This is a genomic window from Thermogutta terrifontis, assembly GCF_002277955.1.
Taxonomy (GTDB): domain Bacteria; phylum Planctomycetota; class Planctomycetia; order Pirellulales; family Thermoguttaceae; genus Thermogutta; species Thermogutta terrifontis.
In genome coordinates, this window is record NZ_CP018477.1 from 3402622 (window position 1) to 3517964 (window position 115343).

70 protein-coding genes and 4 tRNA genes (1 of these 74 running past the window's edge) are annotated in these 115343 nt (G+C 57.7%); 44 read left to right on the top strand and 30 right to left on the bottom strand.

What is annotated here, in order from left to right:
* Nucleotides 1-77: 77 nt before the first annotated feature.
* The 3 genes from csx2 to THTE_RS12625 form a co-directional block, all read right to left on the bottom strand.
* The gene (gene csx2, locus THTE_RS12615) at nucleotides 78-1313 is read right to left on the bottom strand and encodes a TIGR02221 family CRISPR-associated protein (protein WP_157732071.1); all 1236 of its coding nucleotides are present in this window, start codon (nucleotides 1311-1313) and stop codon (nucleotides 78-80) included.
* 324 nt (nucleotides 1314-1637) lie between these two features.
* Nucleotides 1638-2501: a tyrosine-type recombinase/integrase gene (locus tag THTE_RS12620; protein ID WP_157732072.1), complete on the bottom strand. Its 864-nt coding sequence runs from the start codon at nucleotides 2499-2501 to the stop codon at nucleotides 1638-1640.
* Nucleotides 2502-2543: 42 nt separating this feature from the next.
* Nucleotides 2544-3002, bottom strand: a complete 459-nt coding sequence (locus THTE_RS12625) for a hypothetical protein (protein WP_095415768.1) — start codon at nucleotides 3000-3002, stop codon at nucleotides 2544-2546.
* A 494-nt stretch (nucleotides 3003-3496) separates the two neighbouring features.
* Here THTE_RS12625 and THTE_RS12630 point away from each other — a divergent pair, with 494 nt between their 5' ends.
* From THTE_RS12630 to THTE_RS12640, 3 genes are all read left to right on the top strand, one after another.
* Entirely contained in the window at nucleotides 3497-4135 is a 639-nt protein-coding gene (locus tag THTE_RS12630) for a PH domain-containing protein (RefSeq protein ID WP_095415769.1), read from the top strand.
* Nucleotides 4136-4271: 136 nt separating this feature from the next.
* Entirely contained in the window at nucleotides 4272-5162 is an 891-nt protein-coding gene (locus tag THTE_RS12635; RefSeq protein ID WP_095415770.1) for a ThuA domain-containing protein, read from the top strand.
* Between the two features lie 868 nt (nucleotides 5163-6030).
* A complete protein-coding gene (locus tag THTE_RS12640) occupies nucleotides 6031-6693 on the top strand; it encodes a tetratricopeptide repeat protein (RefSeq protein WP_095415771.1) in 663 nt (220 codons plus the stop codon).
* Nucleotides 6694-6712: 19 nt separating this feature from the next.
* On the opposite strand, the gene THTE_RS12645 is transcribed toward THTE_RS12640, so the two are convergent.
* Entirely contained in the window at nucleotides 6713-7249 is a 537-nt protein-coding gene (locus THTE_RS12645; protein WP_095415772.1) for a hypothetical protein, read from the bottom strand.
* A 500-nt stretch (nucleotides 7250-7749) separates the two neighbouring features.
* Here THTE_RS12645 and THTE_RS12650 point away from each other — a divergent pair, with 500 nt between their 5' ends.
* A complete protein-coding gene (locus THTE_RS12650) occupies nucleotides 7750-10344 on the top strand; it encodes a hypothetical protein (RefSeq protein WP_095415773.1) in 2595 nt (864 codons plus the stop codon).
* Nucleotides 10345-10396: 52 nt separating this feature from the next.
* Here the strand turns inward: THTE_RS12650 and THTE_RS12655 are convergent, their stop codons facing one another.
* The gene (locus THTE_RS12655) at nucleotides 10397-11578 is read right to left on the bottom strand and encodes an MraY family glycosyltransferase (RefSeq protein WP_237260139.1); all 1182 of its coding nucleotides are present in this window, start codon (nucleotides 11576-11578) and stop codon (nucleotides 10397-10399) included.
* Complete coding sequence (locus THTE_RS12660; protein WP_095415775.1) at nucleotides 11557-12123, bottom strand: DUF4416 family protein; 567 nt, start codon at nucleotides 12121-12123, stop codon at nucleotides 11557-11559. The genes THTE_RS12655 and THTE_RS12660 overlap by 22 nt, the downstream gene beginning before the upstream one ends.
* Before the next feature lie 354 nt (nucleotides 12124-12477).
* Between THTE_RS12660 and THTE_RS12665 the strand changes: the two genes are divergently transcribed.
* The 4 genes from THTE_RS12665 to THTE_RS12680 all read left to right on the top strand — a co-directional run bounded on the left by THTE_RS12665 (nucleotide 12478) and on the right by THTE_RS12680 (nucleotide 17944).
* Entirely contained in the window at nucleotides 12478-13662 is a 1185-nt protein-coding gene (locus THTE_RS12665; RefSeq protein ID WP_095415776.1) for a DUF4185 domain-containing protein, read from the top strand.
* A gap of 303 nt (nucleotides 13663-13965) precedes the next feature.
* Nucleotides 13966-15501 (top strand): lysine--tRNA ligase, encoded by a 1536-nt coding sequence (gene lysS / locus THTE_RS12670; protein WP_095415777.1) that lies wholly within the window; start codon nucleotides 13966-13968, stop codon nucleotides 15499-15501.
* Nucleotides 15502-15534: 33 nt separating this feature from the next.
* Entirely contained in the window at nucleotides 15535-17061 is a 1527-nt protein-coding gene (locus tag THTE_RS12675; protein ID WP_095415778.1) for an ABC transporter permease, read from the top strand.
* Nucleotides 17054-17944: an ABC transporter ATP-binding protein gene (locus tag THTE_RS12680; RefSeq protein ID WP_237260140.1), complete on the top strand. Its 891-nt coding sequence runs from the start codon at nucleotides 17054-17056 to the stop codon at nucleotides 17942-17944. Before THTE_RS12675 ends, THTE_RS12680 begins: the two co-directional genes overlap by 8 nt.
* A 393-nt stretch (nucleotides 17945-18337) precedes the next feature.
* On the opposite strand, the gene THTE_RS12685 is transcribed toward THTE_RS12680, so the two are convergent.
* The 4 genes from THTE_RS12685 to THTE_RS12695 form a co-directional block, all read right to left on the bottom strand.
* A complete protein-coding gene (locus tag THTE_RS12685) occupies nucleotides 18338-18877 on the bottom strand; it encodes a 3-hydroxyacyl-ACP dehydratase FabZ family protein (RefSeq protein ID WP_095415779.1) in 540 nt (179 codons plus the stop codon).
* Between the two features lie 183 nt (nucleotides 18878-19060).
* A complete protein-coding gene (locus THTE_RS18710; RefSeq protein ID WP_420823848.1) occupies nucleotides 19061-19159 on the bottom strand; it encodes a 50S ribosomal protein bL37 in 99 nt (32 codons plus the stop codon).
* 233 nt (nucleotides 19160-19392) lie between these two features.
* On the bottom strand, nucleotides 19393-20751 hold the full coding sequence (locus THTE_RS12690) for an O-antigen ligase family protein (RefSeq protein ID WP_095415780.1): 1359 nt from the start codon (nucleotides 20749-20751) through the stop codon (nucleotides 19393-19395).
* Complete coding sequence (locus THTE_RS12695) at nucleotides 20741-22414, bottom strand: GumC domain-containing protein (RefSeq protein WP_157732073.1); 1674 nt, start codon at nucleotides 22412-22414, stop codon at nucleotides 20741-20743. The genes THTE_RS12690 and THTE_RS12695 overlap by 11 nt, the downstream gene beginning before the upstream one ends.
* A gap of 350 nt (nucleotides 22415-22764) precedes the next feature.
* Between THTE_RS12695 and THTE_RS12700 the strand changes: the two genes are divergently transcribed.
* The 5 genes from THTE_RS12700 (at nucleotide 22765) to THTE_RS12720 (ending at nucleotide 30788) form a co-directional block, all read left to right on the top strand.
* Complete coding sequence (locus tag THTE_RS12700; protein ID WP_095415782.1) at nucleotides 22765-24027, top strand: GNAT family N-acetyltransferase; 1263 nt, start codon at nucleotides 22765-22767, stop codon at nucleotides 24025-24027.
* A 36-nt stretch (nucleotides 24028-24063) separates the two neighbouring features.
* A complete protein-coding gene (locus THTE_RS12705) occupies nucleotides 24064-25125 on the top strand; it encodes a polysaccharide deacetylase family protein (protein ID WP_095415783.1) in 1062 nt (353 codons plus the stop codon).
* Nucleotides 25122-28154 (top strand): glycosyltransferase, encoded by a 3033-nt coding sequence (locus THTE_RS12710; protein WP_095415784.1) that lies wholly within the window; start codon nucleotides 25122-25124, stop codon nucleotides 28152-28154. The genes THTE_RS12705 and THTE_RS12710 overlap by 4 nt, the downstream gene beginning before the upstream one ends.
* Before the next feature lie 240 nt (nucleotides 28155-28394).
* Nucleotides 28395-30362: a thioredoxin family protein gene (locus THTE_RS12715; RefSeq protein ID WP_157732074.1), complete on the top strand. Its 1968-nt coding sequence runs from the start codon at nucleotides 28395-28397 to the stop codon at nucleotides 30360-30362.
* A gap of 355 nt (nucleotides 30363-30717) precedes the next feature.
* Nucleotides 30718-30788: transfer RNA gene (locus THTE_RS12720), tRNA-Gln, on the top strand.
* A 608-nt stretch (nucleotides 30789-31396) separates the two neighbouring features.
* Here THTE_RS12720 and THTE_RS18715 read toward each other — a convergent pair.
* A complete protein-coding gene (locus tag THTE_RS18715; RefSeq protein ID WP_095415786.1) occupies nucleotides 31397-31843 on the bottom strand; it encodes an RHS repeat domain-containing protein in 447 nt (148 codons plus the stop codon).
* 45 nt (nucleotides 31844-31888) lie between these two features.
* Nucleotides 31889-32296 (bottom strand): hypothetical protein, encoded by a 408-nt coding sequence (locus THTE_RS12730; protein WP_095415787.1) that lies wholly within the window; start codon nucleotides 32294-32296, stop codon nucleotides 31889-31891.
* A 654-nt stretch (nucleotides 32297-32950) separates the two neighbouring features.
* Between THTE_RS12730 and THTE_RS12740 the strand changes: the two genes are divergently transcribed.
* On the top strand, nucleotides 32951-33535 hold the full coding sequence (locus tag THTE_RS12740; protein ID WP_095415788.1) for a helix-turn-helix domain-containing protein: 585 nt from the start codon (nucleotides 32951-32953) through the stop codon (nucleotides 33533-33535).
* Nucleotides 33536-33560: 25 nt separating this feature from the next.
* Here THTE_RS12740 and THTE_RS12745 read toward each other — a convergent pair whose 3' ends face one another.
* The 3 genes from THTE_RS12745 to THTE_RS12755 all read right to left on the bottom strand — a co-directional run bounded on the left by THTE_RS12745 (nucleotide 33561) and on the right by THTE_RS12755 (nucleotide 35943).
* Nucleotides 33561-33740 carry a hypothetical protein gene (locus THTE_RS12745; RefSeq protein WP_095415789.1) on the bottom strand — a complete coding sequence of 60 codons (180 nt, stop codon included), beginning with the start codon at nucleotides 33738-33740 and terminating at the stop codon, nucleotides 33561-33563.
* Nucleotides 33741-33868: 128 nt separating this feature from the next.
* Nucleotides 33869-33951, bottom strand: a tRNA-Ser gene (locus tag THTE_RS12750).
* A gap of 162 nt (nucleotides 33952-34113) precedes the next feature.
* Nucleotides 34114-35943, bottom strand: a complete 1830-nt coding sequence (locus THTE_RS12755) for a hypothetical protein (protein WP_095415790.1) — start codon at nucleotides 35941-35943, stop codon at nucleotides 34114-34116.
* Nucleotides 35944-36236: 293 nt separating this feature from the next.
* On the opposite strand from THTE_RS12755, the gene THTE_RS12760 reads away from it, so the two are divergent.
* Nucleotides 36237-36665 (top strand): hypothetical protein, encoded by a 429-nt coding sequence (locus THTE_RS12760; protein WP_095415791.1) that lies wholly within the window; start codon nucleotides 36237-36239, stop codon nucleotides 36663-36665.
* Nucleotides 36666-36875: 210 nt separating this feature from the next.
* Here the strand turns inward: THTE_RS12760 and THTE_RS12765 are convergent, their stop codons facing one another.
* Nucleotides 36876-38120 carry an HD-GYP domain-containing protein gene (locus THTE_RS12765; RefSeq protein ID WP_095415792.1) on the bottom strand — a complete coding sequence of 415 codons (1245 nt, stop codon included), beginning with the start codon at nucleotides 38118-38120 and terminating at the stop codon, nucleotides 36876-36878.
* Between the two features lie 700 nt (nucleotides 38121-38820).
* On the opposite strand from THTE_RS12765, the gene THTE_RS12770 reads away from it, so the two are divergent.
* Nucleotides 38821-40224 (top strand): undecaprenyl-phosphate glucose phosphotransferase, encoded by a 1404-nt coding sequence (locus THTE_RS12770; RefSeq protein ID WP_095415793.1) that lies wholly within the window; start codon nucleotides 38821-38823, stop codon nucleotides 40222-40224.
* Nucleotides 40225-40353: 129 nt separating this feature from the next.
* Nucleotides 40354-41508, top strand: coding sequence for a glycosyltransferase family 4 protein (locus THTE_RS12775; protein ID WP_168175858.1), 1155 nt, complete (start codon nucleotides 40354-40356; stop codon nucleotides 41506-41508).
* A 7-nt stretch (nucleotides 41509-41515) separates the two neighbouring features.
* On the opposite strand, the gene THTE_RS12780 is transcribed toward THTE_RS12775, so the two are convergent.
* The 4 genes from THTE_RS12780 to THTE_RS12795 all read right to left on the bottom strand — a co-directional run bounded on the left by THTE_RS12780 (nucleotide 41516) and on the right by THTE_RS12795 (nucleotide 47795).
* Nucleotides 41516-42436 carry a glycosylasparaginase gene (locus tag THTE_RS12780; RefSeq protein ID WP_095415795.1) on the bottom strand — a complete coding sequence of 307 codons (921 nt, stop codon included), beginning with the start codon at nucleotides 42434-42436 and terminating at the stop codon, nucleotides 41516-41518.
* Between the two features lie 394 nt (nucleotides 42437-42830).
* A complete protein-coding gene (locus tag THTE_RS12785) occupies nucleotides 42831-44765 on the bottom strand; it encodes an ATP-binding protein (protein WP_168175859.1) in 1935 nt (644 codons plus the stop codon).
* Nucleotides 44766-44938: 173 nt separating this feature from the next.
* The gene (locus THTE_RS12790) at nucleotides 44939-45532 is read right to left on the bottom strand and encodes a TOL_0243 family YfiR-like periplasmic protein (RefSeq protein WP_095415797.1); all 594 of its coding nucleotides are present in this window, start codon (nucleotides 45530-45532) and stop codon (nucleotides 44939-44941) included.
* Nucleotides 45533-45557: 25 nt separating this feature from the next.
* The gene (locus tag THTE_RS12795) at nucleotides 45558-47795 is read right to left on the bottom strand and encodes a TonB-dependent receptor plug domain-containing protein (RefSeq protein ID WP_095415798.1); all 2238 of its coding nucleotides are present in this window, start codon (nucleotides 47793-47795) and stop codon (nucleotides 45558-45560) included.
* A 402-nt stretch (nucleotides 47796-48197) separates the two neighbouring features.
* Here THTE_RS12795 and gatC point away from each other — a divergent pair, with 402 nt between their 5' ends.
* The 5 genes from gatC (at nucleotide 48198) to bioA (ending at nucleotide 53920) form a co-directional block, all read left to right on the top strand.
* Nucleotides 48198-48491, top strand: coding sequence for an Asp-tRNA(Asn)/Glu-tRNA(Gln) amidotransferase subunit GatC (gatC, locus tag THTE_RS12800; protein WP_095415799.1), 294 nt, complete (start codon nucleotides 48198-48200; stop codon nucleotides 48489-48491).
* Between the two features lie 42 nt (nucleotides 48492-48533).
* On the top strand, nucleotides 48534-50111 hold the full coding sequence (locus tag THTE_RS12805) for an amidase (protein ID WP_095415800.1): 1578 nt from the start codon (nucleotides 48534-48536) through the stop codon (nucleotides 50109-50111).
* A gap of 84 nt (nucleotides 50112-50195) precedes the next feature.
* Nucleotides 50196-51677, top strand: coding sequence for an Asp-tRNA(Asn)/Glu-tRNA(Gln) amidotransferase subunit GatB (gene gatB, locus THTE_RS12810; RefSeq protein ID WP_237260141.1), 1482 nt, complete (start codon nucleotides 50196-50198; stop codon nucleotides 51675-51677).
* A 102-nt stretch (nucleotides 51678-51779) separates the two neighbouring features.
* Nucleotides 51780-52559 (top strand): SAM hydrolase/SAM-dependent halogenase family protein, encoded by a 780-nt coding sequence (locus THTE_RS12815; RefSeq protein ID WP_157732075.1) that lies wholly within the window; start codon nucleotides 51780-51782, stop codon nucleotides 52557-52559.
* Nucleotides 52560-52567: 8 nt separating this feature from the next.
* Nucleotides 52568-53920, top strand: a complete 1353-nt coding sequence (gene bioA, locus THTE_RS12820) for an adenosylmethionine--8-amino-7-oxononanoate transaminase (protein ID WP_095416896.1) — start codon at nucleotides 52568-52570, stop codon at nucleotides 53918-53920.
* 60 nt (nucleotides 53921-53980) lie between these two features.
* Here the strand turns inward: bioA and THTE_RS12825 are convergent, their stop codons facing one another.
* The 3 genes from THTE_RS12825 to THTE_RS12840 form a co-directional block, all read right to left on the bottom strand.
* Nucleotides 53981-55366: a DUF362 domain-containing protein gene (locus THTE_RS12825; RefSeq protein ID WP_095415803.1), complete on the bottom strand. Its 1386-nt coding sequence runs from the start codon at nucleotides 55364-55366 to the stop codon at nucleotides 53981-53983.
* A 288-nt stretch (nucleotides 55367-55654) separates the two neighbouring features.
* Nucleotides 55655-55966, bottom strand: a complete 312-nt coding sequence (locus THTE_RS12830; RefSeq protein ID WP_095415804.1) for a hypothetical protein — start codon at nucleotides 55964-55966, stop codon at nucleotides 55655-55657.
* Between the two features lie 587 nt (nucleotides 55967-56553).
* The gene (locus THTE_RS12840) at nucleotides 56554-58002 is read right to left on the bottom strand and encodes a sensor histidine kinase (RefSeq protein ID WP_095415806.1); all 1449 of its coding nucleotides are present in this window, start codon (nucleotides 58000-58002) and stop codon (nucleotides 56554-56556) included.
* Nucleotides 58003-58469: 467 nt separating this feature from the next.
* On the opposite strand from THTE_RS12840, the gene THTE_RS12845 reads away from it, so the two are divergent.
* The 6 genes from THTE_RS12845 (at nucleotide 58470) to THTE_RS12880 (ending at nucleotide 71935) form a co-directional block, all read left to right on the top strand.
* Nucleotides 58470-59783, top strand: a complete 1314-nt coding sequence (locus THTE_RS12845; protein WP_095415807.1) for a UDP-glucose dehydrogenase family protein — start codon at nucleotides 58470-58472, stop codon at nucleotides 59781-59783.
* A gap of 345 nt (nucleotides 59784-60128) precedes the next feature.
* Nucleotides 60129-63038: a serine/threonine-protein kinase gene (locus THTE_RS12850; RefSeq protein WP_095415808.1), complete on the top strand. Its 2910-nt coding sequence runs from the start codon at nucleotides 60129-60131 to the stop codon at nucleotides 63036-63038.
* A 1091-nt stretch (nucleotides 63039-64129) separates the two neighbouring features.
* Nucleotides 64130-68140 carry a hypothetical protein gene (locus THTE_RS12860; protein ID WP_095415810.1) on the top strand — a complete coding sequence of 1337 codons (4011 nt, stop codon included), beginning with the start codon at nucleotides 64130-64132 and terminating at the stop codon, nucleotides 68138-68140.
* A 249-nt stretch (nucleotides 68141-68389) separates the two neighbouring features.
* Entirely contained in the window at nucleotides 68390-70024 is a 1635-nt protein-coding gene (gene nadB, locus THTE_RS12865; protein ID WP_237260142.1) for an L-aspartate oxidase, read from the top strand.
* A 428-nt stretch (nucleotides 70025-70452) separates the two neighbouring features.
* Nucleotides 70453-70926, top strand: coding sequence for an L-rhamnose mutarotase (locus tag THTE_RS12875; RefSeq protein WP_207651713.1), 474 nt, complete (start codon nucleotides 70453-70455; stop codon nucleotides 70924-70926).
* Nucleotides 70927-71029: 103 nt separating this feature from the next.
* Nucleotides 71030-71935 carry a TIGR01777 family oxidoreductase gene (locus THTE_RS12880; protein WP_095415812.1) on the top strand — a complete coding sequence of 302 codons (906 nt, stop codon included), beginning with the start codon at nucleotides 71030-71032 and terminating at the stop codon, nucleotides 71933-71935.
* A gap of 101 nt (nucleotides 71936-72036) precedes the next feature.
* Here THTE_RS12880 and THTE_RS12885 read toward each other — a convergent pair whose 3' ends face one another.
* Nucleotides 72037-73260: a Rid family hydrolase gene (locus THTE_RS12885; RefSeq protein ID WP_157732076.1), complete on the bottom strand. Its 1224-nt coding sequence runs from the start codon at nucleotides 73258-73260 to the stop codon at nucleotides 72037-72039.
* A gap of 563 nt (nucleotides 73261-73823) precedes the next feature.
* Complete coding sequence (locus tag THTE_RS12890; RefSeq protein WP_095415814.1) at nucleotides 73824-76928, bottom strand: HzsA-related protein; 3105 nt, start codon at nucleotides 76926-76928, stop codon at nucleotides 73824-73826.
* A gap of 705 nt (nucleotides 76929-77633) precedes the next feature.
* On the opposite strand from THTE_RS12890, the gene THTE_RS12895 reads away from it, so the two are divergent.
* Complete coding sequence (locus THTE_RS12895; RefSeq protein WP_095415815.1) at nucleotides 77634-78638, top strand: polyprenyl synthetase family protein; 1005 nt, start codon at nucleotides 77634-77636, stop codon at nucleotides 78636-78638.
* A gap of 256 nt (nucleotides 78639-78894) precedes the next feature.
* Nucleotides 78895-78976: transfer RNA gene (locus THTE_RS12900), tRNA-Leu, on the top strand.
* A gap of 84 nt (nucleotides 78977-79060) precedes the next feature.
* Here THTE_RS12900 and tig read toward each other — a convergent pair.
* Nucleotides 79061-80581 (bottom strand): trigger factor, encoded by a 1521-nt coding sequence (gene tig / locus THTE_RS12905; protein WP_095415816.1) that lies wholly within the window; start codon nucleotides 80579-80581, stop codon nucleotides 79061-79063.
* 166 nt (nucleotides 80582-80747) lie between these two features.
* Nucleotides 80748-80820, bottom strand: a tRNA-Gly gene (locus THTE_RS12910).
* Between the two features lie 573 nt (nucleotides 80821-81393).
* On the opposite strand from THTE_RS12910, the gene THTE_RS12915 reads away from it, so the two are divergent.
* The gene (locus THTE_RS12915) at nucleotides 81394-82863 is read left to right on the top strand and encodes a protein kinase domain-containing protein (RefSeq protein ID WP_095415817.1); all 1470 of its coding nucleotides are present in this window, start codon (nucleotides 81394-81396) and stop codon (nucleotides 82861-82863) included.
* 164 nt (nucleotides 82864-83027) lie between these two features.
* Here THTE_RS12915 and THTE_RS18455 read toward each other — a convergent pair whose 3' ends face one another.
* From THTE_RS18455 to THTE_RS12935, 3 genes are all read right to left on the bottom strand, one after another.
* On the bottom strand, nucleotides 83028-83606 hold the full coding sequence (locus THTE_RS18455) for a hypothetical protein (RefSeq protein ID WP_237260143.1): 579 nt from the start codon (nucleotides 83604-83606) through the stop codon (nucleotides 83028-83030).
* 831 nt (nucleotides 83607-84437) lie between these two features.
* Entirely contained in the window at nucleotides 84438-84896 is a 459-nt protein-coding gene (locus tag THTE_RS12930; protein ID WP_095415819.1) for a carboxypeptidase-like regulatory domain-containing protein, read from the bottom strand.
* 90 nt (nucleotides 84897-84986) lie between these two features.
* Nucleotides 84987-86048, bottom strand: a complete 1062-nt coding sequence (locus tag THTE_RS12935) for a DUF1559 domain-containing protein (protein ID WP_095415820.1) — start codon at nucleotides 86046-86048, stop codon at nucleotides 84987-84989.
* Between the two features lie 820 nt (nucleotides 86049-86868).
* Here THTE_RS12935 and THTE_RS12940 point away from each other — a divergent pair.
* From THTE_RS12940 to THTE_RS13000, 13 genes are all read left to right on the top strand, one after another.
* Nucleotides 86869-87606 carry a PEP-CTERM sorting domain-containing protein gene (locus tag THTE_RS12940; RefSeq protein WP_095415821.1) on the top strand — a complete coding sequence of 246 codons (738 nt, stop codon included), beginning with the start codon at nucleotides 86869-86871 and terminating at the stop codon, nucleotides 87604-87606.
* A 261-nt stretch (nucleotides 87607-87867) separates the two neighbouring features.
* Complete coding sequence (locus THTE_RS12945; protein WP_207651714.1) at nucleotides 87868-89019, top strand: alpha/beta hydrolase fold domain-containing protein; 1152 nt, start codon at nucleotides 87868-87870, stop codon at nucleotides 89017-89019.
* 154 nt (nucleotides 89020-89173) lie between these two features.
* Nucleotides 89174-90244: a glycoside hydrolase family 62 protein gene (locus tag THTE_RS12950; protein ID WP_095415822.1), complete on the top strand. Its 1071-nt coding sequence runs from the start codon at nucleotides 89174-89176 to the stop codon at nucleotides 90242-90244.
* 104 nt (nucleotides 90245-90348) lie between these two features.
* Nucleotides 90349-91278, top strand: a complete 930-nt coding sequence (locus tag THTE_RS12955; protein ID WP_095415823.1) for an alpha/beta hydrolase — start codon at nucleotides 90349-90351, stop codon at nucleotides 91276-91278.
* Nucleotides 91279-91350: 72 nt separating this feature from the next.
* Nucleotides 91351-92754 (top strand): carbon-nitrogen hydrolase family protein, encoded by a 1404-nt coding sequence (locus tag THTE_RS12960; protein WP_095415824.1) that lies wholly within the window; start codon nucleotides 91351-91353, stop codon nucleotides 92752-92754.
* Nucleotides 92755-92866: 112 nt separating this feature from the next.
* Nucleotides 92867-94609 (top strand): M28 family peptidase, encoded by a 1743-nt coding sequence (locus THTE_RS12965; protein ID WP_095415825.1) that lies wholly within the window; start codon nucleotides 92867-92869, stop codon nucleotides 94607-94609.
* Nucleotides 94610-95065: 456 nt separating this feature from the next.
* Nucleotides 95066-96718: a hypothetical protein gene (locus THTE_RS12970; protein WP_095415826.1), complete on the top strand. Its 1653-nt coding sequence runs from the start codon at nucleotides 95066-95068 to the stop codon at nucleotides 96716-96718.
* Between the two features lie 174 nt (nucleotides 96719-96892).
* Complete coding sequence (locus THTE_RS12975; protein ID WP_157732077.1) at nucleotides 96893-98704, top strand: ArnT family glycosyltransferase; 1812 nt, start codon at nucleotides 96893-96895, stop codon at nucleotides 98702-98704.
* 222 nt (nucleotides 98705-98926) lie between these two features.
* Nucleotides 98927-102481 (top strand): hypothetical protein, encoded by a 3555-nt coding sequence (locus THTE_RS12980; protein ID WP_157732078.1) that lies wholly within the window; start codon nucleotides 98927-98929, stop codon nucleotides 102479-102481.
* A gap of 19 nt (nucleotides 102482-102500) precedes the next feature.
* Nucleotides 102501-109982 (top strand): hypothetical protein, encoded by a 7482-nt coding sequence (locus THTE_RS12985; protein ID WP_157732079.1) that lies wholly within the window; start codon nucleotides 102501-102503, stop codon nucleotides 109980-109982.
* A 224-nt stretch (nucleotides 109983-110206) separates the two neighbouring features.
* The gene (locus tag THTE_RS12990; RefSeq protein ID WP_157732080.1) at nucleotides 110207-110932 is read left to right on the top strand and encodes a type 1 glutamine amidotransferase; all 726 of its coding nucleotides are present in this window, start codon (nucleotides 110207-110209) and stop codon (nucleotides 110930-110932) included.
* Between the two features lie 695 nt (nucleotides 110933-111627).
* The gene (locus THTE_RS12995; RefSeq protein ID WP_168175860.1) at nucleotides 111628-113661 is read left to right on the top strand and encodes a HAMP domain-containing methyl-accepting chemotaxis protein; all 2034 of its coding nucleotides are present in this window, start codon (nucleotides 111628-111630) and stop codon (nucleotides 113659-113661) included.
* Between the two features lie 922 nt (nucleotides 113662-114583).
* A protein-coding gene (locus THTE_RS13000; RefSeq protein WP_095415832.1) for a BtaA family protein crosses the window boundary here: on the top strand, nucleotides 114584-115343 show its 5' portion. 431 nt of this gene lie beyond the right edge of the window; 760 of the gene's 1191 nt are visible here — the first part of the coding sequence; its start codon is at nucleotides 114584-114586; the stop codon falls past the right edge of the window.

Genomic DNA, 115343 nt, shown 5'->3' on the forward strand with positions numbered 1-115343 from the left:
TCTTCCAGCTTGTACTAAGTCCATTTTACAATGAAACAAAATGAAGCAATTAGTAGCGATACATTAAATCACACCTCTTAAGGTTTCAAGAGTTCCGGCAAACGATCGAAGAGCTCTGACGCCTTTTTGATCAATTCTCGAAACGCCTCTGGCGATTGCATGATGTGCTGCACACGGCTGCGCGATGAGCGGCTACCGTGGGCACAGGAGTTCCGGGCATGCTGGAGGTCGATGAGCAATTCCCTGGGATCACCCTCCAGCCGATTGAATAGCTCGGACTCGCCCTGTTGGCGCAATTCATATGCCAGAGGATCCCCGGGCAAATTGAGGATTCTCGCCGCTGCAATGAGCAGGGCTTCGTACATCAAGATCGCAGCCCGGAAATAGTCCCCATGATTCAATGCCTCCAGCGCGGATTGTCGCACTCGGTCAGCATAGTAACTTTGTTGCGTCCACAGGAGGCGTTCCCTGAGCAGGCGGAGCAATTCGCTCCCTACCGCATCGGTCCTTTGCTTAGCCTGCTTATTTAGAGATTGTGCTTTGGATCGCGCTATGTGAAGCTGATTCGTATTTTCCAAAAACCAACTCTCTTCCGCATCCACCCCCAGGCATCGCGCAAGGGGTGCATAGTTTCCGGTGAGCTTGAGAATGGCTGCCGCCTCGGTGGCTTCCACCAACTGCTGACAGATGGGCAACTCGATGACCGGCGTAATATCCCCCTGACGGGCTTCAAAAACACCAGAGAAGAATCGGACATTTTTCACGCCGTGAGTCCAGCGCATTAAAGAGATGACAAAGGCAGCGATCACCGGCATGTGACGAAAGCCATGGCTGATATCGAATATAACATCGTTACCGTGCGGAACATTGTCGAATAAAGCCCTCGCGATCTGTTGCTGAGATTGTGGATCGAGCGCCTCACCGATCAGGCATAAGCGCAACTCGAGAGGCCGCGCATGTTCATTGAGGATCTGTTCCCACTTTTGTAAAGATTTCGAATCAACATTTCTGGCTATGACGCGATCGTCAATGCGACAGTACTCTTCCTCATCGATTGCATCTTGGTTGGGAATGACTCGAATGAGCTCAGACCAAAGCGAAGCCGACGTCCCGAGAACGACCCAGCGGTCAATCTCCACACCAATATGCCGCAGATATTCGACTAAAGCCGTCCCAAAAAGAGAGGTTTCTCTATCAAAGTGGCCACCATTCGGAAGGGTGAAGCGGTATATGGTCTTGCGATACTCCGACCGGGCGTCCTGCGGCTGAATCTTCTGCCCCGTGCCTAAGAAGCTGATCACACTGCTCGCCATCGTCATTGCCTCCTTCGCAGAAAACTGGGCTATGGGTTCCCTCACATGCGCTCCAGTATACGCAGGTCGCTATCCATTGCCAGATTGGGCGACGAATTACCGCGCACTGTACCGTTTCCCCCTTTCATTTTCGGCAAACCACTTGCACGGTTGACATCGCGGATGGGGAAAGACTGGGCCCTGCTGACCAGGCTGCCGCTGCGCGAGGCAAAGATTCTATGTGGCCATCATTTTTTGAGGCATATCAACCGGCCAGGTGACCTATTCTGAATCATAAGCCAGGAGAGAGGCCGATTCTTTGGCCCCCGCCCCACAACTCCCACCTCACCACGTCGACTTCGCAGGTTCAAATCCCGCCCCTGTCATTTTCTTGTGTTGCAGCAATAAGTTACAACACGCACCGAGTTGCATAACGTCGCAATCGAACAGGTCTTGTGATTTAGTTTTCACTATCTTGCTGCTTGGTGCGGGAACGTTCTCTGCCCCATTCCGTGGCACCCGTGCGCCGGATTCTGTGCCACCATTCCATGCTTCGGTAATCGCTCGGGTGTAGTCTTGTGGCGTTACCCGCAGGTAATGTTTTGTTGCAACCTTGGAGGTGTTACCCATCCAGGCTGTTACTACGTGCAAGGGGAAGCGGGCTCCCAAATCCGTTTCCGCGCTGGCTCGCAAGGAATGCCACAAGCGGGGCCATGGCTGTTCGCCAATCCGGGCAATGAGTCGTAAAAGATGCTGTCGCAGGTTCACATTGGCCCACCAGCCTCGGTTTGCCGCGTTCAGTGATTCCCTTTGCCGCAATCGATGGAAAATGAACACTTGCCCCGGTTCTGCCGCTTCCCAAACGGCTTCCAAGTGGGGACGCACCGGGGGCACAATTGGCACCACCCGATATGGCTTCCCGTGCACTTCTGTTTTCGGGAACGGCACTCGCAAGCGGCTTTGCTCCCAATCAACATCGGCCCACGTGAGCGAAAACGGTTCACTGGGCACTCGCAACCCGAGATAACGCACAATTGCCAGCAAAAGCTTCCACTCTAAATCGGGAGTGGCATCAATCAGGCGTTCGACGACCTCCGCGGGCACATAGACTTGTCTGTCGGAAGCGTCAACTTTGGGTCGTTTCAGGGTCTCAAACGGATTCTTGCTCACTAATTCCCGACGGAGAGCGTCCCTAAACAAAGCTTGCACCCGCTCCACTCGCTTCACTACCGTGGCGGGCCGCAACCGGGCTTAACCTCCACGTTGCTTGCAAGCTTCGGTTGCTAGCCAGCGAACAAAATCGTCCGCATCGCCTTCAGTGATGCTGTCCAGCCGGCGCTCTGGGCCAAAGAATTGCACCAGATTTTTCAATGCGTACCGAGTTGCACAAAGGCTGGCCGGTTTGATTTGTGTTTGGCAATTCAGATACGCTTCCACCGCGGTCCCCAAAACCGCTGCCGGAGTGACTTTCGTCAGTCCGGCCCGGACAAGCCGCTCCCGCAAAGTATCACCCACGCTTGCCAGCCAAACTGCCGTTTCCTGGCGGAGTGGTAAACCTGCCGTCCTGGCTGCCAACAACGCCTCCACGTGGACGCGGATGCTTTCCGCCGTCTTTTTGTCCACCCGGCCAAGGCGAAGGGTTTTCCACTTGCCATCAGGGGCCACAAACAGGATTCGCCAGCCTTTGCCGTCTTTTGCCACGCTTGCCATAGGACGCTCGCTTTATACGTCACAATGCGACAACCGTCATTTGACTTGCCAGGGTATCTCCAAGCACCCGGCGATCCTTCGGAGTGATCGTTAGTTTTCGTTTGGAGCTGTGAGGACCTAAAGCCTCAACGTAGGGGCAATTCATGAATTGCCCCTACCCGAACGCGAATGAATCAGAGTGGATCATCCAGGGTTGATAAGCGGACCTGACGAGCAGGTCCCTCTGAGGCTGCGGCCACAACCGGCGAAACTGATCCGCATTTATGTCCCGGCCGCCTTGACAGCGTCAATGGACCATGGTTTCTCCACATTCGCCGATTTCAGCAAGAGCAAGATTGCGCTGTAGTATTAAGCCGTTGCTTCGGGTGCCCTATCGCCTGAAGCACGTGACCCTGGCATAATAACATTCGCCAGTAGCGGTACGTCCATATGCAACAAGCTGAAAAACAGGTGGTTGAATTCCGGCGCCTCTTAAGATCACGAAGGAGGGACCCATGAAATGCCCTAACTGCGGCTCGGAGCTTGATCCGCTCACCGGAGTTTGTCCACAATGCCAGGGGGGCGAAAACCCTGCCCAGGCCACCGCGAGAGCCCCGGCGAGTGGCGCGGAAACCGAACAGGCACCCAAGCGGGGCGATCCCGATGTGGAATTGTGGAAGGCCTCATATTCACCTTGGGGAATGATCGGCACATGGATGACCCTTGGCATCATCACAATCATTGTGATTGTGGTGGATATCCTGCTCATGCGGGGCCCTCTCAAGAATCAGGTCGGGCCCCTTTGGGGCATCACGCTTGGACTTGTTGCAATTGCCTGGTTGGTTTTTCTGGTCATCGCATGGTACCGGAAGATGACCATCCAGTACCGCCTGACCACCTACCGGTTTTACCATCGAAAAGGTTTCGTCTTCCGGACTGTGGACTCGATGGAGGTCATCGACATTGACGATATCGCCATGCACCAGAATCTCCTGGAACGCTTGGTGGGGGTGGGGCGCGTCATTTTGCGTACCAAAGATCCCTCCGACCCTTTCCTGGTTTTACAGGGGGTCCCGAACCCCGAGGAAGCTTTCAAAAAAATTGACAAGGCACGGCGCGACGAGCAAATCCGGCGAAGCATCAAGGTGCAATAGCCGATATCGGGCAGTCCCAAAGTGCGCAGTTTAACCGACCGAAGGATTGCCTTCCTCTCCCTGTTTGTTACACTGAACGCACCTCGAGACGTCGAGAGACCGCAAGTTGTGGATCACTGTTAATGGAGGTCACCCCATGAGACGACGCACCTTTTTGACCTGTGCCACCATCCTCGCGAGCCTTGTGATCACAGGATCTACGGTGGGCGCGGTCGTGGCAGCCCCGTACAAGGCGCTCATTGTCACCGGGCAAAATGCCCACGACTGGAAAGGCACCACGCCGGTTCTGGTCAAACTGCTGGAAGAAACTGGCTTGTTCACGGTGGAAGTCGCCCAATCTCCGGCGAAAGGAGAGGACATGAGCGGCTTCAAACCGGACTTCAAAAAATTCGATGTGGTGGTGCTCAATTACCAGGGGGATTCCTGGCCGGAGGAAACCAAAAAGGCCTTCGTGGATTACGTCAAAAACGGCGGTGGGGTGGTGGTTTATCACTTTGCTTGTGCGGCCTTTCCGGATTGGCCGGAATATAACGAGATCATCGGTCTGGGGGGATGGGGAGGCCGAAACGAGAAATGGGGTCCGTACGTCCGCTGGCGGGATGGCCGATGCGTCTTCGACTACACTCCGGGGCGTGGCGGCGGACATGGCCCGATGCAGCCCTTCGCCATCGATGTCCGCTATCCCGAGCATCCCATCATGCAGGGTTTGCCGCCGCGATTCATGCATGTCCCCGATGAGCTCTACGGCTGGCTCCGTGGTCCAGCTAAGAACCTCACCGTCCTGGCCACCGCCTTTGCCCCCAAAGACAAGGGCGGCTCCGATGAACATGAACCGATTTTCTTCACCGTTCAGTACGGTAAAGGACGCGTCTTCTTCAACGCCCTTGGGCATACAGCCGAACAGCTCAAGAGCGTGGCCTTTATTGTGACCTATCAGCGGGGTGCTGAGTGGGCGGCCTCCGGCAAAGTGACCCAACCGGTGCCCAATGATTTCCCGACTGCCGAGCAGGCCCGAACCCGCGATTGAACCGACCGTCCCGATGGCGGAGAAATCAGGTCGCTAATTGTCGTTTCGCGGAGAAAGATTTTTGCCCCTGGGCAGAGTCAACCGTTGGGTTGCTCTGCCTTTTTTGTTTTTGGTCTTCGTCTCGCGCCGGTGAAGCTTTCCTGTTGCATCCCGGGCTGGTGTTGCCCACCATACACGTTGCACAGCGCCTGCGGTCAGGAAGGGCAAAGCGAGTCCGTTCCCCGAGTTTTCCAAGTGACCGGCCTGGGTAGGTCCACGTTTAAAGCAATTTTGTTGCGCATCCGGTGGGAAACGGCTTGTTAGATCTGCCGGAGTAAGTCCCCGTTACATCAGATAAAGAAAGCTCGATGCGATCTTTCATGCAAAGCCGGTGCTTGTCCAAATTGTCCTCATCCTGGTATACTCAATGGCGATGGTCTGAAACATAGTGGATAGGCACGATCGTCGCGTGCCGTTGGAGGTATTGGAGGTCGTTTTTCAGGTTGGATGGGAGTCAAGCGTGGGGACGAAAAAAACTGGTAAAGGGCGTCGTAAGATCGGCAGCAAAAAGCGGCGGATGCGTTCCAAAATCCGGCATCGCAAGAAGTGATTCGATGTCACCTGTGCCGGGAAATGCACTTACGCTGATTCCCGGCCTCTATCGGTAGGCAGTGTCTATGCCGCCATCGTGTTATGGACCCTTGGGCTTTTCACTGCGCTCTGATTGCGCGCTCTTTTCCATGGAAAACATTTGAGCCTTCCCACCTCCCCCAATTACAATCGAGGTACCGGCGGAACCGGATCGCGGGGCTTGCCGGAAGTGTCCGCGCCACGGTTCGGTATGTATTTCCGTAGCTGAAAAAAGATCGCCAATCCGAGGAGATAACTCGTGTCCCGCAACGTGCCGCGAACAGCTCTTCTGGGGGCCTTCTACGAGGACTACCTGAAACATCTTGACACCGCCCGATTTGTGGCGGATGTTAACTCGCGTTACATGCAGGGCACGCTCCAGCGACTGCTGGAACACCCACTGTGTGAACTTCGCCGTGCAGCCGCCCTGGCGCTGGGATACGTGGGTGATTACGCCTCCAACGGGGCGCTGGGGCGGGCACTCAACGACCGCGATCCCACCGTTCGATTGCTCGCTGAAACGAGTATCCGAAAAGTTTGGCTTCGCTATGGAACCGAAGCCCAGCAAAAACAGCTCAGCATCATCATCCGCCTTAACGCGGCACGCCGTTATCGCGACGCCCTTGCCCGAGCCCACCGTCTGCTGGAAGAAATTGCGGATTTTGCAGAAGTGTACAACCAGCGAGCCGTGGCGTATTACGGCTTGGGGGAACATGCCGAAGCCATTCAGGATTGCCGCACCACCCTGGAGCTGAACCCCTACCACTTCGCGGCGGCAGCGGGCATGGGCCAGGCATACCTGGAGTTGCGGGACCCGATCGCCGCCCTGGAAGCCTTCCGCCGGGCCTTGCGACTCAATCCCGACCTCCACGCCGTTCGAATCCAGGTCGCCAGACTGGAACGCCTCATCGAAGATGTGTGATTCGTGACTCCCTGTCAAGTCACGCAGCACGGCGACGGACCACGGCATCCGCCCGGCGAATGGCCTCCTCCTTGGAGACCACAGCCCATCGGGTCCGACGGCCATCGTTCCACTCGATGAGGACCCGCCCTGACTCACTGAGCATTCGTGGGATGTAAAACCAGCATCGGTCGTCCGGGCGCAGCACTTCGGGATGCCACAGAAGAATCAGATCGACGTCCGCCACATGATTCGCCCAGCGGGGAAGAGCCTCGGCGAGTCGTCCCGGCAGAAGCACCACATCCGCATTTAATCCACGAAGTACCCGATAGACCTGCTTCACCTCCGGACCGCCGGCCTCCTCAAATTTGCTGATCCCCACGTACCTGAACAGAGATTGTGGGGCTGCGTGTCGAACCACTTGGACTAATAGCTCCGTTCGGCCAAGATCAAGACTCCCAACTTCCAGCAGCGATCGCGGCGGCGTTTCGGAGAGCGTTCGGAGAAGCGTGCGGAAGTGAACAGGTTGCGCAAAATGGAGAAGCCGCCACAGGCGAAATTGGGACAGCTCGGCCAAGGGAACCTCCTGTTCCAGCTCAGCACTCAACCGATTGAACGAAGCCTTGTCTTCAGTGAGAGCGCAACGCCCTAACAAGTGATTCGGATGACATGCCCCAAAAACTCGAAGAAACGCGGAGGAATCTCGTCAATCTGGATCGAAATCCCAGATAGCGTAAGAGGAGTCACGGTGGAGACTCTTCCCGTTGTATGCCGATAAGAGAGCAGGGAGAAATGTCGCCTTTTTGCGTGATAAGATGCGCAAAAAGTAAAGGTTTAATCGGCGAGGGCAACTGAGAGAAGTTTCATCGAGGCGGTGCGGTTGACCGGGCGAAGATTTGTAGTGGTGTCTTGTGTTCGCCGGAGAGATTCTGGTTCTCCTCGGCGCAGGAGCTGAAGCATGCCACCACCTCGGTGGCTCTCGTTGAGGCGAACGTTGAGACCAGGGCACAGGCTGGGAAGCCAATAGACGTGTCCAGAAGAATCCGACTCCGTTTGTGGACCTAAGGAAGGGACCTCATGACGACCTCGCTCCAGCGAAATGAGCCGACCTGGCCGTTCCTCCTGGTGCTGATCGTGCTCTTTGTCCTCAGCGTGACCTCCCCGCGGGCGTGGCGAGTGGTGGAGCGTCCCGATCCGCCAATTCCAAGTAAGGATCAGCCCGCGCTGGCTCACGCGGAAACGCCGTCCCGAGTGCAAACCAGCCAAAGCCACGCCACGACCTCCTCGGCACTTCCCCCACCATTGGCGTCGACCGACTCCCTCCGCGCTGATCAGCAATCGCCGCGGAACGAGGAGGCCCTGCTACCTGCCGAGGTTCAACATCAGGTGGGGGCCGACATGAGCCAAGGGCCGTCTCTCCATAAGTTCCCTCCCGAGCCAGAACAGGAGGACCCCTGCCTGTCGCTGACACCGGAGCAGCGGCAGATGGAGGCCCTGAGCGAAGAAATGGACGCCTCTCCAGCGCCCCATTCCGAGAATTTGGCTTTGAACGCTCAACCTTCATCGTCGAAACTTGAGGATGCCAGCACAGTGAAAGAATCGGTTGGCGGCGGTGATGCTCACCCTCATCACGGTCTGTGGACGCCGCCCGCCTCTTTGCTGGCCATGCTGGAACCATTTGCACAGCGCGACGAAACTCGTACCTGGGTGAGCGAGGTTCAGGAGAAGATCACCGAAGTGGGCCGGCGGTTTGAAGCGGGCGAAGATGTCTTGCCGGTCCTCCAGGCGCTCTATGCCCTCGCCCAGCAGTCGTCCTCCATACAAACGAAGCTCGACCTTCAGCCCGACGTGGCGGCGGACTTCCGCCAGGTGCGCTATGCCCTGATTCGCAGGCTGAGTCTCTGGAAGGCGATCCAACTCGCTGGTGGCTTACAGTCAGAATTAGCCGCTGCGGAAAATGCGGACTGGACACGCCTCAGAAAATCCGTCAACGCAGTCGAGCAGCGATTGGGAAACGATAGCACCGCCCAGGCTTGGCGTGAATTTCTCAACATCGAGGAAGTAAAAGCCGCCGCGCAATCCGCAAACCGTCTGGACGCGGAGCGTCAACTGGCGGAAATTGCTGTGCGGACGCTCCAAAGAATCGATGAGCAAGCCTTCACGGAAGATCAACAGGCATTTCTGGATGAGCAACCCCTGGCCGACTACGTCAGTGAGCTTCGTTTCTGGGCTGGGCCCGCGGTGCAGACAGCCAGTCTTTTAGAACGGGTGGAGAGCTACGAATCTGACGCCACGAATTCGGCGGCGGAACCTCTTGTGTTGGCATACCACCGGCTGGCGCGGTCTTCTCAGGACCGTGCCCGATGGTTGGCACGATGCCTCGATCTGCTCTACCGAAATGCCAACGTGCGAATCGCCATTACGGAAGAACTTCTCAACCGATTGGCTCCCGAACGACCGGCGGACAAGCGGCCTGTGGCGGATGTCATCCTGAATCGGCCGGTGTACGGCTCAAGCTATGCGGAAACTAAGGTTGGCTTTCGGCTGATACCAGACCCCGTGCGCGCCCGCGTCGCCCTGACCGTCCGCGGCCAAGTGACCTCTCTGACTTACGCGAATGCGGGTCCCGCCACCATCTGGAATGATGGCTACGCCGAATATGTGGCGGAAAAGGACGTCGAGATCACCCCCCATGGGCTGGTTGCTGCGCCGGCTGTTATCGATGTGGAAAACTCGGTGCGCATTCGCGACGTGGCGACCACGCTGGATTCGATCCCTGTGCTCGGCTTCCTTACCCAGGAAGTCGCACGTCAGCAAGCCGCTCGCCAGCGTCTGGAGGCCAGCGAAGAAGCCAAGTGGAAGGTGGCGGCCCAGGCTTTGCGGGAAATCGAAAGCGAAACCGAGGCCCAATTCTCCCGGCTCAACCGGCGGTGGCAGGAAGAAGTGCTGGGGCCCCTGCACCGGTTTCACCTTCCTCCCACATGGCTAGGGGCGCAGACGACCGAAGATCGGATTGTCTTACGAGTTCGATTGGCGGCTCCGTTCCAGCCGGGCGGCCACACCCTGCGCCCCTTCGCCCCCGCGGACGCCCTGGCCAGCTGCCAAATCCATCAGTCGGCCGTCAACAATTTTCTCCAGCGTCTTGGGTTGGAAGGGAAAACCTACACAGTCGCGGAGTTGCAACGAAAATTGCGAGAAAAACTTCGCCTCCCCGAAGACGACAGTGGCGAGGAAAACCCGCACGCCGATGCCCGGATCACCTTTGCTGCTCGAGATGCCGCGAGGGTGGAGTTTACCCAGGGTAAACTCATCGTGACGCTGGCCATTGCCGAGTTGAGCAGCCCACCGAATCGCTGGCAGGATTTTCATGTCCGCGCCATCTACAGGCCGGAAATCCACAACGATCGCATCCAGTTCATCCGCGAGGGAGTGGTGCAGCTTGTTGGCCCGATGGATATGCGGTCGCAGATTGCCCTGCGGAGCGTTTTCAGCCGTACCTTCTCCAAGGATAAACCGTGGGAAGTTTCGCCGGGCTTCCTGCAACGGCACGAAAACCTCGCGGATTTAACGGTGACGCAGCTCGTTCTGGAAGACGGTTGGCTGGGATTTGCCATCGGCCGTCGGCCAGCCATGGCCGCCGCACAGAGCGTCAGGCAACACTCGCAACATTGAGGTCCGGCTTCCGCAATTATTGTTGGCAGCTCAGGACGAAGTTTCCGTTCGCTCAATCGGCAGATCTGTCCTCCGGCCCTTTCCCACGCCGCTGGGCACGCCGCCCGGTGGTTTCCAGAATGGCAATCAAGCTGATCATGCAGCCCACCAGGAGCAGGATGACCAGTGCGCCAAAGGTATTGACCTGGTGCAAAAGGAGCGCGCCCAATCCACAGGTCGCCGCCATGAGGTAAATGGTGAGGACGGCTTGGGTTTTCGTCATGCCCAGCTCAACGAGGCGGTGAGAGAAATGCCGGGTGTCACCTACAAAGGGGCTGGCCCCAGCCCGCAAGCGTATGACCACCACCGTCACAAGGTCATAGAGCGGCACCGCCAGGGCACACAAGGGGGCGAGTACTGCATGGCGTGGAGTGTTCTCTCCAGCGAATGTAGCCGTCATCGAAATGACCGCCACCAGGTAACCCACGAAATAACTTCCCGCATCGCCCATGAAAAGCCGGGCCGGAGGCCGATTGTGCCACAGAAACCCCAGCAGCGCCCCTAGCAAGACCAGAAAGAATCCGGCCACGAAGAGTTGCGGTTCTCCTGTGACGGGCTTGGGAGTGAGGAGCATGACTGCCGCCAGGACCGTGCAGGCAATCGCTGCCACCCCGGCCGCCAAACCGTCCATGTTGTCCAACATGTTGAAGGCGTTGATGAGGGCCACAATCCACAGCACACTCAATATCCCGGTGAGGAGCGGCACTTCGATAAAGAGCGTCAACCGATAACCTGCGGCCACCGTTACCCCGGCCACTATAAATTCCACAACCAGCCGAAACCACCAGGGAAGTTTCCATCGATCGTCGGCCAGGCCTAAAGTCATCACGACGGTGGCGAGTCCAAGGACAGTCCACAGCCGACCGCTTTGGGCCCAGACACCGGGTAAATGGCGTGCCGCCTGGATCGGCAACCATTCTCGCGGAAAGAACCCGGCCACCAGTTCCGGGGTGACCAACCCGTGAGGGGGGCGGCTGTCGAACGTGAACCAGAGCATCATTTGAAGAATGGCGAATGGAAGCACCACGCCCAGCCAGATTGCCAGTCCGCCCGAAGTCGGCATAGGCCGATCGTGCACCTTGCGAGGTCCCGGTCGATCCACCAGCCCCCATCGCGGTGCCCATACCCGGAGTGCAAACCCGAGCAGCCAGCTCACCACCAGGGAGGGCACCATTACGAAGAAGAGCCACCACACGGCGAGGTCACCTCCCGTAAACGCTCGTGAAGATAGTCTCGGCACCGGTTGAAGAATTCGTGATACTCGGGCTGCCGGTAATCGGCAAATGTCCACTCATGGTGCTGCCAGCGATGGTGCCGATAAAACAGCGTCACTTCTCCATAAATACCCAGGCCGAGATAAATGCGGTGGGTGAAATCTTTCGTCGAAGCCAGCACCAGTTTCCCCAGCGTGAGGTATCCTGGATCAATGTTGAGCGGACGCGGCTCAGGAAACAGACGCAGCTCCGCATACTCCGTCTCCCACGAGTTCGTTTGTATCTTGATGGCAGGCAGCCGACCGGGATCGATCAAATCCGCTGGTGCGAAAAAAACCTTTTTCAGATCTGGCCCCATGGTTGGGGTGTAATAATCGGTGTGGGAAAACGGGAACGGTGGACTTTCTAGGGCGAGCGGGCCCCACTCTTCGACCACCTTTTGCCGGGCCCAATCAATGGCCGCCGGGTACCGACTGAACACCGCCACCAACAACAACACCGGATCAGGGGCTTTGGGCACGCCCATTTTCTTTCTCCTTCATCGCGCCGAAACGAGCGTTTTATGGCTCACTCCAAAACGGCATCGCCTGCGTTCTCTCTGAAACACCCCACTTTTCCTCGGCCGATGGGGATGCGGAGGTGCACATGGGTTCGGTTGAGAGCAAGATTCCACCCGCAAGGACCTGACCTTCATGAATTATCCCAACAACAAATTGCGCCCAGGCCATCTCAGCAGTCTTTGCAAAAGTGGGGATGGATCAGGCGTTCTCTTGCTTGATTCTACCACGTGCTGTCATTCTAATGAAAACTCCGGTGAAACTGTGACCCAATGCGGAGGTTTCTGACGCGTTTCCAGGCAACGCTCTCGTGAGGGACCGCTATGTCCTTTCGCCCTGTATGGTTGATTCTTACTGTTGCGGCATGGAGTTCAGGGCAAAGCTGGTCAGCGGAACGAGAAGTTCCATCGGGGCACAACCCCCGCTTTACCGTTGAAAAGGCCCCTGATCTGGAAAAGTGGTTTGACCCCACGGATGCCTGGGGCGGAGCCGACGGAGTTTTCTCGATTCCCCTCGATGCTCACCGACTGCTGTTCACATTCGGCGATACCTTCACAACCCGCCAACGCCGCAAAATGGTGAACAATTCCATTGCCATTCTTCGGCTGGAAGGGCGCACGCCGGTGAGCATGGAGTTCTTCTTCGGCCGAACTGCGGACGGGGACGTCCGCTCGTTCGCGGTACCGGAGGACAATCACGGCGTGTTCTGGCTGGCGGCGGGCGTGCGGGACGGCACGCGGCTTCATCTTTTTGCCGCGCACATCGAATTCACACCCCAGGGCGGACCATTCGGTTTTCGGCAAATCGGAGAATCCCTTCTCACCGTGGATAACCCAGACCGATCTCCACCAGAATGGCAGATCCGGCAACAGGACATCCCGTATTTCCGCTCCGACAAAAACGGAAGCGCAGTCATCGGTTCGGCGACACTCGTTCCACCAGATGGACAATACATTTACCTCTACGGTTTCGACGAGGAAAAAACTCCGCTCTTCCCCATCAAGCATGCGATCGTCGCGCGGGTGAAAAAGGGGCATGTGGAGCAGTCATCCGAGTGGGAGTTTTATTGTGGCCCCGCCAAGCTCGGCGAGTCTGACTTGCCCGAGGCCCTCCTGACGAATGAACGTTTCTGGACCCACGACTTTTCCCACGCCACGCGACTGGCGCGTGAAGTCGCTTCTGAGTACTCCGTTTCGTACCTGCCGGTGCTCCGGGCCTATGTGATGGTCTACACCCGCCTGGGACTTTCGCAAGACATCATGATGCGTTCAGCCCCCACGCCGGCAGGTCCGTGGGGTGATGCCGTTCTGCTGTATCGCATCCCCGATCTTCCGGAAGACACAAAGGCGTTTTTCTACGCAGCGAAGGCCCATCCCGCTCTGGCCGGTGAGGACGAACTCGTCATCAGCTTTGTGGCCAACTCCTTCGACTTTGGACGACTGGTCCGAACCCCGGACATCTACCGTCCGTGGTTTATCCGTGTAAAGTTTCATCCGGCAGAAGAGTAGAGGTTTCGGTTATTGGGATATCAGCCATCTGTCCAGCGGGGGCACACTCTCAGAAAATTGCGGTGTTCAATGACCGTCTGTTCGGGGATGTTCCTCGAATGGGCTTTTTCCCGGTAAACTGAAAGGATTGTTTCCCGTTGGAAAGCCCCAGGCTCCAGTAGGACACGGCTTTCCCGCGCTTATGGGGGCGTTGTCCAGATCGAATAAAGTAATTGCGATTCAAGACTCTCGCAGATTGCCACAATTCTCCAAATTACGCCAAAGGCTTTTTCGAGGAAAGTGTTCTCAACAGGTTCAACGACCATGGACGAGACAAGCCCTTCGACCAGTAAACCGGAAACCCAGCGACCGAAGAGCCACCTGGAAGCCGCCCGCCGCGAGAAACTCCGTCGTATCGCCGATCTGGGGGTGGATCCCTGGGGCGGACGATTCGACGGGCACCGTCCCATCGCGGAAATCCGTGCACGGGAAAACGAAATCCGCGTCATTCCCGCAGGTGAATGCGAAGTCGGCAAACCGCCTGAACTCCAGGGGCCGCGGGTTCGCGCAGCAGGCCGGATCATGCTTCTTCGCCGGGCGGGCAAAATCATGTTCATTGACATCCGCGACTGGACGGGCAAGATCCAGGTGCTGGTCGGCAAGGCCCAGGTCGGTGACAAGAACTGGGAACTCGCCCAGTGCTTCGACCTCGGTGACATCATTGGTGTGGACGGGGAACTAAAACGGACCAAGACGGGTGAGTTGACGATTTTTGCCGACGACCTCCACTTCCTCACGAAATGCATTGAAACGCCGCCGGAAAAATGGCACGGCCTGAGCGATCCCGAACTGCGAAACCGCATGCGGTACCTCGACCTGACCTACACCGAAGGGGTCATGGAGCGGTTCCTCCGCCGCACGCGGATCGTGCAGTCGATTCGTAAAACGCTGGACGAAGAAGGATTCGTGGAAGTAGAAGGGCCCACCCTCCATGTGGTGGCGGGCGGTGCCGCTGCCCGACCGTTCATCACCCACCACAACGCCCTGGACATTGACCTCTATCTACGCATCGCTCTGGAACTGCACCTGAAACGACTCCTTGTGGGGGGCATGGAACGGGTGTATGAGCTCGGCCGAGTCTATCGCAATGAGGGGATCAGTCCCCGCCACAATCCCGAGTTCACCATGCTAGAAGCCTATCAGGCCTACGGTGATTACCACACCATGATGGAACTCACGGAAAAGCTAATCGTCCGGGCAATCGAGGCAACAGGCCAGTCCCTTCGACTTCCATGGGGAGAAGGTGTCATCGATTTTACACCGCCTTTCCAGCGGAAGACGTACGACGAACTGCTGGCCGAGCATACCGGCGTCAATCCGTCCGATCCATCCTCAATTTCCCAGTTTGCACAATCTCACGGAATTGAAGTGAGGGGGAAGCATCCGGACGTCATCAAAAACGAGGTCTTCGAAGAATTTGTCCAACCAAAATTGATAGGTCCCATTTTCGTGCTCGATTATCCTGCCTCCATCTGCCCCCTCACCAAACGAAAGCGCGGCAATCCCGCGATTGCCGAGCGGTTCGAGCTCTTCGTGCAGGGGATGGAGCTCGCCAATGCGTACACGGAACTCAACGATCCGGACCTCCAGGAAGAGCTTTTCTCGCGGCAGCTCGAGGGATTGCCGGAGGAAGAATCCATGGCAAGGATGGATCGCGATTTCATTCGCGCGCTCCGTTACGGGATGCCCCCGGCCGGCGGGCTGGGAATTGGTATTGACCGATTGGTGATGTTATTGACAAACTGTCAGAGCATTCGCGAGGTTATTCTGTTTCCACTCTATCGGCCGGAAACGGAATGATTTGCGCTCGGCCGTCAGGGAGGACATTCTTTCATGTATCGCTGGCTGCTGTGTTGGCGGTATCTGCGAACGCGCTACATCGCGCTGGCCTCGATCATCAGCGTCACGCTGGGTGTGGCCACCATGATCGTCGTCAACAGCGTGATGATGGGCTTCACCCACGAGATGGAGAACCGCCTGCACGGCATTCTTTCTGATATCATTTTCCAGTCGCGGAGCCTGGAAGGCTTCCCTGATCCCGATTGGCATATGGAGCAGATCCGCCGCGTGGCCGGTGACGAAATTGAGGCCATGACCCCGACCGTCGTGGTCCCGGGAATGCTGAACTATCAGGTGGGCGACACCTGGATGACTCGCCCGGTTCAGATCATCGGGATCGACGAAAAGACCCAGGGGTTGGTGAGCGATTTCAGCAAGTACCTTCAGCATCCTGAGAACCGCCGTCAACTCAGTTTCCAGCTCCGCGAAGGGGGGTATGACGTCATCGATCACCAGGCCGACGGCCCGTCACTGCCCCGCGAAGAGATGTCCCTGGCCGGGTGGGAACACCGTCGCCGTATGGCCCGGATGAAAAAAATGCTTCTCGAAATTGAACGGTCCGAGAATGCCGCATCAAATCAGCCCGAATCGCTCCCCGCGGATTTGCAGGATCCGTTCGCCCGGGCCGCTCCCCAGGAATCAGCACCGCAGTTCGATCCCGAAAAATCGCAATACACCGGGGTCATTCTGGGGATTGGGTTGGTAAGTTTCCGTCGGGACGGGCAGGACCACTTTCTCCTCCTACCGGGCGACGATGTCAAACTCACGCTTCCCACCGTGGGAACTCCCCCCAAAATCGTCAGCGACACGTTCACCATCGTGGACATCTATGAAAGCAAGATGAGCGAATACGATTCCAATTTTGCCTTTGTGCCCATTCGCGCTTTGCAGCAATTACGGGGCATGATTGACCCGTCGACCGGGAAGGGCTATGTCAACGCAATCAGCATTAAACTAAAGTCGGGGGCCGACATGAACAAGGTGCGAGATAAGCTTCGCGCCGCGTTTGCCCCCCAATATTACGCCATCGATACGTGGCGCGACAACCAGGGCCCGCTGCTTGCCGCCGTGAGTATGGAAACGGCCATTCTCAACGTTCTCCTGTTTCTCATCATCTGTGTGGCCGGGTTCGGAATCCTCGCGATCTTTTTCATGATTGTTGTCGAGAAGACGCGGGATATTGGGATTCTCAAGGCACTGGGTGCTTCATCTGGCGGTGTGATGAGCATTTTCCTGGGGTACGGTCTCTTATTGGGAATGGTGGGTGCCGGAGTCGGCCTGGTCCTGGGATTGCTCTTTATCAGGCACATCAACGAGATCGCGGATTTGCTTGGCCACATCACCGGCCACCGGGTTTTCGATCCCGACATCTATTACTTCTACAAGATTCCCACCATCGTGGATCCGTGGACGGTAGGCTGGATCATCTCGGGAGCCATGATGATCGCCATCCTTGCCAGTATTTTGCCGGCGCTGCGGGCAGCCCGACTGCATCCTGTGGAGGCGCTTCGGTATGAGTAAGACGTTTTCCCTCTTCCGCACGCGACAGAACCCCGGCCTGGCAGTGTCTCCCGAGGGTAAATCTTCGGCCTCGGCAGATGGTCGCATGACGCTGGCCGGGCCCCACTTCGTTTCGCCCCGTGGCGACAGCGCCCTCCATCCGAGTGGCGAAATGAGCGATTCCGTCTCGGCCTGCCCCGGCATTCTCTCGGCCTGCGAGCTCACCAAGACCTATCGTAAGGCCGCCGTGGAGATTCCCGTCCTCAAAGGGGTGAATCTCTCCGTCCAGGCGGGAGAGTTTCTGGCGATTGTCGGCCAAAGCGGCTCAGGGAAGAGCACGCTCCTCCATCTGCTGGGACTGCTGGATCGGCCTGACGCGGGAACCATCAGCCTGGAAGGCCAGCGGATCGATAACCTGGCTGCCTCCGCACGTGACCGCCTGCGCAACCGCACCTTCGGGATGGTCTTCCAGTTCTATCATCTTCTGCCAGAACTCTCCACGCTCGAAAATGTCATGATTCCCCTGATGATCGGCCAGAGTGTCTGGCGGTATCTGCGGCACCGGCGAGAGAACATCCGCCGCGCCAAAGAAATCCTCGAACTTGTAGGTCTCAGCCATCGATTGAAGCACCGACCGCGGGAGCTATCGGGTGGAGAACTGCAGCGGGCGGCCATTGCCCGGGCACTGGTCAATCAGCCACGGATTCTGCTGGCCGACGAACCGACGGGGAATCTGGACCCAGCTACTGGCCGGGAAATCCTCCGCCTGATCCAGAACCTCAACCGCCAGGTCGGACTGACGATCGTCATGGTGACACACGACCGCACCGTGGCGGAGATGGCCGATCGGGTCGTCTCTCTCGTGGATGGCCGGATCATGTATCAGGATTTTCCCCGAGCTTAAACCACGAGTGGTCCGACACCCGTCACTGGGCAGCGTGCGGGTGCACCTCGAATAAATCGGGTACGATCACGACATACTGCCGGGAGTGCGTGCCGCAGATCGCGGAAGAGCAAAGGACCTGGCAAGCAGGCTCCTCCGAAGTTGGAGGAATACGCCGGTCGTGCCCGAAAAAACGCATCGTTTTCAGGCAAGAACCAAGCGCGGCAGGCAGAATGGGCATCATCATCGGGTACTTCTGAGATAGCCGTGGCGGCGCACACCGTTCCCACCTAAGCCATATGCGACTTTCAGCGACGACATGACTTGGGGTTGGTTATCTGCTCACCCGCTTCGCCCGCGCAGCTTTCCAGCCTCAAAGTATTGGAGACCAGACAACGTTGATTCGGAAAAGCTTCACGAAGACTGAGATTGAGAGGAGGACTCGCTGCCAGAGTCGGCCCGGACGGCTTCGGGAGAGAGCGGGACGCCGAGGATGACTCCTTCGCAGACCAGGTTTTGACGTACAAAGCACTGAAATTCACAGGTCATCATCGTGCTGCGAACTTTGAGGAGACGGGCCACGATGACGAAGCGCTCTCCGGGCCGGACAACTCCGCGAAACCGGACGTCTTGAAGTCCCCCAAAGCCGACCATAGGGGACTTCATGAGCTTGTACTTCATGGTGTAATAGCTGGCCAGTTGGGCGGCTGCTTCGCACATGATAACGCCCGGCATAATCGGCATCCCGGGAAAGTGCCCACGGATCCAGAACTCGTCCGGACCGAGGTCTTTATACCCCACACAGATCGCCCGTTCCGGGTCCTCGTAGCAGATCGCCGTCAACTGTTCCATCTCGTACCGCTGGGGATTGTACTTGCGGATTTCCTCGATGTCGGCGATGACCCGACTGGTGTCAATCTCTGCGGGGTCAAGAATCAACGGTTTCTTGGGCACAGCCAGCTCCTTAACGCTTTGCGTACCGGAAATCCTCCGCTGAGCGTCCGCTTATCGCACCCCTCCGCCTGAACAGTATCACTGGGGGAGGCCCCACCGCAACCTCTTGCTCTGTTCGGACGCCACATTCTCCCGCCCGGCCCTACCTTTACGGGTAATCACGAGCAGGCGCGGATCAAGCGGTTACGTGCGAACAACCCACCGTTTTGCCCGACGTGCCTTCGAGTTGGCAGGCCGCTTACCGTGGTTTGCCTTCTTAATTTGACGATGTGGCTTGGCCATGGAAGTATCCCTTAACCGGTAGTGAATTGATGATCCAATCCGTCGATTTGAGTTGAAAAACGAAAGGCCTCCCGCCGTGCATCGCGAATCGCGGGAGTCGTAGAGACAATATTTAAGCCGGTAGCGACCACCGGCGACAACCCGATCCCAGCAAGCAGCCGCCGGCCACCGCCACCCGGAATCTTCAGTTTAGCCGATTTCCTCTATTCTGTGAAGGCAACAGACGGGTGAAGTCAGGCACTGTGGGCGGTCTGGCTAATTTCACCAGATGACTCTCGAACTGCCAGACCGATCATCATGAAGAGGACGGCGTTCATGTCCAAAATGATGGAAACATCGTGGAAAAGCCCATTGACGGCGTAGGCGACCATAGCCACCAGCGCCAGGAGACTCATCGGTCGGGAAGGATTGCCCCAGGTTCGTCGAAACACTTCCACCGAGGCAGCGAGAAAACATCCGAGTAGCCCCAGGCCGACGATGCCCGTCTCCACCAGAAGGGAGAGAAACACATTGTGCTGGGTGTAGGGCCGGGCCTGCCGCAAAGGAAGGGGGGCGGTCGGATCTTCCAGGTAGGCGAGTTTTGCGTGATCGTACTGGGCCAGTCCAAAGCCGAAAACCGGACGCTCCTGAATCATGCGCCACGCTGCCGCGGCGAGGAGTGGCCGAAGTTGCACCGAACGGGCTGCTTCCTCGGCGGAAAGATGACGGTCGCGTTTCAGCTCGCGGAAATAGACCCCCGCCATCAATCCCGCCGCCAGGAGCATCAATAGGGCTGTCGCGATCCAGGGGGCGCGAAATCGGGGGGGCAACATCCACGCACCGACCACCACAATGCATGCAGCGGCAGAAAGCCACACACTCCGCGTGAGGGTGGAGGCGACGGCCGCGACGAACAGTCCATGTCCCAAAAGAAAAACTACCCGTCGGGCAGGCGCTGCCTGCACAGTAAGGATCGTCCAGGCCGTCCAACCGATCAGGATCAGGAAGCCGTTTCCCACGGGATTGAGTAGGGGGCCCCGTGCGCGGCCGAAGAACTCGTCCGTGATCGATGTGTCCGCGATATAACGGGGAAATACGAGGGCATTCCAGCCAAACACCTCTGCCAAGCCGGTCAGCGACAGATAAATGGCGAGGGCAGTGAAGACGGCGAGTGTCGCGCGTTGACCAAAGGGCGCGTCGCCGAATCGCCTTGCCGCCACGTACAAGGTAGCGGGAAAAGCGTAGAAGAACAGCCAGCGGGAAAGTCCGCTCGTCACTTCTGTCAGGAAAAATACACTCACGGCTGAGATGAGTAAGTAAATCACAAATATTCCTAGGAAAAAATCAGCCCGGGTGAGGGACGACAAATTGGGCCGTCGGTGAAGAAAGTCTGCCACCAGGGCCACAACGAGAATGCCCCACAGAATGCGGTCCAGGGTGAGAGGGAGCGGTTTCTCCACATGCCAGAAGAAATATCCCAGGCAGATTGAAGTGACAACGGTGAGCAGGGTCAGTCCACAAAGACCGGTTCGTCGCCACAGGACGGCCAACCAGGAGCCGGCGGCGAGCGTGCCCATCCCGATCAGCGTCAGTGTGCCCAGTTCAGTGGTCACAAAGGACCTCCCCCGTCGCCACAGAAAGATGGGTGGTCTGGATCAATGCCCGATGGAGGAGCGACGGTTCGTCGCAAACCGCCACCGGCAAGTTGGACAAAGCGGGTGTCGGTTCAATCCGCGGAGCCTCCTCCGACGAAGTGTGTTGCCGTGGAGCCTGTGTCGTCTCTCCTTCCTTTGCATCCAGAGCAGGTCCAGGAGCCAGCGGCTTCAGCGGATAGGTCTCGGAAGTGCCCCGGACCGCGGGCACCAGCCACAAAAAGACGGCCACTCCCACCATCAGTCCACAAGCCACGCCTCCGGCGATGATGGTCTGGCGACCGGGGCCCACGGGCTGTGCCCCTGTCTGCACGGGTTCCACCGGTACTATGAAGCGCGAACTGGCTACCGCAGCCTGGGCGGCGCGGGCTTGATTGAGCTGTTGGCGAATGCTCTCCAGAGCTTGGCTCTCCGATCGAACTCGCGCGGCAATTGTCCGGTACTCCGGCAATAGGGCCATCAGTTTCTCAATTCGCGCCGATTCCGCCTGCCGCTGATTTCGCAAAAAGTCCAACTGAGAGCGGATGAGTGCCCACTCATGCTGTACGGCTTCGATGGCGGTGGGGGTTTCCTCGGCAATCCGGCGGCGTAATTCGTCCAGCGATAGCCGGGCCGCAATGACCGCTGGATGTTCCTCGGCGTGTTGCCCTTTCAAAGAAATGAGACGCACCTCCGCTTCGGTCAACGCTTCCTGAAGTCGCCGCAGTGTGGGATGGGCATCCAAAAGGGCGGATGGAACCGCCTGGAGTTGCGAGGGGGCCTCCCGAACCTGCGACAGCACCTCAAGCATGTTTTCGTACTGGAGCTGGCGGCTTTCCAGCTCCTGAATTTGATTGTCGAGCTGTTCGAGCGACGATCGCAGGCCACTGGTGTCCGGTTTCTCCTCCAGCAGCCGCAGGGTGATCCCGTCCGCGCCAAGGTCGGCTTCCATCTTTTCAAGTCTCGTTTGATCCGCGTGCAAGGCGGTTTCCGTCAAGTGCTGTGCCCGGGTGAGTTCCTCCGTCATTTCTGCCATCCTTCGCGCCTGCAACTCCTGGAGGGCCTGATCAGCGTGGCGGACGAGGGCCTCAGTCAGTCGGACCGCGCGAGGGCGACTCCTATCGCGCACCCGGACTGAAATCGCGTCGCTGGATCCGAATTCGTCTCCCGCCACGGGCACGATTTTCACCGCTTCCCGCAACGCATCGATATCCCGCAACGTGGGGAAAGCAGAGGCCCCAGTGCGACGCAGTGGCCCCACTTCCTTCAAGGCGCTTTCCAAAACAGGGTGGCTTTGGATAACGGTCACAAAAGTATTCTGAAGGTCCTGTCGCCTCTCATTCGCAGGCGCATTTTGCAACCCGCCGGCGAAGGCTTCCGGCCGAACGACCACGGACTGACGGGCTTCCCAAACGTCAGGTTTCAACGCAGCGACAAGAACCGCCAACACCACCACACACAGCGTGCATCCAACGGATATGCGAAGGGGGTATTTCCACCACACTGGCGATGTTGTGGCCGCTGCTGCCGAAGTTTCGGGCGGGGATGCGGAAACAGAGGCCTTGTTCCATCGCGAATATGTGTGGCCTTTTTCAGATGTCGGGCTGGCTACTTCGTTCCCAATCTTCGGCAATTGATTGCTCATTGGCACGGTTCTCCAAAGGTCGTCGAAAACGATCACGATTCGGTGTTCCTCGGAACACAGGACAAACAACCGCAAATGCCGGGAAAACGCGTCTCAAACTAATGAGCGGATAGTTATCTAATGATGCCCCCAGAGGAGTATAGGTCGTACTGTGGGGCTCATACCTCCGGCATCAGAAAAGAACTTTTGTAGCGGATGCAACAAAAAGGCGGGCGATACCGAGGCTCGCTTGTCGCCAGCCGGTTTTGACCTTTCTCGTTTCATATCCCACACTTTTTCAGCGGCCATCCTGCGCACGGGTGTGCCCGGCGGTCGCGTTCGTCCATTGGAAAGATCGTTAGTTCACAAACATGATCGATCAGCGCGCGTGGTCTGTCCGCGTTCACGAAGACTTCCGTGACCTGGAACAGCTTGAAGGCCAGTGGAATCACTGGGCCGAAGATCCACCGTTCCGTCGCTATGACTGGCAGCGGACGTGGTGGGAGGTTTATGGCCCGGGTTCACTGTCCCGAAAGCGCTCGCGGCTGTGCATCCTGGAGGTCAGACACGGCGAGACGCTCGCTGGGATTGTCCCTCTTTACCGTGAATGGCATCCCCTGTGGGGTTGGGTTCTCCGCTGGCTGGGATCCGGGGAAGTGTGCAGCGACTACCTCGGGCCGATTGCTCCCGCCTGTTATCAGGAGCATGTGGGTCGAGTCGCGATCATCGCACTCCACGCGCTGGCACTGGGAAAAAGTCGCTTTCAGGATGTGACGATCGATCGGTCTCCCGCTCCTCGCCTGACATGCCATCGGATTGACTGGGACGGCATGCGGGCCGACGACCCGGCCGTGCAGGCTGTCCGAATTCAGGCCGAAACGTTGAAATGGGCGCTCGACGTCCGCCCCACAGAGAGTTCCTGGCAGCTCGCTCTGCCGCGGACCTGGGGAGAGTATCTTGACAGCCTTCAGCCCCGCTCAGTACGGCGCCGCTATCGCAAGTTGTCACGCGCGTACCTCGACCATCCTGATCTTGTTCTCCATGTGGTCGGTAAACAGGAAGTCTTCGGGACCCCCTGTGATGATAACTGGCAGTCAGCGTGGAATATTCTGGTGCAACTCCATCAGGCGCGGAGAAGACAAGTTGGAGATCAAGGCCTTTTTGCTTCGACGCAATTCGAGGTGTTCCACAGACGCATTTTGACGGAGTATCTGCCGTCCGGTCGGGCCGCTCTGGCGTGGCTGGAATGGCAGGGCCAGCCTATCGCAGCGGAATATCTTCTTTTGTCGGGCAAGACGGTGATGGCCTACCAATCCGGGATCAACCCCGATTTTCTCACCCTCTCGCCAGGCCACTTAATGAGTCTTTCTCTGATCCGTGAAGCGATTCGCTGGGGATTTGAAACATTCGATCTCCTTCGCGGGGACGAACCTTACAAGAGACATCTTGGCGCCCGACCGACGCCCCTCGTTCGCATTCGCGCGGCGCCACCTCAGGTGAGCGCCCGCTGGCGATTCACCCTGTGGAACTGGGGACGTCATTCCCGGGAATTGCTGCGACGCATGAAAGCAAAAAATATCGATTTCGGAGGCACCATGATGGAGGATGACCAAGTCGCCGCTGTGGACAGTTGATGACCCGCCGTTTCAAATCAGAACGAGAAAGAGCCCATGTCCCGAGCAGGTGAAGCCGGTCAGTTCATGAGGGCTATAAAACAAAGACTGCTGCCGGTGTATTATCTTTCCACCATCCCGCTCCGCAAATGGCTGCGTCGGCGGCTGGCGGAAAGAGGCCGGGCTCCTGTTTCCGTCCTGATGTACCATCGTGTGGCTCGGGACTGCCCTGCATCGTGGTGCACTTCGCTCGCAGCTTTTCGACGGCACGTTGCGTGGCTCCAGCGACATTGCACCGTTCTTTCCCTGGCCCAGGTTCAGGAGAGTCTTTTTTGCGGGAGATGGACCAGCCGTCCGGCGGCTGCGATCACGTTCGACGATGGTTACGCCGATAATCTGCGCGCCCTGGCGGACCTTCTCGAAGCGGGGATGCCCTTCACGTATTTTGTGACGACCGAGAACATTCGCACGGGGGCGCCATTTGAGCACGATCTTGCGCAGGGTTATCGTTTTCGGCCTAATACGCCTGCAGAGATTCGGGCGCTCGCCGACGCGGGGGTTGAAATTGGCTCCCACGGCTGGACCCACGCGGAATTCCACCGACTTTCGCCTGGCGAGCTCTCCCGCCAACTGGAATTCAGTAAGAAATGGTTGGAAGACTTGACCGGACAACCGGTCAGGGCGCTGTCGGTACCGTTTGGGCATCGGGAACACGTCACTCCATGGGTGATTCTTGCAGCCCGACGAGCCGGTTATGACATCGTATGTTCCGCTTACGGGCGTTACAATCTTCCCTTCCGCCACCGCTTTCATATCCTGCGATTCGCGGGAGATAATTGCCTGTGGCGACTTCGCAATCGGCTTACCATTGACCCGCGACTGCTGCACCGAACGCTCCGCGAATACCTTCCCTCTGACGCGGCCCTGGATGTTGACGCAGTGGTCGAACCTCGTCCCCGTGAGCCGGCCCGCGGCGTTACGGAATCGTTTTCGTCAGGCAGCCTACCCATTCTGTCCCTTGGTGAAGATCTCCAGATTTTGTCCTGGCACGAAACCAATGGTGAATCAGCAACAACCGCATTGACTCCCCTCGACATCATCGCAGACAGCCAGTCATGACGATCGACAACGTGTGCCCTCTCCCATATGAAGCCACCTGTTCCGTGGACGAGCAGCCCGTCGTCACAGCGTCGGCCGCTGCGAAGGCGTCGATCTCCTCCCTGATGACGGGCATGGCGCTCTTACTCGCGGCCTCTGTCCTCCAGCGGCTGGTGGGTTTTATTCGCGCTACGCTCTTCTGCCGCTGGCTGGATGCGTCCCAGCTAGGTCTGTGGGATATGGCGTTCGGATTTCTGATGACCGCGACTCCTCTGATGGTTCTTGCCCTGCCAGGTTGCCTGGGTCGATATGTGGAGTATTACAGACAACGCGGTATGCTCGGCCTGTTTTTGAGAAGGACAGCCATCGTCAGTGGGTTGCTCGCCCTGTGCGGAGCAACTGCCGTGGCAATGGGGGCAGGCCCAGTTGCGGAGCTTGTCTTCGGGAATAGATCCTACCGCCCTCTTGTCCACGACCTGGCCTTCGCCCTCCTGACTGTGGCGGCCTTTAATTACCTCTACGAACTGGCCATGGCGCTCAGGCTCAACCGCTGGATCAGTCTCATCCAGCTTCTCAACAGCGTTTTGTTTGCAGGACTGGGGCTGGGACTGCTCATCCTCTGGCGGAACGATGCCCAAACCGTCATCATTGCCTATGCGCTGGCCTGCGCCATCACGGCAGCCATTGCCTTCTTTGGTTTCAAGCCCTGGCGTTATGCCGCGCGTGAGGAACGTCCCGCGTCGCTCCGGGAGTCATTCTGGCCCAGGATCCTTCAGTACTCTCTATGGGTGTGGGCAGCCGGGGCGATCAGCAACCTGTTCGCTGTCGTGGATCGTTACATGGTCCTCCACTGGTTGCCGCCCGATCACGGTGACCCCCTGGCCCTCCTGGGCGACTACCACGCATCTCGCCTTGTGCCGATGCTGTTCGTCTCTTTGGCAGGGCTTTGCGCAGCGATGAGCACACCGCATCTCAGTCATTTGTGGGAAACCGGACAATCGCGCCACGCCGCCGAACAACTCAATTTACTTACCAAGTTGCTTTCCCTGGGATTGCTTGTGGGATCCACCGGCGTGTTATTGGCCGGACCTGTATTGTTCGATACGCTCCTCGCCGGAAAATATCCCGCGGGCCTTGATATCTTCCCGATCACCCTGGCGTATTGTTCGTGCTTTTCCCTCTTTCTTCTTCTCCAGAATTATGTTCTCTGCTGCGAGAAAGCTTATTTTGCCGGGTTGGCACTCGCCTGCGGCCTGTTCGTCAATGTTGGTCTCAACCTCGCCTGGCTGCCTGTGTGGGGACTTCCCGGGGCTGTCTGGGCCACGCTGGCCGCCAACGGAGTGGCCCTGCTCGTGCTCCTGATGATCAATCGCCGATTGGGGCAGCCGACCGACGCGGGGCTGCTCCTCGCCCTTGTCGCTCCCCTGGGAATCGCCCTTGGAACCGGATGGACATTGCTCATCACCGCAGTCGTGCTGTTCCTTGCGCTGCGGACGAATCTTTTTATCAAAAATGCAGAAAAACAAGAACTCGGCGTCCTCATCCGACAATTGCTGTCGCGAAAAGCGCTTCCAGCGGGTCTGGCCTCCTCGGCAACGTGCGACTCTTCACTCACCTCATCCACGCCCACTATGGAGTTAAGCACCCAGCGCGAGACCAAAGACCTGCCCAGAATTCCCGCCATGCCTCCCGCAAATTTCCTCGTCACCCCAAAAGAGTCCCCAGCGGACGAAACCGACGAGGCGATTCCTCCTGGATGCGGATGGCCCAATCCCTTCTTTCGAAGTCGTGAGCATCCTCCCCTGGGGCATCGGGATCCTCTCCGTGTCATGTTCATCATCACCTGCATGCCGGTGGGCGGAGCCGAAAGGCTGCTCCTGGACATCGTCCGTCGCATGGACCGAAGAATATTCGCGCCGGAGTTATGCTGCCTGAAGTATCTCGGCCCGTTGGGAGAGGTCCTCGCCCGGGAAATCCCCGCTTTCGCCGGACTTCTCAAACACAAGTATGACTTCCGCGTGTTACCGCGATTGTACCGGCTGCTCCGCGAGCGGCGGATCGACGCGGTGATCACCGTTGGCACGGGCGGCGACAAGATGTTCTGGGGGCGTCTCGCGGCCTACCTAGCAGGGGTTCCCGTCGTTGCCTCGGCGCTGCACTCCACAGGTTTGCCGGACCGCGTGGAATTTCTCAATCGGTTACTCACACCGTTGACAGACGCCTTCATCGCCGTCTCACCACTTCATGCCCGGTACATCATCGAGCACGAAGGATGTGCAGCCAATCGAACTTGGACCATTCCAAACGGCATCGACACCGAGCGATTTTCGCCCCGGCCGGCGGATCCCCGGCTTCGGGCAAGCCTCGGACTCCAGCCGGAGCATCGCGTTGTGGCCCTGGTGGCAGCGTTGCGGCCCGAGAAAAACCACGAACTACTCCTCCAGGCCGCTCCGATCATCCTGGCTGAACTGCCGCAAACGCGGTTCCTCATCGTGGGAGATGGCCCGAGACGTGCGGAGCTCCATCGCCTTGCCCGACGCTTCGGCGTGGACCACGCCGTGATCTTCACAGGCAATCGGGACGACATCCCCGATGTTCTGGCTTGCGCGGACCTGGCCGTCCTCTGCTCCCATATGGAAGCAAACCCGCTTGCCCTGCTGGAAGCGCTGGCGTGCGAAAAGCCGGTGGTCGCCACGGCAGTAGGCTCTGTACCACTCCATGTCCGGGACGGGGTCACCGGATTCCTTGTCGCCCCCGGAGATGCCCGGGCACTGGCAGCAAAATGCCTCGCTCTCCTGCTTGATCCCGAACTTGCCCGGAGGATGGGCCGTGCTGGCCGCCAACACGTCTTGCGACATGGATCGCTCGAGAGAACGGTGGCCGGATATCAGCGATTGATCACCACAATTTACGCCAGAAAATGCGGAGGCGCTATACCTGAGTCTCACTACTTTACGCCAGCCACTCAATCCACGCATTCTTCGCCAGTTCCCTTTCCTGCCGTCGATGATTTGATCTCGCCCGGCGTGGAAACTGCTTCTCATGGTTGAGCCGCACGGTTGCAGCGGCAGACTGGGAAGGGAATTGCCTCTTGGGTGTGAGTTGCCCCTTCCTTGGCGCTGGACACAACCGTTCCATTCGGTTTTTTCAAAAAAATCCTTCTTTCGGTCAAATTCGCTACAGTTTCCCGAAATGTTGGGAGCCACCGCATCCGATACAAAAAGGGGCAGACCCGGCGTGCAATCGGGTCAGGCAGTGTTGACGTTGCCGTTTTCTTGGGAGTGTGTCCCATGCGAAAGATCGGCCTTTGGGCAATGGTTTGCGTGATGGCAGTGCTCTGGTGGGGGACGCCGGTCCGCGCCCAAAATCCGCAGAGTATCTGGTTCGAGGACCTTAATGCCGCCCGCCGGGTTGCTGCCGAGACAAATCGGCTGGTCCTCATCCATTTTTGGGCGGAATGGTGTCGGCCGTGCCGACAGATGGAAGCTGAGGTTTTCTCTCGCCCCGAGGTCCTCTCTGCCATTGCGACCTCCTATGTGGCGGTGAAAGTGAATTTCGATCAAAACCCGGTCCTTGCGCGACAGCTCAACGTGGAGTCGATCCCCACCGATGTGATCATCACCCCACAGGGCGAGATCATCGCGAAGTCCGTGGGCGGGGTGTCCGCTCCTCGGTATGTCGAACGACTCAATGAAGTCGCCAGCCAATGGCAACAGCGACAGGCTCTGGTCGCGCGAATGGCTGGTCCACCCCCTGGAAGTTTTGGACCGAGCAATCAGCTCAACGGCCCCGACGCAACCCTTCCTGTGCGACCTCCCATAGCCGGTCCAGCGCCTGCCTGGTCTCCTGCCGCTAGGGTGACCGCCCCGGGAATGCCCGAATCGGTGGGCCCGCAGCCGGGAGCGGAGAACCGCATGCCCCTTGCCCCCGGATACAATCCGACACTGGCCGCCCAAGCTCCCTCGAACTTCACCCAGCAGCCTCCAATGGTCGCAAATCCATCGCCGCAAGTTGCCCCGCCGGCTCCGTCGCCCACGATAGATACCAGCCAGGCTTGGATGACTCAAAATTCGTCAGGTCCTGGCTCACCCTGGCCTGCCTCGACGCCGGTTGGCGAGATGAATGCTCCTGCGTTAAACGGGGGTTCCGTGAATCCGTATTTGCCATCCAACACACCTTACTCACCGACAACAGGGGCTCCGTCCTACGCTGCCCAATCGCCGGTTCCAACCGCACCAGGTGCTCTCGCACCGTCTGAGGCTCTCAGACCTAATTCCCCCGCTTTGAACAGTTTCGCGGGATCGAATGGTGGTCCCGGCTCCACGGCTCCACCCTCAGCGAATCCCCCAGCCGCCACGCCAGAAACTTTTCTCGCTGCCCGCCCATCCTCAGGAAATGAAGGCCGTCAAACGGACATTGGATCTACCGGTTCACCGTCTTCACCGGTTGCCATTCCGCCGGGCAATCCACCGCTCGCGCTGGATGGATATTGTCCGGTCAGCCTTACGGACAAACACCGCTGGGTCCTCGGTAACCGTCGCTGGGGCGCACGACATGAAGGTCGAACCTACCTCTTTGCCGGCCCCGAGGAGCAGCAGAAGTTCCTTGCCAATCCCGATCGCTACGCGCCGGTCCTTTCCGGCTACGACGTGGTGAAACTTGTCGAGGGCACACAACTGGTGGAAGGTCGTCGTGAACACGGCGCGTGGTTCGGCGGCCGAGTTTACCTGTTCAGCGACGAAGAGTCTTTCCAGAAATTCAGTGCCGACCCCTACCGCTATATCAATGCACTCCCCCAGGCGGTGGCACGACTTTCCCAGAAGGCGGGAACTGCACCCGCGGGCAACAGTTTTCTCCCGTCGGCTGCGCCGAAATCGTTTGGCCAGTCGCCGCTCAGTTTCGGCAACCAACTGGCTCCCGCCACGGAGTCACCGCAAACTGAGAACCGACAAGGTATCGCCCCCGCCGTGGGCTCCACGAGCAACACGGGACCAGCGCCCGGCGCATCGCTGCCCCCATCGCAAGTCTCGCCCAATAGCTATTCCCAAATACCGGGTGCAGGATTGCCGGCCGCGACCTCGGCCCAGCCCGGCCCCCAAATCCAGGTCGGCCTTCCAGACAGGGTGATGAATAACCTCCCTAGTCGCGTGGTGGGACCGACAACTCAGCCCTATCCCCCTATCGCGACCCGACCTACTACGGAGTCTCAAACACCCGGCTTTGGTGCACCGCATTACGGCATGCCAGGGCGGTACTGAGCTCGCGAGCCCTCTCCTCCCGGCCGATGCAAACCTTCTGAAGTTGTAGAGACAATTCACGAACTGCCCCGAGCAAACTGATCCTGACCGGTAAAAGGGATTATCCCACAGTGAAATGCGGAGATGACGCGCAGGTCCCACGCGTTGAACCTCACTTGCGTCCAAGGCCTTGTCGAACGGTGCGCCCCTTTCGGCGGCCGGACAAACACGGGATAAGTCGGACGGAGCCTCGGCTTGCCTCCTGCCCAAGTGAACGCTAAAAATGAATTAGACTCGCTCAATAGGGGAGAGAATGTCCATAGACGCACGGACGACGCGAGAGACCCATCGATTTTGATTCGTCGAAACTAGGCACTACCCGGTGGTGTAACGGTAACACAAGGGACTTTGGCTCCCTAATTCCAGGTTCGAATCCTGGCCGGGTAGCTGACTATTGGGGGCAGAGTCGCACGGGGAGCGCTTGCAGTCAGCACAGCCGAGTCGAATTGGCGGGCAAATCCTTCTGCGTCTTGCAGCTTGTTTTTAATCTTTCCTCTGCGTCCGAGCGTGGTCGTTTCCCCTCGCCGCTCGTTTAACTCGGCGATTTGAAAAAGCCCAGCCAGTCAAGGCGAGCCGGCTACAGCGCCAACGGCGAATCTAATCATTTTTCTGGAATCGCCTAACGACAAGCCGCGCATGCCATCTTGACGAGGCTTTTTTGGCAATCGTCACCAAGTCGCTGGGGAACTGGCCTGTCAGTAGCACTCGAGCACTGCATGGCCCCACCGACCCGATCAACGACCCGGCACGCCGTTGAAATCCCAGCCGCCCCCAAGAGGACAATGGCGCAGGCCCAGAAACCGCCGGTCGGTCAGCACAAAAAGCGCGTCAGAAAATCGCCACCACAGATTGCAATATAGAGAAGATCGAATCACAAGGCCTGTCCCATTGCACCGTTGTGCAACTCGGTACATGTCGTAACTTATGATGACAACATCACCTAATACCACAACGCAGGATTGTGAGAGCGGCCCAGCAACTTGTGTCCATAGCACTCACGTCAGCACAACAAGCGGTGAGTGCATTGTGGCGTCTGGGTAATTCTGCGCTGTAGTATTAAAATGCGCGAAACTGTTCAACTGGGAAGGGGTGCTAGCACAAATGGTCACTTCCTTGCCAACGTTGCGATTGGGACAGCTAATGTCACAGATTTGGGCGACGAGATCTGCCTCGGCCTTTAGCCGCATAGAGTCGTACAAGCCAATGGCTCCAAGTAATAGCAGCACACCACGCCAATTCTTCAACTGAATGTTGTACTTTCGCTGGATACGCTGACACGCTAAGCCAGCGGGATCCACGAGGGTCGTCACGGTTTGGAACACATACCGATACAAATCCCCGTCACCTCCGGCGAAGCCGATCGGGTCTTCGCTCAGCCAGCGGCCGACGCGGGCATCGTACCAGCGGTTGAGGTTGTTTTGCAGTTGGGTGTCACTATCGATCGGTCTACCCGTGACTAATAATCGACTGTTACTGACAAATAATGATCAGTTCTTAAAGAAGAAAACATTCCCTGTCGCCGCGTTGGTCTCCGACGTTACCTGGCCGAAGGCATCGTAGATGAGGTGGTTGACCACGGTGGTCGCCCCCTTGCCTCCGCCGAATCGGGGTTGTCCAGCCTTGGGTCCACGCTGCCAAGCGTTTGTGGGCCGAAGCTGACAATATCCCGGATTGTGCCTAGCGGAAATGTCCCGAACGGTATTCAGTTGGTCCGTCCAGTGTGCCGTTAACGCGTTTACGTGATCCGTCAGCGTCCACTGTACCGTTTCGTTACTGACGTTGTCAACATTTTCCTCGGTGCCGGAGAGAGCGTGGCCGAGCCGCTGGGTGAGAGGCGGAATCCACCGCTGGGCCCCGTAAACACAGCCGTCCGGACGTGCCACTTCCTTTCGCATCGGCGAACTTCCACCTTAAAGGTGGCGAAATGTGCAACCAAAGAGTAGGCGGCTATTTAAAGGGTGGCAGAAAATGCGGCACAGCAGGTTGCCGTACCGTGTGACAAGATAGTGAAACCCGCACACAGGGTGGCAAGATAGTGAAAAGTGAATCGCAAGCCCTATTCAATTGCGATGTTATGCAACCCCGTGCGAGTCGTAACTTATTGCTACAACATAACTTAGCGGAGGGCACGGGACTCGAACCCGCAACCCCTTTCGGGGCACCACATCTCCAGTGTGGTGAATCTTGGGCCTAAATTGGCGAATCGACCTGATGCCCACGGCTGGGGCACGATGAATGATTGGTTGCGGCCGCCCATGATGTGACCTCAAAGTGGTCCTGGCCAGGGAAAAAGCAAAGGTGCTGTTGACACGTGTCAACTCCGGACATAGGATTGCTTGGGTGATGAGGCCCCACCACCCCAATAAACATATCGAAAAGGCCATCCAGTACGCGGAATCCTGTGGCTGGCGCTGTGAGAAGCGATCAGGCCACGCTTGGGGTGTCCTGTTATGTCCCCATGAGGGACGATCCGGTTGTCGGATCTGGATTTGGAGTACTCCACGGGTTCCGGAGAATCACGCGCGCCAGATTTGTCGGGAGGTAGATTTATGTCCGCACCAAAAAAGGGATTGAGGCGGCGAAAAGACCCGCAGTTTGAATTTTCCGTTCTATTGGAGCCGTTAGCTGACGAAGATTTAGATACACTGGCCGAGCGCCTTTACACGGCCGGTTGCGATGACGCCACTCTGGCAGTTCGGAATGGCTGGCCTGTGCTGACGTTTTGCCGGAAGAGCGATTCTCTGGAAAGTGCCGTTTTGAGTGCGCTCGGGCAGTTGCGATCGATGGGCCTGAAACCCCTGCGTGTCGATCACTGTGATCTGGTGACTCAAGCAGAAATTGCCCGTCGGATAGGACGCAGCCGGCAAATTGTGAGTCAGTACATCAAGGGCCAGCGGGGGCCGGGAGGCTTTCCACCTCCAGCATGTGATTTCGGCAATTGCGGTGGTTTGCTTTGGTATTGGTGTGAAGTGGCAAATTGGCTGCATGAGCACAATCTTTTGCCGGAGGAGAAACGAGAAGAGGCACTGTTCCTAGATGCCGTCAACATGAAGCTCCACGCGAAGTGGCTGGAGAAAGCCCAGCCGGAACTGGTCAATCGCATCGAGTTGCAGTTACAGCGTGCCAAGCCGTGACAAGCCAAGCCATACGACCCCCGTCTTATCTCTTCTTTTCTTCCGGCGGGTCGCCTTTATCCTCCAGCCCGTGTGCTTTTTGGTATCGCTGGATCTCAGCCACATGGCGGACTAACTCGAGCATGCGCTCTCGGGGGATACCCTCGAAGCCCTGTTCTTGCCCCTTGCGGTCGTTCTCTTGGGGCTGTTTCTTTTCTTCTGACATGATTCACCACACGGCATGGCAACAGAAGCATCGCGGTAAGTGTTACATGCCCCGCACTAAACACGACACCGCTTAAATAGGCCGCTGTCCAGACGGAGCAGTTGCCTTCAGACCGGGCACCTGCCAAGCGGAGGGCACGGGACTCGAACCCGCAACCCCTTTCGGGGCACCACATCTCCAGTGTGGCTGCTCACCAATTCGCATACCCTCCGAACGTCGGGGCGAGCGCTTCCCGACTCGCCATTTAATATTATACGTTTGCCGCATTTCTCCGCGAAGACCACCCGTGAATTACCTGGGTAGAGGGCTGTAACGGGGACCAGGCGGCGGAATCGGTGGAGGGCTGTGCCGAAGGCTTGCGTCCGCAAGGCACTCATGGCCAGCGGAGCTCCACAATCGTCCACAGATCCACCGCCGGTACGTTCAATTCCACATGCTCGGCATTCGCACGAACCTCAACGCTACCGGACTGCTCGGAGAAGCTGCGGACCGTTCCCAACTGAGAGTTCGCCGGCGGGCCCGGCAGAATAGCTCTGTCGAGGGTGATGACGACGTTCTGGACTGGTGTCACCGCATCGCGGGCAGGGTCGTACTGGCGGTTGACCAGATGAACCGCAAGCCGCTTCTCCCGCAAATGGCGGCGACCAGTGACAAAGAGCTGTTTCTCGGGGCTTAGGCGGATCCAGCGATCGGCCAGCGCCACCGCGTCCTGGGGCGATTTCCACCGCACGAGCTTTTTCTGAACAGAAGGGCTTGACAGAACCTGCTCCAGGTCTGCCGACGGGGCCAGATTCTGAGGAATGACAATCGCTGCATACTGGGCCAAGTCGAATTCACGGAGGTTGTAGCCCGGCAACCAGTCGTCGCCCTGAACGACGATCGTAAAAGGCACATTGAGTTCGGCGAGAGCCGTACAGATCGGCTCAATCTGCCCCTTCCCTTGTCGCTGGGAGTGGCTGTCGTAAACAACGGCGACTTTGGCGATGGACTCAAAGTCGTCAAGAATTTCGGCATTGGAACGGGCAAACCGATAGAGGGGGGCATATTCTTCCACCGGTCCAGAATACCAGTGGGTCCCTTTTTCCCGGGTGTAACACCACTGGCGGTGGGGCGCCATAAAGTTGTGGCCGAAGGCATACGAAAGGGCGATCCACGTGCGGACCAACCCGGGAAGGTTGTTGGCGGCCACATCGGCCCAGTCACCGCCGCTGGCCGTGGACGTAACGGGTCGGTCGAGGCCATCGGCAAGTTTGTACACGTAGATCGGATGAAGCGGCACCTGACGCTTCCCCGCCTGGTGGTCCACTTCACAGCAGAAGTAGTCCACGTAGGGGGTAATTGCAAGGTTTATGGGACCCACCAGGCTGGAATTGACGGCAAGGGGCATATGGGAGCCTTTCCATTCGTTAGCCTTCTCGCGGAATTCCGCCACAAACTGCGTGGCGGATTTGACCTGAAAATCCAGAACTTCGGTAGCCAGCGGGAGTTGGGCCCGTTGTGTGTGGTACTTCTCCGGGGTAATGCCCTGCTCGATCAAATACTGGTGGTAGTCGAATTTGCTGAGGTCGCCCAGCTTGAGTTCCTCTAACCGCTCTTGCGAGAGCTTGCGCTTGAGATACTCACGAAAGCCCGACATGCAACTGGGGCAAAAACACGCGTCCAACCAGGTGACGGCACCGGCTGTGCCTGTGTAATCATCGATATGAAGCGCATCTGCCCCGGAAGCAATCACTTGCCGCAGTCGGGAATAGAGGTATTCCCGATAAAGGGGACTGTTAGTGCAGAACCACCACGCGGGCTGTTCTTTATGTTTGTGATCCCACAGCCAGGGGACGATGAATGGCTCTCCTGCGAAATTTCGGCAGGTGGCTTCCATGAACTGGGGAGTGAAGTCAATCATCCGGGCAAATTCCGTTCGGAACCCGATGCTTACCGCGAAGAGACGCACCCCACGCTGGTGAGCCAGCCGGATGCGATCGGGAGATTGACTGCCTGCCCAGCCCAGGGCGGTACATCCGTAGGGCTCGTACATGTCTGGATTGTCGTACATAAAAACGACGTCAGAATGCTTGATCGCTCGGACCGGTGAGTGCCTTCCCTCGGCCAGCGTGGAAGCAGTCAGACTGGTTTCGCCGAAAGCCTGCGAAGACCGAAGTACACTGATCGCCACAACTGACAAGACAAGCCAAATTCGCCGATTCATCGTGAGGCCCCCTAAAGTGGCTTGAAACAACGGCTCCTTTTTCGACGGAAGTTTCGCGAATCTCTCGACGGGAGCCGATCCGCCTTGGACAGCGGACCTTTTGAGTTGTGAGTGCCAATATAGCCCCCATTCTTGGCATGCACAACGTGTGCGTGTTGTCTGGAAAAAGTTTAACGATTTTTCGGAGTTTGCCGGATAAGTTGGCCGATTAATACAAAACGGACGGTTACGGCCCAGGGTGCTTGCTTGGCTCGCCCGCTACCAGGGAAAAGGCTCAATTTGGGAAAGAAAAAATGACTCCGAAAAATATCAAAATTGCAACTGTGAGTGGCTTTGTGGTCTGCGCAATCGGCTTGGTTTTTTCTGCCGGATGTTGTGCCACATGCTACCACCGCAGTGGTCCTTTGGTTGGGATGGCCCGACCAGGAGCGGTTTATCCGGAGGAAGAGCCGGGCGTCTATCATTCCGGGCCACTCGCGGGATTGTTCCACCTGTTGGGCATTGGACGGGGATATCCCTGTGACGGGTGTGGCCCACGTTACTGGGGCGATTGGGGCGGGGAACGGGCGGGGTGTGAGGCGTGCGATGAATACGGGCAGTGGATCGGGCCACCCGTCCATCATCCAGTCGCTCGTCCCAGGGCCCTTGAACAACCCCCGTGTGAAGAATGTCAGAAAACCAATCAACCGGAGGTTGTTCCCCCGGCACCAGCGCAAGACTGACAGGAGCGCCGGATGAATTTGTGGAAATAGCGTCGGGCCAAAATCATCAGCCGCGTGGAGCCGCGCTTGGTTGGACATCGAGCTCGTCGCTCATTTTCCATACACGGCGTTTGCGCCTGCGAATCAGTCCACTGACCAGGTCAGGCAGAGGTGCCGGCTGAAGACCGCGGCCATTGCCAATCGATAGATTCACGATCGTTAAGCCGCCAGTCAGAACGGAACAGCTTGCTGGGCCATAGGAGCTGTGTCCGTTGTGATCGACGGGGCATTAACACCTCTAAACTCGGCGAAAGATTGCTGCAGCTTTTCCGCGGGAATTTGTTGCCAGTAAGGTTCGCCCACCGCGGAGATGTCTTTCCAGCGACGTTCGAAGGCCGCCACGACGTCAGGATCGAATTGGGTTCCCGCTTCCCGCAAGATGATGCTCTTTGCCACGTCGGGGTCAATGGCTTTTTTGTAAATCCGGGGAGACGTCAACGCGTCAAAGACATCGGCGACCGTGACCACGCGGGCGGCGAGGGGAATCGACTTTCCCGCCAATCCGTCGGGATAACCGGTTCCGTCGAACCGTTCGTGGTGGGACCGAGCGATTTCTGCCGCCCTGGCAAGGAACGATCCTGCCGGGTTCTTCTGGAGCGCTTCCCGCAGGGCCTGGTACCCGATGACCGTGTGCTGCTTCATCACCTCGAATTCCTGAGGTGTGAGGCGTCCCGGCTTGAGAAGGATCGAATCGGGGATGCCCACCTTTCCAATGTCGTGCAGTGGAGCGCAACGGAAGATTTCCTCGGCGAATCGGGAGGGGATGTCTTCTTTAACTGTAAAACCGATGGACAATTCTTCGGCGATGATGCGAGAATACCAGCGCATCCGTTCCAAATGTTCGCCGGTCTCGGGATCGCGGGACTCGGCAAGTTTGGCCAGAGCGAAAATGGTAAGGTCGCGGACTTCAATGATCTCCTGAAAACGCGTTTCTGCGAGTATTTCCAGTTCCCGGTTGATACGCTGAATTTCCGCGTTCAGGGTCCAGACTCGTTCCACGGCGGCACGCAGTCGCTCTTGTGATCGCAACTGGGCCCTAAGTTTCAGGCGTAGGCACTCACAGGTTACCGGCAGCTTTATGAAGTCGTCCGCCTCGGATTCCCACAATTGCTCGGGTGATGGAAGCGTATCGAGTTCACCAACGATAATGACCAGAGTGAACGGGCCGATTGGACCAGTTTTGATTTGCCGAGACAACGCAAGAGATTTCTCGGAGGCGGGCAAAAGAACAACATCCGAATTGGATTGGACGATCGTGTTAAGTTTTACTTCCTGGATTGATTGAACCACGACCTCAAATTCGTCTTCCAACCCCTTGGCGAGGGACGAAAGTTCCCCGCTTGGCCCGCTTGCAACAAAAATCTTGAACCTGGCGGAAGGCTGCCTGCCATCGGTTTCCCAGGGAATCTCGGCCATGCTCTTCACCTCAAAAAGCAGGACTTTGACCTTGCGGAATGCACCCTGACGGCGGACAGATTGGAGCTCTGCTGGGCCCCATTCTTGGCGAATACCGGAGTCGCCTTGGCTCCATTTAACCTGATTCCCGTACTCCTGCAGTTATTTACACCGGGAATGTGTTCACACCTGCTGCTGGGTTGTTTGACCCATCATTGGGTTGCTGCGCCGATTTTCATCCGGGAATAACTGACAAAGCGCCTTGGTAAGCAAATTGACGGACACTCGACGGGCACGCTGCCCGGCACGTTCTCTCGTCTAAACGCCGACCTGCACTACAAAAACCTAACATCTTGAGAGCTTCTGAGGGCATTCCGGCGGATAAAAAAACTCCGCGAGGGCGCTGCTGTATCGCTACAACTTGAGCAAACAGCAGTCAACGTATCCTCGCTTATCAAATAAATGAACTTGCCGTGAATTAACAAAGAAAAGGATCTTGCCGATTTGTCAGAATATTCCGTAAAAAGGAGCAAACGTCAGTGGTCCGCGAAACTTTCGACCGGAGAGGTGAATAACGACAGCGTCTTTCTTTAAAAGTGCCAAAGCTTGTTCTATTATTCTGCAGGGTAGCAAAGAATCTCGCCTTTTTTAACCGTCACACGGACTTGGACGTGTTGCAGACCGGTCTTCGAACGTCCGACCCTGCGAGGATTGCCCAACCATGACTACAGCACGGCGCATCCATCAATATTGGTCCGTTCGCGAATTGTTCTATCGGCTTCTGGATGGAATTGCAATTGTTGCTGGATTGTGGGGTGCGGTTGCCTTACAGCGTGATTTTGGACAGTCGGATTTTCTCGCTGCCGTGCTGACCGTCCTGGTCTTCCACTTTGTGGCGGAGATCACGGGGCTTTATCGCAATTGGCGCGGCATCTCGCTGGAGCGCGAATTGTGGTGTGCGGTATCAACCTGGTTGTTCACGCTGCCTGGCTTTCTAACGCTGGGGTTCGTTCTAGGTGACTGGTGGAATCTTTCCCGGGACACTGTCGCCCTGTGGGCTTTACTGACGGCAGCCGTTGTCGTGGTCAACCGTGGGTTGGTTCGCGGGGTGCTCAGCGTTCTTCGGGCAAAGGGATACAACACGCGGTATTATGCTGTGGTGGGAATCAACGAACTTGCGTTCCGGCTCGTTGAAGCACTGGAAAATGCGCCCGATTTGGGACTCAAGCTCCTGGGGTTCTATGACGATCGGCCTGAAGAACGCACGGGTGCAATTCCTCCCGAGATGGGACATAAATTAGGCAATATTCAAGAGTTGGTTGAACATGCCCGGCAACACCGGGTGGATATGATTTACATCACTTTCCCCATGCGGGCCGAGGAGCGTATTCGCGGCATATTGTCGCAACTGGCGGACACCACGGCCTCCGTGTATATCGTCCCGGATTTCTTTGTTTTTCAATTGCTTCATTCGCGGTGGACGAATATCGGCGGCCTGCCCGTTGTCAGCGTCTATGAAAATCCGTTTTATGGGATTGATGGTTTTGTAAAACGGGCCATGGACGTCGTGCTGGCATCGGCTCTCCTGATCCTTTTTGCGCCCCTGATGATAGTGATTGCGATACTCATCAAAGCGACATCTCCGGGCCCGGTGTTCTTTCGGCAACGCCGATATGGCCTGGATGGACGGGAGATCCGTGTGTGGAAGTTTCGCACGATGACAGTGACCGAGGATGGGGATCAGGTGCAGCAGGCGAAGAAAAACGACCCGCGAGTGACGAAAATCGGCGCGATTCTGCGGCGAACATCGCTGGATGAGTTGCCGCAACTGTTTAATGTGTTGCGGGGGGAGATGTCTCTGGTCGGCCCACGTCCCCACGCGACTGCCCATAACGAGGAATATCGGCGCATTATCCAGGGCTATATGCTCCGACACAAGGTGAAGCCCGGCCTGACTGGGCTCGCCCAGGTCCATGGATGTCGGGGCGAAACTGAAACTGTTGAGAAAATGCAAAAAAGAGTGGAATGGGATTTGCAATATATTCGCGAGTGGTCGCTGTGGATGGACATTAAAATTCTATTCCAAACGATATTTGTCGTTCTAAAAGGAGAAAATGCCTACTAAGCGCTGATGTGCGTTTAACGCAGGATCGTGTGAGTGCATAGGGATCAGCTCGTGGAAACTGTATCTGAAATATCAGCCATAGATGGGCTCAACCGGCCATGCCTTGACGGAGGTTACGGGGCAGCGATAGTGCCGTCACCTGGTGGTGATGGAGAGAAGAAACAAAAAGTATTGAAAGTCCTTCACGTCGTTAATGGCGAATACTATTCCGGCGCGGAACGCGTTCAGGATAATCTGGCGCTGGGGTTGGCCCAATTTGGGTACGGGGTGGTCTTTGCCTGTGTCAAGGATGGGAGGTTTGCGGAGACTCGCCGCTCGAAAAACGTGCCCTTATACCGCATTCCGATGCCGGAACTGGGGTGGCGAAAGTCGATCGATCGGCTGATCAGGGTGTGTGCGCAAGAGAACATCGCGCTCTTGCATGCCCACACGCCGCGGACGGCCGTGCTTTGCGCGGGAGTGCATCGGCGGACAAGACTTCCCTGGGTGTACCATGCGCACAGCCCGACGCTGTGGGATAGTAAGCGGTATCTCAAAAACATCGTCGTTGGGCTGGTTGATTGGTGGGCCGCGCGACAGGCCGACCGGATTATTGCTGTGTCGGAAAGTCTCCGCAGGTACTGGGTTCGCCTCGGGATCCCGGCGCGGCGTGTGGTTACAGTCCCCAACGGCGTTGCAGCGTGGGAATCTCTCACGGTGAGAAAGCCTCCTGAAGGGTCTTGGGTGTTGGGGACCATGGCACTTTTCCGCCCCAGAAAAGGTGTCGAGATTCTCCTCAAAGCGATACAGGGCCTCAGTTCGAGCGGTTATCGGCTTCGGGTGCTTGCAGTAGGGCCATTTGAAAGCGAACAGTACGAACGGCACCTCAAAGAGATGACACACCGCCTGGGACTTGACGAAATTGTGACGTGGACCGGTTTCGTCGAGAATACTCAGGAGATGCTGCTGGCCATGGACTTGTTCGTTCTGCCCAGCCTTTTCGGTGAGGGGATGCCCATGGTCCTGCTTGAGGCCATGGCTGCAGGCCTTCCCGTCGTGGCGTCCGCAGTGGAGGGAGTACCCGAGATTATTCGCGATGGTTGTGAAGGTTTGCTCGTTCGCCCGGGTTCTTCTTCGGCCCTTGCGAGTGCAATTGCACGGTTTCTGGACGGTGCTGTGGATTGGGAGAGCATGCGCCGTGCGGCCTACGAGCGCCAGCGAGACCGATTCTCGTTGGAAAGTATGGCGGCGGGCGTGGCGGCGGTTTATGGGGAGCTTTCCCAACCTGCTAGGATGCCAGAGTGAGAACGTTTCAGTCGCCCTTCATCAGAACCAAGTGGGGTTCCGTAAGCGTTTCGACTGTGGCTGAGCGCACGGCCACCTGAAAGCCCTTCCGCAGACAGCCAGCACTCCACGCACCGTCGCAACGAAGCGCGATGAACGCTGCTTGCTGCCGAGGATCGGGCCGACACTGGCGGTTGATTCGTTCCAGGGCTGCTTTGATTGCCTCGGCGGGACTTGCACCTCTTCGCATTTCCTCCACGATCAGGAATGTGCCACAGACACGCATGATGAGTTCGCCGTGCCCTGTGCCCACGGCGCCACCCACCTCGGGATCCACGTACAGGCCATGACCGACAAGCGGTGAGTCGCCCACTCGTCCCGGCAATTTGAAAGGCAGGCCGCTGGTCGAACAACCACCCGCAATATGACCTGCGGCATCGAGAGCAAGAACCCCGATGGTGTCGTGTGGCTCTTCGCCGGGCGAGTTGTCGCGCAAGAGTTTTTCATTAGAGCTTGATCCGTGTTCCTGCTTCCAGCGTTCCCAGGCTTCGCGTGCCTCTTGAGTAAGGAGCGTACGTTGGGAAAATCCCTCCGCAGCAGCGAAGGCCTCGGCACCTGGTCCCACAAGAAGGACGTGGGGCGTTTTTTCCATCACCCGTCTGGCGATAGAAATGGCAGGCAAATAATGTCGGAGACACGCCACGGCACCACACCGGTGAGGACCGGCCATGATTAAGGCGTCAAGGGTCACCTCTCCTGAGGCGTCTGGATAACCGCCAAAACCGACGCTCGTCACGGAGGGGTCTTCTTCCACGGCCCGACAACCGGCCTCCGCGGCGTCCAGGGCGTTCCCACCCTCACTGAGAACCGCCCAACCTGCGCGGTTGGCTATTCGGCCAAAATGCCACGTGCTGAGGATCAGCGGTGGTTGGATAACGGGGATTTCCATAGGTTAAAAGTACAGCACGTGTTACGGGATCTCTGCCTTCAAGTCGGGGTAATTGGCACTCTGTCAAGATTTTCCATCTTGGAAAGTGGCGAAAGAGAGTTCAAGAGGAGCCGTTGCTGACCCCGTCCCCATTTTTGCGCAAACGCGAGAGATGGCACGGGCGAAACGTGTTGTAAGGGCAATTCAGAAATTGTCCTTACCGTCCGTTTATTCGGAGGGGCACGCTTGTCGTGCCCAACCTAAGGCAATACATGACTCAACGCTGGAAAGCGCACGCGACAAGCTGGTGCCTCCGAGCTGACTCTCACTCCCACGCGAACCCTTCTGGTTGTTTGCGACCCCGTCGGCAGAGAAAAAGCGGGGATGAGTCAGGAGCCGTTGGAGGCGACATCATTTAGCGGGTTTCCGAAAGAGATGCTGCCTTTGGCCTGGGGGTGTCTCGGTAGACGGCGACATAGCGGGCGACGGTCTCGACCAGTGTTTTTTTGTCCACCGGCTTGGACAGGTAATCATCGCACCCCGCTGCCAGGCACGTTTCCCGGTCGCCGACCATAGCGTGAGCCGTCAGTGCGATGATCGGGATGCGACACCCCCGACTGCGAAGCTCTCGGGCAGCAGTGTATCCGTCAACAATGGGCATCTGCATATCCATTAAAATGCATTCGAATGGTCTACCCTGACACTCCGCAAGCTCGACCATGCGGAGGGCTTCTTCTCCATTGGCAGCGACGGCTACTTCAAACCCCGCCTTGCGAAGAATAAAGCTGAGCAAACGCTGATTATCCGGTCCGTCTTCCGCCAGAAGAACGTGGCCATGGACTGCTGGTACTGAGTCTTTATTCTGGCTTTGAGTATCGGGTTGTGCCTGGGGCGTCCAGGTGGTGATCATGGGAATTCCCTCGAGGGGACCGGGATCGACAGTGAGTACAAAGGTGCTTCCCTGACCAAGCGTACTGGAAACCGAAATATCGCCGCCTAACAGATGAGCGAGTTTTCGGCTGATCGTCAGGCCCAGGCCTGTTCCGCCGTGTCGTCGGGCGAGGGACTCTTCGCCCTGGACAAACGCTTCGAAAATCCGTTCTCGATCGGATTCAGGAATTCCCGGCCCGGTGTCCACAACGGCAAAGCACATCTGACGTTTATTCTCTCCATCCCGCATATAAAGTTTTAATGTTACTTTTCCCTGATCTGTAAACTTGACCGCGTTATTCATCAGATTGACAAGGATCTGTTTTAGTCGTATCGGATCAGTGTGAATTTGCTGGGGAATCGGGCCGGCCAGTTCCATTGCCAGGTCGATCTTTTTGGCGGCCGCTTTGACTTTCATGAGGGAGACCACGTCATGCGCGATCTCGACGGGATGGCACGGCTGACGCGCGACGGAGAACTTCCCCGACTCGATTTTTGACAGGTCCAGAATATCGTTGATCAGGTTGAGGAGATGTTCGCCATTCCGGCGGATAATGGCCAGATAAGTGGCACGCTGTTCGGGGGTGGTATCCGCGTCTGCGAGGAAATCGAGGTATCCCAGGATGGCCGACATGGGCGTGCGGATCTCGTGGCTCATGTTGGCCAGGAAGATGCTTTTGGCACGATTGGCAGCCTCGGCAGCATGACAGGCCTGTTGGAGTTGCTCCGTCCGTTCCCGCACCCGTTCTTCCAGTTTTTCGTTGGTTTCCCGGAGTGCAGCCTCGGCTTGCTCGATGTGTCCCAGCATGGTGTTGAACTGGTGAGCCAATTGACCCAGCTCATCCTGAGAACTCACGTTGACTCGCATGGAATAATCGCCGGTCCGCGTGATCTCTTCCATGGTTTTTTGAAGCCGTGTGACATGCATCAGGAGGGCCTGCTGGAAATACACCGTGACCCAGGCGGAGAACGCCCCTGCAAGAGCAAACACCCCAACCATTACGGAAAGGTAGAGAGCGATATTCTGCCACGCACTGCGGAGAGAGGCTTCCAAAACCACGTGGCCGGCGAGACGGTTGCGATGCACAATGGGCACAAGAATGGTGAGTTGGCTGAGTGGTGAACTGCTTCGGGTTTTTAGATCAGACAGATTGCCGGGAAGGGGTTGAAGCTTGGTTGTAAGAGTGGGAGAAAGGGAGGCCACGAATAAACGACCGTTGCCGTCGTAAATGGCTGCGCGCATGACATCCCTTTTACAGAAGGTGCTTTGTAAAAGTTCTGCCGCGGTTTCCCGGTCTTCGAACTCCACGGCGGCCGAGGCGTTTGCGGCAATCACACTGGCCAGTGCGCGGAGTTGCGAGGCCTCATGATGGAGCGTCAGATGGACCTGGAGCCCGATTACAGCGAGACTCACAATCACAAACGCGCTTCCCAGCGCGGCAGCGAAGATCAGCCGGAGCTTCGTGCGAAGGGGCCGATCCAGAAACCACTGCAGATTTTTCCGCCGCAGTGGAAGGCCATGATACGTGAATGACTTGACGAGTCGCGCGAAAATGCTGGTGATTCCCGAGGCAAGCCGACAGGGTAAACGGGTTATCTGACGAGCCGGGCTATTTGAATGAGTTTGGAACTGATCTTCAGACCCTGAACCTGCGCCTGTGAGGCATTGATCTCCAGACGGACCTTGTTGTCCACGATGACGAAATTGATCGTACCACCCCATTCGAGAAATCCCTCGGTTTCACCGACTAAGAGAATGCCTTTAACGGGGATGGCCCGTAAGATATTCCGTTGCTTTTCCGGTGGTATGCCTCTAGGAAAGTATAGAATATGACAATGCGGAACCGGATCATCGGGATTGACTATCCGGAGCTGTATCGTGCGGGGAGTCGCGTCACTCTGAATGGCCTGGCGGAGGTAGGGACTGATCGGATCAGGCTGATAAAGGCCGATGATGAGGGGGGCATTCGGATCATTGGCGAGATCGGGCCATTCGATATATCGAGCAAAATTTATTAGAAATGCGGCCTTTATCAGATATTCACGGTTGATCACTTCTTGCGAAAAAACCGATCCTGATGCGGTTAGAAGCAAAAACACCGCAACCCACGCGCGATCGTGCAGGAATATCGCGCCCCGTTGGAAGATTGTTTGCGGTTGACAATGCCGCACGCGGATCGGATACATCAGGTCTTCACCAGCCAATTCCCGCTCAATAGCGCAACGTGAAGCCGCCGTATATCTCGCTTTGAACTTCCGTACCGACGATGGCAAGGGAATCCTGGCGGGACCATTCCCGATGGGCGCCGTCGAACAGGTTCCGTCCCACCACGTATACTTCCGCACATTTGGACAGCTGTCGTGCCAGGCGAATATCTCCTACCAGGTAGCGAGGTACGTTGGGACTATCGACATTGTCAACATAACGCAGGATCACGTCTGTTTGCCATTTCTGCCAGGGCTGCCCCATCAGCCAAATAAAATAAATGTTCCGTGGCGTTCCTCCTTCCTCCGCTGCCGGGATGACATTTGGCGCTGGCTCAATATTCAGCCTGATAAAACTATAACCCCCGCGCACCGACCAGGTCTCGCTGAGTTCCCAGGAACCCGACCATTCGAACCCATACGTTTGCGCCCTGACCCCGTTGGTCCAGGTGACGGGAACAATTACGGCAGGCCAGCCGCCGGGGGTGGTCCCAGCCATCGGTGTTAAAGGCAGATAACCGCGCAAGTCGTCGTAATCGTTATAAAAGACGGACAGGTCCCAGTAGAACGTTTTAACCGGCTGCCGGCGCAGGCCAATTTCGTAACTGAGAAGGCTTTCGCTTTTAAAGTGGGGATTTCCCTGAACAACGGCGAATTGCGGCAGCGGGCCGGGCAAAATGTCGTAGAGAAGGACCAACTCGAGATCAGAGTCAGCGCGCGAGGGACTTCGCACCGCGCGAGAGATGGCCCCCCAAAAGGCCGTTCTAGGGTTTGGTTGCCAGACAACCCGCCCGGTGGGCTGGTATTCAAAACCAGAATAATCGTTATGTTCAAACTTTGACCCGACAAGGAAAAATAATCTCTCTTCGATGACTTCCATTTCATCCTGGATGAAGTAGCTGAAAAGATCATCGGCCCGCTTGGTTGGATTGAATCCCAGATACCAGGGCTGGGGATTCACGAAATCTTCGGTGTACCTGTATCCAAATCCCCATGTGAGAGCGTGGCGGTCTCCCAGTGGAAACGAGTGCTGGAAGTCGATGTCAAATATATCGCGGTCATCTGCATACAGGAATCCGGTGTTATGACGCTCGGTCCGGTCGTAATACATTTGGATTATCCAATTGGAGTCCTCATCCACGTGACGGGACCACCGCCACAGAATATTTCCGCCCTCGACGTGGACATCGTCGCGGAGCGTGACACGAAAGTCTGGCGGAAATGAGCCGGGGAGATGGACCCCCTCTCCAGAGTAGCCGTTGTAATAGTCACCTTGTAACGTGAGCAGATCATCCTGCGTGGGCGTGTGATCAATTCGGAATCCTGTCCGGGCCTGACGCCAGTCGTCCGGCTCGTTCTGGGAGAATGGGGAAGTTGGCGGGAGATAACCACCGTCTCTTTCGAACCATTTGCCATAAACGCGGAATGTAGTTTGATCGTTGAGCTTGCTGCCGTAACGAGCTTCGGCAAATCCCTTTTCTTCCGTACCCGCTCCCGTCTGGAAGAACGTGCCCTGCGTGTGGCTGGAGTTTTTCGTGATGATATTAACGACACCGTTGACAGCGTTGGCACCCCACACACTGGCGCCGGGACCACGAATCACTTCGATCCGCTCAATATCTTCCAGAAGAAGATCCTGGACATCCCAATACACCCCGGAGAAAAGAGGGGTGTAAACGGTGCGACCATCAATTTGAACGAGGAGCTTGTCGGCAAAGCGGTCGGTAAAGCCACGGCATGAAATGGCCCATTTGTTGGCGTCCATGCGGGCCACGTGGAAGCCAGGAACAAGTCGGAGAATATCAGGAAGGGTGCGCGCACCCGACCGGCGAATCATTTCGGATGTGATGACGTAGACCGCCGCGGGCGAACGCCCCACGTTGCTTTCCTGCCGCGTGACGGTCGTCACCTCCGTTTGAAAAGACGGTGCAATCACGTCGAGTTGCGTGAGTTGCTCCACATCCAGCTTCAAGATGTCATGAATGTCGTCCTGATTCTGGATCGTGGAAGGGGGGTTACTGAGACCTGGTAAACTCTCCGGGGCTGGAGAAGATGGGGCAGCAGCGCTTTCGAAAGAATCCCAATCGGCAACCGCCGTCTCTTGTGGCCAGCATGGACCCGATGCCAGGCTGCCCCATAAACTCGCCAGAGCGGCGACGGTGCACACGGCCCACGGCGAAAAGCTGCGACGAATCCACGGCGTGCTACTTGAACGACGTCCTGGGATTGAGGACAGAGTTACCATGGTCGCAGTTCCGCCCGCATTATTGGCTGATCCGTGCGCAAAACTCCGGCAATAGGTCCAGGAGAGCAGCGCTCTTGTGTCGCGGAGTCCTCTTCACAGATGCTGCTTCACAGATGCTGCGAGCGTCGCCCAGAGTGTGGCATCGTCAAGAACAGCTGGAAAGGTGAATAACTTTGGCTCAATCGCCAGAACTTGCCCAGATTCAAGTGACGAAGTGACATCGGGTGCTGAGATGTTGCCTCAGGGCCGTACCGGGGAGGTCACCCGTTGGCTGCGGTTCGCGGTATACTGGAGTGTTCTGATACCATCATGCGAGGTAGTCTGACCAAAGTAGAATTGGCGGGGATCTTACCCCCATGATGTGGACTCTTTTAGTGTGACGATCGATCCAGCGAGGGCACTATGAGCCTGACTCGCCAGGAAATTGAGAAAGTGGCACTTTTGGCGAGATTGATTCTCACCCCCGAGGAAGTGGACGAGATGACCGGACAGCTCGGGCGGGTGCTGGAATACATGGCTTTGTTGAACGAGGTCGATACGGAAGGTGTAGAACCGCTGGCCCATGCCGTGGAATTCGCCAACGTGTTTCGTGAAGATCGTGTGGAGAAAAGTCTGGATCGCGAAATAGCCCTGGCGAATGCCCCCCATCGAGATGACGAATGTTACCTCGTTCCGGCGGTTTTGGGCGACGTATGAGTTTTCAGGGATCCGTGTCTCGAGCAATTGTTCCGATCGGCGATGACGAGTCTCGACAGATTCCCGTTTGACAGGTGTGCCAGTGAACTCCTGGTGGCTCTCCGTGACGGGCACGTTACCTCAGAAGATTTGGTTCAGGCGGCGCTGGCCCAGATTGAAAAGTACGATCCACACGTGGGGGCATTCCTTGCGGTGCGGGGCGAGAAGGCGCTGGACCAGGCCAGGGAGATCGATCGTCGGCGAGCCCGAGGGGAGAAACTCGGCCTGCTGGCGGGAATTCCCGTGGCAGTCAAAGATAATCTCTGCATGGAGGGAGAGCCCACTACGTGCGCCTCGCGGATGCTGGCAAATTTTGTACCTCCCTATGATGCCACGGTGGTGGCAAGACTCAAAGCGGCAGATGCAGTCATCATTGGCAAGACCAACCTTGACGAATTTGCGATGGGCGGATCGACGGAAACGTCCGCCTTTCAGAAAACCCGCAATCCCTGGGATCTGGAGCGGATACCCGGTGGCTCGAGTGGGGGAGCGGCAGCCTGCGTGGCTGCCCGAATGGTGCCGCTGTCGGTGGGGAGTGACACGGGCGGTTCGATCCGACAACCAGCGGCCCTCTGCGGAGTAACGGGATTGAAACCCACCTACGGCCGGGTGAGTCGGTACGGTTTGGTAGCGTTCGCCAGCAGTCTCGATCAGATCGGGCCCTTGGCTCAATCGGTGGAAGACTGTGCTTTGCTGCTGGAGGTCCTGGCCGGTCACGACCCGCGGGATGCCACGTCAATTAACAGGCCGGTGCCGCCCTATCGTGAACTGGTCTCTCAACGGCCAGATGCCATCAAGATCGGCTATGTTCCGGAAATGCTCAGCGACGGTGTATCGCCTGACGTGGTGCGGACGATGGAAGAAACGCTCAACGTGTTTCGATCACTGGGAGCGGAAATCCGAGAGGTCGCGCTGCCCCACGCCCGATATGCCGTGGCCACCTACTACATCATCGCGTGCAGTGAGGCCTCCAGTAATCTTGCTCGGTATGACGGCGTGCATTACGGATATCGGACCGACGAAAAGGCCATGCTGGCGGAACTGGCCGAGGAACGCCGTCGGTTGCAGCAAGAGGGCAATCTGGCTGCGCTGGATGATCTCGACACGGCCCTGGTTCGGCTGTATCGGAAAACCCGGGCGGAAGGCTTTGGAGCGGAGGTCAAACGGCGGATCATGCTCGGGACTTACGCGCTGAGCGCCGGATATTATGACGCCTATTATCTCAAGGCACTCAAGGTCCGAAGGCTTATCCGTCAGGATTACGACCAGGCGTTTGAAAGGGTGGATATGATCCTCGGACCGGTGACACCGGCCCCGGCTTTCCGAATTGGCGAGAAAATCAACGATCCATTAGCGATGTACCTGTTCGACCTGTTCACGGTAAGTGCAAACCTCGCCGGGATTCCAGCCCTGGCCTTCCCAGCGGGGTTGAGCACAGAAGGACTGCCCATCGGAGTGCAGCTGCAGGGACCACCGCTTTCTGAAGAGCGATTACTGCAAATGGGGTATTTGTTTCAGCAGGTGACGGACTGGCATCGGCGTCGTCCACCATTGATCGAAAACGATCGACTCCTGTCCTGAAATCGTTGTCCGGCGACTTTGAATGAGCCGGTGCGCAACGTTGAGGCCAGATGGGATTGAGCAGGACTGAATGGCAAAGATCAGATGAGCATGGGCGAAAGACCCTACAAAATTGTGATCGGCTTGGAAGTCCACGTGCAGTTGCTCACGGAGAGCAAGCTTTTTTGTGGATGTTCCACGAAGTTCGGGGCCCCGCCGAACACACAGACCTGCCCTGTCTGTATCGGGATGCCGGGGGTTCTGCCGGTGATGAATCGTAAGGCGTTTGAACTCGCCGTGAAAACGGGGCTTGCGCTCAATGGCGAGATTGCTCGATTTAGTAAGTGGGACAGAAAAAATTACTACTATCCCGATTTGCCCAAGGGCTATCAGATCAGTCAGTACGATCTGCCGATCTGTCGAGGTGGTTACTTGGATATTCCCGCTGAGGACGGCGAGGGAACACGGCGGATCGGGATCATCCGCGTCCATCTCGAAGAAGACGCCGGCAAAAGCATGCATGACGAGAAAGCCGGTCGGGCGGACAGCCGAATCGATTTGAATCGGGCGGGTACGCCTCTTTTGGAAATCGTCACCAAACCTGATTTGCGTTCACCGACGGAGGCGAAAACGTTTCTCACGGAGCTGAAGTTGCTCCTTAACTATCTGGAAGTTTCGGACTGCAATATGCAGGAGGGAAGTTTGCGGGTGGATGCGAACATCAATCTCCACATTCCCACTGACGACGGCCAGTACGTTGCCACGCCGATCGTGGAAGTAAAAAACATGAACAGCTTTCGGGCGGTGGAGCGGGCCCTCACCTACGAAGCGCAGCGGCAGTACGAAGCCTTTCTGGAAACTGGGCACAAATTGGGAGATGTGCCCAAGCAGACCCGTGGCTGGGATGAAGACGCCCAAATTACACGACCTCAGCGATCCAAGGAAGAGTCCAGCGATTATCGATATTTTCCAGAGCCGGATCTGGTGCCGGTCACGATCACGGAGGAAGAATTGGAACGCATTCGTGCGACCCTCGGTGAATTGCCGGCGGAGATCCGACGCCGATTGCAAACAACCTACCAGATCACAGCCTACGACAGTGATGTGATCGTCAATCAGGGGCGGGCATTCGTGGACTACTACTGCCGTTTGGCGCAAGGATGCGGGGATGGGAAAATGGCTGCCAACTGGGTGCAGCAGGATGTGCTCCGCACGCTCAACGAGCGTCAATGGACAATTGCCCAGTTTCCTGTGAGTGCGGACAACCTCGCGGAGCTTCTTCGAAAGGTCCGCGGCGGTGAGTTGGACACCGCCAAGGCTCGAATGGTCTTTGCGGAGATGGTGGAACAATGTTGCTCCGCGGGGGAAGCCATCCAGCGACTGGGAATTGTGCAGGTGGACGAAGGCGAACTGCGACGGCTGTGTGAGGAACTTGTCGCCGCCAATCCCCGGGTGGTCGCGGAAGTAAAAGCGGGAAAAGATAAGGCGATCGGCAGCCTCGTCGGTCAGGCGAAAAAACGCAATCCGAATATCAACCCCGCTCGGGTGAAGGAAATCTGCCTCGAATTGATCCAGCGCCAGTCCTGAATGGCGCTGGTTCTTTCGGTAAATGTGCCGTCGGTCAAGAAACCTCTTCCAGCCGAAACGTTGACATCGGGTTGTTCGATCGGTGCCGTGCAGGACGGTGGTATGGGAGCCCTTGTGACACTCACGACGGATTTTGGTCGGGACAGTATCTACGTCGCCCAGTTGAAGGCAGTCCTGCTTTCGATCAATCGGCGACTCACCATCGTGGACGTTACCCATGAAATCCCGCCTCAAGATGTGGTCAGCGGCGCATGGGTTCTGCGTCACACAGTTCCTTACTTTCCGGAAGGCAGTTTTCATCTGGCGGTGATTGATCCGGGCGTGGGAACCGAGCGACGCTGTTTGGCGGTGGATTGGGAAGGCCGATATATCGTGGCGCCCGACAACGGTTTGCTGACGTTCCTCTACCAGTTATCCGCTCCTCGAAGGGCCGTTTGGATAGAAAATCGCGCGTATTTTCGTGCTGAAGTCAGCAGCACGTTCCATGGTCGCGACCTGATGGGACCCGCGCTGGCATGGTTGACCCACGGCATTCCGCTTGAGGAACTTGGACCGTCCGCGCAAAAGTGGGTGGAACTCTCCGATGATTGGCGGCCTCGTGTTGGCGATCGTGAAATACAAGGCCGGATCGTGTTTGTCGATCGCTTTGGCAATTTAATCACTAATATTGGGAAAGATTGCTGGCCCCAGCAAGTAAGGCCGGTGATTAAAGCGGGAGATTATCAATTGGCAGAGCTCAGCCGGACATACGGTGAGCATCCGCCGGGTAGTCTGATTGCGCTGTTTGGCTCACAGGGCTATTTGGAAATTGCTGTCGTCAACGGAAGTGCAGCCGAGCAGACGAAGCTTACTGTGGGTACGCCTGTTTTGGTGACGTGGTGAAAAAAGCCATGGACGAGAAAGAAAAAGAATTACTCCGCCAGTGGGACCGCACGATTTATTGGCATGCGTTTACTCAAATGGCGGAGTACGAACCATTTATTATCGAGAGTGCGCAGGGATGTCGGCTCATCGATATTGATGGGCGAGAGTATATCGACGGAGTGGCCAGCCTCTGGTGCAATGTGCACGGGCATCGTCATCCGCGGCTGGACCAGGCGATTCGAGAGCAATTAGACAAAGTGGCGCACGTGACGTCCCTGGGCTGTTCCAATCCGACCACCATTCGTCTGGCGAAGCGTCTAACCGAGATTGCTCCGCCGGGACTCAATCATGTGTTCTTTGCGGATAGTGGTGCGGGGGCGGTGGAGGTGGCTCTCAAGGTGGCGTTTCAGTACTGGCGTCAGATTCCTGATCCTCAACCGCAGAAGACGCTCTTCCTGGCACTTGGCGAGGCGTACCACGGAGACACGCTGGGCGCGGTGAGTGTGGGGGGAGTGGACCGGTTCAATGCCGTGTTTCAGCCGCTTATGTTTCCCACAATTCGGCTGCCCTGCCCCGACACGTATCGAACCCCCGAGGGAGTCTCGCCCGAGAAACTGGCTGACTACTATCTTGCGCAGCTCGAAGAGGTGTTGCGCCGCGAACACGCACGGATCGTCGGAATGATCGTGGAGCCCCTGGTGCAATGCGCCGCGGGTATGGTCGTTCATCCACCGGGGTATTTACGGGGGGTTCGGGAGTTGACCAGGAAATATGGGGTGTTGCTCATTGCCGACGAGGTGGCGGTGGGATTCGGCCGAACCGGCCGAATGTTCGCCTGCCAACACGAAGGAGTCACGCCGGATTTGCTCTGTTTGGGAAAAGGGCTCACGGGCGGATATTTGCCCGTCGCTGCTACTCTGGTCACGGATGAGATCTACAACGCCTTTTTGGGTGACTACACTTCACTGCGGACATTCTTTCACGGTCATACATACGGTGGAAATCCGCTGGGAGCGGCCGTGGCACTGGCAAATCTCGATGTGTTCCAGGAAGAACGCACTCTGGAACAACTCCCCCCCAAAATCGAGCGGCTGGCCAGCCATCTGCAAAGGATCGCCGAACGACCGCATGTGGGCCACGTGCGTCAGTGTGGGCTGATTGCCGGCATCGAGTTGGTTCACGATAAGGCCACCAAACGGCCTTATCCCTGGACGGAACGCCGCGGGTGGCAGGTCTGCCAGTATGCCCGGCAGGAGGGAGTTTTTCTTCGACCCCTGGGAGACGTGATCGTCATTTTCCCACCGCTGGCAATCAGCCTCGAGGAAATCGACCACATCTGCCAGGCTGTGGAGCGAGGCATCATTGCCGTGACGGAGTAAACAATGCCCGCGTATGGGGCTCGCCCGCATCCGACAGCTACCGAACCACCGCGCGGGGCTTCACAACGTAACGGTTACCAACTCGATTCCCTCGTCGGCACCGAGATTGCGAGAGTATTTCTTTTCTCGGGGGTTATTCCAGTGCTCGTGAACGCCCAAACTGGTCAGGCGTTCCGTAGGTTCAGGGTGATTGGGGTCGTAGAACGTTCCGGAGGGCGGTTTATCGGCGAGGGCGGCCTCGTGGAGATAGTCGTCCACACCTCCTTTGCGTGGGAACGGCGTGCCTTCTGCATAGAGGAAGTCGAAGGCCACAGAATCGATGGCCACCGGATCCTGAGATGCAAACAAGCTGCACGACCATTGGTCTTCCATTGGGGGAATATGCATTTTCTGCGGGACGGGGTCACGTGGATGAACTCCGGAAAAGAGACCGTCAATCAGGTACAACACCGTCTTACCGCCTAGATGAGCGTGCCCCATCAAATCCACCAGCGGACGATAGATCCGCGGCGTATTCGAGAAGCAATGGGGATGCATGTCGTAGTAATTCTCCTGCACGGGCCAGCGGATCAGCGACCCGTAGTGGTTTTTGGCACACAGTGTGACGCCCGCCCCGCTGTGGGCTTTGAAGTTCGCAAAATTGATGAGATAATCAGCTTCAGCAAAGCACTTAGGGATGACATCCTGGGCCACTCCCCGGGGGCGGGCACTCCAGTAAAGGGGCACATCCGACGCTTCAACTTTAATTCGTCCAAACTTCCCAGCATAGTCCACATATTGAACGTCTTTATAATGGGCATGAAGGATGTCGTAGTACTCGTGGACGAGATAAGCGAGCGTGTCGCAGATAGTGATGTCAGCAGGCTTGACACCCACCTCATCCACCAACTGTCGGAGGAGCGCGAGAATCATCTGCGGTGACGTGTTCATGTAATTTTCGCGTCTGATAAAACGATAAGTTTCCGGATCAACGACGTTTTCTCGAAAGATCATCCCCACCCAGTTCGGCTTGATCGCGATTTTCTGACCTGGCTGGTAACCCTGAGCGACACCGTTGCGGGTGGTGTTGAGGTGGCGGAAAAGTTTGTCCCAGGCTTCTTTGACGGCATTTGCTCCAGTGAGACGGCACACCGCGTGATCCATCATCTGATTGACGCGGTCCTGCTTGACGTGATTTCCTTCCCACCACCGGCCGTCGTCAGGGCCTTTCCACTCCACCACCCCGGGATCGTGCGCCCAGACCACACGGCCAGGGAAAATCCCCTTGCCCCGACCAATGGGTTTGAGAGGAACGGGCTGATCCGAAACAACCTCTTCAGAGCGGCCAAACTTGGTCGCGGTGAAAAGGCCCGCAAGCGCTGCGGAGCTGCCGATGAAGTGACGGCGACTGACGCATGAGAAGTCGGGTGCTTCCGCGGCGTAGGGACGATGGCAACGATCCGACATGACTGGCCCTCCCTTTTCAAAAATAACGGATAACGTGTCTGCTTCTCCCGGTAGCGTTAATATACCGCGATCGATCAGTCGGGAGAATCACTTGTTTCTGATTCGTTTCGCATATGACGGCCCAGATGTGTCGCTGGCAATAAGTATTGCCGAGCCACCTCGCGGCTTGAAACTCCATCAAGCGCCGACGTTGCCACAGCTGCGAGTCATCGAAAGGAACGGTGAAACACGGCCCCTCTCCCGACGGGCGCACTTTTAACGTAATGGCTCGATGATCGGCATGAGTGGTCAACCACCGTCTTTGATGTCGAATACATCGTCAGGAGAGATCGCTGGGGCGTGATGGCTCTCTGTGCCGCTTACGTGTTCGGTGTGCCCCTCGCCACCTGATCCCGTCGGTTTGGGGCCCGCGCAGGGACGCTTGAGAAAGGCAATCCAGCCCATGATTCCTTTCGCGTCCTTGTAGTATTCCACCGCCACGAGTTCCCAACCCTGCTGACCAACGGCATTGAGCTCGTCCTGAAGGGCGAGCTCCGAGCGACGCGTGAGAAACATGTACTCCCACCGCTGCTGGGCCTGGATGATCGCCGTCTTCGTCATGCGCCACCTCCTTCTGCCAGAAGACAAACCAAATGGCTCAATTGAAACGAGCCGAATGACCCGAGTGTGAGGTTTGTGCTGTCAACGAACGTCACGCAGCGATGACTTTCTGGCCCCCCTTAATCTAATCCGGCCGAGGACAGTTGAAAAGTTGCGGCAGAGCCGCGATGTGTCGGCCCGAATAAGAAAAATGTTTCCTTGGAAGAGGAAATCGCACTGCACTGCGGGCCTGAAAATCCTCTCGTGACGGCGCCGACCCAGGGCTGCCGGTCGCGGCGATCACGGATTCTCCGCTGGCGGGGAATGGCAATGATGGGATTTTATACCTCAGGATGGTGCAGGGAACCGACCGAACGACCTCCTGCGCCATGCCCATTTCTGCAAAAACCCGAGAGATGTTACGCGCCCGACGTGTCACAACGGCGATTCATGGGTCGCCCCAACCGGAATCCAACGGCGTCACTTGTGTTTGACGCCCTGTAGGGACAATTCATGAATTGCCCCTACAACACATTGAGCTTTTGGCCTCTCGCAGCTCCAAACGAAAAGTGGGGATGAGGCAAAAGGCCCTCCGGCAGTATGCCGGTTCAACCGTTGGAAGAAGGGGTGGGCACGAGAGGATTGCCCGTGTACGGATTGAGATCGATCCCATTTGTGGGCAGCACGTCCAGCGGGATCGTCACACGCACCGTGGTGCCCTGCTGTCGCTGGGAGGTAATTTCCGCCCAGCCGCCGAGAAGTTTGGCGCGATCGCGGATGGAGTGAATTCCGTAGTGTCCCGCGGGGATCCGTTCGACGTCAAATCCGCTCCCCCAGTCACGGACCTCAATCTCCAGTGTCGAATCCTCCTGCCGAAGTGAGACAGCCACGCGGGGACTTCCACTGTGCCGGACAGCATTCAGCACTGCTTCCTGCACGATGCGGAAAATGTGGGTTTCCACTGGTGCCGCCAGCCGTACGAACTGCGTTTGGTTGTGGAAGTCGATTTCCACATGATGACGGGTGCGAATTTCCTGAAAGAAACTTTCCAAAGCCGGGATCAGACCGCCTTCCTCGAGAAGGTCCGGGCGGAGTCCACGAATCAGCCGCCGGGCTTCGGCAATCGCATTGCGGATGAGATGCATGGCGCGATCGAGAAAACTTTCCGCTTCCTGGGGAGCCGTGTTTCGGAGGTGGCGGTAGGTCTCTAGGCTCATGAGCGCCCCAGTAGCCTGCTGAATGAATCCGTCGTGGATTTCGTAGGCGATCGCTTCGTTCTGTCGCTCCTGGAGTTCCCAGACTTCATTGAGCAGCCGTTTTTCTGTTCGCCTCCACGCTTCCTTTTCCGAATGCCAGTCCTGCCGGGCGTGCTCGAACTCCTCTTCGATCTGTCGCCATGCTGTCACGTCGCTGATGTATCCGATGAGGAAAGCCACCTCGCTCTCCTCGTCATACACCGCGGATCCTTGTTCCCAAACCCATTTGACGTCATTGGAAGCCGTGCGTATGCGGTACACCAGCCGATAAGGCCGGCGCTCCCGGACCGCCTTCTGGACTTCCTGCCACACTTTTTCGCGGTCCTCTGGAACAATGAGTTCCGCATAGGCAATGCGTCGGTTTCCAATGAGGTCCTCCGGAGCATAACCTGTTAACTCTCGGCAGCCATTGCTGATGTACTCCATGGTCCACTGCGGATCATTGCGACATTGATACACCACCCCGGGAAGAGCTTGCAGAAGTCCGCTGAGTCGGTGGGTTTCCAGCTCCATGAACGTTTGATAGCGATAGGCGCCTCGAAGAACCGGCTCGATAAGCAAGACGCCGGCAAGAGATGCCAAAGAAATCAGCAACCCCACCGATTCAGAAATGAGATCCTGGGGAAGTCCTAGCGAGATTTCTGCCAAAACGCTGAGACTGCGAACCACCATCAGCACCATGGCCACAGCAAGGAGCAGCCAGCCCCAGCCCGGTCGAAACCGGCTGGCAATCCGCAGGGCAACCCAGGCGGCCGCGGCCTGGCACAGGAATGCAACGATGACGACAATAATAACCAACATCTAGAACTCGCGCTGAGTGACGGAATAGGATACCGGTTTAAAACAACTCGCTATTTGCAGTACGGCCCGGCAAACGTCAGAGTGCACGGATGGTTTCGCGGTCATTGCGAACGGTTGAGCCAATGGCCGATTTTTACGCCGCTGTTACCACGGTGCGGAAACGGCTCTTTTTCCCCGGTGGCTCTTATGAGCACCTCTTCGGCGGGCTATGTGAACTATAGCCCCCCATTGTTGTGTGTCAATAACCCAATTAAGGGGGCGCGAAAAACTCTCAAAGCGGCACTTCTGAGGTGGTTTGTCAGGCCAGAGCATTTATGTGCTAGATTTTTGCAGGCACCCAGCAAAGAGACGAAGGCGTCCCTCGTTAGTGGGGTTCTGAGTGCGATGGCACCGTTCCGTTGGGAGCGTTGCAGTTTGAGCCGACCATCAGGCTTAAATGAGGAAGGCAAAGCAAAAGGAGGCTAGCGGTGAGAATCGCGATGATAGGCACCGGTTACGTCGGGCTTGTGACCGGCACGTGCTTCGCCGAAACCGGTAATGATGTTATCTGCGTGGATTGTGATGCTGAAAAGATTCGACTTTTGCAAGCGGGCGGATGTCCTATTTACGAGCCTGGCCTGGAGGAACTCCTCCAGCGAAATATCGCGGCTGGCCGTCTGCGCTTCACCACAGATTTGCCCAGCGCCGTACGATGGGCAAAACTGATCTTCATTGCCGTGGGGACACCGTCGCGGGATGACGGGTCTGTCGATTTGTCGGCCCTTTGGGCGGTCGTCGAGGAGATGGCCCCCCATCTGGCCGAAGACGCCATCGTGGTGATCAAGAGCACGGCCCCGGTCGGAACGAATGCGGCGGTCACGGCCAGGCTCCGCGAGCTCACCGGCCGCTCCGTGGATGTCGCCACTAATCCCGAGTTTCTCAAGGAGGGCGCCGCGGTGGAAGATTTCATGAAGCCCGACCGTGTGGTAGTGGGAGCACGGCGGGAAGAAGTCCTGGAAATCCTTTGGGATCTGTATCAACCTTATCTGCGCACGGATAAGCCACTGCTTTTCATGTCACCAGAAAGCGCGGAGATGACCAAGTACGCGGCCAACGCGATGCTCGCCACGAAGATCAGTTTTATCAACGAAATTGCTGCCATCTGCGAGCGGACAGGGGCCGATATCAACGATGTTCGCCGAGGAATTGGGCACGACAGCCGGATCGGTTTCGCATTTCTGTTCCCGGGTGTTGGTTACGGAGGCAGTTGCTTCCCCAAGGACGTTCGCGCCCTGGCGGCCGTTGCGCGTGCCCACGATGTGACTCCGCGCATTCTGGAAGCTACGCACCAGGTCAACGAGCATCAAAAGGGGATTCTCCTGCGCAAGATCCGCGAGCACTTTGGCGGCGCTCTCTCAGATAAGACGATTGCCATATGGGGCCTTTCCTTCAAGCCGGGAACGGACGACATTCGGGAGGCGCCATCTTTGGTCTTGATCGATGGCCTGCTCCAGCATGGAGCGGCACTGCGGGTGTACGACCCGGAAGCGATGGATAACGTCCGCAAACGATATGGAAATCGACTCACATACTGCCAGCATCGGGACGAGGCACTGGATGATGCCGATGCCCTGGTCATCGTGACGGAATGGAAGCAGTTCGTCCACCCCGACTTCGACGAGATGAAGCGCCGATTAAAACGACCCGTCATTTTCGACGGCCGAAATATTTATAACCCTCATCGCATGAAAGATCTTGGCTTCACCTATTACAGCATCGGACGACCACCGGTCAGACCGTAATCTGTTGCAGGGGCCCCAAGTCGTCCAATAGCTGCCAAGGGACTGCCCAGCCAAACCGAGAATGCGTTTGACTGGCCCACGCTTAGACGGTTAAAATGACAGTAACGCTGCCATGGTGTTGGCAGTGAGTGTGCTCGGCGAGATCGCGCGCATCTGGTGAGACTTTTCCCCGCCAAGTGAGCGGGCTTGTCTAGTCCAAATAGGGGACGAACCGAGGTAACTTCTCCAGGTCGCTGACGATAACTTGGCAGACGACGGGCCTTTGGCTGGTCGAAAAAACGCTCGAGACGTAACTCCAACGAACTGCCTGCCCGTCCGCTGTCCGGGGTGTGAGAAACTACTGGGATGATCGAGGGTAACGAGAGAACCGGCACGCCTTCGCAACAGCCGCCAGCGGCAAAGCCCGTTCGGCTGGAAGAACAGCCGACGGTGATCACCCCGCCCGAGGCGCTGGTGCCTGTCTCGTCGCCGGAAATCGGCGTGGAAATCCTCACGCCCAAAGTCAGCCCGGGAGCGACGCTTGGCCCCTACGAGATCCTGGAATATATCGGTGGCGGGGGGATGGGCCGGGTATTTCGGGCGTTCGACGTCCGTCTTTCCCGGGTCGTGGCGCTGAAGGTGCTCACACCGGAGCAGGCTGCGGACGCTCAAACCCTGGCGAGATTCCAAAACGAAGCCCGATCTGCCGCCCGATTAAACCATCCGGGCATCGTGCAGGTCTATGCGGCGGGCGAGCAGGATGGGGTTCACTACATTGCCTTCGAGTTCATCGAGGGCACCAACCTGCGGAAGCTGGTGGAAGAAAAGGGGCCGCTCCCCTGGGTGGATGCCGTGCGTTACATCCTCCAGGTGGCCGAGGCTCTCGATCATGCGAGCAAACGCGGGGTCATTCATCGGGATATCAAACCGTCCAATGTCATCGTGACGCATGAGGGCCAGGCCAAATTAATTGACCTGGGCCTGGCACGGGTTTATCAGCCCGGCGGGCGAGCGCAGGATTTAACCAGCAGTGGCACAACTTTGGGAACATTTGATTACATCGCGCCGGAACAAGCGCGAGACCCTCGACTGGCAGATGTCCGTAGCGATATCTATTCTCTGGGGTGTACCCTTTACTTTCTGCTCACGGGGCAGCCTCCGTTTCCGGGCGGCACGGTGCTCCAGAAGCTCCTCCAGCATCAGACAGAAGACCCCGTGGATGTTCGCAAGATCCGCAAGGACGTTCCCGAAAGTCTCACTCGGATTCTGCGGCGGATGATGGCCAAATCGCCGCGGCAGCGATTTCAGTCGGCAGCGGAACTGGCTGCGGCTCTTCGCGAATTGATCGGCGAGAGCGAACGGCCGTTTCGAGCTGGAAACGGCAAGGCTGGCAGGAACGGAAAGGAACTTCGCTGGCGACGACATCTGCCATGGGTGGTGCCCCTGGTAACTCTGCTCCTCACCACGCTTTTCATTGACTGGTGGTTTTCCCACGGTGCCGAGGAATTAGATCTGACGGGCGATGAGGTGAGTACACCGCTCGAATTATTCTCACCTCCCACGCCGGCCTTCAGGGTTGATGCGGGATCGTCGACGGGAGAGACGTCCAAACGAACACCGGGTAGCGATTCCGCGACGTCGAGTCCGCAAGGCCAGGGATCGCAAAACCCCACGATCCACACAGCTCCTCGTGAGGTATCAGAACCGTCATCCCGTACGGATTCGGCGACCCCCAGGTCTGGTGTGTCAAGCGAGGGGGCATCGGTACCCAGCCTCACGGATCCGCTAAGCCCAGGTTCGGCATCGGGATTATCGAAGCCGTCCCCCGATTTTAACCCAGGTAGCATCAGCCCCGTACCTGGCGTGTTGGGGGGCGACCCTCGTCATTTTCTCGGAGCGTCTTCCCTATCGGAGAGCGGCCTGGCGATTCCCCGGGCCGTTCCGCCTGATATGCCGCTGCTGGTTCCGCAAACAAATCGGTCCGCAGAACTGTCCGACGAAAGCCCGACGCGAGGAGGTCTGCTGCCGTTTTCAGCCGCGGTCAATGCCCAGCGTGAAATTCCAGCGGACCAGAAGTTCACCACGCCGAGCGCGTGGATCAGGTGGGTTGATCCCATGGGCCGCCGGGAAGGCAGTTTCCCGACTTTAGAAGCGGCCTGTCGCGCGGCTTTGCCCGGGGATGAGATCCGTTTGGATTTCGACGGAACACTGCTCGAACGGTCGCTGGACCTGCGAGGCCGGCGGCTGAAAATTGTCGGTGAACGGGGACGCTGGCCGGAGCTTGTCTTCCGCATGGACGATCGCAATGGGGCGACTTCAGAGAGTTTTGTATTGCTCGCCGCGTCGGATATCGGCTTCGAGAACGTCGGGCTGCGATTCGAAGTCAAGGGACAAAATGCGGCACGGGGATTTGCGTGTTTTCAGATGGTTCGGAATTCTCGTGTCACGTTCACGAACTGTGTTTTGACGCTTATCCTGGACGAGAACCGATCGTCGATGGTGGCCACTTCAGCAGCCCCCGTTGTGTTCGAGGCCACGGATGATCCGCAAAGCGAAATTCTGGTGAAGGCTCTGACCTCTGACCTGGAGCAGTCAACGGCCGGCAACATGATCGAAGTGAAGCAATCCGTCTTGCGCGGCCAGGGCGGAGTCCTCCGCACTCTGGGGGTTCGAGGAGGAGAATTGCGCATCGCCGAGTCACTTATCGCCGTTGACGGCAGGTTGTTGGATGTTGCGGGAACAGACCGCACACCTGAGACTGGCGCGCAGTGGAAAGTTGCGTTGCAACGGGTAACAGCCTTCTGCCGTCAGGGACTCTGTCGCCAGAGGGTCACCGCCTATCAGTGGCATCTGCTTCCGGTTCGGGTAGAAAGCCAGGCCAGCATCTTTGTGGCTGCCCGGGATGCCAGTTTCATCGAGCAGGTCGGGATGTCGCTGGAAAAGGCACTGCGATCATTTTCGTGGTTCGGGCAGGATAACTTTTATGAAACGTTCACCCGATTCTGGTCCATTACACCCGGCGAGCCGGGTTCTAATGTGTTCTATGTGTCATTTGAATCGTGGATGAGCTACTGGCGGTTGGATCATGAACAGAATCCTGCGTACGGGGCGATTCCGTGGCGCAGTCCACTCCCGTTGACCAAGCCCGCCTACCTCCATCAGCCTTCTGACTATCGTCTGGCGGACCCCTCCGTCGATGACGTGGCCGCCGAGATTGCGGGAAAAATAGGCTGTCCGGTGGACAACCTGCCTAGCCTTCCGAAGTCTCTTCCTTGATTGCGCGTAGCCTGTTCGGTCACTTGGCCGATAGAAACGGACCCGACGCGCACGTCCCACCGAATCCGGACCTGACAAGCACGTGCCTTCGGAAAAACGGACCTGACAAGCAGGTCCCTCCGAGAAATCGTTCGGAGGGGCACGCCTGTCGTGGCCGGTGTGAGTTAGTCATATCACGGCGTCAGCTTTGGTAGGGGCAATTCATGAATTGCCCCTACCGTTGAACCCTTGTCGTGCCCACAGAATGAAAGGGCTCATTAAGAGTCAAAAAAACGGACCTGACAAGCAGGTCCCTCCGAGAAATCGTTCGGAGGGGCACGCCTGTCGTGCCCGCGGAACGAGATGGATATGGATTATCAACGCTCAAAAAAACAGACCGGACGAGCAGGTCCCTCCAATTATGCGGACCTCCATTGTGTGGATTGGAGGGTCGGGTTCCACCCCGACCGGTCATCGTCGTTCCATCCGGGCCGATGGCAAGGTGGTGAAGGCTAAAGCCTTCACCGAAAAGCGGTGATGAATCGCCGCACTCCATGGAGTGCGGGGCTTTAGCCCCGCTTTCGGCGCGGGACTTCAGTCCCCGCCGAAAGGCAATGAATGATCGAACCCCGAATCACGGACCCGACAAGCGAGTCCCTCCGAGAAATCGTTCGGAGGGGCACGCTCGTCGTGCCCGCGGAACGGCTATGGATTATCCGTAATAGGAAAGCGGACCTGACAGGCAGGTCCCTCCGACCCGGAGGGGCACGCTTGTCGTGCCCACGAAGAGGCAAATGAGCATCCGTCGTGGAAAAGCGGACCTGACGAGCAGGTCCCTCCGACCCGGAGGGGCACGCTTGTCGTGCTCGTGGAAACTGTTGTTCAGATTCGCGTTCGACTGCGGTCGCAACTGGCCGATGTAAACCCAGCGGTGCTATAATAAGCTAAGAAAAGGCGGTTGGAAATTGACGCTTCGAGCTTTCACAAACTCTGTGTGGAATCTGCCCATCAAACGCAGCTTGTCCAGGGTGAAGGGGCGAGAAAACGCTGTCGCGGGACGGGTGGGAGGAACGCGACCAGGGGTGGCTCGAACATGAGGAAACATTGCAGTGATGAGCCGAGCGGTTGCTGACGTCCGACCTTTGCCACCGCCTCCCCCGGAGGCGAATTTGCCGCCTGAGGATGAGGAGGTCCTGATCCTCAGACAGGTTGAAACGACGCGTCGCAAGATCGCAACGGTCGAGATTGTCTGGCGATCGCTGGCGCTTGTAGCGGGGATGATTGCTTACGGCCTTCTGGCCGCCGTGGTGGATCAGTGGATTTATCCCCACGGAATGCCCACCGCGGTGCGTTGGCTTCTGTGGATCGTTTTTGTCCTGGCGACTGTTGGTTGGATCATCCTCTCCCTGGGGCCTTATCTTGTCCGCCGAATTCATCCCGTCTTTGCCGCCTACCAGGTGGAACAGGCGGTTCCCACTCTCAAACACTCGCTGATCAGCTTTCTTCTGTTGCGAGGGGAAAAAGACGCCCTGCGGAGCGATCCGCTCAAGCTGAATGTGTTTCGCGGTCTGGAGCGGAACACCGCGCAGCAGGTGTCGCAGGTATCGCCAGAGGTCGTCGTGGATCGATCGGCGATCCTCCGCACAGGTTATGTCCTGATCGCGTTGATAGCGATTTTTGCCCTGCTTGTGCTCTTGTCGCCCAAGAATCCCCTGGTGTCGGCCGCGCGCGCCGTTCTTCCCTGGAGCCATATCTCTCCCCCGAGCCGGGTGAAAATTGAAGTGGTCCAGCCGGGCACCGCGGAGGTCCTTCAGGGGGACCGCGTTGTCGTTTCGGCGTTGATTCAGGGATTACGGGAAGGGGAGGGAGCTCGCGTTGTGTATTCCACGGCCGACGGCCAGGCGGTCGATCAGGTTATTCCCCTTCAGCCGGTTGCGGATAAGCCGGGACGCTACGAATGCGAATTGTCGCCATCCATCCAGCAGAATACGACCTATCGCGTGACGGCGGGGGATGCCGTCACTCCCGACTACCATCTCACGGTCGTAACACCCCTTCGCGTGAGAATCCACAAGATTGAATACCAATTTCCCGCTTACACCAAGCTCGAGCCGCGCGTGGTGGAAAACCTGGGCGACATCCAGGCGATCGAAGGAACGGAGGTGACCATCCACGCGGAGGCTCCTGAACCCTTGCGGAGTGCCGAGATCACCATGGAGGGGGATCAACGGGGAACACTTCGCATGGTCGTGGAGGAAAAGCAGGCCCGGGCGGCCATGCGCTTGAGGCTCAACAAAGTGGGAAGCTCTCTGCGGGAATATTCCGTGTACTCGATCCGCGCGGAGAGTCGGGATGGTCGGCCGAGCGTGGACCCCGTCAAGTACACGATCGAAGTCATTCCAGACATGCCTCCTGCCGCCCGATGGGAGTCGCCTCGCGAGACCCGCGTGACCGTGCCGGTCAACGGAAGTCTTCCGCTGAGGTTAAGGGCAGAGGATCCCGACTTCGGGCTCCAGCAAATCGTGCTCACCATTGAATCGCTGGGGAAGAAAGTCACTCAGGAGATCCTGCTGGACAGAGCCAAAGGAGATGCCTACAGAGGGGAGTTTTCTGGGGAGTATCTCTTTGTCCCGAGCAAACTTGGTTTGGCCACAGGGGATCTCGCGCTGTGTCGGGTCGAGGTCGCGGACAATCGGGAACCGACATCCAATCTTGTCAAGCTGCCGGAACTGGAAATCCACATCGGACCGGCCGAACAGGGAGCCGAGTCGCGATCGGCGGAATCCCAGCAGAAGTCTACGGCAGAGCGAAATGAAAAACCGGGGCAATCGCCCCCGGATAAAGGTTCGGGACAGGCGCAACCTCCGAGCCCTCTGGGAGAACAGCCGCCCGCCAAACCCAATCCACCGGGTCAGCCACCAGAACAATCTCGATCGCCGGACTCAGCTCGCCAGCCGGAGAGTTTTGATCAACCGAATCAGCAAAACCAGCCGAACCAGCCGGGTCAGATGCAGTCTTCCCAACAGGCAACAGAGGGATCGACCCCGCAGTCCTCAGCAGACCAGCCATCTTCGTCGGGTGAATCCTCGAGTGCGCAGCCTTCCGCTCAATCCGGCCAGCAGGCAAATCAGAAAAATGCCGAGCAGCCAGCCCAGGGGCAGCAGTCAGGTGCGTCGGACCCGCAAATCGGCACCAATCCTCCCGCTCAGGGACAGAACGGAAAGGCGGACAATCCTGGATCCGGTGAGTCTCAAGCTGGTTCGCAAGGCGGCAATGGCAAAGACTCGCAAGGAACGAAAGACGGGCAGGGACAGTCGGGCGACATGACTGGCACGTCGGGGAAACGGGCGGCAGGTGCCTCCGCTCAAGAGTCGGGAAGTTCGCCGCAGCCGACTGATCAGCGATCGGATTCCCGCGAACGGACAAGCAACGGCATGCAAAAAGGAGATGCTGGTGAACAGACCATCGGGGCCGGCCAAAATCAGACGCAGGGGAAAAGCGGCGAGCGCCAATCGGCGGTGAATGAAGGAACCAATCCGGATAAAGCCAATTCTCCCGAGGCGGGGATGAAGGAAGGACACCCGCAAGGGGAATCCGGGACCGCTGGGGCAGCGCAGTCGCGGGGAAACGGCACCGAGCAGACCGGCTCTGGCAAGCCTGGTGCGTCAGAAGCATCACAACAGTCCGGGGGTTCTGGAACGGGTCAGAACAACCCGGGAGCGGAACCGGGGTTGCCCAACCGAGGTGCCGGGGAGGGAACTCAACCGGGGGCAATGGCATCTCAGGGCGGAAGCGCGAGAGCCGGGGAGGGAAATAGCGAGCAGTTTTCCGGAGGAAAGGGCTCGGACGGCAGCCAGCGGCAGGACAAGATCGACGGGATATCAAATCCGGGAGATGCCATTGAAAGAATTCTGAAGTACCTGGAGCGCAGCGGCGCGGCAAAGCCCGATGGAGCGGCTTCGGGAGCTCAGACTCAGGGCTCGCAAACGGCAACCGCAAATGAGCAGCCGCCGGGTTCGGGAGACCAGAGCACGCCGCCCACTTCCGAAGCGGGACAGCGATCTGGGAATCAGCAACAATCGGCGGAACGCTCGGCCGGGGCACAGTCAAACGGTCAGGCGGCTCAGCCCAATCGCGATTCGACGTCTGTCCCGGCCGGGCAATCACCTGCTGCTGAAAGCAACCCGCAACCGACCAAGACGAACAACCAGCAGGGGGGTACCGCGTCGGCTCCGGCGAATTCCGGGATGGCACCTCCGCAAGGCGATGCGGCACCGCGACAGACAGAGGGTGCTTCCAATACAGTCGCTAACCCTCCACAATCGAACCAGCAACATGCTGCACAAAATCGGGAAGGCGAAAGCGGCGAGCAAGCTGGTTTAGGCGGTCAGGGTGGTGGTCAACAGACGCCCGGGAAGGGGAGCGGCGCGGAGGGAAGTCAGTCTCCCGCTGACGGTCAAGGCGGAAATCCCTCCCCGGGAACTGGACCGGAGGCATCGGCCTCGGCGGGAAGCAAGGCAGCGGGATCGGGCGGAAGTTCCCAGGGGGGACCAGGTACGAGTGGTGATTCGAGCCGCGGTGCTCAAGGCGGTTCGCAAAGTTCCGCTCAAAGTTCTGAGACAGGTGGCGGTCAGCGGGCACCCAACAGTGCCCAATCGGGGAATGCTTCCCGCGGCGGTGGGCTTCCCGGCGGTGGGGCGGGCGGTGGAGGGGCCTGGCCTGGTACCGAAACCCCCGTTGACGATCCGAATCTCGAATTTGCCCGACGGCAGACGGACCTCGTTCTGCGGTATCTGGAGGATCAGATCGCCCGGCAAAACCCCGATGAAAATCTTCTGAAAGAATTGGGCTGGACGAAAGAAGAAATGGCCCAATTTGTAAGACGCTGGCAGGAATTGAAGAAGGCTGCGGAAGACGATACTCCCCGCGGTAAAGATGCCAAAAAGCGTTTGAACGAGATCCTCCGTAGTCTCGGATTGAGACCGAGTGGCACCGAAATCCGCCGCAATGAGAATCTTAGGGACACGGTGCACGGGCTGGAAGCCGGTCGGGACATTCCGCCGCCACCCCAATGGAGTGATTACTTCCGAGAATACCTGAAATCTCTCGGGGCCGCTCAGTAACCCTTCCCTCGGTTCACAACGAATCATCTCTCGGTTAGTGTGTTTTGGATTGGGGCGCCGACCACTCCCTGATATGCTAGATACTTTCGGATCTTGGGAAATTGGCTGCGTTCAACCCTCAGGATGGCCGCTAGAATTCTGCTGCGGCCGGATGCGTTTGGTGTTTCCCACAGCTTAGCCGCGCCGCTTTCCCGGGTGGAGCATGGTTTAGGCTCCCCGGCCGGATGATGAAAAACGGTGGATTGAGAAGTGGAGTCAGTGAAGGTGTTCGGAATAGAAACTCCAGAACCCCGGTACTTAACCCCGTTTAATCCGCGCCAGATTCCCCACTTTTTTACAGACGTATTAATTGTGGGGGCTGGATTGGGCGGACTCCGGGCAGCGCTGGCCGTCGATCCACGGCTTAACGTGCTCATTGCCTGCAAGGACGGTCGGGAAGGATCTAATAGCTGGCATGCGCAAGGCGGAATTGCTGCGGTTCTCGATCCCGAGGATGATCCGGAAAATCATGTACGGGACACGCTTGAGGCGGGGGGCGGTCTATGCGATGAAGCGGTTGTTCGCAGTGTCATTTATGAGGGCCCGGAACGGATTCGCGAGTTGATGGCATGGGGAGCGGAGTTCGACCGTGTTGGGGATCGATTGGCCTTGGGCCGGGAAGGGGGGCACAGCCATAATCGGATCGTCCATGCCAATGGTGACGCGACCGGGCGCGAAGTCATCCGCGTCCTTTACGATCGTGTCCGTCAGCAGCCGAACGTGGACATTTGGGAGGACACCTTCACCCTCGATCTATTAACGTGGGATGGACGCTGTCGAGGAGCCATGGTCTGGAATCACCGCCATGGCCGAACGCTCATCTGGGCCAAGCAAACAATTCTCGCCACCGGGGGTTGCGGTCAGCTCTATCGAGAGACGACCAATCCAGAGACGGCCACGGGAGATGGAATGGCGATGGCTTTTCGTGCCGGTGCCGAACTGCGCGATCTGGAGTTCATGCAGTTTCATCCCACGGTTCTATACATCGCCGGAAGCGCCCGTCACCTCATTACCGAGGCCATGCGCGGGGAAGGTGCGCGACTGGTGGATCGACATGGTTATCGCTTCATGTTCGACTATGATCCCCGTGGCGAGCTGGCTCCGCGGGATGTGGTGAGCAGTGCCATCGTGGCCCAGATGGAAAAAACGGGCCATCCTTGTGTCTATCTTGACCTGACTCATCTCGATGCCGCGCAGATTCGAGCTCGGTTCCCGGGAATCACAAAGATCTGCGAGGAATTTCGTCTCGATTTGTCACGGGACCGGATCCCGGTTCGTCCCGGTGCTCACTACATGATGGGCGGCGTTACCGTGGATCTCGAAGGCCGGACCACGGTACCGGGTTTATGGGCAGCGGGCGAGGTGACATCGTCGGGCCTGCACGGGGCGAATCGGCTGGCGTCCAACAGTCTGCTTGAGGCGCTCGTATATGGCCGCCGGGCGGGGCAGGGTGCTTCAAGAGAAGCCCTAGAAATGCCCGACCAGTACACCGTGCTGCCGTTGGCCAATCCGCCGGCCCCCGCTCCTCATGAGCCTCTCGACCTTGTGGACATTCGCAATTCCTTGAAGAGTCTCATGTGGCGGAGCATGGGCGTTCGTCGCGTGGGGGACAAGATGCGGGAAGCTCTCGAGGACATGGAGCGATGGTGCAGCTACGCACTGCTCCGTCAGTTCACGCACCCGCAAGGCTGGGAATTGCAGAACATGCTCACCATCGCCAGACTGATGGTCCGAGCGGCGATCCAGCGGGAAGAGTCCCGCGGATGCCACTACCGCCTGGATTTCCCTGAGCCGAAGCCAGATTGGCAAAATCGACGAATTACCTTTCGGCGTTCGGAAAGCTGATCAGAATCGAGAGAGTTCCGGACACCGGAAGCAAATGCTCTTGATCGCCAGTCGCTCTGACACATCCCCACTTTCCCTCTGCAAATGGGAACGCGAACGTCCACAGGGGCTCGTTTACTCGGGCACCGACAAGCGTGCCCCCACGATCTCTCAGCGGGGCCTGCTTGCCGGTTCCACATTCCAAGGGTTGGATGATCTATTTCGTCGGCCAAGCACCGACCGGTGGGTTCAGTTCCTGTTTAAACGGTAGGAGCCATTCATGAATTGTCCCGACAGCACATCGGGCCCCCGCCATCTCAGCGGTTTCTGCAAAAGTGGGCATGGTTTAAGACATCACTGACTTGACACCTCCTCCAATTCGTGAATAATCGCAGTTCAGACAATGGTTCTGGGAGTCAGACAACCTGTGACGGTTGGGAGGTTTCGGTATGTTCAGACAGCGCATGATCCGGATTGGTGCGGGTTTAGTTCTTGTGACAATAGGGTTTGTTCTTGGCCTGGCGGCGCATTCGCAATGGGAAAATCTTCAGGCATCGGAAAGTAGCAAGGAATCGTCCGCGAAGAAGGTCATGCGGGTGGGCCAGGTTATCGGACTCCGTCCGGAGAAAAAGGATTACTACATACAGCTCCATGCCAACACCTGGCCGGGGGTGCTCAAACGCATTCGCGATTCGAACATCCGAAACTACTCCATTTATCTGGCCGAATTGGATGGAAAACTCTACCTTTTCAGTTACTACGAATACATCGGGGACGACTACGAAGCAGACATGGCCAAAATCGCTGCTGACCCGGAAACGCAACGCTGGTGGAAAGAGACCGATCCCTGTCAAATCCGATTGCCGGGAACACCTGAGGGTAAATGGTGGAAGCCGATTCCGGAGGTATTCCACACCGATTGAGTCCATTCGATAAAATCCAGCACCAGAGGATTGTCGCCCGGCGGGGGGTTGATCAACCGAAACGTCGTGAAATCCGCCACACACCAAGAACGAAGTACAGATCATGAAAATTCTCCTTTCCGGGAGTTCGGGGCTCATTGGGCGGGCGGTTGCGCGCGAACTGCGCAACCACGGACACAATCTTCTCTTCCTTGTGCGCCGACCTCCCGCCAGCGAGGACGAAGTCTACTGGGATGCCCAAACGCGAATTGACAATGTTGCGCGGTTGGAGGGCATCAACGCGGCCATTCATCTGGCGGGAAGATCGGTGGCCTGTCGGTGGAATGCAGTGGTCAAGGAAGAGATTCGCTCCAGCCGCATCGCCAGCACGCAATTGCTGGTCAGGATGCTCGGGAGTCTGGAAAAAAAGCCCCACACGTTGCTCTGTGCTTCGGCCATCGGTTTTTACGGAGATCGTGGCGAAGAGCTGCTCACTGAGCAGTCTGCTCCGGGGAACGGTTTTTTGGCCCAGACCTGCGTCGAGTGGGAAACAGCAGCTCAAGAAGGCCAGCGGCATGGCATTCGGACGGTCAGCCTTCGATTCGGTCAGGTTCTTTCGCCCGAGGGTGGGGCCCTGCAGCGGCTGCTACCGATTTTTCGGTGGGGGTTAGGTGGGCCGATTGGCAACGGCCGGATGTGGTGGAGCTGGATTCTGCTTGAAGATGTCGTTCACGCCATTTTGTTTCTTCTGCAGCGCGAAGATTGCACAGGTGCGTTCAACATCGTGGCTCCGAATCCGGTACGGAACAGAGAATTTGCACAGACGTTGGCACGCGTGCTTCACCGGCCAGCCATTTTCCCGGTCCCAACTTTATTCTTGCGGGTGCTTTTCGGAGAGATGGCGCGGGAGGTGCTGCTCGCCAGTGCCCGTGTGTATCCGGAACGGCTGAAAGAAGCCGGATTTAGCTGGAAATTTCCGGGGTTGCAGGATGCTCTGGTGCATGCCGTCAGCAACGGCTCGGGATCATGATGAAACCCGGCAATCCCGGTACAGCGTTTGCTACAACGACGGCCTTCCACGCTTATGCCCGGAGACCTCTTCCCAAGCAGAACAGATCAGGGGCTTTGCACTCAGCAGTGGCCGCTATCGCAACTCAGGTGCGAGAATGCGACACCCTCGATTTCCACGAGAAGTTCGGGCCGGCAGACATCGGCGATCGCGTAAATGGTGGGCACCTCTCCCAGGCGGCGGTCGCAGATCGCTTTGACCTTGGCATAATCTTCTGGATTCTTAATGTACACCCGCACAAGCGCCAGCTGATCGAGAGTCGTTCCCAATCGCGGTAGATTATGGCGGGCGAGGTTTTCCTCGCTCACGAGGGCTGCAATGTTATCGAGGGTTTCTTCCGTTTGCTTTTCCACATCCCCAATGTGACGCGTCTCGGAATTGGTAATACTCGCCGTGCCCGAGATGAAAATCGTGGCGTAGGAACCACACGACAGCGCCATGGCCCGGGAAAACTTGGGGCTTTTCGGCCCGTACTGGCACCCATAGCCAAACGCCGGGGTTTGTCGGGGGTTTTCCAGCGGCATGGCCACAATGTCCCGGCGGTCCGTCTTCATGGCGATGCAGCTCATGATGAGGTGGTGCCCGTCCACACCGATGCCTGTGCTGGCCGGGTAGACAGCCCCTTTTTCCACAGGCAGATAGTTGGTGAGGAAGCGAATGTTTTGGTAAAAGTCGGCCCGAGCGCGATTCAATTCCTTGTATCGCTGTTTGTCGCCTTCGCCCTCAACAATCCCTCCCAAATAAAGCCAGGTGCGAATGACCTGAGCAAAATCGACTCCCACGGACCCCAGAATTCCCCGCATTTTGCTGAATGCGTTGAGTGCCTGGTGATAAACCCCGTCCACCTCCGGATCGGGAGTGACATGAGCGCAATGGATCCACGAGACTCCGTTGTGCGATGCAATCACGAGTTGCTCACTCTTGCGCTCGATGGTGACATCACCTTTCTTCCGACCGACTCCCAGTGCCTCGATCGATACGAGAGCTCCGTGACAGGGCTTTTGGGGGACATAGGTGGTGGCGGGGAATTCCGGCCCGTAAAACTCGCGCATCACCTCGCGACATTCGGCAAGTTTGGAGTCATCGGCAAGGAAGACGACCTGATGAACGATCGAACCGAGCGTGCTTTCCTCCTTCATCACCGATTCGATCGTGCGTAAAGCGTCCCAGGTTTGTGTGACCAGATCGCCGGAAACCCGAGGCACCGCCGCTGCAAAAACGTGTCGCACGTCGGTAAGATCCACCACAGAGTAGCCAACGCCGTCGCTACAGACTTTGCGAATCATGGGCGGGAAACCTTTTCCGGAGGTGAGCTTACCTTTTAGGATGTACCGAGACACCATGGATTGTCAATTCTTTAGCGTGCGAGCGATGCCAATCGAGATTGAGACTCAATCGCCAGAGTTTCACGCCGCATTCGGTATCGAGCGGGCACGGTCCGCTACAGTTTGCATTTACTCCTAAAACCGTGGGGAGCCGCTTGTTTCCGACAATATTCGACACAACCTTCCCGACGCGACCACGTTATATCAGTTCTAGCAGGGACTGAATACGGTCAAGACCCCTCCACTCCGACACCTCCACCTCTGGTTATACACGTCGTGCCGCGCTCTCTTTACGCTTCCGGTCGCGGACCGACTTTATATCGCCAAGGCAAACCAAGTGCATGCCCGGTCCATCGCGAGTTCTTAAGGCAAGGACATCAGTTCCAGGGTGGGCGAAATTCAGGGGGGAAGTTTTTCCCTCGCACGGTTGCTTTGATCAGCTGAAAGCAACGTTCTCCTCCGTAATTACCATCGCGCTTTCAGGGTTGAGCGCACGGCGATTCGGGAATTACATGACGGAAGGATCATTCGAGATCTGGTCCAGCGATGGCCTCGCCTCGTTGTTGCCTTTGTTGATCGGCTAAGTTAAACGTCCCGTAAAAAAGGACATTACAGTCCATCCAGGTGTACAGCCGTTCCCAGTCTTCCTGGCTTAACTCGACCCCATGGTGGCCTTGAAGCAAAAGTTGCGTCAGGCGTGACGCCCTGGCTCCAAAGAAGTCCGGTTTTGTGGTGGGTTCGCAATTGACGACGCGAAAATCGCCCGGTTTTCCGGCCCAATCCGAATACGGGACGTACCGAGCGAGCGCATTATACGAAGCGCTGTAGCGTCCAGCCGGTTCACCTGTCAAAACAATTCCGCCTTCGGCTTTGGTGGAATTGTGGCACGCGACGCAGTGCCGATCAAGGACCGGTTGAACGAGCAATGGGTAGCTGAACGGTCGGGAACCGGATGGACCAGGAGTGATTTGCGATGGCGGACGCCGAAGGGCCAGTGGGAAAGCTTTCGCTGGGGGAGCCAGATGACGCGGTTCATGACATCCAACACAGGAAGTGATTTCCCCCGGCTGAACGTAGGTGATGCTCCGCATGATTTGCACGGCCCGGCCGTGTTCGTCCAGCGCTTGAAACGAAAGGGGCTTGCGGGCTGGTACACGGAACAGCGCCGAGCCATCCGCCTCCACGGGAACCGTGCCCAATACCTGTTTGCCGGGCGAAATATTGGGAACCCCCAGCGTTGGTTGATTCTTATGCCAGGTTGATTTGGGTAGTACCTGAACGATTCGTAATCGCGTGATTCGCTCCCGGGGGAGCTGCGGCCACGCGGCATAGACGTTGGCCAAAAAGATGATTCCCTCGTCTCCAGACTCTTCGGCTAGAGAACCCCCCTCCGGCGTGTGTGAATTTGCAGAGACCAAGTTCTTTCCCAGTGGAACATCGAATGAGGCGGGTCTCGTGGGTGTGCTAATCGGCTGGGCGGTTATCGCTTTTGAAGCGACCTGGCCCTGTTTTTCCCCGGCGTTTGGGCACGGGCGGAACGCCACCGGCCAGAGACTCGAGATGTTTAAGTCGCGATAGAGCAACTCCTTGTTCCCAAAAACATCCATCCAGTAAAGTCCAAACATATTGACCTGGTTGGCATCGGGCTCACCGATCAAACCGTCGTAACTGTATGCTGCGAGAAACGTGGTCTCGGAAAGTGGGTAGGGTGTGCGGTAGCAGTGGCCCGGAAATCGCTTCTGCTCGGATGGAAGAGCCGATACGGAATCCACGCCGGCCGGGTTGAACCATCGCCCGCCGGACCGGTTGGGGACAGGTGCCTCGCTTTCCGGGAAGAGGGCGTCCGGAGTCAGCCGGGTGATGGCCCGTGACCCATCCTGCCCATGCCTAATGTCGATCCGAATGATCGACCCGGCCGTCATGGCGTGGTGGGCCGCAGCGGTGGCAATGATCGCATTGGTCCCAGGAATGGGTCGGGCTTCCCAGATTCCGACAGGATTGAGGGTATTGTTTCCATAGTAAGCCTGGACGAACTCACCATTGCTGCGGACGGTCCACAACTGCTGATAGAAAACCGCATTCCGGTCCACGTAATCCCACCGGGTATACAAAATTCGGCCATCAAACAAGGGAACAGGGTCCCATTCGTGAGTCTCGTGGAAAGATATGACGCGGACGTTGCGGCCGTCAGAATCGCACAACGCAAGTGTGTGGACAGGACAGGGCCCCTGACCACACCGGTGAAAACCACCCCGGCGTGTGGAAACGAAGACGATCTGGCCATCGGGCAGGTATTTCGCACCAAAATCGTCGTACGGATCGCTCGTGAGTTGACGAATTGTCCCGTGCGGCAGTGCGATTTCATAGAGATGAAAGAATCGGTCCAGGGCCTGTTCGCGGTTGACCGGGGCGCGCTCGGCTGCGCAGAAGGAAAACAGTACACGCGTGCCGTCTGGCGAAACGTCGCAAAACTCGAAGCTCCCCTGCGGAAGTCGCCCAGCGGTGAGATCTGTGCATGCCATGGATTGGCCGGGAAAGTCGAGCAGGTTCACTCCGCCACCCGGTCGGGCGCAGTTGCCTGTGTACTGGGTCAACTGGTGACTGAACAGACTGGGAACGTGCTTGACGAAGGCGATTTTCCTGTCACGCAGGGCCGGATCGCGAAGAGAAAGCTGGCGTTTAACCCGTCGAGCTTCCAACCAGAGAGCATGTACCGTTTCCTGAGCCGCATCGCCAGACTTGTCCGCCTTCCCAAGCTCCGTTTGCAAAGAGTGCCATCTTTCCCGCAGTTCGTTCCATCTGGCGACCAGTTGGAACCACTCGGCATCCCTCAATCCCTGTTGCGAATAGTTTTCGATAACGTACTGTCCTCGATCAAAAATCTTGTTCAGAGCGGCAGTGTATTTGGAGGAGGATACTTGCGGATGGTCGAGCTCATCCTGCAAACGCCAATCCCATTCAATCATCGCGGCTGCGATTGCCGGGGCCAAAGGAGGAAGGACCGGGGGTGGCGTGACCTGAGGATCGCCGGGTGTCAAGGAAAGAAGCTCCGTGGGAGAGGAACCTGCTTCATAACGAATGCGCCCTTTCCAGACCGCCGATGCCGTAGCGCTGAGATTCTTGACGCTGAGCGTTTTTTCGCGGATAGGGACGCTGTCGTCCGTGACGGTGAGCTTCCATTCCCTCTGATTACCGCTGGCGAGAGAAGTTCGCTCCTGTACACTTTCTGCCTGGGCAGAAATCTCCAGGCTGGCCTGCCCGAGGTTTTCGATGGCAACCGATGCAGCGACTGGCGCGGTCCATCCCAAGTGAATGATCAATCCCTCGTGAGGACCGAGAACGCCCACGAACTCCCCGCAGGACGGCATCACGGCCAGTTGAGTTTGACCATCCTTGGCGAAAACAAAAAAACCGAAAGCGGTGGCGCTAGAGCACGGAATGGAGTGCCCCATTTGATCGCAGACTTTGAGTACTTGCAGACCTGTGGGGGGAGATTCCACGGTGGCGGCCTGGACTGGTGAAAGTGACGCGGTTGTGGCACCGAAAAGGAGAAGCAGATGCGGCAGGACAACCCATCCCGAGTTGCTGGTGCTCCAACTTGATACTCGGAAGTGCGCTCGAGCCAACATAAGACGCTCTCCGCAACTGGTCCCGTCCCTGAATGAAAGGACGGAGGAATGCTGACTATTAGAATAACAATTCGCGCTGGGATTGCAACGTGATTAATGCCTGAGCATCCCCACTTTTCTGCTACTGATAAGCGGCAGCGACCTGAACAATGCCTTGGGCAAGTGCAAGCTTCAGCCCGGAAGGAAGTGGTTGTCACGTCCGCTTGCCCAACTTGGATGATCCACCCCAATTCACCGGGCACGACAAGCGTGCCCCTCCGAAACGATTTCTCGGAGGGACCTGCTTGTCAGGTCCGCTTACCGACCTTGGATGCTCCACCCCCAATTTACTCCCGTTCCGGCAGGGGCCAGTCATGAATCTCTCCTATAAACTTTGCGCTTGTGGCATCTCATGAGTTTTTGCAAGAATCGGGATGGCTCAGGTCAATCTTCGAAAACCTTGATCTTGCTCGGAGAGTAGAAAGATAAGGGGATAAATGGCACGTTTTGATGAAGTGCCGGCGGTTGCCGAGACAACAGACAAGCAGTTACACTTGATAAAACACGAAAAAGATAAATGAAAGAATTGCCCGGCGAAGGCGTGGGGCTTTGCCAGGTGGTAGTCTTCGTCGGGTAGTCGATGGTTTGGCTACCGGAAAGTCTGTAATTCAAGAAGGATCACCGTCCCGGAAATTTGTGGTACCTCCCGGCTGGAGGACGAACCGAATGGCCGATGTCAGTGAGAAGGTTCCTGCCTCAGTCAAATCGCTGCAGGAAGTGTACGAGGTTATCGCGGTCGAAATGGCGGAGGTGAACCGACTCCTCAGGCAGGAACTGCAAGATTCCTCCCCTTTCATCGATGGGATGCTCAAACATGGGCTGCAACTGGGAGGAAAGCGACTTCGGCCGGCACTGGTGCTCCTTTCCGGTAAATTATGCGGAAAAGTCACGCAGGCGCATCTACTTCTCGCCACAGCACTGGAACTCGTGCACACGGCGAGTCTGGTGCATGATGACGTCCTCGACGAGGCGCAGCTTCGCCGGCACATGGAAACGATGAATGCCCGCTGGGACAATTCTGCCAGCGTGCTCATTGGTGATTATCTCCTGGCCCGAGCGCTCTGCCTTGCCAGCTCCCTGGACTCGGTCGTTGCCTGCCGGGAGATCGCCCAGGCCAGCCACCGGATGTGCCAGGGCGAGCTGCGGCAGATTGCTGCCTGCGGCCGATTCGACATGCCGGAGGAAGAATATCTGGAGATCATCACCGAAAAGACCGCGGCGCTCTGCCAGGCGTGCTGTCGGCTGGGAGCCTATTATGCGGAGGCCCCGCCGGCATTCATCGAAGACCTGGGTGCATTCGGACTTCTCGTGGGAGTCGCTTTTCAGATTATTGATGATATCCTCGACATTCTCGGCGATGAGGAAAAGACGGGGAAGTCTCTGGGGAGTGATTTGGCCAAGCAGAAGCCGACGCTTCCCATCATTCATATGTTGAGGCACCTTCCCGAGCCTTCTCGCGAACGAATGATCAATCTCCTGCGGGAGCAGCCACCGGGCTTTCGCCAGGAGGTGAGACGCGTGATGTTGGAAACGGGCTCAATTGAGTATGCCCGGGAGAAGGCGGCGATGTTCATCGGTGACGCCGTCGAGCGGCTGGCCGATTTGCCCGTCAGTCCCGCGTCGGAGTCCCTCCGCCAACTTGCCGCCTTCGTCATCGCACGTGACCGGTAAACGCCGTGTCCGCTTTCGGGGGCCTCATTATCGGAAGGAGTTACCTGCCAGGCCCGCTTCTTACCGATGGACGATGGATTTTCGTTTGCTCGGGCGAAAAAAGCGTGTGGCGCCGGGAGCGTTTTGTCGGACGCGGGGCGAAACCCAAACGGAAGCGCCTGTTTTCTCGCTCCCCGTGCTTGGTGGCCCACCCATTTGGCCGTACAATCAACAAGGAACACGACGGCAAACGAATGCCGGTCGATTCATAGCACCCGCGGACGTGGTGGAACTGGCAGACACGCAGGACTTAGGATCCTGTCCCGCAAGGGGTGAGGGTTCGACTCCCTCCGTCCGCATTGATGGGGATAACACATTCTCAATAAAAAACCGCCCACAATCGGGGCGGTTTTCTGATCTGAAGTTCCGGGGAAACGTCCCTCTCAACCTGTGGATTCTTCTTCTCGTTCCGGAACCTGGCGGACCACTTCCATGTCCAGGGCGGTTTCCTCGGAAGGTTCTTCCACCGGAAGCGGCATTTGGACGTCGGTCACTTCGGCTTCGCTGACGATTCTGTCGATCACCTTGCGCTCGACAATCGCATTGCGGAGCACGTCCCAGGCATTTTCCTGCTCGTATTCGGCGCGGACCTGCCGCGGCGACCGCATAGTCATTCGGGCGATTCGCTGGATTTCCTCTTCAATATCCTGTTCGGAGGCTTCGATTTTCTCTTCTTCAGCCAGCCGCTCGAGGAGGAAGTGTTCCCGAAGTAGCCGAACGACGACCTCTCGAGCTTCTCGAGCGATGAGGTTCAACTCCCGGCGGATCTCCTCGGCTGTATAACCTGAGCGGGTTAACTCCACAGCCCGACGCCGAATCTCCCGCTCGGTCTGTTTGCGAACCAGGTCTTCCGGAAGGTCGAACGGAACCACGTCAAGGAGTTGATCCAGGATTTGCTTCCGCAAATCTTCGTAGACTCTCAATTCCATGCGGGCACGGAGCTGGTCTTCGAAGGACTTGCGGAACAAATCGGGAGAATCGTACCCCGCAACGCGTGCGATTTCTTCAATGCTCTGTGCGGTCTGTGGTCGCAGGACCTTGTGAACCTTAAAGTGCGCCTGGACGGTCTTTCCGGCCAGATTGGGATCGGCGCAACTCTCCGCCACTTCCACATCGCAAAACCGGGATTCCCCCTGGCGGACGCCGACCATTTTTTCGCCGAAATCGCGGATGATCCCGTCGAGAAATGTGAGCGTGGGACGAATCTGTATGCGTTCATCATCCGCTGAGTTAAGCACCCGCCCCTCATGCCGCAGTGTGATTTCGCATTCGATGTAGTCGCCCATCTCGGCTGGCCCGTTCACCTCGGCAAGATCGGTGAACTTTTGCACGAGCTGCTGCATTGCGCGATCAACATATTCAGGTGTAAGCTCGAACACCTTGCGCTGGAGCTTGAGACCACGCCACTGCGGGAGCTGAAATTCGGGCCGGACCTCCACGGTGAATTCGAATGCAAAATCGCCTTCCTCCGGCAGTTCGACATCGTCGGGATCGAGGTCGGGATCACCGATCGGGGCGAGTTTCGCCTCTTCGATGAGCGACCAGAAGGAATCCAGCATCAGCCGGGATTTGACCGGCTCCTCGAGTTCACTGCGGAAACGTTTTTCCAAAAGTCGGCGAGGCGCACGACCAGGACGAAAACCGGGGACAGTCGCCTCGTTTCGAATTTTGTCCAACTCTTCCGCGAAGTAACGATCGACTTCTTCCCGCGGAATGGTCACGATGATCCGGCGTTTGCATGCCCCGACCGATTCCACGTCGTACTCGAACTTAAGCTTCGGCTTCGCCTCTTCCTGAACTGCCGTCCCAAGAGATTCCTGTGGATTCTCGCCACCGGAGCCGGCATCCGTTTGAGGCGGATTCGCACTTAACGCATCATGTTCGGGAATGTCGGAAGCAACCATGCCTGAATCCGTTTCGGACGAAGATGTTACGGGTGGAGACAGATGCGGATCAGAGTGCCCAATCCGGTCGTCAGACTCTTTCCGAGGCGTTCGAATTGCTACCAGACGGTGGAAATGCTTGCCTGCGCCGCTTTCTGGGGCACTCAACCTTCACCTAATAAAAAAGAGCGGGTGATGGGACTCGAACCCACGACAACGACGTTGGCAACGTCGTGCTCTACCACCTGAGCTACACCCGCGTTCTTTATTCCGGCGTTTGATTCACCTCTCCAAATGGCATTATAGGGGCCACTCCGGTCGTTGCAAGAGGGTCCCTGCCGGAGTCAGCCCCACATTGCCCCCGGCCGCCGGAAGGGCCCCGGACCTCGCCGAGACCCTCCGCGGGAGTTGAAATCCGCTCACCGCGGCCGGCCTGTCAGGTCCACATTGCGACCTGGGCAATCGAACTCCCGCACCGGGCTCTATCTGCTAAGTTCAATTCCCATATCAACGTAGGGGCAATTCGTGAATCGTCCCTACCACGGGTTATGCCTGTAAGCTCCGCCGGGTCCTTCCAAAAAGTGGGGATGAGTCGGGGGCCTTGTGTCCGGCTGCCGGCGGGTGGAGACTTCGCACGCGGCCCTGGCATCCAATGAACCCCACTCTTCGCCCAATTTGTTGCCACCTGGAAGGTTCAAGGCTAACATAGATGCTTGGAGGCATCGAATTATGTCGCCAAAAGTGGGGCCACTTAAAGGGGGAATTCGAGGCCATCACGGGGTGGTATCGTTCGCGTGGGGCCCGTCGCCCTTGTTGGGAACAGAGGAAGAGGTATGCCGGAAATGAATGCTGAAACGCTAGCTGAGCGGGCACACGACGTGGGGCTGATCACGGACTGGGATTTGCGTCAGATCTGGTCCGAGCTCGGGCGAAAAAGCGTCAGTCTCGACGAGTTGATTCAGTTCCTGGTCCGGCGCGAGTATCTCACCAACTATCAGGTTGACAAGCTCCTCAATGGAGAGCGAGACGGCTTCTTTTACGGGCCGTACAAGGTCCTTTATCTGGTTGGGGCTGGGACCTTCGCCCGAGTGTTTCGCGCGGTCCATAAAGATGACAAGACCAACGTCGTGGCACTCAAGGTGCTTCGTCGACGCTACAGTGACAATCCCCAGTGTTATCAGCAGTTCATCCGCGAGGGACGCTTGGGAATGGCTCTCAAGCATCCCAACATCGTACCCGTCTATGAGGTGTGCTCATACGATCACACGCATTTTCTGGTCATGGAATTTGTCGAAGGACAGAATCTCCGGGAGTTCGTGAAGGTCCGCAAGAAGCTCGATCCCATTGTCGCCACCCGAATTATGGTGGACATCATGTCGGGGCTGGATTATGCCTTCCGGCAGGGGACCACGCATCGGGACCTCAAATTGAGCAACGTGCTCATCAGCAGCGACGGGACGGCCAAGCTGGTGGATTTCGGTCTTGCGGCTGTTGACGAGTATCTCGAAGCCGCTTTGCCAGAAGTGCCCGCCAATGCCAGGGCCATCGATTACGCAGCTCTTGAGAAGGCCACCGGTGTGCCGCGGAACGACCCCCGCAGCGACATTTACTTTGCCGGCTGCATGTACTACCACATGTTGACCGGGGATCCACCCCTTTCAGAAACAAAGGACCGAATGAAGCGGCTGAGCCGATCCCGATTCTTCGAGGTGGTACCCATTCAGGAGCGTGATCCCACGGTTCCCAAAATTGTGGCCGGGATCATTAACAAGGCCATGGCTCTGGATGCCTCAGCACGCTATCAGACGCCGGCCGACATGTTGTTCGATCTCAAACTGGCGGCGAAGCGACTGGCCCAGGGCGATACCGATGTGGACCTTGTGACGGCCAAGAAGCCGAATGACGACAAGGCGCATGCCACAGTCCTCGTGGTGGAGCCAAACGTCGAGATGCAGAACGTACTGCGGGAAGGTCTGAAGAAGCTAGGATATCGGGTGCTCATCATCTCCAATCCGCAGCGAGCCCTGGACCGGATTAAAGAGGAAAATGACCAGATTGATTGCGTTATCATTAACGCGACAGAGTTAGGAGAAGCGGCGGTGACCGCTTTTAATCAAATAGGGGACGATCCCCGGACTCATCTCATCCCTGCCGTGCTGCTCCTCGACGAACCCCAGCGCGACATGCTGGCCATGACGAATCGCGCCGACCACCGCCGCGTGGTTTCGCTTCCCATCACGATGAAGCAACTCCGAGCCGTAGTTTCGGAGTTGGTGGACAGACAGCGCGATTTGGCCAAATAGGGATCATTTCTCGGTTCAAGACAACGGGGATTGGGGCTTCGGTAAACTGGTACTCCGTTCTGAGGTGTTCGGATAGTAAGAGGCGTTAGTTCGACGGGTTATTTTGGCAAAGAAAAACCCGGCAGTGTGCCGGGTACCGCGTTCAACGTTTCGGGAGTGTTCGCTCACGTCGGTTGATTCTCAGTCGGTGCAGGCGAAGAAATTCCGTCAGCACAGCCGTGAATGCCGGTGGATAGCTTTTCTGGAGATTCTGGGGACGTTGCCGTCTGCGGTTCGGTTGTGACGGTGCTTGCGCCATTTTTATCGAGAGAAGTTCCCACGGGCGACTCCGGAGGATCGTCCTCTGCTGGCGAGGACGGACCGTCTTCTTTCAGGCTGTCCTGAGAAACATCAGGTTGGGCGGGTGGTTGCGGACGCTTTTCATACCCCAGCTTTTTGAGGACCTCGAGGATTTCGCTGCACGTGGGAAACATCCTCCCGCTTGCCCGCTTGTATTCGTCGAGGGCCCTCATAAATTCGATTTCTTCCGGAGTGTAATCTCGCTCACAGGTGGTGGGGTCGATCTGTCGCCTGCGGGGAACCTTGGCACGACGTTCCAGCTGTCGACGCTCCACAGGAACAGGGATGTTCTGCTGACGGCGGTCCGTGCCGCTCCGGCGATCGGGCAATCGCCGCCGATCGATGGTCACGATCGTTGGATCGTTGAGAGATTGATCGGAGGTTGTTTCGGGATGTGCCGTCACCGCCTGGCTTTTTGCGGCTGAACTGACCGCGGCGGCTGGTTCTTCGGCAGGAACGTGCGGTTCCTCGGAGCTGTGACTGGGTTTTCGCGTCTTGGAGTGAGAGATGGATTCGGACGTCGAACGTGTCTTATTAGAGGTACTTCGTTTGACAGCTTGCTTTTTTTTCCCAACTGCTTTTCGCGGTTTCGAATCCTTCGACTGTTTCGTCTTGACCACTGTTGTGACCTCCTTAACTCTGCTTCCTCGCATGGACGGGATCAAGTTGTGGCAGGACGGTTAACAATAAAAGGTGTGCAAACTCCTGACTTCAACACGGCGTCCTCGGTGGTGTTTGCTGCAGGAGCACGGAACGCGTCGGTCAGGAGGGTTGTTGCTAACTGCGGAGTCGGGCCGGGTAAGGGGAACACAGGGCACGCCCGGCCGGGAGGACCGTATTTGGCAAAAAAAACTGGCGGACGTAAAGGCAGTCGCCGCGAGGTGATGCTCTACTGCGGCTGCTGCCGGCTAGGGGGTTTGGCAAAGTTTTCCGCCAAGGAAATATAACACACGCACGTTGAGTGTGCGGGACAGGGAAAAGCTATCGGCAGGTTTTCCGGTCCACTGGATGCTGAAAAAGTCTGCCAGGTTTGAAAAGTCCTCACCACTGGCACAACTGGAATGGTCGGGATCGCCGGTTGGGAAAAATTCACCCCGCAAGCTTATTGTTTCGGGGCCACGTAAAACAGCCTTCACCGACGGCGAATCGATAGCCGCGAACAAAGAAGGGCGGCAATCCTAACGATTACCGCCCTGCGCTTAATCGCTGCGATGGTGAGCGTTCGCGTTTTTAACTTACGGGGCAGTGGTCAGATCCAGATTGATTTCGTTAGAGCCGGGTTTGACTTCCCGCACCAGGGTCGTATTTGTGTTGTATTTGGCAGGGATTTTTTCCTGGAACACGGGCGCACGGCTGCTATCCTCCCCACCGTACTGGTATGAGGGATCGTCCGATGACACGGCCCCCGCCGCCGACTGCGTCGGTGGTTGCGACCGTACGGAAATCTTGTGTTGCCCTACCACAGCCCCCCGGCCAAGTTGACAGGCCAGCTCATACTCCCCGTTAGAGTTGGTGACGCCGGTTGATGCGGGACCGCCCGCAACCGGTGTGAACGTTACAATCGCATTGGCGAGCGGTTGGCCGTCAAGGGTTACTTTACCCTTAACCGGGGCCAGACGGGGCCCCTTGGAACCACACCCCGCCATAAGTAACAAGACGAAGACGCACGCCGTAGTCCATGCCAGACGCGACATCACAGTCACCTCCCAGGTTTTGAGAGAACTCCTATCCCCCATGGCCAATATGGAAGCGAGAAGCACGTTCCAACGCGGTGAGAATGATCATTACGGAACGGCGACGCTCTCGCCACCGCCACAACTGCCCAGCGCTCCCCAAACCCCCCAGGGCGAAGGCCGATTGCCTGGGTCAGGCACGTCGTCAATGGCCTGATTGCCCACGTCTATGGTCTGGCTGATAAACCGGACCGCACCATCTGCCATCGCCACGTTCACACCACCGGGGTGGTAACTGGAGGCCGTTCCCATATGTTCATTTCCATCGACGCTTCCCCAGTGGCAGCTTGGCCCATTCGGGGCCACCATGGTCGCGAAACCACAGAAGTAAGGCCGACCGTCCCATGCCCGACCACCGGTCGGCCGAAAGTCCGCACGAACCGGCGGTGTTATCTTTTTGGGGTTGGTAGGATCAATCCGAGCCAAGCAAGCTGCCGGATTCCAGGATTGCATGAGCAGCGCCACGCCACCGAGAACATCATCCGGATAACCGCCCGCCACCATCTCTCCCAGCATTACCGTGTTCGAGGTGCCATCCGTGACGTACTCGGTTCCAATCCACCGTTCACATTGGAAGATGCCCCGGTTCTGCCGGTAGTTCTGATCCGGCCGGAAATGATTCTGGTGGTAATCGTCCCCCACGCACGCCTTGTAGTTCAACCTTGCAGGGCTCTCCGCACGGTTGGGGATCGGTTGATCAGAAGGGCATGTGTAGGCTGGGATGTCTTTGCGCCACCAATCGCGGACAAATGGGCCCCAGGTCGCGTGATTGGGGTCTGTGGTCCAGGGTTCGGGGAGCATCGCTGGAGATTTGGCCTGAGCCATGATCGCGTCGTAGAGAGGTTTCTCTTCAATGTAGGGAAGAATCATCATCGACCAGGCGTAATAGCGACCACGGCATGTGCGAACGCCGAGCGCCGGAAAAACTTTGTACGTATCGTGGTAATTGTGGATTCCCAGGGCAACCTGCTTCATGTTATTAGTGCACTGACTTCTGCGGGCTGCTTCTCGCGCTGCCTGCACCGCCGGCAAGAGTAAAGCAATCAGAATCCCGATAATGGCAATAACAACGAGCAGTTCGACCAGCGTAAAGGCGGATCTCACCCTTCCCATAAACCGTCCTCCAATTAGGCTAGAAACGACTTGACACAACGTGGAACTGACTATGCTAAAATTTTAATTTAGCAAAACGGGCTGGCCTTGCAAGTATTTTGATTTCTGGAGCGATTGTGACATGTGAGGCCGACGCCCTCATGTCGCGGATTACGCTGTCGCGAATAGGGGGGCGGCTTGTGCCAGTTAGCGCGATCCGAGAAGAGAAGTTGACCGGGTACGAAGGCACATGTTGCGCCACATAGAGCTCATCTCGATCCAAACTCTCCGGTGTTCCTACGTCCATTGACGTCGGTTCGTCCATCAACCGCCCAGTAAAGAGCAGGGGCAAGTCACGAGGTGCCCTTACGGTTCGAGCCGCAACTGAACTGACCGAGCAAAGTTCGGTCGGTGAGCTGGCGGATGATCCAACAGCGCAATAATGTGGACGTGAGTGCCCATCCCTCGAGCCCAAAATTGGCCCCTGCCCGCTGTGACAACGTCTTTTTTGAAGAGCATGGCCACTATGGAGGGGAAGTAGCACTTTTGTCAGGTTGATAAGACGACCAAAAAATTTCTGTGATATCAATATTGACGCTGAGATTTAACGCAGACGTCAAACGAGAGCCGAAGCTGGTGCCACTTGAAATCAAATGTGCATACCACTAGCGAGTGGGTGCGTATGCTACTAAGAGTGAATACCTTCTCCAGCCGCGGAGTGCGAGTGTGTTGACTTCCGCGCGGGGGTAGGTATAAATAAGATGACTTTTCAGGCTGGAGGGATTGCGCCGGATTTGCGCCCTGTGCCTGACCGGTCGTGCATCTCGAGAGGAGTCGCATCATGCGGTGGTCAATCCTGAGCGCGGTTGCGGCGGCCCTTGTATCGTCAGGGTTCATTTGGGCGAGTCCGTTTGAATGGGCCCCTGCGGATCATCGGCCGTGGGCAAGCAGCTTTCCCTATCAGCGCAATATTGATCTGACGTTCGATGTTTCGCCCGTCGGTGCACCAGGAGGTGGTATCCCAGGGGCGCATTACGAGGGCACGGCCGATCTGTGGCTTTCGGCGAGTGATTACGTCACTTTTGACGGCTCGTTCCAGTGGTACAGTTCGGTAAGCGGTCTGCCGCTCACCGGTCTGGTAGGCATCGACAACCGAGGAGGTAACGCACCTCGCAACGGGCAGATCGTCATTCATCTGGACAACATTCCTACTCTTGCGGGCCAAAAGCGGATCTGGATTGAATGGGACTATGTCTCGTCCGTAAATAATATGCCTTCGAGCTTTTACATTTCCGATTCGCTCGGTCATTTGCCTTCTCAGCAGTGGGCGAGTGAGCCGCGACAGGTGAATGGTGTGTGGCGTCAGAATCTGTGGTTCCAGTTGGAGCCCAATCCACTTTGGGAGGAAGTCACTTTGCTTTTGCCCTTTGTGCCGGTCGGGGACTACTTTCTCATTGATCGGTTCCATGTCGCCACGGAGTGCATTCCCGAGCCATCCACGCTAAGCCTGGCAGTGTTAGGGGCTTTCGGGCTGATTTGGGCCGGTCGAAAACGCATGAAATCGCCGCTGCGAAATTAAGGAATAGGCCAGTGCGAAGACGGTAGTGGCGCTGAGAACCCCGCGTCCAACGCGGGGCTTTTCTTTTATGGACCACAGACATGCGGCACGGACCTGGCCCATGCTGGACAATCCCCGCGAGCCGCGTCAGAATAACGGCGGTTTGAATTCTCACGGTACCTTTGCGGCACGGTTCGCCTGATGTCGGAGAATGTGAAGGTTGCTGGGTCGGCCTGGCTACCGGGCCGTGGTCGCGGTCTCTGGTTGTGGGAGGACTTGATAATGCTTATTGTCAGAAGAATTTCTGTGGCTGTCATTCTGATGAGTTGGGGAGTTTTTTCGGCCGTCGTTATGGCTGAGCCGTCACCGGACGCTTTCATTGCACGTTTTGACCGGGATAAGGACGGCAAGCTCAGTCGGGAAGAAGCACCTCCACCGATCGCGCAAAATTTTGTTCGAATTGATTCCAATAACGACGGTCTGGTGGATGCTGACGAGATCGCCGTATTCCGCCAGCGGGTAGTCCAGGCTGCGCGTTCGGAAAATCAACCGGGTCAACCACCCCGGGTTCCCGATTCGATCGAGGCCATCTGGGATATTCCCTACGCTCAAACCGACCATCCCAGACAGCGGCTCGATTTGCTTCTGCCTAAAAAGCGTACGAGTGATAAGCCGCTTCCTGTGGTGGTGGCGATCCACGGTGGCGCCTGGTTGGGGGGCGACAAACGTCAGGTCGTTGGCCGTCTCATTCCGTTGGTGGCCAGTGGGGAGTATGCGGGAGTCTCGGTTGGATATCGATTGAGCCAGGATGCCACCTGGCCGGCCCAAATTCACGATTGCAAGGCAGCAATCCGGTGGATCCGCGGAAATGCCAAAAAGTACAATCTGGACCCGGAGAAGATTGGTGTCATCGGTTGGTCGGCGGGCGGGCATCTGGTGGCCATGCTGGGAACAAGTGGAGGTGTCAAGGAATTGGAAGGGGACTTGGGAGAGTTCACCAGCGAGAGCAGTCGCGTCACCTGCGTGGTCGATTTCTTCGGGCCGACAGATTTTCTTACGATTGGCGATCATCCCAGTCAGATCAAACATTACGCACCAGATGCACCGGAGGCGCGATTAATCGGCGGGGCCATTCCCGAGAATCCTGACAAAGCCCGGCAGGCGTCGCCCATCACGTTTGTCTCTGAAGATGACCCGCCATTCCTTTTGGTGCACGGTACAAAGGATCCTCTGGTGCCGCATCAACAGTCCGTCGTCTTGCGGGACGCCCTGCGAAAGGTAGGGGTGCCCGCATATTTGATCACCGTTGAAGAGGGAGGTCATGGCGGCTTTCGGAATCCGGAAATAGAACGCATCGTGGATGCATTCTTCGACGCCTATCTTCGGGGAGTGAAGCATGATTTTGAAGACAAGACCTTACCCAACTCGCCCTGACGATCCCGTCGCTGGGGCACGTGGGCATTGAGCAACTGTGCTGCCCTGTCAGATCACGCCGGAGCGCTTCGACGCAGGGCAAACAACGCTTTGGGACAGGGTGGAGAATTCTATCGGATGCGCTCGTGGCGATTCGTTCGGGAGTCACCTGATTATGAGAACGGCATCCTATTCGTTGCGAATGGTGATGTTTGTGATTGCGGGAGTTGTTTTTGGCGGGCGGGTCACGGCAGAGTCCCCAAGTGCGAAATTGTGGCCATCCGCGTTCCAAACGGGAAGTTTTCATTGGGTTGTGGGACCGCCCATCGTGGCCGCCAGGGAAAGCACAGCCGAGGTGACCTACTTCTCGATCAAGGACCCCAGCGTGGTCCGCTTTGAGGACCGATGGCACTTGTTCTGCACAGTGCGGGGCAAGCCGCGGACGCACCAGGTGGAATATCTCATTTTGCGCGACTGGAAAGACAAGCAACCGCGGCGGGAGTTTCTGAAGATCACCGACGGCTACTACTGTGCGCCGCAGGTGTTCTATTTTCGGCCGCACAAAAAGTGGTACCTTATCTACCAGACTTCGGACCTGAGTCGCAAGCCTGCGCTTCAGCCTGCGTTTTCCACAAACGAGCGGTTGGACGACGTGGAGGGATGGAGTCCACCGAGTTTCCTCTTCCCGACGGGACCAGAGGGGGTCCAACGGTGGATCGACTTCTGGATCATCTGTGACGAAGAAAGGGCCTATTTATTCTTCACGTCACTGGATGGGCAGTTCTGGAGATCCGAGACTCCGCTGAAGGATTTCCCCCACGGCTGGAGCCAACCAAGGGTGGTGTTGCGAGCAGATATTTTTGAGGCTGCTCATGTGTATCGACTGAAGGGCTTGCCGCTGTATTTGGCCATCATCGAAGCCCAGAATGGCAGCCGTCGGTATTACAAGGCCTATTTGGCGGATCGATTGGATGGAGAATGGCGGGCTCTGGCGGCCGAGCGTGACAAGCCGTTCCTCGGTCCACAAAACGTGACATTTCGTGGAGAACCCTGGTGTGAATCCTTCAGTCACGGCGAGTTAATCCGCGAGGGGATTGACGAGCGGATGGAGGTGAATCCCGATCGGCTGGAGATGCTGTTTCAGGGCGTGAGCGATCAGGAAATGCGAGGAAAGGTGTACGGGGAAATACCCTGGCGTTTGGGGTTGGCGGTGCAGCAGTTGCCGGTGATCCGGGAACGAGAGTGAACAGGCAAGGCAAATCGGCTCCGTCTCGGTACATTGGAGTTCAGAATGAGTCTCCATCAGTGATTGTTCCTCTACTGTGAATGAGTGTGGGACGAGCGTGACCAATGCAAAACCGTATCATGCTGGCCGGTGTTTTCGTTTGTTGTGTGGCCACGTTTGGACAGGCCCCGGCCGCCGAGGTGGGGCGGCTTCGTTATCCGCCTGAAATGCCGGGTGCGGAGGTCAAAGTCTACAAGAAGGTCGATAACGTTGATTTGAAACTTTACATCTACAAGCCTGCGGACTGGAAGCCCGCTGACCGGCGGTCGGCCATCGTGTTCTTTTTCGGAGGCGGGTGGCAGAGTGGGAGTCCCGCACAGTTTCGACCGCAATGCGAGTATTTTGCCGGGCGGGGTATGGTGGCCATGGCCGCCGACTATCGAGTGGGCAGTCGTCATAACGTGAAGGTGGCGGATTGCGTGGCAGATGCCAAGTCGGCGATTCGGTGGGTTCGACAGCACGCCGCCGAGCTGGGCGTGGACCCGCAGAAGATTGTGGCTTCGGGAGGCTCGGCAGGGGGACATTTGGCGGCATGTACGGTGATGGTGCCTGATCTGGAGGCTCCCGAGGAGGACCACACGATAAGCTCCCAGGCCAATGCCGCGATCCTGTTTAATCCGGTGCTCATTCTCAGTCGGGAGGGGTTGAAGGACCATGTGCCGCGGCAGGATTGGGAGGAACGGTTGCGAGAAAGGCTTGGAACTGAGCCGAAAGCTGTTTCTCCTTACCACCACATCCGGGCGGGGTTACCTCCGATGATCATTTTCCACGGGACGGCCGACAATACCGTACCGTTTGAAACCATCCGGCTGTTCGCGGAGGCGATGAAAAAGGCCGGTAATCGGTGCGAGCTGGTGCCGTTCGAAGGGGCTGCCCATGGATTCTTCAACTTTGGACGTGGTGACAACTTGGCCTATCAGAAAACGCTGGAACTGGCAGATGAATTTCTGGTTGAGATTGGTTTTCTGGCTCCCAAGGGAGAGTCTCAACCGTAGTTCGCAGTCTTGGTGAAGGGCTTCAGTCAGATCGGGGGTCTGGCTGGAAAGTGCAGGCAGGGGAGGAAAGACGTGAAATATTCGGCGATCAGCATCCTTGCGGTAGTTGTTGGGACGAGCGTGCTGGCTGCGGAATCGCCGTGCGGACCGTCGGCCTGTCCAACATGTGAGAATCTGGTGGTTAACTCCGGTTTTGCCGGATGGAGTGAGAAAGGACCGCCACACTGGGAAATTTGGGAGCCCAGCCTGCCGGGCACGGCGTGCCGATTCCGCCCGGATAGCGATGGCGTACTGGTCGATGCTCCAGAGCGGCCGTTTGCAGTGGGCGGCTTGAAACAAGTGATCTCCGGAATCGAAGCCGGTCAGTATTACGCGGTGGAGGCCACCGGCCAGATTCGTCGGTCTCAAGCACCTTGGCAAATGATTCTGGTGAGGGTGACGTTCACAAAGAAAGGGCAGCCCACCCATCCGGCAGGTTGGCTGGTCGCGGGACCTTTTTTAACACCGTCGGGAACCACACCCGGGAGTTGGCGTTTTCGGTTTGCGGATGTGTTGCAGGCGGACGAAGGGGCGGACGGAGCCATCATTTCCCTGGATGTCAAATGGCCACAGGGAGCCGAGGTGCTCTGGCAAAGCGTCACCATGCGACCTGCCGCCCCGCCTCCTCCTCGCAAAGTGAAGGTGGGCACAGTCTATCTCCGTCCCCGCAACAGCACGCCGGAGAAGAACCTGGATCTATTCTGTGCCCAGCTCGATGAAGCGGGAAAGCTGGGACTGGATATCGTGTGTCTGGGGGAAGCAATCACGCTGGTGGGCACGAATAAGTCGGCTGCTGATGTGCTCGAGCCGATTCCGGGGCCGTCCACTCAACGCCTGGGGGAGGCTGCTCGGCGGAACCATCTCTGGGTCGTGGCGGGGTTATGCGAGATTGATGGCCAAACACCGTACAATACGGCCGTCCTCATAAACAGGGATGGACAGGTTGTTGGCAAATACCGCAAGGTCCATTTGCCGCGCGAGGAATGGACCAAGGGTTTTACGCCGGGGATGGACTATCCGGTCTTTGACACGGAGTTGGGAAGGATTGCCATTCAAATCTGTTATGATTGGTTCTTCCCCGAAGTGGCCACGATCTGGCGCTTGAAGGGGGCGGAAATCGTCTTCGCACCGACTTGGGGTACAACTTTTCCAGACCAGGATGGTCGTGCGGAAGGAGAAACCGTGTTTCGTGTTCGGGCACGGGACGCGGGTATCTATCTGGTGCCGTCGGTTTACGACGGTAACAGTATGATCATCGACCCCATGGGACGGATCCTTGCCTCCAATGCCGGAAAGGAAGGTTTGGTCTGGGCAGAAATTGATCTGAACAAACGGGAGAGGCTGCCCTGGGTGGGATGGTGGCGGAGTATTGGGCCACGTCACCGCGTCATCCCCAGCTATGGTCCGTTGCTGGACGTTGGGGAAGTGCCACCGTGAAGCGGATGTAGTCCGTCTCATCGCCGTCCTCTCTATAATGAAGGCTGACCGGGTCACGGTCCGCGGCGATTGATAGGTTTTCTTATTGGCTTGCAATTCCAGGTGGAGCGCTATGATCCGATTTTCCAAAATGGGTGCGAGGGAAGCCTTGCTATTCTGGGGCCTTCTTATCTTCTTTCTCTTTGGCGTCCCGGCAGGTCGCACAGTTCAGGGTGGCGGGTCCAATGATGCGGGATTCGTGGCGGCGCTGCACTCCATCACCCGGGATGAATTGCTCAATCATGAGGCAATTCTGGCCAGTGATGAGCTTGAGGGGCGGGAGGCCGGAACGCCGGGCAATGCGATGGCCGCCCAATACATCGTCTCGACGCTGGAGCATTGCGGCTTGCGACCTGCCGGTACCAACGGCTTCTATCAACCATTTGGCGAGGGGTTTCATAACGTCATCGGGGAGATTGTCGGGAGCGACCCTTCTCGACGAAACGAGTACATCATTCTGGGGGCGCACTATGACCACGTGGGATACGGAACCCGGCGAAATGTGCGGGATCAGCCAGGACAGGTTCATAACGGTGCTGATGATAATGCAAGTGGGACGTCCGCTCTCCTGGAAATTGCTCAGGCGTACACGCTGCTTCCCCAATCTCCGCGACGTACGCTCTTGTTTGTGTTTTTCGATGCAGAGGAGAAAGGCCTACTGGGGTCCAAACACTGGGTCGCCCATCCCACCCGGCCCATCGAGCAGCTCAAATTGATGATAAACATGGATATGATCGGGCGTCTGCGGATGGATCGTGTGGAAATGTACGGGTGGCGGAGCGCGCCGGGCTTGCGTCTGGTCGTGAGTCGTGCCAACCGGTCGTATGGCTTCGATGTTGAATTCTCCTGGATGAATCGCTCGGATTCCGATCATGCGCCCTTTTTCTGGCGTTCGATTCCCGTCCTGCTTTTGCATACCGGGCTTCACGAGGATTATCACAAGGCGACCGATGATGTGGACAAGCTCAATTTAGAGGGCATGGAGCAAATTACTCGGTGGGTATTCCAGATGAGCTATGAACTGGCGAATGCGGACGATCTACCGGCTTTTCGCTCCGGGGTTACGGAAGAGTCCGAAACGAGACGCCGCGAAATTTTGGAAGCTCCGCCCAACTGGCGGAATCGGGTAGGCGTTTCTGTGGAACGCTATCCCCTGCCGGGAAACGACACCAGACCAGCGGTGCTGCGGGTGTCGAAGGTTCTCTTCAACAGCCCGGCGGCCAAGGCCGGAATTGAACCGGGAGATTGGATTCTGGCGGTTAATGATCGACCGATCACAGAGGTGGAGGATTTTCTCTCTGCCACCCTGTTGACTTCCGACCAGGAGATTCGCTTGACGCTGCGATCGAATAATGGGGAGGCCCCGCCCGTTGAGAAAACAGTGGTCCTCGATGGACCACCAATTAAACTGGGGGTCCAGTGGATGAAAGACGAGGCGGTGCCTAACGCGGTGATGATCACTCATGTCCTCAAAGGTGCCCCTGCCGATGGGGCGGGCTTGGAGCCGGGCGATTATATTTACAGTGTCAACGGACAGCCTGTTGACCCGGATCGATTTGAAGAAATGATTCAGCAAACCGCCCTTCCGGTCACGCTGGAAGTCGATCATCGGGGAAGAATTCGGGTCATTGAAGTGCCGCCCGCGGGCACGAAGACGACTTCTTTGATGCCGGGTTTGGATGGCACGCTGGGGCTTCGGAGGGCAGAATCAGCAGGAAGTCATTCGTTTTCGAATTGGCGCGTGGGCCGATTTGCGACTCCTCATCCCGCCGGGAAGAATGGTTTCGTTCTTGATGCCGCGTATTGTGCCAGTTGAGTTTGCGTCACCGCTGGTTTCACGGGCTGGGTGACGGCGAGGCTTGGTGATGGTGACGTCACTGGTTTAATCACTACAAGCGATTCATTCTGACTCCACGGCACCAAGTCGAGAACGGCCATCAGATATCCCATCAGTGCGGAGTCCGCAAAACCCGGCAGTTTGCGTTTTCCCTTGCGTGTACGTTACGACTTGTACAGCTCTCACCGCTACCCTGTCCATGCCAGATTGCATTCTTACAGAGTTGTTTAAGGTCAGCAAAGCCACGCGCCGAGAGCTGAAGTACCGCGGAGTGTTTACATCACCGGAAAAATGATGGGGTAGCATCATTCTTGCCGAGATCGGACACTGGGTAATAAGGATGCCAGCGTCCGTGGGCGGGTAGAGGGTGTCAAAGTGCGGCGAGCATCATCGTTGGGGCGATCGATGATTCTGTAAACGTTTGGATGAAGTCCCATGGTGCGGCACCCGCTCTCCTCCAACTTGCCTGATCCAGACCAGTGGCCGGAAGGGGTGCCTTCACAGAACTCTCCGCAGGCAACCTCGCAGGGAGAGTTGTGGTTTCCCACCTTCGCGGACTTGTTCCCGAAAAGAAATCCATCCTGGGGCGTGGTAGCCACTGCGGCCGGAATCACGGGGCTTGTTGTAGCCGCCTACCGGGGATTGGGAAGTCCCCAGCCGCTTTGGATTTCGCAGCCCTTACCCGCGTTTGGACTGGAAGGGCCGGGGAATCTCGCCAGTTGTGTTTCCACGCTTGTTCTCACCTGGACCGCGCTAGCCAGTTTGTTCATCTGGTGGATCCTTCACGCTTGTGAATCCCACCGCGGCAATAGTTGGCTGCTGGCCGCCGTGTGGTGGTTCTATCTCGGACTGGACGAATCGGCAGGCCTTCATCTGAGTATTGGACCTATTCTCCATGAAGTGTTCAACGTGAATAACCCGACCAGTCCCTGGTGGTGGGTTGTTCCTTACTTTTTCGTCTTCTGTGCCCTGCTGACCCGTTTGACGATGGATTTGCGATACTCCGGGTGGGCCAGTTTCTGGATGACGCTTGCGGTGGCCCTGTACGGATGCTCGGCGCTCATCCAGACCGGTCTCATTTCCGATCAGGCCCTCCCCTTCGAGAAAGTGATGGCTGAAGAACTTGGGGAATTGCTGGGGCACTGGTGTCTCCTGCTGGCCGTGCTGAGCTTCGGCCGGGACGCTTTGTGCCGCATTTTTGCTGAATACAGTGACGTCGGTCAGATCAGTGAGTCCAATGGCGAAGCTCTCCGTGAGGAAACGCCGAATGTCGCCGTGACTGTTGCCCCCGGGCATCGGAGCCAGCCGGAGGACGACCGCGGTGCCCCGTCGGACTATCTCATCATCCACCCGCCGCATGGTCAGGGGCCACCTGTGGCAGTGCCCCGAGAGGTGAAACGAGTGACACGGAGGAGAACTCGGGCAACGAGCTCCAGTACCCGCCGTCGATCAGACCTTGATCTTCCACGGTCGGTGGCCGGACCGCTTTCCCTATCCTCACAGGACGGCCGTTCCTCGCCCGCCCAAGTTTCCCCTTCGATGCCCGCCCAGCACCATTTTGGGGATCGTTCAGACGTCCGTCCGGCGGACACAGGTCCTTCTTCTGGTACACCGCCAAGTTCAACCAATGGCCCTGTGAACGCCTTCCTCGCTGGGATGGCTTATGCGGAGGCGCGACAAGCAGCACTGAGGGCCCCCGCAACAATCGGGCCAGCTCAGCCGGACACGACGGCTACGGTGGAACAAAAACGTCCCGGCCAGATGGATGTCCAGGCAACTTCGCGTGAACTATCTTCAGCGTCTGGATCATCTGCGGGCGGTGTTCAGTCCGTTTCGCTGCCGAGGAGGGAGCCAGTGGTTCAACAAACATACGCGCAGCCGGTTGGTGCAACGTGGTCAGCCAGTAGTGGGTTAGGCACAGGGACGTCCTCAACGAGTAAGGAGGTGATGAGGCAATCGGGCTCGCGAGAACCTCCCGGCACGCCAAATTCGATGCCCCAACTGCCAGCCCGACGGTTGACGAAGGAAGAGAAGAAGCGACTTAAGCAACTTTACAAGCAAAAGATGGCTCAACTTGAAGGGAATTAGATTTCCCGGATTGTGCAACTGTATTGCTTCTCTTCTTTTGCGTGTTTTGCCCGGATAGTTTTTGGCTTGTGGATTTTCCAAAAAAGGGCTAGAATTGCCTCCGATGTTGACTTCTTGAAAACCGGTGTTCTGCCATCGCTGAGCGCGATTTTCCCCGATGCCACGGAGGGTGGAGTGTTGAGGAGTTCTTACACCTATTTTGGATTGGCTCTTCTTGTGGCGGCCAGTGTTTTCTTCGTGAATCTGGGGCAAGCCCGATTGTGGGATCGGGACGAGCCTCGTAATGCCGGCTGTGCGCGGGAAATGCTGGAAAGGCACGATTGGGTGGTCCCGGTTTTCAACGGAGAATTACGGGACCACAAGCCAGTACTCCTTTACTGGTTCATGATGCTGGCGTACAGCGTTTTCGGCGTCAACGAGTTCGCCGCCCGGTTTTTTTCCGCATTTTTTGGATTGGGGACCATCGCGATCACTTACGATCTCGGACGGCGTGCGTTTCGACCGGAGGTTGGGTTTTGGGCCGCCTTCATGCTGGCTACGTGCATGATGTTTCCGGTAGCGGCCCGCGCCGCCACTCCCGACTCGGTGCTCATTTTCTTTTCCACGGCAGCTCTGTGGCTCTACATTCGGGCATCCGTGTTACCACCGGCGACCACGGACGCTGGCCGACCGGCGACCGCGCTGGTGATGGCCAGCTATGCGGCAATGGGGTTGGCGGTGCTTGCCAAGGGGCCTATTGGGTTTCTGCTTCCGGCGGGAATCATCGGCCTGTATCACATGGTTGAAGATCCCCTGCGACCCGGAGATGGGCTTCCTCGTATTGCGCGGTGGCTGGCTGGGATTCGGGAGTTCTTGCATCCCGCGCGAATTCTCGCTGCAGTACGGAGAATGGGCCTTTTTCCAGGGCTTGTCGTGACCCTCGCGGTGGCCATGCCGTGGTACGTGTGGGTTGGAATACGAACTAATGGAGAATGGTTGAGGGGATTTTTCCTGACGCATAACGTCGGCCGGTTCCTCCATCCCATGGAGGACCATTCCGGGCCGATTTTCTATTATCTTCTTGTGCTATTTGCCTGCTTTTTCCCGTGGGCACTCTTTTTGATTTCAGCTTTGACGCAGGCGATCAAGATCGTCCGAAGGGCAGAACAGGGGGCAAGGGTTTTGACGTTCCTTTTGATTTGGGGAGGGGTGTATATCGGCTTTTTCTCTTTGGCAGGGACCAAACTTCCCAATTACATCACGCCTGCTCTCCCGGCTTTCGCGCTGGTTACTGCCTGGTGGCTGGATTCGTGGTCGAGACAGCCACAGAGCAACCACTGGTCGCCTTATGTTGTGGCGTGGATCCTTATTGCCTGCGGGCTCGTTGTTTCGGGGGCAATCCCCGTGGCGGCGCACATTTTCCTCCCCGGTGAAGAGATTTTGGGGATCCTGGGGCTGATATGGGTGGCAGGAGGGGTTGCCTGCTTGCTGGCGCTGCGTCGTCGTCACAGGATGGGCTTCGCGGTGGCACTCGCCACGGCCGCATGGGTGTTTGTCGTGGGAGTTTTCGGGGTTGCGGCCGTACGCGTCTCCCGCCATCAGCAGTTTGATTACCTCGCGCGGATTCTTCGGGAACTTCAAACATCTTCCCAAGATCCCCTTACGGTGGCCGCTTACGATTCGCTTGAGCCGAGCTGGGTGTTTTACCTGGGACGTCCTATCCAGTTCCTACCCGCTTCACAGGGACCGGAGGTGATCAACGAGATGGCCAGACGCGGAGATTTCTGTCTGCTTTTGACCCGCAAACGTTATGAACAGCTTCGTGAAAAATTAGGCTCGGATCTCACCCCAATTGCCGGGATTCCCTATTTTCTCAAAAAGCGAGAGGAGGTTCTCCTGTTGGGGACGCGCAAGCTCCTGGCCAAACTGAACCGGCCCGGCTCAGGGGCGGCATCCGACTTTACGGTGGAGGCAGCCCGTTCTGGGGCAACGGAGTACCGTCGCTGATCGAATGCTTCCTTCTGGGGACCGTCGCCCGCTAAGAATATACGCCGGCGCCTGGCGACTCGATCAAGAGTGCTGTTCTTTGATCAAAGCTTGTCGATTGGGTAAACTAGAAAAGTAGCCAGCTATTCTCATGGTTACGAGATGTGATTGTCCACCCTCATCATGATTTCCGACTGCCAGGTGAATTGACTAGACCAAGGTGAGGAAGGGCCAGCCGTTTTGGTGGGATTTCCTATTCCCGTTAACCAGGCGAAACGCGTTTGCGAGAGACATCTGCCGGCGGAATGGACTTTCCGCAGGCTCGGGCTGCGGCTTGCTCTGTTGCTGGTGACGACAGGCATATTCGCGTCGGAAGCGGGGCTAGATGCGGCCGTCGCGCAACAGACGCCGAGCGGTGTCCCGGCGGGTTGGATGACTGAACCCCCCATGGAGATCCCCCAGCCTTCCCCGGTGTCGCCGCCAGGCACCAGCCAGCCGAGCCAGGGCGGCGGTCCTCCTTCCACGAGTGCACCCCAGGCCGCTCCGGCAACAGAGACCAACCAGCCCGGCCCCCCGGCAGGAACAACGCCGTCAACGCCACAGCCAGGCCCACCCACGGTGGAGGAAGTGAAGCCGGAGCAGATTTACCTTCGCGACTCGGACGGCAGCCTGAAGCTCATGCTGGGGTGGACAATGGCCCAATTCGAGGAACTTGTTCGCCTCCGCGATGCTCTTGAACAGCGTTCTCGTCCGCCCGCTTACGCTTTGGAAGAGGTGAACATAACAGGCAAAGCCTTCGATCGATATGCGGAACTTCTCATCGAATGTAAGGTCCGTGTCCTTACGGACACCCCTGTGCGGATTCCGCTGGGACTGGGGCAGATTATCCTTCGAGAGATCCCGCGTCGGCCGGATGGGGGTCAGTTGCTCATTTTTCGTAGCCAAAACGACGGCGGATATGTGGTGTTTCTGGAAGGGAAGAAGGATTCCCTTGAGGACATCACACTCCAGGCGTGGGTCCCGGTGATTGAAAATGGAAACGATCGGCGTCTCGTGCTCAGTGTCCCGGAGACTCCCGTCTCCCAGTTGGAGATTGAGCTTCCCGCCGAAAACCCAACTGTCACGTTGGGCCCCGGCGCGACACTGGTCGGAACAGAGACCACGGCTACCAAGACTACCCGGGTGAAAGTGTCTGGTTTGGGGCCGGGTTTCGAGATGGCTTGGCACGGGGAGGCGACGCCGGAGAAGGAAAAACCGCCCATTCTGGAGACGGTGGGACTAGTCATCATTCGCACCAGTGGCACGAATGTGGATTTTGATGCCCGGCTCACCATCCGGACATACACCACGCCGTTTGACCGAGTGCGCATCCGTTTGCCGGAAGGAGCGAGTCTGCTGCCCACAAGCGCGTCCGGTTATACGGTCACGGAAGTTGCTGGGAATTCAGATGAGGGCGGCTCCGGCCGGGTGGTGGAAGTGAGTTTTCCAAAAAAAATGGTCGGGCCTGTAGAAATCCGTTTGAACGCCCGGCGGCCTGTGAATTCCCAGAATTGGATGAATCTGGCAGGATTTTCCGTGGAGGATGCTGTTCGCCAGTGGGGCTACGTCGCAGTGGCGGTCACCGCCGACCAAACACTTGTGTGGGGCAACTTGGCCAGTGTCCGGCAAATTGACCGAGTGCCCAACACGCAGGAATCCATCGAACCTGCTGCAAGTTTCGAGTATTATTCGCAGCCTTACACGCTTTTCGTCAAGGTGGTTCCCCGCGTGAGCATCTTGTCGGTTTCCCCTCAGTACAGGGTTGACTTCTCGACTACGGAACTGTTGCTCCAAGGTAGTCTCAGTTGCGAAGTTCGCGGGGGAGATGTGTCCACCATTGAGTTGGAGAAGTCAGGATGGCAGATTTCTGAAGTGACGCTTAGGGGAGAAGACGTTCCGCTTGTTCTTGCCGAATCTGAAGGATCAGTCATCACCATTGCCCTTCCCCAGCGGATGTCGGGTAAATTCGAAATCAATTTTAAAGCACGTCAGGATCCGCCGGCACGCGGCGAGGTTTTTCGGCTGACTTTTCCCCGGGTGAAGGCCTCGCGGATTCAGCCGTCAGAGTTGATTCTGGTGGCCGCACCGAATATTGATTTCCGGCCTCGTCTGCAGGAAAGCGAAGGTGTGATGACGGCCGCGGTCTCTGGGAGTAATCCCGCTGTCCCCAACGTGTTTGCGTGGCGGCTGGCAAGCCCGGGGGCCATCTTGGCCGCTGAGTGGGACATTCGGCCGCGAGAAATGACCGTGGAAATAGAGACGCGGGCCCAGGTCCAGGGGAATCAGGCGGAGATAGAACAGCGGCTGCGGTTTCAGGTGGCTTATCAACCGTGGGCTGAGCCCTGGCGGTTGGTCGGACCACGGGAGTTGGACGGGAAAGTGGTGGCTCTTCTCGACGGCCGGCCAGTCGAAATGAAAAAGGCTGTGGGGGGCCCACCAGCAAATTCCCCGCCCGCGGTGCTGCCAGAGAATTCCGCGTCGGAGTACCTGGTGACTCCCCTCACTCCGGTGCTCGGCGTGGCGGAGCTCGTTCTTCGCTACTCGTATCCTTTCCCGGTTGGTGAGGCCGAGTCCTTCAGATGGCGACTACCGTTGATTCAGCCACGCGATGGTCAGCTTTTGGGGCATCGGTTGATGGTGACTCTGCCAGTCGGGTGGGCAGTGGATCGTATCAATCCGCCATGGGAAGCCCGGACCAGCACCGTGCCGGCGGGAATGAAGTCGGTGCCGCTGGAATTTGCAACGAGTGCTCCTGTGGGCGAGGCTACTATTTGGTTGAAAATCCTGGAGATTGCTGGCACGCGCGCGGCTGTTGTGGAGAAACTTCTCATCCAAACACGGATGGACCGCAACATGCGGCAGGATCGCTGCGTGATGGAATTCCGTACCGCTCGACCCAATCTCCTGGTGCGCCTGCCGCGTGCTGTTCGTGGAGATGTGGCGCAAATCTGGCTGGACGGACGAGCAATTCAAGCACGGGTCTCGGGGCGTTCCGAGGTGATGATACCCCTTACCGGCACGGAGGGAGAAATAGCCTCCGCTCAGGATACCTTGCATCACCTCGAAATATGGTACGAGCTCCCCAGGTTCCGCAGCGATTGGGGCCGTACACGCCTGGAATTGCCGCAAATTGAGGACCCCGTATTTCTGCGGTGGATGTATTGGGAAATCGTCCTTTTGCCGGATGAACATATCGTCTGGACGTCGTCGCCCCTGACCATGGAGTATCGCTGGAGCTGGTTGGGGTATTTCTGGGGGCGTGTCCCTTCACTTTCAGAAGAAGAACTGGAAAAATGGGCGGGAGTCAACGAGGGTTGGCTCCATGTGTCCGTTCCGGCCAATCGCTACCTATTTAGCAGTCTACGCACGGTGAGTGTCGCCGACGTGTGGACGTTTCGGCGGCCATGGATTGTCGCCGTTTGCTCGGGCGCTGTGGTCTTACTGGGATGGGGATGGATTTATCTCGGCCGATCCTGGAAGCGACTTGTCGCCCTGGGGGTGATTGGATTTCTGGTCGTGCTCGGGTTGCTGCGTCCGGATGCGGCCCTTCTCGTGGCTGAAGCGTCAGCTTTGGGGATTGGACTGGCCATCCTGTCCTGGTTCCTTTATCGCGCTGTAACTCCTCCTCAACCATCGCGGGTGGCGATAAGCAGTTGGGGTGAGCGAACCTCGATGGACACCGTCGTCTGCCAGCGAAGTCTCGACGATGCCGCGTGCACCGTACCTTCCGGGGAAAGTACCACCCACAGTCACGTGTAGCCGGGAGGGACGAAAAGCCATGCGCAGCGCACGCTCAATGACGGCCTCTCCAGCACAATGCCACCATCTGGGGAAATGGATCCGAGCCATCCTTGCGGTGTGGCTCGGAGTGGCTGCACTCACAACGTTGGCTGAGGATGCCGTCGTTTCCAGGACGCCGAGCACCGAAACGGTTTCCGGATTCACTGCCCCTTTGCGCTTCCGGCGCGTTTTCGTTCCTCAAGATCGACTCAATGAGGTTCGAGATCCTGTTCCGTATTTCCCGCTTAATGCCGCTGAGTTCGAACAAATGATTTCCCGGGTCAACAACCAGGCTGTGGTCCGCGGCCAAACCGGGGAAATCGTTTCCGCCGTCTATCGCGCGATCTTCCGACAGGAGAGTTTAGTCGGGCTGGAGGGCGAATGGTTGGTGGAGCTGCCCCGCACTGTTGAGCAAGCTTTTATTCCTTTGGGGCAGCCGAATATTGCGATCGGCGATGCCACTTGGTCCGATACCGGGGGTGTGAGCGTTCCCATCCTTACTGATTCCCAAGGGCGGCTTGGAATTCTTGTCAATCGATCGGGCAAAATTCATTTTCGGTGGTCGGCACGCCGACTGCCGTCCACGAACGACGCAGCGTCAATGAGGTTTTCTCTCACTTTTCCTGTTGCCCTCACGAGCGAGCTTCACCTTATCATGACCGAGCAATGGCAGGTCTCGGTGGATGATGCTCTTCTTTTGCCAATGGGAACAGCCCCTGGAGAGTTGCCGGGTTATCGTATTGTGTTCAGCGGGAGCCAGCCGATTTCACTCCTTCTTGTCCGTCCGGAAAGTGAAGAAAAAAACAAGCCTCGGTTGGTTTATCGCGAAAAAGTGGCGTACGAACTCACGCTCCACGGGTTGGAGGCGACCTGGGTGTGGGATGTGGACGTGCTCAACGACGGGCTCGACGTCCTCCCTCTTGAGTTGCCAAGCAGTCTTCAGATCGCGGAGGTGAAGCTCGGTGACGCACCCATTTCCTGGACTGTGGGACTGACGGACGATGGTCGGCCGCATGGAGTTCGCCTGCGATTCCCCGAACCGCTTCGTGGCCGCGGACGCACCCTCACACTCCGCGGTATCCAGAACCTGCCACTCGATCGAATCGTGACGCTTCCCTCCCTCTTGCCGGAGAACGCCTTTTGGTTGTCGCGCCATGCCACCGTAGTTGTTCGCCACCCGCTTCGGCTTTATGACCTGCAACTGGCTGGGGCGCGTCTGAAAGAGGTGATCACTCTACCCGCTGCTCCGGGCGATACCGGACTTGACATTGTTGGAGAAGCACCAACCTCGGAAATTCGCGTGCACTGCGGAATCGGGCCGGAAGATCTGGAGGCCACCACCCTTCTGAACTGGAGCTGGGACCGGGATGCTCTGCGGGCGCAGATGACAACGGCCGTTCGCAGCAGGGCCGGCGAAGTTTTTCAAATTCCCTTCCGCATCAGGGGTGGTTGGGCTGTCGAGGAGGTGACGGCCACGCCGCCCGACATTGTGGACGACTGGCAATGGCAACCTCCGGCGGAACGTTCCGGCGACGGAACTCTGCTGATCCGCCTGCGCAAACCCATTTCTTCCGATACATCCGCTGTTTTCAACGTTGTTCTTTCCACAAAATTGCCGGAAGATTGCGAACGGCTCGAACTGCGAGAGATCGTGCCGTTCGCTTCCCAGACAGAGTTCACCAAGCATCAAGTTTATGGGGCGATCCGTCTGGCAACCTCGTTGCGCGAGAATTTTCAGATTGATTCTCAACCGCAGTTGCCCGTCGCATCTCAGGCTACGTTGGATTCTCTCAGACCCTGGGCAGTTCTGCCTGCAAGTGCGACGGTCTTTGAAATTGGCTCACCCATTCCCCGGTGCGAATTTCACCGCGTTGCCCGACCACGGCGGTTTCTGGCTCAGGTTTCGGGTGTTCTTGCCTTCCGGGGTAAGGTGCTGACGAGCAGTTACGAGGTCTCGGTGCAACCGGACCAAAGCGATCTCGATCGTATCCGTGTTTTATGGACCGCCCAGTCCGGTCCAGCGCCATGGCACTGGAAGTGGCGGGATAAAGACGGCCGGGAGGTAACGCTCCGTGTTGCACCAGTCAAAGACGCTCAACTGGGAAATGATGCGGAGGTCTGGGAGGTGGTGCTTCCCCGGGTGGTCCGGGAGCCGGTCACCCTCATCGCCGAGCGGGAGAGTCCTCTGGACTCCGGCCCCGTGCCGTTACCGATTCTGCTCGAAGCTGTTCGGTTCGAAGGGGTCCTACAATTGGTGGGCACGGCGGGCGAGTCAGGGCTTGCTGGCCTCCGTTGGACAACGCGAGGGTTGCGGATGGTGGCCGACGACCGCGGCAAGCCCCCTGGTTTGCCTGTTTTTGCCACCTACCGTTATGAAGGTGGCACTTCCCTGGGAATCAACGAACTGCCTGAGCTGCGATTGTTCCTGGAAGGCGGAAAGGTGCCTCTCCCGCTTTGGGCACTCAGCGCGAACATTACTTATCGGTTGGATTGTCACGGCACGATCGAGCGATGGCACATTTTCAAAATCTCGTGTCCACAGGGAGGTCGCGCCATTTTCACGCGGTCCTTGAACGAAGGAGACCCGGTGGAAATGGCGGTGACACTTGACGGTCAGCCGGTGACGTGGGAGACACGGCAAAACGGATCCGGTCCGGCATTTCAGGTGGTTATCCCACCGCAAGCGCGGGAAGGGCGACTTATCGTCTGGGAGCGGTTTGCTGATCAAAAAGGCTTCATTGCCGATCTGGCCCATTTGAGCCGTCTGTTTCCTGATTTTCCGGTTTATCACTGGCGGGCCACAGTATGGACACCGCCGGCATATCAGCCGCTGTGTGAGCGCGAATTTCTCAGTTGGGGTTTTTACCCGAATGCTTGGGCCAGCAGGCTTTTTGGTCCCCTGTGGCGTCCTCCTGATCAACCCCTGTTTATTCCCGATCGCTTGAACCGTGCCCTGTTCGATCCCACATTGCCGCCGCCGGATTTGTCTCTTCGCCGGGCACAGCAGTTTCTGGAATTCCTGGGGGAAAACGCCGCTGCGCTCCTGTTCGCGTCCGATCAGGGGAGTTCCCAGACCACCGGGTCGGCGGCCCAGGCGTTTCCTCCTACCGGAGCCGCCGCAAAGCCGGAGGGGCGGGGTACGCTCGCCTCGCCGTCTTCCGGCAATAAGCGCCGTCCCATTTTGTGGCGGGACCTGCTCTCTGATTCGGTTGTGGACAAAGTGTACGACGCTCCGCCGCGGCTCCGGACGGTCATTTTCCTTGTTGATCGGAGGGCTTTTGAGGAACTTGGGCTGTCCCCGGCAATGCAGTGGAGTCCGGAAGATCTGCCGGAGGGAGTCCTGCAAAACGATTCTCCGGCGGCACTGGCCGAAACGCTCCTGGAATCAGCAGGCCTGGTCCTCGCAATCACGCCCCGCGCGGTTGTGCTGACTTCCCTCACGGAGTTAGCCCGTCATCGTCAGGAGATCACCTGGGAGAGACCGCCAATCTACAAACTGGCAGCGGAAAGCGATTGGGTGCGAGAGATTGAGACCTCGCGGCTGGTCGAGGGCGGTGAAGGATTCTGCCGCGTGCGTGTCTGGAACGATTTACCCGATGAAGGTCCACTTGCCCCGCGGGGTTCTTGCATGGAAACGGGGCTGGCATTCGCCCGTCAGGGTTGGAACGCCACCGCGTTGCCCGAAGAGAATTTGGCAGAGAAGCAACCTTTGACGGTGCTTGTGATTCCGGTGGACCTCATTACGGGATCGCGGTGGTTGGGCACATGTCTTGTGTTCCTTCTGGTGGTGGCACTCCGCGTGCCCCGACGTGTGCTGCTAGGACTGGCCGTGGCTGCCGCGGTCGGAGTGGCGTTTGTGCCGGAGGTATTCGCGCCTGTGCTGTCCGGGGCATTTCTGGGCACAGTCCTGGCCTTCGTCGTTTCCCTCACGCAGGCAGGCTGGGAAAGCGTGAAGAAGCCGGGCGAAACGGTTCCCCTGTCCCAGTTCCGGGTTTCGCCCACAGGGGAACCGCACCGTGAGCCCACGGTTACGTCGAATCGATTGGCGAAGACGCGGGGCGCAGCCGGAGCCGTCGTGCTCCTGATCGTATCACTCGCGACTCTCTCATTTGACGGGAAAATTCATCCCTCGTTTGCCCAGCAACCGCCCGGAGTGGTACCCGAGAAATCAGCCAGTACCGGGCGCGCTGTTCCCGCATCGCCGCCCGTTTATCGCGTGTTTATTCCGGTGGATGAGCGCGGACAACCCGTGGGGCAGGAAGTGTATGTGCCGGAGGAGTTTTACAAACAGCTTCAGCGGCGGGCCAGTCCCCTCAACGAGACACCGCCCGGCTGGCAATTTGCTGGGGCGGTTTACCGGGGTACGTTTTCTCCCGCAAATACTGCTGATCGTTGGGAAATCACTGATTTTAGTGTGACGTTGGAGTGCCTCCTGAGCGACGCACCGGCCACCCTGGACTTCCCTCTGGGAAGTGATGTCCTGGTACCCAGCCTGGACGAGCTGCTTATCGATGGTCGGCCCGCATCAGCCACGTGGAATTCAGGCCGTCTCCGCGTGACAATCAGCGATCCGGGGCGACATCGACTGCGTATCCCCTTTAAGGTTCAGCCTTCTCTTCAAGGCTCCGTGACGGAAGTGAGTGGGGCAATCCCGCCGGTCGTCAATGCCCGGCTGGAACTTGCAGGTTCTCCCGAGTTTCTCCGCGTGGAGTTTCCCTCGGCACTGGGACGCGTGGAACGCGATCCGGAAAGCGGTGCGTGGGCGGCCGAACTCGGGCCCACAGGCCAGCTTGTCGTGCGCTGGGCGACCGGACAACCACTCTTCGGTGATACCTCGCCGGAAAGCGATGTGCTCTACGTTCTGGATCTTCGGCCGGAAGGATTCCACTGGACAGTCCGCTGGAAACTTCGTTCGTTCACTTCGGCCCGCAACCAACTTCAACTGGTGTGTGATCCCGATCTCACTTTGGTGTCGCTGACCGCAGCGTCGCCCGTGCAGGTGCAGCCGCTCCTCTCCGAGGTAGATCAACAGGTGTTCAACCTTACCTTTTCGGGGCTGGTGCCCTCCGATCAGATCGTGACGGCTGAGTTTTCCCAAGCGATGGAGGAATCGCCAGGGGGAATTCGTCTCCCCACAGTGCGTCTGGCCGACGTCGCACTGGGCCGCCAGGACCTGGTGGTGAATGTGGGTCCGGGTCTGAAGGTGGTCGCATCGCACTCCCCGCGGTGGCAACTTGCAGATTTGGGTGAGATCCAGGGGCGCTGGCAACTTCAGATGGCCGGCACCGCCCTCGCTTATACATGTTCCGCGCCGTCTGAGTTCTGGGGGGCCTGGATCCTTGCAGACCCCCCGCGTGTGCAAACGGACGACGCCCTTCAGATCACGGTGGGCGAAGCATCAGCCCATCTGACGTGGCAGGTGTTCTTCCCGAAAGATCAACCGCTCCCCGGCGTATTCCATGTGCGCCTGCCACCTGATTTCCATGTGAACAGAATCGCGCTTTACAAAGGGGCCGTGGAAACGCCCGTTTTGTCTTCGCTGGCCGGGGAGGGTCAACTGCTCCTTTTGACAGGCGAGGTTCCGACTGGTGAGGCCCGTTTGGTGGTCGAAGGAACCATCTCCATTCTTCCGGACGTGGAATGGTCCTGCCCACGGTTTACTCTTCAGGAGGCCGATTCCCGAAGTCTCACCGTCGTGCTTTTTCAATCCTCGGGGGTGAAGGCGGAAGTTGTCCGCACCGAGCAATTCGAACCGCTCTCTGTGGCCTCCGGTTTGATTTTGCCACCCGGTGATGATTCGCAGGTCGGAGCGTACGTATCCCAAAGCCCCTCGACCGCCGACCTTCACCTGCGGGTTCGCGTGCAAGAACATTCCTGGCCCGCTGAGGCGACGGTGCGAGTTTGGCAGCAAAACGACCGATGGCTGGGCGAAGTGCTCTGGGATCTCGACTTCGGTGACGCCACAGTCCAGGAAATTCCCATCCAGTTCAGCCCGGCGGCGTTCGGGACGCTCGCCATTCTTCCCACCGCCACCTTCCGTGAGACCCCGCCGGATGCCGCGGAAGCAACGTCAAGTGCCACCCGTTCCCCATCCATTTCAGGAATCCTCACTTTCGCAGAACCGCAAACGGGAAGGGTTCGCCTCCGGATGAGGGGAGAAATCAAGCCGGCCAACCGCTGGCTGGCTGTGCCACAAGTAACAAGCCCTCAAGTGCGGTTGCAAAGCGTCAGGGTTTTGCTTCCCAAGCGAATTGCGTGGGACAGCCGTCTGGCGGCCATTTGGGGTCTCCGCCCAATCACGCCGTCCGAAATCCGGTCGGAGCAACAGCCGGACGGGGACTGGGTGGCCTACCAGACAGACAAGGCGGGGTTCTGGCCCCCCATTACGGTCTCTTCAGAACAGCCCGGCAAGGTGAATACCTTGGAAATGATTCTCGCGGTCAACTCCCAGCGGGAACTATTGGGCTGGCTGGAAGCGGAACTGGAAAATGTTCCGGAAGGTGAAATCACGACCGTGCCCCTTCCAGGTTGCGAACTTGTCGCGGCCTGGCTCGATGGCATTCCTGTTCCCGCCTTTGTGGATGATAAAGGCCGGTGGCACATCCCGATCGACGCATCGTCAAGCCCCCGCGATCTGGAATGCCTCTTTTATCGGCGATGGGAAACCGTTTCCGCCCCCGAGACACTCCCCGTTGTCCATTTTGAAAAACTCGCCGGTGCGGAGCGAACCTTCCTCTGGGTGGAAAGCCCCTCCATATATCAGGTGGACGTGGCTGGACTTGCTGAATCCATTCTCCGGGAGTACGAACTGACTCGGGCACGGTGGCTGGCCGACAAGCTCATTGAGTCGTCGCAGGGATCCGCGTCGCAAGCCGTCGAACGGTCGCTCCGCGTGGCACGGCGTTTCCTGTGGTTGCGGGATCGAGCAAGGCGGGCCATCGCGCTGAGTGCGACAACCTCCGGCGTGAATTCCGCGGAAATCCGCCTGCACAACATGGAGCTTCAAACGACCGACGTGTTGCAATCCCTGGTCGGCGTGGAAGCCCTGTCGTTGTCGCCGGGCGAGTGGGCAGCAGAGCAAATCCTGGCCTCGCCCCCCAGCCCCCACAGCAGGCGGCGGGGATTCGTCGGAGAATCAGTCCCGAAAGAGATCATCCTCCAGCCTATTCCCTCCTCGGTAAATTGGACCAGTATCGGGACGGCCGTGGGGATATCCCTTCTGTCTGCGGCATTGCTCGTGGTGACGCTGCGTTGGTGGAATCTCATCACCGTTTGGGTGATGCGCTTCGCACACGCAGTCCTAGCTCTGGTGGGAGTGGCCTGGTGGTTGTTGCTGCGGCCGAGTTTCTTCGGGTGGCTTCTCATTCTGGCGGCTATATTGCTACTCATCCGATCGCGCTGGCAGTGGGTGCCTCAGGAAGAGGCAGAAGTGCCTCTCATTGTGCACCAGCCGATGGCAACGAACGACCGATCAGGATGAAAACGTCCCAGATCGGGTCGTAACATCTTGTTGCTTCAAAAGATGCGTCATTTCTCCAGTTTTTATTCCGCAGTGGAACGCCGTTTGCACTTTCCAGCCCGGACAGGTCCGGGATCGGGATCAATCGAGACACGATGGGGTGCCGGATGAGCGGGTAGTCAGCCCCGTTCGGCGAGAAGTGGAACCGTTGGCCGCGCGAAGTGCATGATCACCTCAACGCCGTGATGAGTCGCAGGGTCGTCATTTTCCAGAATGCACCGGGAGAGCCGCCCGGGCAGATTGCTGATTTTCTCATGTGGGCTGGTGTGGAGTGCGAAATCCTCCCCCTTTATTCCCACGTTCCAAACGATCTGGACTGGGAAAATCTGGCGGGTCTGGTCGCACTGGGTGGCCCAATGAACGTCGATGAGGTGGACAAATTCCCCTATCTTGCCCGCGAAAAGGAATGGCTCATCCAGGCTGTGCGACGCGAAATCCCGGTTTTGGGCATCTGTTTGGGCGCCCAACTGCTTGCCCGCTGTTTGAATGCCCGGGTCTATCCCAATCCGGTCAAAGAAATCGGCTGGTACGAGGTGAGTTTCACTCCGGCGACGGCGAGTGATGCACTTTTCCGTGGAGTGCCCTGGCGGGGGACCGTTTTCCAGTGGCACGGCGACACCTTCACGCTTCCCGAAGGAGCCTTTTTGCTGGCCACCGCAAGCGACTGTGTCAACCAGGCTTTCCGCTATGGGACGTGTGCGTGGGGCCTTCAGTTTCATTTGGAGGTGACACCCTCCCTGGTGGAAGCATGGATGGAGTCAGCAGAAGCGAGCGGTGAGCTGGAACAGCTCGGTGTATCAAAAAGGCAAATTCTTGAGCAAAGCCGCCACCAGTTCGAGCGGATGCAGCGTTTGGCGGAAGTCGTGTTTCCCCGTTTTGCCCGGCTGTGCGCCCTGGGCGTTGCCCGGTGAAAAGAGGGGGCCCTTTCGCATTTGGAGTGCGGCGACTTATGGAGTGCGGCGATTCATCGCCGCTTTCTGACGAAGGCTTCAGCCTTCACGACCTTGGCGTTTGCGGCGTCGGAGGGACCCGCTTGTCGGGTCCGATGAACACCGATTGATGACCCATCCCTCCTCATCGGGCACGACGAGCGTGCCCCTCCGACCTTTCGGAGGGACCTGCTTGTCAGGTCCGTTTTTTCGAAGGGACGTGCTTGTCACGTCCGCTTATCAACGTTCGCTTATCCGTTGCCTTTCGGCGGGGACTAAAGTCCCGCGCCGAAAGCGGGGCTAAAGCCCCGCACTCCATATGGAGTGCGGCGATTTATCGCCGCTTTCTCGCGAAGGCTTCAGCCTTCGCAATGCTGGGGTGTAGCTCTTCAATGCCCCACAGATTAAGCCGCGCTAGCAACGCCCGTTTGCACTTTCGGGTTTCCGGCGGGGACTAAAGTCCCGCGCGGAAAGCGGGGCTGAAGCCCCGCACTCCAAAAAACTACTTGACGACCCCCAAATTGCAACCTAGGGTCCAGTAGCTTCCCCATTTCGTTCGGTTTTCCGGCCGCATGGGAGTAGTCGGAGGACCGGGCGGTGTGGGGGGCACGGAGGCTTGGGTTGTCGATTGGCAGGGATGGGGTTTTGGCGATCCTTTCAGAAGATGGGGGTTTGGTATGACTCTCAAATTGTCGCACCTGAGTCTCAAAGCGAAGTTGTTGGGGGGATTTCTCACGGTGGCCGGCATCACCGCGGTGGTGGGCGGCCTGGCGTATTATGGGTTGTCCCAGTTGACCAAAGATGTAGACAACCTCGCCAACCAGGCGGTGCCCACCCTCAAATTGACCAACGAAATGAACTTCTGCTTTGAAAGCATCGTGCGGATGCAGCGGACGCTCCTCAATCTGGATTTGGACATCGAAAGCCGGCAGCGGCAGTACCAACAGTTTCAGCAGACCCGCCAGGCCTATAATGACGCGATGAAAGAGTACGAACCACTGCGTCAGTTGGACGAAGAAGCCAAGATCTGGCAGGAATTCAAGGCCGAATTGGACCAAACGATGCAGGAAAACGACAAATTCTTCGCCCTTGCCCGGCAATTTGACGAGATGCTGGCCAAATGCCAGCCGGATGAAAATGGCAAGCGGCAACTTTTGGCAGCGACGGCGTACCAATGCCAGTATTGGAAGACCCAACTGGGATTGGATTTCGCGACTGTTTGGACAACCCTCAAAAATGTCGTGATGCGTGCCGGAGACCCCGAGGGATACAAAGCCGCGATGGACCAATACACCACGGCCAAAAAGCAGTTTGAAACATCTGTAACCGAATTGGCCAAACGGATGCCGCGGGCAGGGTTGACCACAGAGGCTCTGGACGATTTCAGCAAGGCTGTCCGCGACCTGTGCGAGGCGTATGAAAAGGCCCTCGCCAAATACGATCACTCTGACCCGCAGCTCATCGCCAAAGTGGACGGGGACGTGAAGGGCCTGGGGCAGAATTGCTGGGCGATCTACAAAGAACTGGAGGATGTCGTGCACGGACACGTTAATAGAATCGAGTCGCTCGCTGCCGAAATGCGGCACCAAGCCATGGATGTTTGTCGCATCCATATGGACAACCAGCAGGAGCGGCTCGAGAAGATCGCGAAGCTCTGGCAGGACGAGTCTGATCGGATGGCAAGGGAAGGTCTTGCCATGGCCAGTTTTGCCAAGACGCTGGCCCTGGGAGCTACCGGGCTGGGTGTGGTTGTGGCCGTGGTTCTGGGATTTGTCCTGGCCACCAGCATCATCCGCCCGGTGAACAGGGTCGTCGATATGCTGAAGGATGTGTCTGAGGGAGAGGGAGACCTCACAAAGCGGCTGGAGATTCCCAGCCACGACGAGATCGGCCAGCTTGCCCGCTACTTCAACGCGTTCTGCGATAAACTGGAGGCGCTCATCCGCGACGTGGCTTCGAGTGCGGAGCAATTCAATGAGGGCTCGCGCGTGGTTTCGGAGGCCTCGCAGTCCCTGGCCAGTGGTGCCCAGGAACAGAGCGCCAGTGTCGAGCAGGTGAACGCGACAGTTCAGGAAATGGTGCGAATGATCGAACAGGTCAAGGAGGCCGCCAGCGAGACCAATCGCCTGGCCCAGCAGGCCCAGACCGTCGCCCGCGAGGGAGGCGAGGCGGTACAGAAATCGGCCGAGGCGATGCAACTGATTCGGGCAAGCTCGCAGCGGATCGCCGAGATCATCCAGGTGATTTCGGAAATTGCCAGCCAGACGAATCTGTTGGCGCTCAACGCGGCGATTGAAGCCGCCCGGGCAGGCGAGCACGGGATGGGCTTCGCCGTAGTCGCCGACGAGGTGCGGAAGCTGGCGGAACGGTCCAACCAGGCGGCCGGCGAGATCACCAAGCTGATCAAGGAATCCACCGCCCGCGTGGAAGAAGGCGCCGAACTCAGCCAGAAGACCGAAGAGGCCCTGGCACGGATCGTGGAGAGCGTGGAATCCACGAGCCAGAAGATCGCCGAGATTGCCAGTGCGGCGATGCAGCAGGCGGCCAGTGCGGAAGAGGTCAGCAAAGCGGTGCAGAACATCGCTCAGGTCGTGGAGCAGTCTGCGGCGGGCAGCGAGGAGCTGGCCTCCAGCAGTGAGGAGCTCTCGGCCCAGGCAGCGGCTCTGCGCGAGCTGGTGAGCCGGTTTAAGATTCGGGCAGCCACGGCCTGACGCACGGTCGTAAACCCTCCTTAGAATGGGATGCTCGGGCAGGGGTGACTCGCGAGAGTCACCCCTGTGTTTTTGGCTTGGATGCGGTGCATTGTGACCGAGTACGGGATTTGCGGCGGGGACTGAAGTCCCGCGCGGAAAGCGGGGCTTTATGGAGTGCGGCGATTTATGGAGTGCGGCGATTCATCGCCGCTTTCCGGTGAAGGCTTGAGCCTTCACGACCTTGCCGTTTGCGGCGTCGGAGGGACCCGCTCGTCAGGTCCGATAAACACCGATTGATGACCCATCTCTCCTCATCGGGCACGACGAGCGTGCCCCTCCGACCTTCCGGAGGGACCTGCTTGTCAGGTCCATTTTTTTCGGAGTCGGAGGGACCTGCTTGTCAGGTCCGTTTTTTCGGAGGGACGTGCTCGCCAATTCCGCTTATCCAGGTTCGCTTATCCATTGCCTTTCGGCGGGGACTGAAGTCCCGCGCGAAAAGCGGGGCTTTATGGAGTGCGGCGATTCATCGCCGCTTTCTCGCGAAGGCTTCAGCCTTCGCAATGCTGGGGTGTAGCTCCTCAATACCCCACAGATTAAGCCGCACTAGCAACGCCCGTTTGCACTTTCGGGTTTCCGGCGGGGACTAAAGTCCCGCGCGGAAAGCGGGGCTAAAGCCCCGCACTCCAGGAAAAGCGGAGATTTATGGAGTGCGGCGATTCATCGCCGCTTTTTTACGAAGGCTTCAGCCTTCGCACGACTGGCCTTTTTCGGGTCAACTTGTATTCTCACAAAGTTGGCGTATATTGGGGTTTATGTTTCGTTGGGGATGCCGGGCGGGATTTGATGGGCAGAAGGGCATGGTCCACGCAAAACCATTTCGATTGGCTTGCCATCCGTGGGGTGTGGCGGGCGGTCGTGAAGAAATACCGGAGTGAAAGCCATGTCAGTCGGCGAGTGGGTCAGCGGTCAGGTCTTCAAGCTGGTTCATCGTCACAATCTCGTTTACAACACCTGCTGGGAGGATCCGCGGCTGGACCGCGTGGCCCTCAACATTGGGCCGGATGACACCATCCTGGTCATCACTTCCGCCGGCTGTAACGCCCTGGATTATGCCCTCCTGGGACCCCGCCACATTTACGCGGTCGATATGAACCCCCGGCAGAACGCCCTGCTGGAGCTGAAAATGGCGGGGATCCGGCATCTGGACTTTGAGACGTTTTTTCAGATCTTTGGTCAGGGACGCTGTCGCGGGATCAAGCAGATTTATGAGCAGCATCTGCGGCGAGACCTGAGTCCCTTTGCACGCCGCTACTGGGATCGGCATGTTCAGCGTTTTTTTGGGAAAAAGCGGTCGTTCTACTTTCGGGGAACAGCGGGAACGTTCGCCCGGGTGATGAATACCTATATCAACAAGGTCGCCCGGGTTCGCCCTTGGGTGGATCGGATTCTTGAGGCCAAGAGCCTCGAAGAGCAGCGCGAGATCTACGAGAAATATCTGAAGGAGCAAGTCTGGACACCGCTTTTGCGTTTCTTGCTCAGCCGCGATGCGATGCTGTCGCTGGTGGGCGTGCCCCGCGCCCAGCGCAGGCAGATCGAGATGTACTATCAGGGTGGGGTGGCCAAGTACGTGCAGGATTGCGTTGAGGCGGTGTTCGCCAGGCTGCCGATTTCAGACAACTACTTCTGGCGGGTTTACATTA

Coding starts and splice junctions, on each gene's coding strand:
- THTE_RS12665 (WP_095415776.1), top strand. CDS start 12,478: ATGTCCTTTCGCCCTGTATGGTTGATTCTTACTGTTGCGGCATGGAGT.
- THTE_RS12805 (WP_095415800.1), top strand. CDS start 48,534: ATGACGAGTCTCGACAGATTCCCGTTTGACAGGTGTGCCAGTGAACTC.
- THTE_RS12695 (WP_157732073.1), bottom strand. CDS start 22,414: ATGAGCAATCAATTGCCGAAGATTGGGAACGAAGTAGCCAGCCCGACA.
- gatB (WP_237260141.1), top strand. CDS start 50,196: ATGAGCATGGGCGAAAGACCCTACAAAATTGTGATCGGCTTGGAAGTC.
- THTE_RS12935 (WP_095415820.1), bottom strand. CDS start 86,048: ATGGGAAGGGTGAGATCCGCCTTTACGCTGGTCGAACTGCTCGTTGTT.
- THTE_RS12745 (WP_095415789.1), bottom strand. CDS start 33,740: ATGTCAGAAGAAAAGAAACAGCCCCAAGAGAACGACCGCAAGGGGCAA.
- THTE_RS12880 (WP_095415812.1), top strand. CDS start 71,030: ATGAAAATTCTCCTTTCCGGGAGTTCGGGGCTCATTGGGCGGGCGGTT.
- THTE_RS12955 (WP_095415823.1), top strand. CDS start 90,349: ATGCAAAACCGTATCATGCTGGCCGGTGTTTTCGTTTGTTGTGTGGCC.
- THTE_RS12940 (WP_095415821.1), top strand. CDS start 86,869: ATGCGGTGGTCAATCCTGAGCGCGGTTGCGGCGGCCCTTGTATCGTCA.
- THTE_RS12890 (WP_095415814.1), bottom strand. CDS start 76,928: ATGTTGGCTCGAGCGCACTTCCGAGTATCAAGTTGGAGCACCAGCAAC.
- THTE_RS12715 (WP_157732074.1), top strand. CDS start 28,395: ATGCGAAAGATCGGCCTTTGGGCAATGGTTTGCGTGATGGCAGTGCTC.
- bioA (WP_095416896.1), top strand. CDS start 52,568: ATGGACGAGAAAGAAAAAGAATTACTCCGCCAGTGGGACCGCACGATT.
- THTE_RS18710 (WP_420823848.1), bottom strand. CDS start 19,159: ATGGCCAAGCCACATCGTCAAATTAAGAAGGCAAACCACGGTAAGCGG.
- THTE_RS12755 (WP_095415790.1), bottom strand. CDS start 35,943: ATGAATCGGCGAATTTGGCTTGTCTTGTCAGTTGTGGCGATCAGTGTA.
- THTE_RS12740 (WP_095415788.1), top strand. CDS start 32,951: ATGTCCGCACCAAAAAAGGGATTGAGGCGGCGAAAAGACCCGCAGTTT.
- tig (WP_095415816.1), bottom strand. CDS start 80,581: ATGGTTGCTTCCGACATTCCCGAACATGATGCGTTAAGTGCGAATCCG.
- THTE_RS12825 (WP_095415803.1), bottom strand. CDS start 55,366: ATGTCGGATCGTTGCCATCGTCCCTACGCCGCGGAAGCACCCGACTTC.
- THTE_RS12840 (WP_095415806.1), bottom strand. CDS start 58,002: ATGTTGGTTATTATTGTCGTCATCGTTGCATTCCTGTGCCAGGCCGCG.
- THTE_RS12970 (WP_095415826.1), top strand. CDS start 95,066: ATGGTGCGGCACCCGCTCTCCTCCAACTTGCCTGATCCAGACCAGTGG.
- THTE_RS12860 (WP_095415810.1), top strand. CDS start 64,130: ATGAGCCGAGCGGTTGCTGACGTCCGACCTTTGCCACCGCCTCCCCCG.
- THTE_RS12965 (WP_095415825.1), top strand. CDS start 92,867: ATGATCCGATTTTCCAAAATGGGTGCGAGGGAAGCCTTGCTATTCTGG.
- gatC (WP_095415799.1), top strand. CDS start 48,198: ATGAGCCTGACTCGCCAGGAAATTGAGAAAGTGGCACTTTTGGCGAGA.
- THTE_RS12990 (WP_157732080.1), top strand. CDS start 110,207: ATGAGTCGCAGGGTCGTCATTTTCCAGAATGCACCGGGAGAGCCGCCC.
- THTE_RS12625 (WP_095415768.1), bottom strand. CDS start 3,002: ATGGCAAGCGTGGCAAAAGACGGCAAAGGCTGGCGAATCCTGTTTGTG.
- lysS (WP_095415777.1), top strand. CDS start 13,966: ATGGACGAGACAAGCCCTTCGACCAGTAAACCGGAAACCCAGCGACCG.
- THTE_RS12760 (WP_095415791.1), top strand. CDS start 36,237: ATGACTCCGAAAAATATCAAAATTGCAACTGTGAGTGGCTTTGTGGTC.
- THTE_RS12945 (WP_207651714.1), top strand. CDS start 87,868: ATGCTTATTGTCAGAAGAATTTCTGTGGCTGTCATTCTGATGAGTTGG.
- THTE_RS12850 (WP_095415808.1), top strand. CDS start 60,129: ATGATCGAGGGTAACGAGAGAACCGGCACGCCTTCGCAACAGCCGCCA.
- THTE_RS12710 (WP_095415784.1), top strand. CDS start 25,122: ATGACGATCGACAACGTGTGCCCTCTCCCATATGAAGCCACCTGTTCC.
- THTE_RS12630 (WP_095415769.1), top strand. CDS start 3,497: ATGAAATGCCCTAACTGCGGCTCGGAGCTTGATCCGCTCACCGGAGTT.
- csx2 (WP_157732071.1), bottom strand. CDS start 1,313: ATGGCGAGCAGTGTGATCAGCTTCTTAGGCACGGGGCAGAAGATTCAG.
- THTE_RS12875 (WP_207651713.1), top strand. CDS start 70,453: ATGTTCAGACAGCGCATGATCCGGATTGGTGCGGGTTTAGTTCTTGTG.
- THTE_RS12635 (WP_095415770.1), top strand. CDS start 4,272: ATGAGACGACGCACCTTTTTGACCTGTGCCACCATCCTCGCGAGCCTT.
- THTE_RS12815 (WP_157732075.1), top strand. CDS start 51,780: ATGGGAGCCCTTGTGACACTCACGACGGATTTTGGTCGGGACAGTATC.
- THTE_RS12790 (WP_095415797.1), bottom strand. CDS start 45,532: ATGTATCCGATCCGCGTGCGGCATTGTCAACCGCAAACAATCTTCCAA.
- THTE_RS12915 (WP_095415817.1), top strand. CDS start 81,394: ATGCCGGAAATGAATGCTGAAACGCTAGCTGAGCGGGCACACGACGTG.
- THTE_RS12770 (WP_095415793.1), top strand. CDS start 38,821: ATGACTACAGCACGGCGCATCCATCAATATTGGTCCGTTCGCGAATTG.
- THTE_RS12680 (WP_237260140.1), top strand. CDS start 17,054: ATGAGTAAGACGTTTTCCCTCTTCCGCACGCGACAGAACCCCGGCCTG.
- THTE_RS12700 (WP_095415782.1), top strand. CDS start 22,765: ATGATCGATCAGCGCGCGTGGTCTGTCCGCGTTCACGAAGACTTCCGT.
- THTE_RS12660 (WP_095415775.1), bottom strand. CDS start 12,123: ATGGGCGTGCCCAAAGCCCCTGATCCGGTGTTGTTGTTGGTGGCGGTG.
- THTE_RS12675 (WP_095415778.1), top strand. CDS start 15,535: ATGTATCGCTGGCTGCTGTGTTGGCGGTATCTGCGAACGCGCTACATC.
- THTE_RS12705 (WP_095415783.1), top strand. CDS start 24,064: ATGTCCCGAGCAGGTGAAGCCGGTCAGTTCATGAGGGCTATAAAACAA.
- THTE_RS12995 (WP_168175860.1), top strand. CDS start 111,628: ATGACTCTCAAATTGTCGCACCTGAGTCTCAAAGCGAAGTTGTTGGGG.
- THTE_RS12885 (WP_157732076.1), bottom strand. CDS start 73,260: ATGATTCGCAAAGTCTGTAGCGACGGCGTTGGCTACTCTGTGGTGGAT.
- THTE_RS12780 (WP_095415795.1), bottom strand. CDS start 42,436: ATGGAAATCCCCGTTATCCAACCACCGCTGATCCTCAGCACGTGGCAT.
- THTE_RS12830 (WP_095415804.1), bottom strand. CDS start 55,966: ATGACGAAGACGGCGATCATCCAGGCCCAGCAGCGGTGGGAGTACATG.
- THTE_RS12930 (WP_095415819.1), bottom strand. CDS start 84,896: ATGTCGCGTCTGGCATGGACTACGGCGTGCGTCTTCGTCTTGTTACTT.
- THTE_RS12650 (WP_095415773.1), top strand. CDS start 7,750: ATGACGACCTCGCTCCAGCGAAATGAGCCGACCTGGCCGTTCCTCCTG.
- THTE_RS12895 (WP_095415815.1), top strand. CDS start 77,634: ATGGCCGATGTCAGTGAGAAGGTTCCTGCCTCAGTCAAATCGCTGCAG.
- THTE_RS12985 (WP_157732079.1), top strand. CDS start 102,501: ATGCGCAGCGCACGCTCAATGACGGCCTCTCCAGCACAATGCCACCAT.
- THTE_RS12950 (WP_095415822.1), top strand. CDS start 89,174: ATGAGAACGGCATCCTATTCGTTGCGAATGGTGATGTTTGTGATTGCG.
- THTE_RS12765 (WP_095415792.1), bottom strand. CDS start 38,120: ATGGCCGAGATTCCCTGGGAAACCGATGGCAGGCAGCCTTCCGCCAGG.
- THTE_RS12795 (WP_095415798.1), bottom strand. CDS start 47,795: ATGGTAACTCTGTCCTCAATCCCAGGACGTCGTTCAAGTAGCACGCCG.
- THTE_RS12730 (WP_095415787.1), bottom strand. CDS start 32,296: ATGCGAAAGGAAGTGGCACGTCCGGACGGCTGTGTTTACGGGGCCCAG.